Below are 92302 nucleotides of genomic sequence, written 5' to 3' on the forward strand. Positions count from 1 at the left end.
AAGTTCAGTAAGGCATAAGGCACTATAAAAAACAGCATCCATCTTTCCTTTTTGTTCTTGATGATGTCATAGATGGTATACCCTAAATAGACCAATAGCGTGACGCCTGCCAGGACTTCCCCTATAATCAACCATATGTTTTCGCCAAAGCCGTTGACGTCCTCTACGATCTGGAGCGTAATAAAAAACAAATAGGGAATAAAATAGAGAAGGTCCCTGAGTTGAAATTTATCTTGATTGGAATTGTGATACTTTATTAGTAAAAAGAAGAGTGTGATGATCAATGGGGATTGGAAAAAATACCAATTAACATTAGGAAAAAACAGATTGAAATCATCATCTCCGATAACATTCAAAAGCAATGCAATGATTGAACCTAAAAGTAGCAGGAAATTTACCCGCTTGTAACTTTCCCGCTTGACGAGCAGGACACTCAAAAGGAACAGGCCCTGGATCAGGGCGATTATCTGGATTATATTTAACATAAATAACGGGGCACTTTCTGCAAAAGGGCTAAAATAATTCAAAAAAAACTAAAAAGGAATGATAATTTATTAAAAAGCACCAAAACCTAGTACCATAGTTGGCCCGATCGCCGATCGGTTTTCCTGAACTGCCCTGTACGTGTTTCAGGTTCATTTTATAGATTGGATAACGAAAATTTTTGCGGATGATTGTTTATGGCCTTCAATATTTTGGTTGAAACAAATAGGGTGGTCGGAAAAGGTCGATTTATCACATCTCTTTGACGAGCTTCTTTTAATAGGGTTTAAGCTATTTTACGAGGAATTAATTCCTTTGTATTTCATAATATTGCATTTAATTAAAGTTAATCAGAGCAAAAGCGACCTATTAGGTTACCTGTTCTTGAAAAAAACAACGTCACTTTTTGATTAAAACGGGTTCAACAAAAGTAAACCATTTCACCAATTCAATGGAAGTAAAAGATGGGAACTGGATTCGGACCTATGTGGGCGTTTAGACTTCATTGCAGTATCATATAAATGATAAAAATTTCAAAGAACTCAATGCTGGGTTAATCTGCTATTGTTGATTTTTTCTTCGAATGGAAGCCAATAATATTTACTATAAAATTTATTTATTATAGGCATTGAAACACTTTGGGTTTTTGGGGCTTAATTATCTAAATAAAATTATAAACCACCCTTTGTTGGTTAGTTATACCCTTATAGTTGTTTGCATGTAATTGTAATTTTGTTTTAACTAATTTTGTTAAACAAATTGTTATATAAATTATTTTTAAAATATGAATACCAACTATGAAGTACGTTATGCATCTTCTCCAAACGATGTAAAATCGTATGACACACAAAAGCTAAGAGATCATTTTTTAATAGAAAATTTAATGGAACCCGATGTTGTTAATTTGGTTTACACACATTATGATAGATATATAGCAGGAAGTGCTGTTCCGGTTCAAAAACCATTAATTTTAGAAAGTGTAGATACGTTGAAAGCAAGCTATTTCTTGGAACGTAGGGAATTAGGTGTTATTAACGTTGGAGGAAAAGGAACGATATCTGTAGATGGTACCGATTATGAGTTGAACCACAAAGAAGCATTGTATATTGGTAAAGGTCATAAAAGTGTTGTGTTTTCTAGTGACTCTAAAAATGAACCAGCAAAATTCTATTTAAATTCAACACCAGCACATAAAGCTTATCCCAACAAAAAAATAGGTGTAAATGATGTAGAAACAATTGAATTGGGGACACCAGAAACTGCAAATGCACGTACTTTAAGAAAGTATATTGTAAATAGTGTTGTGGATGTATGCCAGCTTCAAATGGGAATGACCACATTAAAAGCAGGAAGCTCATGGAATACTATGCCAGCTCACGTACATGACAGACGAATGGAAGTGTATTTTTATTTTGAAGTACCAGAAGATCAGGCGGTTTGTCACTTTATGGGGCAACCACAGGAAACCAGACATATATGGATGGGGAACAATCAAGCTGTTATTTCACCACCATGGTCTATTCACTCGGGGTCTGGTACAAGTGGTTATTCTTTTATCTGGGGTATGGCAGGTGAAAATTTAGACTATGGTGACATGGATCATTGTAAAATAAACGAATTAAAATAATTAATAAAAGATATAAAATGTCAATAAATTTATTTGATTTAACAGGAAAAATAGCCTTGGTAACCGGAGGTGTTCATGGGTTAGGTATGGCAATGGCCAAAGGCTTAGGTAATGCAGGAGCTACCATCATTGTTAATAACAACTCAAATGATGCTTTAAATGAAGCTGTAAAAGAATATAGATCTTGTGGTTTAAATGCATATGGTTATGTATTTGATGTTACAGATGATAGAGCTGTTGAAGATGCTATAGCAAAGATTGAAACTGAAGTTGGCCCTATAGATATTTTAGTAAACAATGCTGGTATTATTAAAAGAATTCCAATTGTTGAAATGGAAACTAAAGATTTTGAATTAGTTGTAAAAGTAGATTTAGTTGGACCATTCATAGTATCTAAATATGTTGCTAAAGGTATGATAAAGCGTGGTGGTGGGAAAATTATAAATATTTGTTCTATGATGAGTGAATTAGGTAGGGATTCTGTTAGTGCTTATGCCGCAGCAAAAGGTGGTTTAAAAATGCTAACACGTAGTATGGCAACAGAATGGGCTAAATTTAACATCCAAACAAATGGGATTGGTCCTGGTTATTTTGCTACAAGTCAAACGGAACCTATAAGAGTAGATGGGCATCCATTTAACGAATTTATTATGGGTCGCACACCAGCCGGACGTTGGGGTAACCCTGAAGACTTACAAGGTGCTGCCATCTTTTTAAGCTCAAAAGCTAGTGATTTTGTTAACGGACATATTGTATATGTTGATGGGGGTATATTAGCTACAATTGGAAAACCGTCAAACGAGAATTAATAAATCTATACTGTTATGAATAACATAAAACTAGTAGGGTGCTTAATTGGTTTCATAATTATTTCATCTTGTATTAAGAAAGAAAAACCAATAACGATTCTAGTTAAAAATACTCTTGACTTTAAACGTACTTTTGAAACTATTGAATTATCTAAAATAGATTTAAACGTTGTAGACCTTTCAAATATTGGGATTCTAAATACTGAAACAGGTCAACTTCAAATAACGCAGTTGGTTGATAATGAAGGGGATGGTGTTATGGATGTTATATTGTTCCAACCCATGATAAAAGGCCATTCAGAAATTACTTTTCAAATAGTTAATATTACAGAAACAGAACGACCCAAAGCCCAAGAATTATGCTATTCCCGTTTTGTGCCAGAGCGTACAGATGATTATACATGGGAAAACAATAAAGTAGCCTTTCGAGTTTATGGACCAACAGCTCAAAAAATGATTGAAGATAGCATTCCTGGTGGTACTTTATCGAGCGGAGTTGATGCTTGGTTAAAAAGGGTTGAATACCCAATTATTAATAATTGGTATAAGAAAGAAACGGAGACCGATGGAACTTATCATGAAGATACTGGTGAAGGCCTAGATAATTTTCATGTAGGAGTAAGTCGAGGTGTAGGTGGTATTGCTGTAAAAAGTGATAGTACTTATTACTTTTCTAAAAATTATACCCAATGGCGTACCATAACTACAGGGCCCTTACGAACTAGTTTTTATTTGAAATATGAAAATTGGAATGCGGGTGTAAACATTGTTGAAGAGTCTAAAGTTATTAGTTTGGATTTAGGTCAAAATTTTTCAAAATTCACAACATCAATAAATGGTGTAAATCAAATCTCCGCAGGTTTGACTTTACATGAAAAAGATGGTGTTATTTCTGGAGATACTGAAAACGGATGGCTAAGTTATTGGCAACCACACGCTAATTCTGAATTGGGTACTGCTATCATAGCACCTAAAGAGACTTTTGTTGGTTTTGAAAATTACGATATTGAAACTAAAGATTTAAGTAATGCTTATGCGCATTTAAATGTAAAAAACAACCAAGTGGTTTATTATGCGGGTTTTGGATGGAAAAAAAGCGGACAATTTAAAAATAAATCAATTTGGGAAGACTATCTAAATAAGTTTGCTAAACAAATTAACAACCCATTGGTTGTTACTATAGTAAAATAAAAAAAATATTTTTTTAGATTTTTTAGGTCGTTTTTTAGAAATGATACCAAATAAACTTCAAAATAACTGGTTAAATCCGTTTAGCTCACTATTTTTTATTTTTATAATTGGTGTTCATGAATCTTCGATTTCTATTTCCTTTATATTTTCAATAAAAAAATCATATTAAGACAGCAATTTTTAATTGCTGTCTTAATCATTTACAGAAACTTAAAACTGGAAAACATTACCATTAATCAAATACTGGAATGCTTATAGAATTTGGCAAAATAAAAACATTAAATTATTAATTGATTGTCCGTAATTTGTCATAAACCTAAAAATATATTGATTTTGCCATCCCGAGGCAACGAGGGATCTCGAGGGACCCCATTGATTATCAACAGATTCCCTGCCTGCCGGCAGGCAGGTTCACTTCGTTCTGAATGACAAAAATATCATTATGTATGATTACGGACATTCAGAAATTATTATATTAGTTTCAATATTTATAGTCTTTCACTAATTCATGTATGAATTTTAAAAAATATATAGTTTTATTCCTTTTTTATTTTGTTGCCAGTTTTGTATTTGCTCAAGAACAAGAGAACAATTATGAAGCTTTAAAATTCAAAAACCTTTCTGTTAAAGAGGGTTTGTCTCAAAGTTCTGTATTAAGTATAATACAAGACAAAAAAGGTTTTTTATGGTTTGGAACTCGAGATGGACTAAATAAGTATGATGGAAATGAGTTTAAAGTTTTTAGACAAAACCCTCAAGATAGTACCAGCCTAAGTAATAATTTTATAAAAATATTATATGAAGATACAAAAGGTAATTTATGGGTAGGGACTGTAGATGGCCTAAATAAATATCAACCTGAATCAGATTCATTTAAAAAATACTTTATAAAGGGATATAAAAATAGCAACGAGAGCAATGTTATTTGGGATATAATAGAAGATAGTGGAGGTTATTTGTGGATAGGTACTGAAGCAGGGTTAAAAAAGTTTCATATTGAAACAGATTCATTTGTTGAATTAAATCATGCAAGTACATTATTAAAATCACCAATACGATCTTTATTGATCGTTGATAAAAATCAATTATGGATTAAAACCACTGATCAGGTTGGAGTTTATAATATGAAAACGTATAATGTTAAGCTGTCTTCATATAAAGAAAATTATTTAAAAGAACTTATTAAGAGTAGCGTTTCTGTATTGTACCAGGACCAGAAAAAAAATATTTGGCTTGGTTTTAATAGCGGATTAGCTATGTTAAATAAACGAAATAATAAGTTTGAGTATTTTGTTTTAAAATCAAACGAAGAAAGTCCAATTACAGGAGAAGTTCGTACTATCTGGGAAGATTATTTAGGGAATTTGTGGGTAGGCACATATAATGGCCTTTATATATTAAACCCTGATAGGTCTAGAATATCTCGGTTTATGCACGATGAGAATAATTCAAATAGTTTAAGTCAAAATTCTATTTATAAAATTTATGAAGATATTAAGGGCGATATTTGGATTGGTACTTATGCTGGGGGAGTAAGCTACTATGATAGGAGTTTTGATGTGTTTAAACACTTTCCTTCGGGAACTAATAATACAAAACTTAATTATAAGGTAGTAAGTTCTATTGTAGAAGATGAAAATAATAATTTATGGATCGGTACCGAAGGTGGGGGTATAAATTTTTATGATAGTAATAAGGGCATTTTTAAATACTATACCAGTAATTCTAACGATTCAAATTCTCTAAGCGCCAATAATGTTAAAGCAATTATTCAAGATCATGCTGGTAATTTTTGGATTGGAACACATGATGGAGGACTCAATTTTTTAAATCCGAATAAGCGACCGTTTAAATTTATAAAATACTTAAATAATCCTAATAGATTAAATAGTCTAAGTAATAATCGAGTTATATCTTTATTTGAAGATTGTCAACATAATATATGGATAGGTACTAGCGGAGGCGGGTTAAATGTTTTGAATAATAAAACGAAAACCATAACACCAATAGTGGATAATAAAAATGTATTAGGGGATATAGTACATGTTATAACTCAAACTTCAGATAAAAATCATCTTCTGTTAGGGGGTGGTAATGGATTAGCTAAGATTAACATAAATACAAATCAATTAGATTCCATTAATTATTTAGGAACAAATAAGACCGAACATAATTCAGGTGTTGTACTTTCTATTTATGAAGATAAAAATAATCATCTATGGATAGGTACGGAAGGGAATGGTTTGTTTTATTATAAAGGAGAGTCTTCTGAAACAACTAAATTTAATTCAAATAATGGATTGCCAAATGATGTTATTTATGGTATTGTTCCAGATAATAATAACCATATTTGGTTAAGTACAAATAATGGGTTAAGTAGAATTAATTTAGAATCACTTAAGATTAAAAATTTTGATGAGTCAGATGGTCTACAAGGTAATGAGTTTAACTATGGTGCTTATTTAAAAAATAAAAAAGGTGAGCTGTTATTTGGTGGAGCAAATGGATTTAATCTATTTAACCCAAGTGAGATTATTGAAAATACTTTTGTACCACCTGTAACTATAACGTCATTTAACGTTAATAATAAACCCTATATAAAAATAACAGATTCCACAAAAAAAATAATCCTCAAACATACTCAGAATGTTTTTAATTTCGATTTTGTAGCGACAAGCTACTCTCAACCAAATAAAAATCAATATGCATATAAGCTAGAAGGGTTTGACAAAGAATGGAATTACATTGGTAATAAAAAATCTGCAACTTATACTAATTTAGATGATGGTGATTATGTTTTTAAGGTAAAGGCATCTAACAATGATGGTTTATGGAATGAAAAAGGGGCCTCTATACCAATTACTATCTTACCAGCTCCATGGCAAACTTGGTGGGCGTATCTATTATATACTTTACTATTTATAGGTGTAATCTTAATTTTTAGAAAATATAGTTTAATAAGAATAAGAGAACGAAATGAGTTAAAACAAGAACGTCTTGAGAAAGAAAGAATTGAAGAGGTGAATAAATTGAAACTGGAGCTATTTACAAATATTTCTCACGATTTTAGAACACCTCTTACCTTAATTCTGGGCCCTTTAGAACGTCTGTTGAAGGTTGATAATAAAGATAACTTTATTAAAGAACAGCATGAAATTATGTACAGAAATGCCAGTACATTAATGGAATTAATAAACCAATTGCTGGATTTTAGAAAAAGTGAATCTGGTAAATTACAATTATGCGCATCTAAAAAAAATATTGTACCATTTGTAAATGACATAAAGTTAGCTTTTGAAGGATTAGCTAGAAGCAAGAATATAGATTTTACATTAAAAGCCTCCAATGATGTTATTGATGTATGGTTTGACCAGACCAAACTCAAAAAAATCATATTTAATCTACTCTCTAACGCCTTTAAGTTTATAGGAGAAGAAGGTGAGATCTCAATAGATATTTCCACAGAAGATAAGCTTAAAAAAGAGGGTTCATTCAATTATGTAAAAATTAAGGTGTCAGATAACGGGAAAGGAATTTCAAAAGCAAATAGGAAATTTATTTTTGATAGATTCTACCAGCTAGGAGAGCGTTCTGGTACGGGTATAGGTCTAGCTTTAACCAAAAATCTTGTTGAATTACACCAAGGTTTTATTAAAGTTAAAAGTCATGAAAATAAAGGGACTACTTTTATTGTGCAATTACCTTTAGGAAAAGAACATTTAAGTAAGGAAGAAATTGTTGATGATACAATAAAATCCGAACAGGATACTTTCTATAATATTGAAAAAGCTGCTTATGTAGAAAAGGAAATTATTGCTTTAAAAAAGCAAAATAATAATCAAGATATAAGTATTGATAATACTTTACCATCTATTTTAATTGTAGAGGATAATGTGGAGGTGAGAACATTTATTACATCAATTTTTAAAGGAAAATATAATGTTTTTGATGCAGAAAATGGTAAAGATGCTATTGAAATAGCTAAATCGCAGGATATAAACTTAATTATTAGTGATATTATGATGCCAGTAATGGATGGTGTTGAAATGTGTAATGAGTTAAAAACGAATATAAAAACCAGTCATATTCCTGTAATATTATTAACGGCAAAAACATCTCAAGAAGCCAAAAAAACAGGTTACCAAATAGGCGCAGATGCTTATATAACCAAACCGTTTGATGCTAACATATTAGAGATAAGAGTTGTAAATTTATTAAAATCCAGAAAAAGCTTAATTGATAAATTTAAAAAAGAAATCATTCTTCAGCCTAAAGAGCTTACGGTAACTTCTGCCGATGAAATGTTCTTACAAAAAGCCATAGATATTCTAGAACAAAATTTATCTAACCCAGAGTTTGGAATAGCAAATTTTATAGAAGACATGGGGGCGAGTCGTTCTGTTTTATACAGAAAATTAAAAGCATTAACTGGTCAGTCTATTTCAGAATTCATAAAAAATATAAAATTAAAAAGAGCTGCACAATTAATAAAACAAACGGATATGAGCATTTCAGAAATTGCATTCGATTTAGGTTTTAATGACTTAAAGCATTTTAGAAAATCATTCAAAAAAGCATTTAACACCCTCCCTTCTCAATATAGAGATAGTACTTCCATTTAGTAAATATTATATCTTAGTTCTTTATAAAACTTAAAATTTAAACTCAACATAAAACAAAGAAGCTCTTGTCGTAAATGTTTTTTATACAGGTGTTTACGCTATTCTGTGATTTTAGTTTGTTGGGTTTGTTTTAGGGAATGAACAGCTAACCACTGTTAAAAAAACGTTCTAGCCCCCTTATTTAGGACTGTTTCAAATTAATTTCGTCATTATGAAAGTGTATAACCTAACTGACAAGAGAATGAAAAATCATTTTAAAAAGAAATTAACAAAACCAATGAGACCTATTATCATAGTCATAATGTTTTTTTTTGGAGCACTATTTAGCTTTGCTGGCTATGCTCAAGTAAATACCGTTACTGGGGTAGTTACAGATGAAGTCGGTTTGCCTCTTCCTGGGGTAAATGTTACAGAAACAGGGACTCTAAATGGAGTTACTACAGATTTTGATGGTGCTTATGCTATGAGTATAGAACAAGGCGCTTCTTTAAGCTTTAGTTATATTGGTTATAAAACAGTAACCATTGTAATTACAGATCAATCAAAATTAGATATTAATTTAAAACCAGACCTTCAGAAATTAGATGATATTGTTATTATTGGATATGGAGCTGTTAAGAAAAAAGATTTAACAGGTTCTGTAGCTACAGTAAAAATGGATAGATTAACAGAAGCACCTGTAGCAAACTTCGATGAAGCTTTAGCAGGTCGGGTAGCAGGAGTTCAAGTAAGTTCTGGAGATGGAGAACCTGGTAATGGTTTAAACATAATTATTAGAGGTGGGAATACAGTGAATGGTGATAACTCTCCTTTATATGTTTTAGATGGTTTTATTATTGAAGATTTCAATCCTGGTATTATAGACCCTGCAGATATTGAATCTATGAGTGTTCTTAAAGACGCATCGGCAACCGCAATTTACGGGGTTCGAGGTGCAAATGGTGTTGTAATTATTACATCTAAAAGAGCAAAAACAGGAAAAACAAAAGTTTCTTATGAAGCAAGATTGGATGTAAAAGAGGTAACAAAAAAATTAGATGTTTTAGATCCTTATGAGTTTTTAAAGCTTTCCTTTGAGATTAATCCAGCAAGTACAACTACAAGATATTTTTCAACTTACGATGAAGGAACCGGACAGAGTGTACAAGTTGGAGATATAGAAGATTATCGAAATGTAGAAGGTAGAAACTGGCAAGATGTTGCATTTAGAACAGCTTATTCTAAAACCCACAAACTTAACATATCCAGTGGGGGAGAGCAAACAAGAGTTAATGCCTCCTTAAATGCCGTGGAAAATCAAGGTTCTTTATTGAATTCAGAATACAATAGAATAAATGGTAGAATAACGTTGAATCAAAAAATTAGTGAAAAGTTAGACATAACTGCTGATGTTATGTATACCAATTATACTCAAGAAGGTATTAATACTAAAGGAACATCTTCTTACTCTTTTATGAGGAATTTAATCACATACAATAATGTGGCTAATATATTTGTTCAATATGAAGATGGATTTAATCCACTGGACCAAGTAAGTGAAGATTACGACTTAATAAACATTGTGAGTTGGCACCCAATTGTATCCTTGGAAAGTGAATACAGAAAAAGTAAAACAGATCAATTTATTGCAAACTTAAGATTGAATTATGACCTAACTCCGAGTTTAATTTTTGAAACTAGAGGAAGTTTTAATAGTCAATTTAGACATACAGGGGTATTTAATAATAGTAATACAGTTTATGGTAGACTTATAAATAAAGTTGATGGTATTAATGGTTCTACAGATAATATAAGATGGAATAATTTTTCTACTGTGAATACCTTAAGTTATAAAAAGAGATTTGGTGATCATTCTATAGATGCTGTTTTTGGAACAACTTTAAATATTAGAAAATACTCTAGATCTTATGCACGTTATATAGATATCCCTCAATATTTAGAAGGTTTAGGCGTAAACTCTATAGATGGAGGAACCATAGATGGCTCGGGAGATATTTTTGGAGATACTGAAACAAGAATTTTTTCTTTATTAAGTAGGGTTAATTATAATTTTAAGCAAAAGTATTTCTTTACAGCTTCTATTAGAAGGGATGCATCTTCAATTTTTCCTAAAGAAAATAGAGTTGGATACTTTCCTTCAGCAGCATTATCTTGGAATGCCAATAAAGAAAGTTTTATTGAAAACTTAGGCGTATTTTCTCAATTAAAATTTAAAGCAGGTTATGGAAAAACAGGAAACGATAGAATTCCAAGTTCTGCTAGATTTGATGTTTTAACAGATAGTGATGCCTCTTATTTTATAGAAGGTGATATTATACAAGGGCAACGCCCAACTAGTGCGGGAGCTAATCCTAATTTGTTTTGGGAAACCACAGAGCAATACAACGTAGGTGTAGATATGGGCTTTTTTGATGATAGATTATCATTAACTACTGAAGTTTACCAAAAAGACACTAAAGATTTACTTATAAATGCCGATGCAGCACCTTCTCAAGGGTTTTCTACTATTTGGATAAACTCTGGGCATGTTAGAAATAAAGGATTAGAGTTTAGTTTAAGCACCTTAAATGTGGTTACTAAAAACTTTGAATGGCATACGGATTTTAATATTTCATTTAATCAAAATTCAATTGTATCCTTACCAGAAGGAAAACCGATTTTTGGAACACCAAATTATTATTTTCGTTTAAGTACCAATCAATTTATAGTTGAGGAAGGAAAATCTTTGGGAAATATATACGGTTATATTTCTGATGGTGTTTATCAAATAGAAGATTTTGAAAATTACAATGCCACAGCATCTACACACACTTTATTAGCAACAGAACCTTATTATAAAAGCCACCAAGCGGGAGATGAAAAGTACAAGGATTTAAATGGGGACGGACAAATAACAGCAGCCGATAAAACAGTAATTGGTAATGCTATGCCAAAGCATTATGGAGGTTTTGGTAATACATTTAAATATAAAAACTTTCAGTTGAGTGCATTTTTTCAATGGTCTTATGGTAACGATATTTTAAATGCAAACAGATTGGTTTTTGAAAGTATGTCTTATGCTGGTCAAAATCAATTAGCATCAACACTTGATAGGTGGACGCTGGAAAATCAGGATACAGGTTTACATAGAGCAGGAGGTCAGGGTTTTGAAGATGTTTCTTCTAGAGTTGTTGAAGATGGATCCTACCTAAGATTAAAAACGGTTAATTTCTCTTATAATTTTTCTGAGGATGTTTTAGATAAACTTAGTTTAACAAATTTTGAGTTATATCTGGCAGCACAAAATCTTTTTACATGGACTAATTACAGTGGTTTTGATCCAGATGTTTCTGTTGCAAGTTCTTTAATAACTCCGGGTATAGATTACTCTGCCTATCCAAAACAAAAAATATTAAGCCTTGGTTTAAAAGTTTCATTTTAAAAATAAAATCATGAAAATAAAAATAATATTAGTAGCCGTTTTTTCAGCTTTGATATTTCAGAGTTGCGACAATCAATTAGAAATATCACAAAATGATAATATTACTGCCGATAACTTGTACAACACGGAATCTGGTGCTTTGGCCGGATTAGTTGGAGCATACAGTAGAATTGTATCTGTTTATAGAACAGCTATAATCAATGCACAATATCCAACAGATTGGACGGATGAGGGGCATTATAATAGAAAAGGGTTAAGAGATATCCGTAAAAATAATTTTACAACATCAGAGCCTACGTTACTTTCAATTTGGAGCACGTATTATGAAGGCGTTGCGGCAACAAATAGCTTGTTAATTGGTTTAGATAATTCAACTTTAAGTGAAGATATAAAGCTAAAATATATCGCAGAAGGTCGTTTTTTAAGAGCATTCTTTTATTTTGATATTCAAAAAGCATTTGGAGGTGTTGAAGGAATCCCAATGCCTTTAGAAGAAACCAACAAACAGTTATTGCCTAGAACGCCAGGTATAGATGTTTTTAAACAAATTATTGCCGATTTAGAATTTGCAGAACAGTACTTACCTACAGATTCGGAAGCAGAATTAGGTAGAGCAGGTAAGGGGATAGCACGTGGTTTATTAGCAAAAGCATATTTATATATGGCAAGTAATCCGTTTAATGAAGCTGGTGCTTACGAAAAATCTATAGCGTGGAGTAAAACCATTATGGACGATCCTTTTTATGAATTAAACCCTAGTTATGGCGATGTGTTCGACCAATTAGCTATGGGAAATTATGAAAAAAAGGAAATGATTTTTCAAATTGGTTTTTCTTTTGACAATTTAGATATTTACCAATCATCAAAATTAGGATCGGAATTTGGCATGAAAATAGACGATGAAATTTGCGGCGGAAAAGGCTTTGCACTTACCTATGCTACTATTTCATTAATCTTAAAATACAGGTCGGACCCTATGGACGAAAGAGGTTTTTGGAATACAAATCCATATTATAACAAAAGACTTGATAATTGTGGACTAAGTACAATTAATAATCAATTTACTATTCCTGCATCAAAATACCGTAGATTTTTAGAGCCCAATAATACCAATACAAGTTATGGCTCGCACCATTGGCCTATTTTACGTTTTTCCGATGTATTGTTAATGTATGCAGAGGCTGTTAACAAAATAACACCTGGTTCTAATTTAGCTTTAAATGCTGTAAATCGCGTTAGAAATAGAGCCAATGCAACACCTTTAACAGCAATTACAGATGAATTGATTCAAGAAGAGCGATTATTAGAGCTATGTTTTGAAGGACAACGTAAATTCGATTTAGTACGTTGGGGAATTCTTGAAGAAAAAGTTAACGAAACAAAATCTATCATGGAAACTTTAGGAGCAAATCCAGCTTTTGAAAATCAAGATTGGACCTCTTATGGAGAACCCAATTTAGGAAATGATGGTATTCCCGAAAGTGGTGATGAGCCAATAGTAAGAGACATAAAATACAATTTTTTTAATGGGTCTTTTGACTATTTTGATGGGTATAATGATTTTGACCCTAGTAAACACTATATACTACCTATTCCAGAACAAGAGTTGGGTGTAAATACAAACTTAAAACAAACGACAGGTTGGTAATAACCTATCACTTTAAAAATATATAAAATGAAAAAAACAATATATGTAATATCAGGTTTATTGCTTTTGATTCTTTTGGTCGAAAGTTGCGAAGATTTGCAAGAAGTTGAAACTCCCCAATACGAAGTGGCTTTTAGTACCACAGCAAAAGTTGGAGAACCAATAGAGTTTATGGTTGAAAATGCTCCTAATTTCTTAAGTTTTTATTCAGGTGAATTTGGTCATGAATATAAAAATAGAACAAGAACAAATGCTGAGGGCATAATTAATATGTCTTTTGATAGTTCCCAGAATTGGCAAAATGGAATTAGTAGATCGACCCAATCGCTTTCCGTTCAAGTATCTTCAGATTATGATGGTACAGGAACTCCCGAAGCTATTGCAAATGCCACTTGGACAGATATTTCAGATCGATTTACATTAGCTACAGACAGAACTTATGATTACACTAATTCTGGAATTGCAGATATTACCGATTTAGCGGCAGATGGAAAACCTGTTTTTATAGCTTTTAAAATTTATGCTATCGGTAAAGTCTCCGAAGGTAATAGACAAGGTGAATATCGTTTAGATAATTTTAATATTGAATTAGCTGTAAGTGGCGAATCTTATTCTTTGCCAAAAGCAGATATGACAACTCCTGGCTTTAACATGGTAAATGTAGCAGGATTTAACGATAATACGGTTTTCGATCATTGGGTGCTTTGGGATAATGATTTTTATAGAATTAAAGGGGAACAAGCTGATTACACCAATGAAGATTGGTTAATTACAGAGCCAATAAACCTTACTGGTGTCACTCCAGATATAGGAATTTCTTTAAAAACATATTCAGCACAACTAGAGACTTTTAGGCATACCTATACAGAAGCTGGTACTTATACAGTAACTTTTGTTGGTAGTAATGAAACCATTTACGGTAAAAAGAGCGATGTTAAAGAATTCACCATAACTGTAACCGATTAAGGTTAAATAAGTTTTGGTCTCTCTCTAGAGTATTTTTAGAACCTCAATGACCTAAATTTAATATTTAAATATTGAGGTTCTTTTCGCTTGTGTAATCATTAGTTTATCTCAATAAAATACAGACAGTATTTTTTACAATGTGTATGTTGTTAATTTAAAAATCACTTGGTGTTGTCACGTTTAGATATCTGTAGTATGTTGATAATGAGTAACTAGGCTATAGTTGAAGTTTCTTTTGATAAATAAAAAATAAATAATTAATGAAAAATTTATACGTCTTAGTTCTCCTTTTTTTATTGGTGGTTAATACTGTATTTTCTCAGGTAAACATTTCTTCTGGTGTGTGGGAGCCTATTGGAGACGTCGTTTTAAGTAATGTTAATGACGATGACCATAATGGAGATGGTCTTGGAGATGGAGCTTTACTTGTAGACGGCCAATCGGCGGTTGTGGGCCAAGGAGTTGCATATACATTGGGAGGGCGTATGGAGTTAAGTGAATCTATAAACATTAGTACCTACACTTATAATCGAAATAGTTCTTTTGTAAGTTTTAAAATTGAATTATATAATAAAACGGATAATGCTGTAATTGGAAATTCATCTATAGTTGAACATTATGGAAATGATGCGACACCAGTAAATACACTTCTATATTATACTGCAGCAAGCAGTGATGAAGGTGATGAATTACAAATACGATATATTAGAACCGATAACGGACATATAGCAAGAGACTTTGCTATTGATAATTTAACATTTACAACACCTTTAGTAATAGCATCTTGCCCTTTTACCGTTATTCCGGATTTGGATCTAGAACCATCAAATGGAGGAATTGAAGCAGAAATAGCAGGGGCAGTTGATAAGTTTTCCGATGCTTATTTAGGAACCAGTTTTAGTGGTGCTCTAACCGCTGCAAATGCTTCATATAATGCTTTAGGGATTACGGTTAATTCTGGAGTCATCTCATCTACAACTCCAATTACAAACTTTAATCAAGTAGATTTTCTTAAAAAATATGCTGAATATTTAAAGTTTAACCCTACTGATACTGACATTAAGGAAAAAGCAAATAATATTGTTTGGCTTACATCTCAATATTTTTGTAATGGAACTTTAGCTTTGGATAGCCAGTTGTATGATTATCAAAAATTTGCAAGACCAGCATCCTTGTTAAAAGACTTTTTAGAACCTGGTGTTCAAGATTTATTTGCCTATACATTATATAAACATTCAGTTCAATTTGAACATTTTTGGGAACCAAGTTATGATGTTGCTTATCAAGAAAACTTTGGAGCAATCAATACCGATGTTATTTATAATATTTCCGATGTTATGTTAGCTTATAGTTTATGGCACAACACAGCCGATGAACGTTACAGATATATGCGTGGATTCAAACGTTATTTAAATCGATTTTTTTCTTATACCGCTGGCACAACCGATGGTATAAAGCCTGATGGAACAGGTTTTCATCATTGGACGGCATATAATAATTACATGTATTCTTATAATACGGCTGCTAGTTTATTATCTTATTTAAGTGGAACAGGTTTTCAAGTAGATCAAGTTAATTACATGGTGTTTCGTAATGCGTTTTATACACAGTATATGCAGGCAAATGACGCAGGAGTACAGGCATTATGTACCGCAGGTAGAAATCCTCAAAATAGAATGAGGCCATTAACGCAATCTGCACTTAAAACATTAGCGATCGCAGGAGGTGGTATCCTTGGTTTATCCACAGCCGATCCTGTTTTAGCTGGATTGTACAACAGGGTTTATGGTGTGGATATGGACTTTAATTACAATACGGTCACACCTTTTTCTGAAGGTTTTTTTCAGTTTAATCATGCCTCGGCTAGTGTTTTTAGAAAGGATAATTGGTTGGTATTTAATAAAGGTTTCTCTAGTAATATGTGGGGTAGTGAAATATATGTACAACAGAATAGATACGGTAGATATCAAGGTTATGGTGCTCAGGAAATTATCTATCCAGGTAATATGGAAATAGGAAATGGTTATGATGTAAATACTTGGGATTGGAATTTCAACCCTGGTACAACCGTAATTAAGAAGTCATGGGAGGATTTGCATGCAGAACGTGGACGTATTGATGAGTTACAACAAAAACGCTTTGTAGGTTCCCTGAATTTTAAGAACAATAATAGCGAGTTACTAACCAATAATCATGGTCTGTATGGCATGTTTGCTATGGATTTTCAAGAGAAAGAAAATCAAGGGTTTGGAGAGACGCATCATTCCGAAAATCATAACAACTCATTTACTTTTAAAAAATCTAATTTTTATTTTGATGATATTATAGTTTGTCTTGGTTCAGGAATTAGTAATAATGATACATCCAATGAAACCATTACGACTTTGTTTCAAAGATTGGATAATACGGGGAGTGATGTAAATGTAAATGGAACAAGCCAATCGGGAATGGGCATAATGTCGTATAACAGTGGTTCAGCAAATTGGTTACTCAGTAATTACGGTACAGGGTTTTATTTTATTTCAGGTAATGATGAACTTGTGGTTAAAAAGGAAGTGCAGCAAAACCCTAATCAAAATCAAATATGGCCAGTCGATTTTAGTGGTAATCCAGTTGATACATATTGTATTGGATATTTAAATCATGGTAGCAGTCCATCAGACGCTAGTTATGAGTATATTTTAATGCCTGATAGTAATATTTCAGAAATGCAGTTATTGGATACGGCCATACAAAATACAAATAAACCTTATACGGTATATCAACAAGATAATAATGCCCATATTGTGGAGCAAATTTCAAAAAAGCTATGGGGTTATGCTTTTTTTAATGGCGTATCTGGGTTGGCATATGACAAAGTAACTGGTGTTGATGCCTCTTGTTTAGTAATGACTGCTTATGATGAAGTTGAAAAGGAGTTGCGTGTTTCTATAGATTATCCGGATTTAGGTTTTGAGAGTAGGTCTTATACTTCGTCAATAGAAGTAAAAAGACAGCTTACGCTTCTAGGAGAATGGGCTTTAAGCAGTACGTATTCAGGTGTAGAAATAGTATCTACCAACAGTACTCAAACTGTCATTGAATTTACATTAGTTAATGGATTAACTAAAGAGGTATTACTAAAAGAAGTTGGCTTGTTAAGTAATAGGGATTTTGAAAAAGCACCAATTGCAATTTATCCAAACCCGACTAATAATTTATTGAATATAGCTGTTTCAAGTTCAGATATTCAAATCAAAAATATAGATATTATCGATATTTCAGGAAAAACTATTTATACCCAAAAAAGTGCAAAACCAATTTATGTAAATCATTTTGCAAAAGGATTTTATATTTTAAATATAGAAATGATTAATGGGATAGTAGTCAACAAAAAAATTGTTATAAACTAATTTGATTATAATTAAGATAAGGATTAATGTCTCTTGCATAGCCTAGTGTAAAGCATGTTTCTGAACAGTTAGACCTTGTTCTAAGAACAGCTACCACCTCTTTATTTATTTGATTGACGTGTATTTTTACAACAAACAAATAATAAAATATATCCTTTTAATCTTAAATTGAAAATCATGAAAAAAATTACTTTATTAATGCTGCTTACACTGGCAGGGATTTCAATAATGAAAGCACAAGTTATTGCAACCGGTGCGTATAGTTCTGATGCAACTGTAACTATAACCGATGTTACAAATGATGAAGATAATGGTGATGGAGCTAATGATGGGGCTAAGTTTATGGATGGGTCTGACGGAAGCTCAGTAAATGAAACTGCGTATTTTACTTTTGATGGAACCATGGAGAATGGCATGGCATATGAGGTAAGTACAACGGTATATAATGTTAATACTTCTTATTGTGACTTAACGGTATCTTTGTATAACAAAACGGATGGTACTGAATTAGCGACAGCAAATGCTGGTGTACAGCCATTTGAACACGCAGGGGGAGATGATATTAAAGCTGTTACATTAAATTATACAGCTGTAGCTTCTGATGAGGGAGATGTTTTAGAGGTAAGGTATGTGAAAATTCAAGCTGGCGCTTATCGTAATTATGCTGTAGATATTTTGGAGCTTGGAGGAGTTGCTGTGGGACCTACAGTACCTACAACTTCAATGTCTCCAGAAGGCGTATGGTCACCGATTAAGACAACAATTTTAACAAATACTACAGATGATGCTGATAATGGGGATGGTGTTGCCGATGGCGCTATTTATGTAGATGGGCAAGATGAAGGTGGTACTATGGCTGATAATATTGGACAAGGAGTTGCTTTTACTTTTGATGAAACAATGGAAGCGGGAGATGTCTATAATGTTGTTACAAATATTTATAACTCCGGTGCCTCTTATTGTATAGTTACTGTGTATCTGTACAATGTAACAGATGGTACTCAATTAACAACACCTCCTAACACAGGTCTTGCTGGTGGTGGTACAGTAGCAGAAGTCACAGTAAATTATACGGCTGTTTCAACAGATGCTGGTGATGTGTTAGAATTGAGATACGTAAAAAATCAGGATGGAAACCTTTCGCGTAATTTTTCAATAGATAATGCAAAAATCAATAGTGTTGCGATATCGACGGATTTAGCGGCGCTATCTCTAGAAAACAGTGTATTGAATGCAAGTGTTTCTGTATATCCAAATCCTACAAATAGCATACTAAATATTAATAAAACCAATACAGATATTAATATTAAAAGAGCAGATCTTTTTGATGTTACAGGAAAAATAATTTATAGTCAATCAAATAATCAAACTATCAACGTATCTAACTTTTCAAAAGGGTTATATGTATTAAAAATTGAATCTCAAGATGGAGGTATTGCAACAAGAAAAATTGTTGTAAAATAATTTTATTATTTACAAACTCATCAAGATTAATAAAAGAGGGTGTCTAAAAAGTAAGTTCGATGTCATATTGAGCTTGTCGAAATATTTTTAACTTACTGATAATCAATATCAGTTTCGACAGGCTCAACCTGACAAATCAAATTATAAAGACTTTTTAGACACCCTCTTTTTGTTATCTAGAAGTTCAATCAAGATCTGTAGATTCTAGTTTATTTAGGAAGAAAGCATATTTATATTCAAATTGGTATTAGAACTCGCTAATTTGTTTCGATTATTTATAGTGTTGATTATTATACCAAATGAATTTCAAAATAACCGTAATTATTTTGAGTTATTTTTAGTTCAGATAAAATAGAAAACATGTGCTCAGCTTGACTGGGTACCTAAGCATAGCATTCGTTCAATGTCATTAAGTTAAGGTAATTTGTTCATTTTTGTCACATTGACTTCGGCTGCGCTCACAGACTGTGTCGTAATTCAAAACACATGCATGAGATTGCTATATTTGAATTTCTTCTCGAGTCCCCCCCGAGTGTTTTTTGCTAAAAAAGCGAAATGTAATTGCGACACAGTCTGTCACATAAACTAAAGTCGAAATGCTAATAAAACTAGAACACCAATAGGTCTTCGACTTTAGCCTGTCTTGAGTACTTCGACTACGCTCAGTATAAACTAAAAGACGAAAGGCTCGGACTGACATTACGGCCTTAACTTAATGACATTGAGCATTCGTTACGGTTATATACCCAGTCCCTGCCTCGCCGGCAGGCAGGAAGCTGAGCACATGTTTTATATTGCAATATGAGCTAAAAAGAAATCGAAGATTCATGAACACCTGTTTTTAAAATGAAAGATAGTGAACTAAACATATAGGTTGTTTTGATGTTTATTTGGTATTAGTGTTATAAAATGGTTTAAAAACATTAAATAGACTAGTTATCCCCCTTTTCTAAGTAAGGAAACACCGCTTAGTCTATAAATGTATCATTTTACTTTGCTATAGAAATCATACGTGAATAGAAAAATATAAATATTAGTTAAGAATGAAAAATCATTTAAATGTAATCCATAGCGCTCATTTTGTTATTAAAAATCTTTCTTTAATAGGTCTTTTAATTTGTACTTTTAGTTGTAAAGAACCTAAAAAAGAGTTAGTCGCAGAAGTTGTAACGAATAATAAGGTAAGTATTGATTTAGAAAAACAAATTGATGATTGTGAGTTCCAATTGGAAATTACAGTTCCTAAATTAACAGATTTAACAAAGCACCCGCGTTTAATCGAAACCAATGAAACAACATGGGAACAAGTAGACAATGATGAACTTATATGGACATCTGGTTTTTACCCAGGTATTTTATGGTATGCTTATAATATTACAGGAAATAAAAAATGGAAAGATGAAGCTATAAAACGTACAGAGGTTTTTGAAGATTATAAAAATATTAAAGTACATCATGATATTGGTTTTATGATGTTTCCTGCTTATGGCAATGGTTTTATAATAGGAGATAAAAAGGAATATAAAGATATTTTAATAACGTCTGCAAATTCTTTAGCTACACGTTTTAACCCTAATGTTGGTACTATTAAATCATGGTCTAACAAAATGCATCCACGTTGGAAACAGCATATTACCATTATTGATAATATGCTAAATTTGGAATTGTTGTTTTGGGCAGCAAAAAACGGAGGTGATAAAAAGCTATATGATATTGCTGTAAAACATGCCGAAACAACCATGAAAAATCATTTCAGAACAGATTGCACATCATGGCACGTTTTAGAATACGATTCTATATCGGGAGCAGTTTTAAACAGACACACTAAACAAGGTTATGCAGATGATAGCAGATGGTCTAGAGGGCAAGCTTGGGGTGTTTATGGTTATACCATGGTTTATAAAGAAACAAAAGATAAAAAGTTTTTGGATTTTGCTCAAAAACTTACTAATAAGTATTTATCGCTTTTACCTGAAGATATGGTGCCTTGTTGGGATTTTGATGTAGCAAACAATCCAAAAGAAGAAAAAGACGCTTCGGCTGCTGCTATAGTTGCATCTGCTTTAATAGATTTAGGCACATTTGTAGAAAAGAAAGAAGATCAAGAACGTTATTATAATGCGGCTTTGAAAATATTGAAATCTTTGGGGTCTGATAAATACTCTGGTGTGGGTAAAACCGATTCTTTTTTATTGCATTCTACTGGAGCTAAATCTTTAGGTTGGGAAATAGATGTTGCCTTGATCTATGCCGATTATTATTATATTGAAGCGTTATCAAGATTAAAAACATTGCAAGAACAAAAATAAGTTGATAGAGGTTTTAAGGGCGAGTATATGAAAAACAGCCCTAAACTTAAAAACCGAATAAAAGTCGTTTTGATAGCTAGATGATAATTCATTTATACAATTTTATAAAAAGGCCTCAATTATATTTCAAAAAAACAAACAGATGAAAAGAATTATATGTTTTTCAAATAACATGAAAAGCCTCCTTTTTTTAACTGGGGCATTAATAAACATAAGTTGTTATTCGCAACAAGATTATAATCCAGCTATAGAATCATTCGAGTCTCAAAAAGCTTTAGATTTTTATGAATCAGAGAATAGTAAGCTATCTATAAGCGATTCTCACAATAGATATGGTAAATCATCATTGCTTTGGGAATGGTATGGAGAAAGTGATTTTTCAACATCTAATTTTAAAATATTATCATTAAAAGAGAGTCCGTTGGCTTATGGGGATCATTTCCCCGCAAGCCCAACGCTTCAAATGTCTATTTATAATGAAGAAGCTCAAGATGAAAAAATAACAATTTCTTACTATAAAAACGGAAATAAAGAAGTTTGGTTTGATGTTGATCTATCTTTTACAGGATGGAGGCGAATTTGGGTGCCATTTTATGAAATGCAAGGTAATGCACCATTAAAAGGAGCCGCAATTGATTTTGACAATTTTAAAATAAGCACAAGTTCCGCTAAAGGAAAATTATTTTTTGATGATATTATTTTTTCTCAATATCAAGATGATAGATTTCAGTATCCAGATGAAATGGTACCATTTATAAAGGCAGACACCAATTTAGGATCCGATCACTGGATGCCTTTGATTAGTAATTATGATAATATTAAAAAATTAGAGCCAGCGCCAATTTCTATGGCTATACGATTAGACTTGAAGAAGTTTGAAAAATTAATAGATCAAAGTTTAGTGGTAGATAAAAAATATAAGGTCTATATAAATACGCTGCGAGATTTATATCAAAACTTAAATATTAAAGAAAAAGGAAATACAGTAGTAGGACCACCATTAACATTTAAGGAATTCGAAGAGTATTATGATAAAAATCAACAAGGGCCAAACAATTTTAACGATGTAAAAGACTTAGGTCGGGTTTTAAAACAATTATCCAATTTTCACAATAGAGCAAACCCTGAGGAGCAAGAGGAAATTAAAGCTATGTTTTTAACAGGAACAAAGTATTTCCTAGATCAAGGTTGGCAAGCAGGTTCTAGTGGAGGAACTAGACACCATATAGGTTACAATGTTAGAGAAATTACAGAAGCGTTTTTTACAATGCGTCAATTATTGTACGATAATGGATTATTAAACGAAGTAGGGGCAAGCTTACATTGGTTGTTTAATTTAGGAATGCTCTTAAACGATGAAAGTACATTTCATGTTAATATAGATTATTTAAATACCCAATCGTATTATCATTTAATGCTCATTTTTATGTTTGAAAAACAAGAAAAACAAGCAGCGATGTTAAGTGCATATTCAAAATATATGTCTATTATTTTAGCACAGGAGAAAGAAGCAGGGGGCTTTAAAGTTGATGGAACCGCCTGGCACCATAATGGTCATTATCCTGCTTATGGAATTGGAGCATTTAATAATGTTCCTAAAGTTATTAATACTTTAGCTAGAACTCGTTTTAGAATTAAAACCGAAGGACACAAAAACTTTAAAAAAGCCTTTTTAGCATCAAGAATTTATAGTCAAATGTACAATTGGGGTTTTGGTAACGGAGGCCGTCATCCATTAGAAGATAATGGGATTCAAAACATGAAACAAAGGTTTTTATGGATGGCAAATGCAGGAGATCCAACAGGTAAAACTAAAATAGATAAAGAATTTGCAGCTGCATATTTAAGACTTTGGGGCAATGAGGATATTTTTAATTCAACTTTATTTACAAAAATGAATGGAATACATAAAGAAAAATTGTCCGGTTATTATACTTTCCCTTACGCAGCTACTGGTGTTTATAGGCGCAATAATTGGGCTGCTTTTATAAAAGGCTATAGTAAGTATGTTTGGGCTTCAGAAATTTATGTAAACGAAAATAGATATGGTAGATACCCTGCCAATGGAACAATACAATTATTGAATGAAAACGGGGAAAAAGGAAGTGGTTTTCAACAGGAAGGTTGGGACTGGAATCGTTATCCTGGAGCAACTGTAGTTTATTTACCTTTAAAGGAATTAGAACCAAAAATACCTTTATTGATGTTTCGTTCAGAAGAGTCTTTTGCAGGAATAGCAAAATTAGGAGATAATGGTGTTTTCGGAATGATTTTAAATGAAAGCAAAGGTTCTAATGGTGATGGTAGAGAAGTGAATATTGGTTTTCCTGGCAAATTATATGCAAAAAAATCAGTTTTTTCTTTTGATGGTAAACTAGTTTGTATTGGTACTAATATTTCTAGTGTTGATGAGGAAAATCTAACACAAACCAATTTGTTTCAAAACTATTTAACAGATATTAAAACACCATTATATACGGTATCGGAAACTATAAAAGAGTTTCCTTATAAAACCGAACTCAAACAAGATTCAAAAACGGGTGTTTGGTTAACAGATGCTTACGGGAATGGATATCATGTGCTTTCTAATACACCTGTACAAATTCAACTGGAAAAACAGCATTCATATCATAATAAATATTCAATTAATACAGGCTCCATGAATCCTAAAGGAAATGGGGTTAAAGAGACCGAAGGTAATTATGCTACCGCATGGATAGATCATGGGTTAGCTCCAAAAAACGCATCGTATCAATATGTTATTTATCCTTTTTTAGATGAAGATTCCCAAAAGAATTTTGGGAAAATAGTAGAAAAAGATCGGTCTTTCAAAATAGAACGTGCCGATAGTATTGCCCATATTGTTTTAGATAAAAAAACGAATACAACAAGTTATGTTGTTTTTGAGAAGGAACAAAGCTTAGAGTATGGTTTGCTGGAAACCGTATCGGAACCTGCTTTGGTTATGGTTAAACAAAACTCGGCAAAAGCCTTGACCATAAGTGCCGTACAACCAGATTTAAATTTTCCTATGGATAATAAAGAGCAATTTAAAAATTACAGTATGCCTGTAGAGCTTAAAATAACCTTAAAAGGAAAATGGACAGCTTACCCTGCCGATTATATTAAAAGTCTAGATAATTCTGGAGTACATACTATAATTTCACTGGAATGTGTTAATGGGGCTACTAGAACTATTAATGTGAATAAATTATAAACCAAAGTTGGGCCAAATAGAAAAAGTCAAGATGAGTTCACTATCAAAATAGTAAAATAATTAAAAAAAAAGCATTATTATAGTTCTGTATTTATAGTGAATTTGTAGTGTTTCATTGAATATTCTTCAAAAAAACAGAGATTGCCATGCATGGATATAAGGATTGTTGATTTTTTCGTTCTTCAATTTCTTTTAAGATCCTAATGAAAAATTTAGAGTTTTACGAGCTTAAAAACTCCTGTATTCCCAAGGTCTGTATAGACTTTTATGAGATATATATTTTTTGGGAAATTAGATATGTCGAATGCTGTATTTTTTGAAAAGTTTCCGCAAAAGTTTTTAATGCGTTTACCGGTCATATCATAAATTTCTATTTTTTGAGTATTTTGATTTACCTTGAACATTGTTGTTGCGGGATTCGGAGACAATGTAAATTCTAATAGTGGATCCTTAGAAACAGAAAGTGTACTAATTTGGTTGCCATAGATTTTAAATTCACCTGGCGCCAAATTAATACTTGTTGTCGCTCCGTCAATAGTTGATGAATTGTCCATTAAATTGTACCAAGTCCCAGAATAAGGGAAGTTTGGGTTTACCATTTGTGGTACAATATCAAAATTTGCAATAATTATGACATTTTTAAGTGTTGCTCCACTGGTATTTTCATTGCCGGTGTAGATGCTAATTCTAGGTGTTAAGTTTCCTGAAGAGATATTGTAATCCCCCTCGAAAACAGGTTCGGTAATTTTTAATTGGTTTATTCGTGACCAATCATTATAAATAGTATTTCTATTGGCATCGTTTAACCAATTGTTGGTCCATTGCGGTTGCGGTTTGGTGTCTAATTTACAATCCCCATCTATTATATCGTCAGGTGAGTTTAAAGAACCATTATTACAAGTGAAAATGGAATTTTCCATACCCAAATCACCAAAATGCCAAATCATTTTTGGTCCGGGAATGGTAAGTGAAACGGCTCCTAATGCCGACATTCTTGACAATGCGGTATTGAGATCTTTTACATCATAATCTGTATTGCCGTTACCAAACAGAAGGTTTTTGTACATCAGGCGTTCTTCATCATGGCTTTCGGCATATCCAACAAGCCTAGGGCTACTATAACCTCTGGAAGTATGACCCATTTCGGTAATGTCGCTAGTGTATCCCATGATTAATTCGTTATACTGGTGATTTATATTACCCCAAAGCATAATGCCTTTACCTTCATCAACACGGTAATCAGCCCATTCGGTTTCCTCATCTCTAGACGTTTTTCCGTCGTTATTAGCATCCCATTCTGAACCAAGATGCTCAAAAATGACATAATGGTCTGCGTCTAAACTCCAGCTGTAGTCTGCATATTCTTTTAACACAGCAACTCTGTCGGCGTTATAATCGTTCGTACAGCCTTCGTTGTTTTCACAGTTTTGAGTGAACCCCTTAGTTAAATCCCATCTAAAACCATCAATTTTAAATTCTTCAATCCAGTGTTTAACCACACGTTTGGTATAAACTTGAGTGAAGGAATTGGTGTGGTTAAAATCTGAGCCCACATTATAAGAGTGTTTCGGTGTTGTATTAAAATAAGGGTTTTCAGAACTGGGTTCGCCCCAGCCATCCCCGTCAGGGTCGTTCATCCATAAACGCACCATGGGGTTTCTTCCAAAGGCGTGGTTTATGGCCACATCTAAAATGACGGCAATACCATTTTGATGGAATAGGTCTATCAGCTCCTTGAATTTATCCTCGGTGCCGTAAAATTTATCTAATGCCATATGGAAGGCTGTGTTGTAGCCCCAGCTTTCGTTGCCTTCAAATTCCATAATGGGCATGAATTCTATAGCATTGATATTTAAATTTTTGAAATAATCAATTTTATCAATCAAATCCTGAAAATTTCTATCGGCATCAAAGTCACGAATTAAAACTTCATAAATCACCAAATCTTCTTTTTTGGGTTTTGAAAAATTTGCTACCTGCCAGTTGTAATCTGGTTTATTCGTCTGTAATACCGATACCTCGCGTTCTTGCCCTTGCGGATAGCTAGGTAAGTTTGGATATGAATTGGTTGGTATCCAAGGGTCGTCAAAAGGCGATAAAACTAGAGTTGAATATGGATCTGCAGTTTTTACCAATGCAGGAGAATTGGCTATAGGCGTTTTATCGACGGCCCAATATTGAAAGGTTTCAATTTGCCCAGGAGTCAACCCTGTAATAGTTAGCCAAAATTTATTGTTTCGTGATGGGTCTCGCTTCATGACATAATTAGAATTGGGTTGCCAATTGTTGAAGCTTCCGGCTACATAAACAAAGTCTTTGCCTGGGGCATAAAGTACAAATGTAGCTTTAGTAGGATCGCTATCATCGTAAGTAACACCGTCTAGATAGGTCTCTGGCATGATTTCGAAACTACTGCCCGGATCAATTAAAACAGAGAATGTTTTTGTTTTGGTTTCGCCACCAATGGTTGTTTCCAGAATGTAATTTTTATTCTCTGTGATATTGGTATCGCTATAGGAATAAGTTGTAATACCAGATTGTGTGTTGATGGTGTTACCATTTGCTTTTAATACATAGTTGGCATTGCTTCCTGTGTTGGTCGCCGAAACCTCTAAGTTGTCGCCAGAATTTAAAATAGTTATAGCATTTGTTGGTGCTATTAATGATACTTGAAACAAACCAACATCTTCCAGGTAATCCTCAGACTGTTTATTGCCCGTTCCGTCTTTCGCTTTTATAAGGAAGCCTATTCTGCCAATTCCTGTCCTACTATAAAATATTGTTGGTGTAATGGTAATGGTGTATTCATCTGTTGATGAATTATAGTTTAACCGGTTGGATTCGTTTGAACTTGTCCATTCCCCATTGGTTGGGCAATCTTGTTGGTTGCTTAAATTAGTATCGTATGACCATGACCAAAGGTATAGGGCATTGTTTGTAATTCCCCAAGCCGCTTCATCAATAGTTGTCCCATCAAAAGTTATTGTTATTTCCTCGCCTTCCTGAAAAGGAGTGGGTGAAATGGTATAAGTTACATCTTGTTTTTGGCCGAACATACACGTTATTCCCAAAAACATTAAAAAAGTTGTAATTTTTTTCATAATATTATTTTGATGTAAGAGGTTGTATTCAACCTCTTACAAATAATTTATTATTACAAGTGTTATATAGTGTGGATTTGTTTTCTACCTCTTTCCTAAATAATATACAGGTCCTGAAGGATCATTAAAGTCAATGTTAATAACATAGTTGCCTGCTTCAACGGCAATATTGTTATCGGCATCTTGGTCTAAAATATTATCGCTATTGGCATCACCATAATCGCCGTTCCACTCATTGTTTTGCCTGAATTTAATTTCGCCATCTAAAAGCGTTACATTTTCTGCAAACCAAACTCCCGGTTGTATTTCGGTTAAGCTAGCATCTGGAGTTTCACCCCAATTGTTGTAACCTGAGCCAACTGCTCCCCAAAGGGTTGCCGGTTCAATGGCATACGAATTGTCCTTTAAATCCACTGTGACTAAATAATGGCCTTCTGTAACTGCAATATTATTATCGGCATCGGCATCTAAAACGCCATCGCTATTAGCGTCTCCTAAATCACTGCCCCATTCGTTGTTCATTCTGAGTTTAATTTCGCCATCAACAAGTCTTACGCCAACTTTAAATGTATCTGTCGTATAATCATAATAAAGTTTGGCATCTGGAGTTTCGCCCCAATTGTTATAGCCAGAACCTACAATGCCCCATGAGAAAGGTTCAATGGTATAAGAATTATCGTTTGTGTTTATGGTGATTTTATAATCTCCAGCGGTTACGGCAATATTGTTGTCTGGGTCGGCATCTAAAATACCATCGCCAGTAGCATCGCCTAAATCGCCGCCCCATGTGTTGTTTTCACGGAATTTAATTTCGCCATCAACTAAGTTTACATAAGAAACAATGACACCAGGTGTTGAAGTCGTGTAGAATTTGCCATCGGCAAATGCGCCCCAGTTATTGTAACCTGAGCCAACAATACCCCATGAGGCTACTTCAAAAGCACCACCACCTTCTACTATTTCAGGAAGTACAACGGTTAGTTCTTGAGTGTTGGAATATGACTCTGGACCGTCGGTTCCAACAAAAGCTTTAATTCTAAAATAGAGCTGGCCCGTATTTGGGTTCTCTGTATTTGGGTCGCTATCTAATCCTGCTGCTTCTGCGAAGCTTAACATTTGGCCGATTGTTATCGCTATTTCATTTCCAGTTGTTGTTCCTAGAGTAGCGGCATCGGTAAAATCGCCTAAAATAGAGTTTTCTAATTCGTAACTAACGTTAGTTGGGACACCAAAATTGGCATCTTCCCATGTGAAGCGCTCACCAATGTTATTGGATGCTGCTACCGTTAAAGTATATGCGTCTAAAAATGAATTTGAAAAGCTTATGCCTTCAGCAGGCTCTTGGGCAACAAATACTAAGTCGTCATCCTGATCGCAGGATATAAATCCAATCACAGCAATAATTAAAAGCGATAAAATTTTTATATTTTTCATAATAGTAATAATTAGTTTTTAATAACCTGGGTTTTGGGTTAAGTTGGGATTGGCTTGTAAGGCCGATGCAGGAATAGGGAATAGGTTATAAGTTGCAGGAATTGATGTTCCGTTTTTTACGCCACCTTTCCATGGCCATAAATAGCTGCTTCCTGTGAACATGTTAAACCGAATTAGGTCGGTACGTCTATGCCCTTCGAGGTTTAATTCTCTTCCCCTTTCATCAATAATAAACTCTAGTGTTAATTCACTTTGGTTTATTGTACTGGCATTTGATCGCAATCTTACTTCGTTTACATATTGTAAAGCTGTATTCATATCGGTGCCAGCAGCATTTCTAATGGCACATTCGGCATACATTAAATATGCGTCTGCCAACCTAAATAGCGGAAAGTCTGTATTTGCAAAACCAGTAGCAGTGGATGCGCCTGTAGTGTTGGTGTTTCTAAACTTTATTGATGGATAACCATCGGTCCAGGTTTTATAGTCTTCCATTTCGTAATTGTGGCCTTCTGTCCAAAATAGGCCAGCTCTTACGTCGGTCGATGTTTCTAAATCTCCAAATAAGCCGTACCAAGCTTTTGATGATCTGTGCCCGCCCCAACCTTCGGTAGCTCCAAAGTCGGCTAGTGGCATAGTGGCTGAATTTAGACTTCCGTTAATAATGTAAGTTGTGTTACCAAAACTCTGACTAACGGCCGCATCTGCTATTAAAGGAAATATGATTTCTGGAGACGTATCGTTGTCTGCCGAAAAATTTAACACAAAATTCGTGGCTAAAGAATAATTTCCTGAATTAATTACTTTGTTGGCGTAAGTTGCTGCATCGGCATATCTGGCGGTACCCGAATAAACTTCAGCATTTAAAAATAGTTTGGCCAATAGCATTTGGGCGGCTCCATTTGTGGCTCTGCCGTATGTGTTTGTAGGGAGTAAAATAGGTTCGATGTCCAATAGTTCGCTTTCAACATAATCAAATAATTCTTGACGCGACGCCTCGGGTAGCGATTCTGATTGACCGAAATTTTCTTCGGTCGCCAAAACGCCTTTGCCAAAAACATCGATTAAATAAAAATATGCTAAAGCTCTAATGTAACGTACTTCGGAAATAACAACTTCTTTGTTTTCAACATCTACGTTTGGAAGAATTGAAAGCAAGTTGTTGCATTGTGGAATGGTAAAGAATATTCTGTTATAAAGGTATCTGAAGAATTTATTCTGATCTGTCCAATCTGTTGTAGTTGTTAATTGGTCCAGTCCATTATCTCCCCATCTGTTTTTCATAGCATCTGCCGCAAAATCCTGAAGATTTACAATACCCCTTAAGAACGGTGATTCGCCGGCATCGTCACTAATATCCGAGCTTCCCGATCCTTGAGCGCCAGAAAGCGCAAATGATCCATACAGTCTAGATAGAATGCCTTCAACCGCTTGAGGGTCCTGTTGTAAAAGTTCCTCCAGTGAAAGTTCTACCAATGGCTTGGTTTCTAGATCACTGGTACAGCTTATAGTTAGGGTGCTGAACAGCACTAAACCAAATAGTAATTTTAATATGTTATTTTTCATTGTTTTCATCTTTTAAAAATCAATATTTACTCCTAGGTTATAAACTGTTGGTCTTGGGTAAAAGTTCTTGTCTATACCATTAAAGTTTTCTGGGTCTTGCCCAGAGTAGTTCGTAACTATAAAAGGATTGTTAACTGCGCCGTATACTTTAAGTGTAACATTTTTTATAATATTGGAAAGGGTATGTCCCAATACAATATTTTCGCATCTTAGGAAAGATGCTCCTTCAATAAAATAATCGGAGTATTGTACAGGGTCAACGATATCCGTAAATACAGGGTTTGCTTCACCTGTAAAGAAATTTAATTGGTTAAAGAATGAATTACCGTCTAACGACGTAGCATTTTCTATGGCGCCTTGTGAAAGTTTTCTAGAGTTGTAAATGTAGCCATCTAATTGCCCTCGTAGACTCGTGCTGAAATCCCAGTTTTTGTAATTTATGGAAAAACCAAACCCAAATGTCCAATTGGGTTGCATGGGTTTATAGTATCTGTCGGCTTCTGTAATTCTTCCGTCATCGTTCAGGTCAACAAAAGCACCCAATATTGGATTGCCATTTTCATCATAAACCTGTTTGTGGACATACGCTGAACCTGCTTGCTCACCAATGGCATGTCTTAGTAGGAAATTTCCAGTTCCAATGTCCAGCCTAGCCTCATCCTTGTTTACGGTAATTTGTTGTACGCCTTTTAAATCGGTTACTTCGGTAATGTTGTATGAAAGGTTTCCGTTTAGATCTAAGCTAAAATCATCGTTCTGAACAGGGTTTAGGTTTAAGTTCATTTCGAAACCTTTACTTTCTGTTGATCCAACGTTTTGAATAATTTGATCGCTTAGTGCTTGCCCAGGCGGAACACCTGTTAACACCAATAAATCTTTTGTATCTCTTTTAAAAATGTCGAAAGATCCAGATAACATACTGTTGTCGAAAAAATCAAAATCAATCCCAGCATTATAAGTGGTCGTTTTTTCCCAAGTCAGGTCTGGATTAAATTCTTTGGCATTATAAAGGTTAACACCACTAATGTACTGACTTTGCTGCGACCCAATTTCGAATAATGGGATAGAAGGGTAAAAACCTACTTGCCCCGAAATATCCTGCTGACCTGTTTCTCCCCAGCCAATCCTTATTTTAAAATCGTTTACAAAGGTGACATCTTTTAAGAAGTTTTCCTCCTTTACTTTCCATGCTACAGCAGCAGATGGAAAATATCCCCAGCGATTCTCTTGGGTGAAAAATGAAGAAGCATCAGCCCTAAAAGAGGCCGTTAGTAAGTACTTGTTGGCCAGGTTTATATTAGCCCTTCCAAAGAATGATTGTAAATTTAGTTCGTTAAAGTATCTGTTGTTTGGGTTGTTAGGGTTTATGTTTCTTACGCGGTCTCCGGTTATACCATCTCCGTCTAAATCATAATCCTCACCTAGTGTACCAGAGTCGCTGTATGCTGGGTCGGCCGTAAATTCATCTTTATAACCATCGTTCTTAAAATTTTGGTAGGAATAACCAGCTTGTATATCAAAGTTATTAATAAAGAAATCATCAAACTCTTTGCGATACGCCAAATAAGACTCCATAGTAGTATTTGTAATATGTTGGTTCTCACCAAAGCTTTTACCTGGTTGAAGTATGTAACTACCATTCGGTAATGGGTTGTTTGGGTCGGCACTGCTTACCTGCGTATAGCTATTTACTGCGCCATCGGAAAAAGTTTCTTCTATTTCAGCTCTGGAAGCTTCCAGACCTAGATTCACTACTGCCCTTAATTCCGGAAGAAAATGGAATTTATAATCCAATTCAAGATTTCCCAGTAAACGTTTAACCTTTTCTGGACGTGATCTTTGGAGTAGCACAGCTAATGGATTAGTAGATCCTATTTTTTCATTGGGTGCATTAGGGTCGTTGGAAGGTCTGAGTTGCTGATAGAAACCACCAAAAATGGAGTTTCCATCATAAATAGGCTTTGTAGGATCCATGGAAACAGAGCCTCCAATGGCAGCCCCTTCGTCAACCGAATTTTTTTCTACGGCAGTCCCTTTAGCATTTAAATCTATTTTTAAATGATCATCAAAAAGTTTTGGAGATAATCTTATTGACCCTGTAATCCTTTCATAGTCATTAGTTTTTACAACACCTTCCGTTTCATTGTAACCTATAGAGGCCCTAAAAGGTATTTTTTCGAGTAAATTAGCCCTTACACCAAAATTATAATCTTTAGTAATTGCCGTTCTATATATGGCATCTTGCCAATCTGAATTATAAAGAGCGCGATCACCACTAGGGGTATTGATAATAAGCGCAGGTGTTTCATTAGTGTCTACGCTACCTAGAGGTACTCCTAGGCTATTATAGCCTTCAGGAAAGTACATATTAATAAATTTAGCAAACGTAACGCCATCCATAACTTTCACTTGGTTCTTAGAGCTGATATTGCTAAAAGACGTTCTAGCTGAAAAATTAAATTTAGCCTCACCCGAAGTTCCTTTTTTTGTGGTAATGATTAATACCCCATTGGAAGCTCTTGATCCATAAATGGCGGTTGCCGATGCGTCTTTAAGAATGCTGAAGCTTTCAATATCGTTTGGGTTTATTAAACTAAGAGGGTTTCCAACTCCGGCAACACCTCCGTTATCCAACGGAACGCCATCAATTACAATTAATGGCGAGTTGTTTCCCGATAATGATGAACCACCTCGAATTCTAATGTTTGGTGCAGCATCTGGTTGTCCACCGGCACTGGTAATTCTAACACCGGCAGCCTTACCCTGAAGTAGTTGGTCTGGGGAAACTACGGCCCCTTGATTGAAGTCTTTAGAGGATACTACATCAACCGAGCCGGTTAAATCTTCTTTCTTTACGCTACCGTAGCCTATAATTACAATTTCTTCAAGTAGCGCAGTGTCTTCTGTTAGTACAACGTTCAATGTTGCTTGCCCTGTGTAGGTTATTTCTTTTGGTTGGTAACCTACAAAGGTAAATACAATAACGTCTCCGTTATTAACTTCAATTTTATACTCTCCATCAAAGTCTGTTGCCGTACCGTTAGAGGTGCCTTTTATAACAACATTAACTCCAGGGAGCGGAAGGGAAGTTGATTGTTCTGTTACCGTTCCTTTTAAACTGTTTTGCCCAAATAGAAAAACAGGCAGTATAAGCATAAAAAACAGCAAACTTTTAGTAGTAGTTTTCATATTATTTAGTTAAATAATGAATTGAATAGTTTAGTTATATTTTCACTTCTCAACTCAAACTTATGTAAAGAAAATGTTAAGGAATAATTTTTAATTACGAAATTTTTAGCGAAAACGTTTTCGTGTTGATAACTTCTTAATAAAACATGTTAAAAAATAATAAAATCGTATATATGGGCATTTGGGAAAATGTTTTCTTAATTTTATAAAAAGATGTAAATAATTGTTACTTTTCGATGAATTATATGTCATGAAAAAAAGAATAACACTAAAACAAATAGCAAAGGAATTAGATGTTTCTGTATCAACGGTCTCAAAGGCATTGAGTGGAAGCAGTGAAATTAGTGAAGATACCACTCAAAAAATACAGGCCTTTGCTAAGCTTTATAAGTACAGGCCAAATAATATTGCCCTTAGTTTAAAAAACAGAAAAACAAAGACCATAGGCATTTTAATTCCAGAAATTGTACATCATTTTTTTTCTACGGTAATAAGAGGGATAGAAAGAGTAGCCAACCGTAGAGGTTACAATGTTATTGTTGGCTTGTCCAACGAGTCCTTTACTAAGGAAATCATTAATATGGAAATGCTTGCCAATGGTAGCATTGATGGGTTTATCCTTTCTATTTCAAAAGAAACTTTATTGAAGCAAGATTACCACCATTTTCATGCAACTATAAACCAAGGTATACCAATTGTTATGTTTGACAGGGTGGTAAGTGAAGTAGCATGTGATAAAGTCATAGTTGACGATTTTAATGGTGCCGTAAAAGCAGTTAGTAAGCTTATTGAAAACAACTGCAAAAACATAGCGCTTATAACCACAATGGATTATATTAGTGTAGGGAAACTAAGAACTCAAGGATATCTGGAGGCTTTAGAACATCACAACATAGTCCCCGACACCAATATGATTTTAAAAATAGACGACAGTTTAAACGTAGAATATCATTTGGAATTATTAGAGGATGAAATAGCCCAATTTTTAAAAAACAACCCCAAAATTGATGGCGTTTTTGCTGTTAATGAGTTGTATGCTGTAACCGCTATGAAGGTGGCTAAAAAATTAGGATTTGATGTTCCCAACGATATTCAGGTCATTGGTTTTACGGATGGTGTGTTGTCAAAACATGCCACGCCAAGTTTAACCACGGTAAGTCAGCATGGTCAAAAAATGGGTGAACAAGCAGCAAATTTATTAATAGAAAGGTTGGAGGCCGAAGACACGCAGAGTGAGCAATATTTCAGTAACAACAACGAAAAACGTGATTTTATAAAGGTGGTTATTGAGACCGAAATTATTGAAAGAGAATCAACTAAATAAAAATTTATTTGGAAGAATAAAAATCTTTTCTATATCTTTGACGCGAAATCAAAACTTATATTTTCACTTCTCACATAAGTTTTGATAAGTAAGTATCGCTTATCAAATAGTATTAATTAAATATACTATTTAATGGAAAAGCGTAAGTTAAGTTTCTTGGAAATTTGGAACATGAGTTTCGGGTTTTTAGGAATCCAGATGGGGTTCGCCCTTCAAAATGCCAATGCCAGTAGAGTACTTCAAATTTTCGGAGCCGACGTTCACGAACTGTCGTGGTTTTGGATAATTGCACCTTTAATGGGATTAATAGTCCAACCAATTATTGGTCATTACAGTGATAAAACTTGGGGACGGTTTGGTAGACGCAAACCTTATTTTTTGGTAGGTGCCATTTTCGCTTCTTTAGGTTTAGTGCTTATGCCACAGGCGAATATGTTCATTGCTTTTTTACCCGCACTTTGGGTAGGGGCAGGTATGCTGATGATTATGGATGCGTCGTTCAACATTGCCATGGAGCCGTTTCGAGCTTTAGTTGGTGATAATTTAAGAACAGACCAACGTACTTTTGGGTTTAGCGTTCAAACGGCACTTATTGGTTTTGGGGCTGTAATTGGATCTTGGTTGCCATATGCTTTAGCGAATTGGTTTGGTTTTTCAAATGAAACTATTGATGGAGCGGTACCATCAAATTTGATTTGGTCGTTTGTTATTGGGGCCATTGTTTTGATCGTTTCCATTTTAATTACTGTTATAACAACTAAAGAGTATTCCCCGGAACAGTTGGCGCTTATTGAAAAACAAAAGGCGCAATCCGATGAAATTGAAATAGTGGATAAAGAAAAGGAGTCTAGTTTACTGGATATCTTTGAAGACTTTAAAAAAATGCCCCTCACTATGCGTCAATTAAGTTGGGTGCAATTCTTTTCATGGTTTGGTTTGTTCGGTATGTGGGTGTTTGCAACACCTGCCATAGCTCAGCATACTTATGGTTTGCCTTATACGGACAGTAGCAGCCCTGCCTATCAAAAAGCAGGCGATTGGGTAGGTATATTGTTCGGTGTTTACAATTTAGTTTCTGCATTTTATGCTTTCGCATTACCATACATCGCCAAAAAAATAGGAAGGAAAAAAACACATGCAGCTTCTCTTATTATAGGCGGTATAGGGTTGCTTTCAATCTACTTAATGCCCGATAAAAATTGGCTTATTATATCCATGGTTGGCGTGGGTATTGCCTGGGGCAGTATTTTGGCCATGCCCTATGCGATTTTGGCAGGTTCTATTTCACCCAAAAAGATGGGGGTTTATATGGGGATTTTCAATTTTTTCATTGTAATGCCACAAATTATCAATGCTTTAATTGGTGGTCCGCTTGTAAAATATGCTTATGGCAACCATGCCATATTCGCTTTAATAATGAGCGGTATAAGTTTTTTAATTGCGGCATCTTTAGTATTTAAGGTTAAGGATGTTGATGATGTTGTACAATAGAACAAAGAATATAATGAATAACAAAATAGGAGTCATTTTCGATTTAGACGGTGTCATAGTAGATACCGCAAAATATCATTTTTTGGCATGGAAAAATCTTGCCGATGCATTGGGTTTTGAGTTTACAAAAAAACATAACGAATTGCTTAAAGGGGTTAGTAGAGTTCGGTCTTTAGACATTTTATTGAGTATTGGAAACGTTAAACTTTCCGAAGAAAAAAAGCAGGAGTTTTTAGTTTGTAAGAACAAAGAGTATCTCGAATTCATAAAAAAAATGAATTCAAGTGAAATTCTTCCGGGTGCACTGGAGTTGCTCAATACTTTGGATGCGCTGGGAATAAAGTACGTTCTCGGTTCGGCAAGTAAAAATGCACCACTTATTTTAAAACAAGTTGGACTTTTCAATCGATTCGCTGGTATTGTTGACGGTAACAGTGTTTCTAAAGCTAAGCCAGACCCCGAGGTGTTTTTAATTGGGGCAGAAAAGTTAAATCTACAGCCAGAACAGTGCATCGTTTTTGAAGATGCTATTGCAGGAATCGAAGCGGCTAATACAGCAAACATGATTTCAATTGGTGTTGGCGATAAAGAGACACTTGAAAAAGCCGATTTCCATTTTGAGAGTTTGACGGAGGTGACTGCCAATTTTATAAAAGAGTTAGTTAAAAGAGTTAGTTAAAAGAAATAAGGAACAAAAAGTTTAGAAAAAGGGAAACGTTGGTTCTAAGATAGAACAACTATTTTCTCAAATCTAACCTATCATATCTTAAAAGTATGAATCAAGATTATATAAAGCCAGACAACTGGTCTATCATAGAAGAAGGTTTTGATACCAACCGTGTTAAATCTTCCGAAAGCCTCTTCAGCATTGGTAACGGAGCCATGGGGCAGCGCGCTAATTTTGAAGAGCAATACACAGGCCCGAGTTTTCGGGGTAGCTATATTGCAGGAGTATATTATCCAGATAAAACCCGTGTAGGCTGGTGGAAAAATGGCTATCCAAAATATTTTGCCAAGGTATTAAATGCACCCAATTGGATTGGTATTAACGTTATTATCAATGGTGAGACTTTAGATTTATTTAAGGTAAAAGAAATGGATGGTTTCCGCAGGGAATTAAATATGAAAGAAGGCTGGCTTTCAAGAAGTTTTACAGCGACACTTCAAAACCAAACAAAAGTAAAGGTTGAGGTTTTACGGTTTTTAAGCTTGAATTTAGATGAACTGGGAGCCATAAGATATAACGTTACTCCTATAAATGGCGATGCAGAAATTCAATTTCAGCCCTATTTGGATACTGGAATCACGAATGAAGATACCAATTGGGACCACCAGTTTTGGAACACTACAAACGTAGAAATTAATAGCAATCGGGCCTTTATAGAAGCGCATACCATGAAAACCAATTTTCATACCTGCACATTTATGGAAACCAGTATTTTTATTGATGCTATAAAGCAAAATATAAATCCTGAGCATTTTAAAACCAATAAGTTTACATCATTAAACTATGTTTTAAAAATTAAAAAAGAACAAACAGTAGGTTTAGTAAAGTTTGGTGGCTATACGGTAAGCAGGAACCACAAGGAAACAGAGTTAATTGATGCTGCAAAAACCATATTGTCAAAGGCATCGAACTTAGGGTTTTTATCGCTTTTGGAAGACCAAAAAAAATCTTGGGCCGACATCTGGAACATGTCCGATATTACCATTGAAGGCGATGTTAAGGCCCAGCAAGGTATCCGTTTTAATATTTTTCAATTAAACCAAACATATTTAGGAAAGGATTCTAGGTTAAATATTGGCCCTAAAGGATTTACTGGAGAAAAGTATGGAGGAAGTACTTATTGGGACACCGAGGCTTACTGTATTCCCTTTTATATGGCTACTAAAGATCAACAAGTTGCTAGAAATCTATTGGAATACCGATATAATCAATTAGATAAAGCTATTGAGAATGCTGAAAAGTTAGGGTTTTTCAATGGTGCGGCACTGTATCCTATGGTTACCATGAATGGGGAAGAGTGTCATAACGAATGGGAAATTACTTTTGAAGAAATACATCGAAATGGTGCTATCGCATTTGCCATTTATAATTACCATCGTTATACTGGTGATTATAGTTATATACCAGAAAAAGGATTGGAAGTCCTTATAGGAATTGCTCGCTTTTGGCAACAACGTGCAACATATTCGGAAGATAAAAATAAATATGTTATTTTAGGGGTAACAGGTCCAAATGAATATGAAAACAACGTCAATAACAATTGGTATACGAATTACTTAGCGCAATGGTGTATTAATTATACTCTAGAAAATATTGAAAAGTTAGAATCTGATTTTCCATTGGAGTTTTCAAAACTAAAGGATAAGGTAAATATTTCAACTAAGGAATTGAATGATTGGAAACGTGTGGCCGACAACATATATTTTCCATATTCAGAAAAACATGGAGTATACCTGCAACAAGATGGTTTTTTAGATAAAGAATTAATAACGGTTAACGATTTAAATAGGTCGCAGCGACCAATAAATCAGAAATGGAGCTGGGATCGTATCTTACGTTCACCTTATATTAAACAAGCCGATGTTTTACAGGGGTTTTACTTTTTTGAAGATCAGTTTGCAACAGCAGATTTAGAGCGCCATTTCGATTTTTACGAACCATTTACGGTACACGAAAGTTCTTTGTCGCCCTGTGTTCATAGTATCCAAGCAGCAAAACTTAATAGAATGGAACAGGCTTACGCTTTTTACCTGCGTACATCACGATTGGATTTAGATGATTATAATAAAGAGGTAGAAGAAGGACTTCATATTACTTCCATGGCAGGTACCTGGATGAGTATTGTAGAAGGCTTTGGAGGTATGCGTGTTAAGGATAATGCATTACATTTTGACCCAAAAATACCAAAAGAATGGGCAAGTTATTCATTTAAAATCAACTTTAGAAATCAAATTTTAAAAGTAAGTGTGACGCAACAGGGCACTAAGTTTGAATTAGAAGGTAACGACGAGTTACAGATTTTTATAAATGACACATTACAGGTTATTAAATCTAATAAGTATGAGCATGTTTCAAGATAAAAAATATATAAATAGCTGCAAAAGTGTGTTATATCTATTTTGCGTAGTGGCTTTAAATATGTCATGTAATAATGCTGTTAAGGAAAACGAAGAAGTGTCATACACCAAAGTTATAGCTGAAACATATAATGATGTGGAGCGCATTGAGCCTATAAATTGGTGGGTAGGCTTTAAAAGTCAGGATTTACAATTACTTGTTAAAAACCCGAACATATCGCAATCGCAACCAGAAATCAATTATCCAGGGGTTTCTATAATAGCAGTTCATAAAGCGAATAGCCCTAATTATTTATTTATTGATTTAAAGATTGATAAGCAGGCCAAGGCGGGAAAGTTTAACATCATATTTAAGTTTGAAAATGGCGAGGAAAAACGACAGACTTATACCCTTAAATCGAGAGTAAAAGCTTCTGATGATTATGTTGGATTCAATAGTTCAGACGCGATTTATTTAATAACACCAGATAGATTTTCAAATGGTAATCCTTTAAATGATATTGATACAAAATTATTAGAGAAAACGATAGACAGATCCGATGATTATGCCAGACATGGTGGCGATATAAAAGGCATTACAAACCATTTGGATTATATTGAAGATTTAGGGTTTACAGCTATTTGGCCATGTCCGATGTTAACTAATAATATGTCCAGTAGCTCATACCATGGTTATGCAATAACCGATTTTTATGAAATCGATCCTCGTTTTGGAAGCTTAGACGACTATTTGGAATTATCTGAAAAAGCCCGTAAAAAAGGTATAAAACTTATCGGGGATCAGGTAGCCAATCATTGTGGGTCGGAACACTGGTGGATGAAAGATTTACCATTTTCCGATTGGGTAAATCAACAAAAGGCCTTCGAAAACCATGAGCAATTAAAGATTTCTAATCATAGACGTACCAGTAATCAGGACCCATATGCTTCAACTAAGGACAAGCAAGGTATGAGCGAGGGGTGGTTTGTGCCGTCTATGCCTGATTTAAATCAGAAAAACCCGTTTATGGCCAAGTATATTATTCAAAATAGTATTTGGTGGATTGAAACTGCAGGATTAGGAGGTATTCGTCAAGATACTTATCCGTATCCCGATAAGGAATTTATGAGTGATTGGGCTGGTGCTATTATGAATGAATACCCCAATTTTTCAATTGTAGGAGAGGAGTGGAGTTATAATCCGTTAATTATTGGGTATTGGCAGAAAGGTGCTAATAACCGAGATGGTTACGATTCCAATTTAAAATCACCTATGGATTTTGCCATGCAACGCCAAATAGTTAATGCCTTGAACGAAGAAGAAAGTTGGGATAAAGGTTTAATTAAGATGTATGAAGGCTTGGCAAACGATTTTTATTATCCTTCTCCAAAAGACATTTTAATCTTTGCCGATAACCACGATATGAGTCGAATTAGTACCCAGGTTAATGAAGATGTTAATAAGGTAAAAATGGCCTTAGGATACATTTTTACAATGCCTAGAATTCCCCAACTGTATTATGGTACTGAGATTTTAATGAACGATTCTGCAAAACCAGGGGACCACGGTTTAATACGATCCGATTTTCCAGGAGGTTGGGAAGGTGATGCGATTAATGCCTACACCACAGAAGGATTGACTGGTGCTCAAATAGAGATGCAACAGTTTGTGAAAAAGCTTGTAAACTACAGAAAACATAGCAATGCTATTCATGAAGGGACAACCATTCATTATGTCCCGGAAGATGGTATTTATGCGCTGTTTAGAATTCTTGAAGATGAGGTTGTGGTTGTTATTTTGAATAAAACCTCTCGAAGCAATCTATCAACATCAAGGTTTCATGAAATTGGCTTAAAAGGTAAAAACATAAAAAATATTATAAATGAAGAGATGAGTATTTGGGGAGATAATGTTACTATAAGCCCTAACAGTATTACTTTATTTTCAACTAAACTTAACAACTAAAAAGAATGAATATTATAAAAAAGCTATGGCTACCAATACTGGTTTTATTCTTGTTTGTTTCCTGTAAAGACAAGAAAAATGAGGCTGCTCAAGAGTTGGATATCCCTCAAGAGACTTATGCCTTAGAGGATATTAATGATGCTGTTTTAGAATCTTCAGTGATTTATGAAGCCAATATTCGGCAGTATTCTGAGGAAGGTTCATTCGAAGCGTTTACTAAAGATATTCCCCAGTTGAAAGCATTGGGGGTAAAAATTATATGGTTAATGCCTATATTTCCAATTTCAGAGACTAAAAGAAAAGCTACAGGAGGAGATTTTGCATATAAAATTAAGGATGAAGCAGCACGTAAAAAAATACTAGGCAGTTATTATGCGGTTTCGAATTATACTAAGGTGAATCCGAAATTTGGAAATCTAGAAGATTTCAGGAATCTGGTAAAAACAGCCCATGATAATGATATGTATGTGATTCTTGACTGGGTGCCTAACCATACCGGATGGGATCACGAATGGATAACCGCACATCCTGATTATTACACACAAAATGAAAAAGGTGAAATTATCGACCCTGTAAATCCAGATACCGGAGAGTCATGGGGCTGGGAAGACGTTGCAGATTTGAATTACGATAACCAGAGTATGCGCAATGAAATGATTGCCGATATGAGTTATTGGATTACTGAGGAAGATATCGATGGGTTTCGATGTGATGTAGCTAGTAATGTGCCTACAGATTTTTGGAAAAAGGCAATTCCTGAATTAAGAGCGAAGAAAGGTATTTTTATGTTGGCTGAAGCATGGCAACCTGAACTTTTAAAAGACCATTTGTTCGATATGGCTTATAATTGGGAAGGTCATCATCTTATGAACCACATAGTACAAGGTGAAAAAATATTAAGCGATTTGAAGGACTTTATGGCATCGAACAAAACCAAATATGAATCGGATGATATCTTAATGAATTTTGTAACCAATCATGACGAAAACTCATGGAATGGAACCGTTAAAGAGCGATTGGGCAACGCATCCGAATTGATGACAGCTCTAACTTATGTGATGCCCGGGATGCCTTTAATCTACTCAGGGCAGGAGTATGGTTTGAATCACCGATTAAAGTTTTTTGAAAAGGATACTATCCCTAAAATCAAAGGTGATACTTGGGGGTTGTTAAAAAGTTTAGGACAATTGAAAAATGACCACAAGGCATTAAATGGAGGAAAACAAGCTGCAGGGTTAAACATTATAGATATTGAAAATTCGAATGTGTTAATTCTGGAAAGAGTTAAGCAATTAGAGAAACTAACGTTTATTGGTAATTTTTCCAGTGAAGTACAAACTATCAAATTACCTATATCTGGAAGCTTTATTGATTTTAAAGCCAATCAACAAGTTGATTACAAATCTGAGCAAAAACTACAACTGGCACCATGGGAATTTAAGATATTGTTAAATCCATAGAAGTATGCCTGGGTTGATTAGAAATCACTTAGAATGTAAAAACAAAAAGAAAAAAGCATTATGAAACATCGTTTTAATATTTTGATATTTACTTTCCTAACATTTTTAGGAATAAATGCACAACAAATTACATCGCCAGATGGCAATTCGGTATTGGAGTTTGATTTAAATACCAAAGGTACCCCAACTTATAAACTAACCTATAAAAACAAAGCTGTCATAAAAGCTAGTAAATTGGGATTTATCTTTAAAGACGATGAAAACCTTGAGAGCGGTTTTACAATTCTGGGCAGTCAAACAGATTCGTTTGATGACATCTGGAAACCGGTCTGGGGCGAGGAAAGTGAGATAAGAAACCATTATAACGAACTACTGCTTCATTTAAAACAAGAAGCATCACAGCGTTTAATGGATATTCGTTTTCGTATGTATGATGAAGGTGTAGGCTTTAGATATGAATTTCCGGAGCAGCCCCATTTAGGACATTTTGTTATTGAAGATGAACAAACCCAGTTTGCTATGGCAGGAGACCATACTGCTTTTTGGATCCCAGGAGATTATGATACCCAGGAATATGATTATACCGAATCACGTTTATCTGAAATTCGAGGTTTAATGGATAAATCAATCACTGAGAACCTTTCGCAAAAGTCGTTTTCATCAACTGGCGTTCAAACCTCATTAATGTTAAAAACCGATGCAGGCCTATATATTAATATCCATGAAGCAGCATTGATTGACTATTCCGTAATGCATCTTGAATTAGATGATAAGCATATGGTTTTCAATGCCTGGTTGACACCAGATTCCCAAGGGAACAGACCATACATGGTTGCGCCAGCGAATACGCCTTGGCGTACGGTAATGGTTAGCGATGATGCCCGGGATATTTTGGCGTCGCGAATGACCTATAATTTAAACGCCCCATGTGAGATTGAAGACACATCCTGGATAAAACCCGTTAAGTATGTGGGGGTTTGGTGGGAGATGATTACGGGCATGAGTTCCTGGGCTTACACCAACGATTTTAAAGCGGTAAAGTTAGGGGTGACCGATTACAGCCAAGCTAAACCTAATGGAACCCATGCGGCGAATAACAAACACGTGAAAGAATTAATTGATTTTGCTGCTTTGCATGGTTTTGACGGTGTTTTAGTTGAAGGCTGGAACGTAGGTTGGGAAGATTGGTTTGGACATTCTAAAGATTATGTATTTGATTTTGTAACGCCTTATCCTGATTTCGATGTCGATGAGATTCAGAATTATGCTAAATCCAAAGGTGTTGAAATGATTATGCATCACGAAACATCGTCTTCGGTTAGAAACTACGAAAGACATCTAGATGGGGCCTATAAGTTTATGAAAGATCATGGTTATCATGCTGTAAAGAGTGGTTACGTTGGAGATATTTTACCGAGAGGTGAAAACCATTATAGCCAATGGATGGTTAATCATTATCAGTACGCTATAGAAAAAGCTGCGGAATATGAAATTATGGTGAATGCTCACGAGGCGGTTAGACCTACAGGAATTGCTAGAACTTATCCTAATTTAATAGGAAATGAATCGGCTCGGGGTACGGAATACCAAGCCTTTGGAGGGTCGAAACCCAACCATGTCACCGTGCTGCCATTTACCAGATTGATAGGCGGTCCAATGGACTACACGCCAGGTATTTTTGAAATGGATGTGAGTAAGTTGAACCCGAATAACAATTCGCATGTTAATAGCACGATTGCCAATCAATTGGCATTGTATGTGACCATGTATAGCCCTTTGCAAATGGCCGCAGATTTACCAGAGAATTATAACAGGTTTTTAGATGCGTTTCAGTTTATAAAAGATGTTGCGGTAGACTGGGATAAGAGCGTATATCTGGAAGCCGAACCAGGAAGCTACATTACGATTGCCAGAAAGGCAAAGGGCACAAACAATTGGTTTGTTGGAAATGTAAATGGTAAAGCTGGTCGTATTTCTAATATTTCATTCGACTTTTTGGAAAAAGGAAAAAAGTATATCGCAACAATTTATGCCGATGCTAAAGATGCTGATTATAAAACAAACCCTCAAGCTTACACCATTAAAAAAATAAAGGTGACCAGTAAGTCTAAATTAAAACAAAATAGTGTTGAAGGAGGCGGTTATGCCATTAGTATTATGGAAGAGTAGTTGAAATTATAACGAATCCTAAACAATTCATGCATCGTGTTGTAGCCAATTTTTAATTTTTAGATTGTTTTACTTTAGGAACATCTGGAATATCAATTTTTAGCTCTCCTTTACTTTTGTTAAAAGATAAAATTATAAAAACTCACCAATCTTTTTTCGAATAAATGTGTATTATCTCTAAAAGGATTATAGCCTTTTTTAAGAAGAACAAGAAGCCCTTTTTTATAAATAGATAAAATTAAAAACAGTACCCGAAAATACATATCGGACTTGTTCCTCCCTTTTGAAAAGGGAGGATAATTTCGACCTTGTCGAAATTTAGGAGGGCTAATGGCAGGCCTTCCTTTCAGATCGACCAAACTTTTACCTAAACACAACTTTTGAGCATGATCCATAAAAACACGGACATCTTCAAAAAATTGAATATAAGTGATAAAATGTATTAAAGGCTACATTTTTATACGTACGGATTATGTCTTTAGCAGTTTCAAAAATGTTGTACATAAACAAAAAAACCAAGACTAAAAATCTTGGGTTTTCTTTGTAGCGAGAGAGGGGGCACGATCCCCCGACCTCCGGGTTATGAATTCTGAATCCTTTGGGTCTTAATGATCTTAAATGTGTTTAAAATCAATTCATTACGAGGGTTTTAAGTTTTTTTTTGATAATTTTAAATTCAATTAAATGCAAGAAAAAACGCTAAATGTTTTAGGTATGTTTTAGGTAAAACAAAATGTAATCCTTATCTTTATTGTCTGTAAAAGCAATTATTTATGGCATCAATAAAAGTAATCCTTTGGAAACACGATAAGAAAAAAGATGGCACTTGTCCTATTGCTATTCGTGTTACCAAAGATAGAAAGACACGTTATATTTTTACTGGAAAGTATATTCATGCTAAAGATTGGAATGAAGATACGAGGTTAGTGAAAAAATCTCATCCCAATTCAAAACGTCTAAATAATCTATTATTAAAAAAACTAACCGAAGCGCATGACATGGTTTTGGAAGTTGAAACGAAGGAGAAAAGCCAATCGGTTTCTTCAATTAAAAAGAAAATCGTTGGAGAAACGAAAAAAGATTTTTTTCAAGTCAGTGAAATCTTTCTCGCTAATCTTCTTAAAAGAAAAAAGTTCAATCAACATTATAATCAAGAAAAGCGGTTAGAGATTTTTAAAACCTTTCTTGGTCGTCAAGAATTAAGTTTTACGGATTTAGATGTAACGCTGCTTAAAGGGTTTGAAGCACATCTTCTTTACGAAAGAAAGGTTGCGCCACGCACGGCGGTGAATTACTTGATGCTCATTCGTACTATTTATAATTTTGCTCGTAAGGAATTTAGTGTTGATGATAAAAACTATCCCTTCGGAAAAGGTAAAATTCAAATCAAATTTCCTGAAACTGAAAAAATCGGATTGAATATTGAAGAAGTACAATTATTAGAAACGGTAACAGAGATTACACTTGCGCAACAACAAGCGGTTAATGTTTGGCTGACGAGTTTTTATTTTGCAGGCATTCGAGTGGGGGATGTTTTAAAATTAAAATGGTCAGATTTTAAAGATGGACGTTTGTATTATCGAATGGGAAAAAACAAAAAACTTGTCTCGCTCTCCGTTCCAGAAAAAGCAAAACATATCCTCAATTCTTATATTGACAATAAAGAACATAAGGATGATTTGATATTTCCTTTTTTAAAAGGCACGAGTTTGAAAAATGAAAAACAAACAGAAACCAGAGTTAAAACCATCACTAGAAATCTTAATCGTCGACTGGAAATTGTTGCAGAAAAATTGAAAATTGAGAAGAAACTTTCCATGCATATTGCGCGTCACAGCTTTGGCAATATTTCTGGCGACAAAATCCCTATTCAAATGTTACAAAAACTTTATCGTCATTCTTCAATTACAACGACCGTCAATTATCAGCAAAATTTTATGCATAAAGAAACCGATGATGCTTTGGAGAAAGTGATTAATTTCTAAATTTTTCCGATATTAGCTGTATGCAAGTTGTTTGTTTACAGGAAGAAGCTTTTTATACGCTGTTTGATAAGGTAGTCGAACATTTAGAGGAAAAGCGAGACAAGGATAAGCCTTTCAAATGGATTGATGGAGAGGAAGCTATGTCCTTGCTCAACATTACTTCAAAGACGACTTTGCAGAAATTAAGAGACGAGGGGAAAATACGTTTTTCTAAACCCCAACCCCGCATTATTCTTTATGACCGCGATTCTATCAATGACTATATAGAAAGCAAGGCTTATGAAATTTTTTAAATTATGGAAGAACAAACAAAAGTTGATAAGGATTATATAGAATCTTTTAATCAGGGCTATGAAGTAGCTAAGGAACTTGGATTAAAACCAGACTCCATTGAGGGAATAAAGGCTGGAAATAATCGTATGCAAGGCATGAAAGACGGCATGGAACAATACGGCAAGGAATTAACCCAAGAAAAAGAAAAACAGATTGAAAACAGAAAAGACATTATTCCCCCTTTGGATATTGAGAGTCTTGATAACCATTATGTTGACTTAACGCCTGACCGAAAAGACAAGAATAAAGACCGCGATATGGAGTTATAACCCAATATTTTCCCAATTTATTGGGGCTATTCTGTTTTTTATTTTTTGTAATGTTTTTAGAATATCTTCCTCAGTAGGAAACGCGCCGTAAACCAACGATTTAAAGGTTGTGTGATAGGTATTGCTTAATTGTTTCCATGTATTTTCTATATCTGAAAATATCAAGGCTTCCTTAAAGTAACCGCTTGTTTAAAGAGGTCTGGTTGGGTGTGTAGTTTCATATAATGTTCCAGTTTTTTTTACTTGGTAAAACGCCCTCTTTGATATTCAAATCATATGTTGTTAGTGGGTTCAGAGAGTCTTTTAGATTGCCTGTATCTTTATTTAAACTATCGAGCAAAGCTCCTAAAAACGCCCTCACTCTGGGGGGGTATTTTAGAGCATATTGATTGATTTTTTTAAGTTGGGTTTTATCCAATTCTTGAAATAAATAGGACAATCTTTTAACGGCTTCCGCGCTATCAATATCAGGAATTGAGTTGAAATCTTTTAAAGCGTCCAGTAACCCCAAAAGATTATAGTTTGTGTCTGTAACTTCAATATAACTTTTAACAGGCTTCGCTTTGATATTGATTGTGTTGACGTAAATTCTTTTTGTTAAGGAGGCTATTTTATATTCATTGGGAATTTGTGTTGTCAGTCCAAGTTGATTGTATAGAGCTATTCCTGTTATATATGCGATACGCTTGCCATTTTCAAATAAATAAGGTTTTAGTATTTCTGCTTGGTTTGGTTTTAATTCCCCAAATATTGTTTTTTCTGGTTTATAGAAAATTCCCTTACTCACTTTTTTGATGACCTTTTTTTTAATCAAACGTTCTAAAGTTTTTGCAATGGCTGTGTAGGATGTGTTGATTGCAGCAAATTTTTTATACCCAAAGGTTTGTCCCTCGGGTATTGTTTGAATAATTGTTTCTATTTGTTTGCTAACGGTCATGGTACAAATATACATTAAAAGATATTATACTGTCAAGTTTATTGCGCAATAAACTTGACGATTTATTTAAGGGTTAACCATGTATGAGCCGATTAATTTTGCTAATCGGCTCATCTTAATTTTAAGTGCGTACAAATTGGCTTTTTGTTGTGAGAGTTTCTCTTCATGACAAAAATTGACCTTTATAAAATTCCGGAAATTGAACTCACCTATAAGCGCAAAGTCAAAGCCGATGATCGTCCGAAAATCTCATCATCTTGGGATGCGTACAAGTTATTCCGTGAAAATTGGGATGATTTGACGATTAACTTAGCCGAAGAATTTAAGATCATGCTGCTTGATCGCAATAATCGCTGTATGGGTATTGTTCCTATTTCAAAAGGTGGGGTATCAGGAACGGTTGTTGACCCAAAACTTATTTTTGCCTCTGCTCTTAAAGCGCGTGCCTGTGCCATCATTTTAGGTCACAATCATCCATCGGGAAATACAAAACATAGCCGTGCCGATAAAGAAATAACGGATAAACTTGTACAAGGCGGGCAATATTTAGATTTAAAAGTCCTCGATCATATTATTGTTACAGATGAAAATTATTTATCATTTGCTGATGAGGGATTAACCTTATGATTTTTATATTTAATCAAAACCTTCTGAAAAAAATTCTTCTAAAGATATATTTAGAGCCTTTAAGACATTTAGTAAGCTACTAAATCTCAAATCACCACCATTTTCATATCTTCCATATTGAGCTCTTGGAATTTCATTCTCAAAAGCAAACAATTCATAATTAGAATACCCTTTTTCTTTTCTTAATTGCCTCAATCTTCTTCCTAGATTTTCCAATTGGGCTTTTGTATATACATCTTTATTTGCCATACACAAATAAAAACTTAAATCCACTCATTTGTTACTACTAAAAAGATACTACTTATTAGTGGTTTTTTTATTACCTTAGACTCCTCAAAATATATTTAGTAATGTCATTTATAAAAAATATTTGTATTCGCGACCCATAGAGATCGTTTTATTCCTGAATTTTTCCCTTGAAACAGCTTGTCTGTTTCTCAATCCATTGTTAAATCTAAAAATTAGATAAAATGAAAAAATCAATAATAATAACGTGTCTTACTGTTTTAGGAACTATTTCAATTCATGCCCAAAAAACGAAAAAAAGTGGTAGTTTAAACAGTTTGTTTGGCGTGAATGTTCAAGAAAGCCATGACAAATTTGAAGGCACTACCACCTATCGTATGACGGGCAATAAAGTTAAAATTAATGGAGCTGTTGCAGGCGGTGTTTTAAAAGGGGCTTTAGGTCTTATCACTAAAAACCCGAAATTCAGTATCATGACAACACGGCTTCAACTTGAAAACCATATTACAAAAGACAGTGTTAATCATCTTGCCGTTATCTTCAAAATCAGTTTAGAGGATAATGGCGCATTTCGTGTCATGGAAGGAGAATCTCTAATCTTTCTAGCTGATGGTCAACGCATCGGGTTATCGACTGATGGTGCTTTTAATCAAGATGATTTTGTTATAGATGGAGATTCAAAAACCCATGCCCGTTACGCCATTACTCAAAGTCAAATAGAGCAGATAATTAATTCGGAAGTTGTAGAGTTTCGCATTATGCAAGACGGCTATCAACTAGGCGAAGCGGAAGCCAGAGATAAAGGCGACACTTCTTTTGAGGGGTCTTTTTCTAAAAAGAACTTTAAAGCATGGCAGGATTTTTATGAGAACTACATTATTAACACCCCTAACAAATCCTAATAACATGCTTTTACCAATGCTACTACTAGGGATAACAGTTTTCCTAAAAATCAAAGGGTATCAAATTCAAGATGCTAAAAGAAAATATGAATTTAAAAATCGAACTTCAGGAGGAACGGTGGAGTTCAAGACGTTTGAAGAATCAAAAAGTCACGAGAAACAAAAAACATGGGGTGGTTTTTTATCTCATTTAGGAAATATGGGGATTGTTATCACAATTATTTCCTTTGCTTATAAAATTTTGATTGCCAAAAACTAATTATAAACATTAAAATCAAAAAAAATGAAAACACTATTATTTAGCTACAAATTTTTATTTATGACCCTTATGTTTTTGCCATTATCTTTATGCTCTAAAGACAATGAAGATGATTTTGGTGATAATGAGTCAGAAGTGGTCGTATTAAATACAATTAGACAAACACCCATTTATAACACCTCCAATGGCTATCAATGGAATGATGTAAACTACCCTAATTCTAATTTATCCATTATGTCATATAGCACTTCAAATGTAATCGGAGAGTTTGGCGCAAGTGATGCAGAAGAGGAATTAGAAATTATAATGGAAATTGCTCGAAAAACAACAATTGATGAAAACAAGAAAAAAGTAGATACCGTAAATTATAAGAGGGCCTGGGGGTATGATCTTTTAGATGCAGTAATGAATAAATCAGACTACTACATCACAAAAAAAGAAGGAGGAACCCTGTTTGTTACAAAAGACAAAAAGTTCAGAGTTGAAAAATATTTATTAGGGAGTAGGTATGTTCCGGGGTTTGCTTTTTCATATGCAGGATTATTCCGTTCTTTTGATAATGGTCTTGATTTATATTCAACGTTAAATGGTAATATTTACTATACTGATGATGATGTTTTCTCTTATTATGAACCAACCAAAATACCTGTTTATCAATATGTTGATTACAGAATGCTGCTCCATTTTCGGTTTTTGATTAGGAATGGCGCAAAAGATATAAGCCTAAAAGGAATAAAAGAGGATGGCACAGAAATGTCATTCACCTTAAATGAAAATTCTGATTTAATAGCACTTTCAGATGAGTTTGAAGCCAATGAAATAGAAACTATTTGGTTTTTAGCTAAAGGTAATTACCGTGTTGATTACTTCAATGGCATAATTTTTTCAAATGAATCAGGGGACAACAGCTCTCACGAAATTGAATATAGATATGGAGAACCTATATTTGATTAGGGAGGACATACTAAAAAAGTTATCACGCAAGAGGCTGTCCCGAATTAGACGGCCTCTTGCTATTCAAAATCATCTGAGGGTGATGGGGTTTTATTCTTATCTGTAACGATGTCCTTAGAATTTTCTTTAAACGCTATTTGTCTGTCAAAGAATTCATGGCTTGTATTTTCGTCCATTTGAATTGTAGGTTCTGTTTTATTATGTTGCTCAATTTCTTTTTCCTCCAATGATGTGTTTTTTTGTTTTGTCTCAAGATTTCCAAAAAATTCTTTGGATTTTTCGTCACTCATCTTAATGTCTAGTTTTTCAGGTTCAGATTTTTCTAACTCTTGTTGATGTTTTTTATAGCCACCAACATCTTTCTCAGATAAAATGGCTAAATCTTGATGGGGCATATCCGCAATCTGATTAATTGTGTGATTAGCATAATCTGCACTTTTGGCTTTATTAAGCATTTCATCTTTAATCTTTTTATCATATTGCTCTTTGGTTTCAGCTTTTAATTTATTAGCAGTTTCTTTGGATGCAATTTCTTTTTTATAGTTTTGATTTAATGCTATATCACCCTTAGGTTTAAGCGTAAGATTTGGCTTTTGATAAGTAGCAAATCGTGATTTATCGATACTACTTATAGCCTTGTTCTTTTCTTCAATCAAATCTTGAACCTCTTGACTTCTTTGGGCTATTTCATAAATAACTTCGAGGTCTAAATCATCTGGTTTTGTTGACATAAATCATATTTTATGGTAGCTTATACATGCTATTCTAGCCGATAACAAATGGAGGTAAGTAATCATGGTTTATTCTAATTGGGAAAAACTTGAAAGATATTCCAATGAAGATATTGAGTATAAAGATGAGGCTAGAAAATTAATTTGCCAATCTCTGGGTTTTGAACCTCCCATTCATATTTCAATGGTAGCCGAATTAACATTTAGACAAAATCTCAAAAAAATAGCATCAGGAGAAATCTCAAAAAAAATTTTAGACGAACAAATCGAAATTCAAACGAATTTAATAATTAATACACTAATTCCGAAATATGCTCCTGAACTTTCCGAATTTGTAAAAAGAGATTCCTAATCATTCCCCTGACCACTATTATCACTACCCATGATCTTGGTCTCCTTTACCATCCAAAAAATCATTATCCCAAATATCTTTTGTCGTTTGAAAAGAATCTTCAACGAGATTATAGAGTGATTTTCTCATGCCTTCATCATCAGGTAACTCAATGGGTAAATAAACACCTTTAGTGTCTTGTTTTGGTTTACGACCAATAAACACATCATATTTCATTTCACTACAAATTTTCTTGTCGATATTATCCAAAACCCAATTACGTCCCTGTTGGGCTTTACTTAAATTTCTCAATCCATATATAATCCCACAAAAGATCAAAATCATTCCAACAACACGAGTGATAGGTATCAGTACGAAAATAATGCCTATGAGTACTGGTATGGCGGGTTCTATTAAAACATGAATAGTGTAATTTGAAACTTTCATGCCTCGAAAAATCTTGCCGAGTATCTTTACCCAAAAGGTATTCAATTCTCCATCTGAAAGGCTAAATCGCTTAAAATCGTAGGTCGTGCCATATTTCTTTATTTCCATGCGGTGGTAAATTGAAAAACCGAGATACGCACATGAAAAAATAAATAAAACAATGCCAGCTCCATTTATTCTTAAACGAAACAAATTGTCCAACCAAGAATAACTAATATTCAATATTAAAAAGAGACCTATGGATTGTGCCAGTGTTATATAACGTTCTCCAAACCGTTTCCTTAAAAACACTTCAATGATGGCAGATGCGTGGGAGGCAAACATCATAAAAAACCCTAAAACAAACTCGGAAACATGGTTTGTGCGACCTTTGTGGATTTCAATAAAAACATTTCTTTTTTCTGGGTTGTAACGGTAATACTGACTTTCTGTACTCATATTGATTGTTGGTTTATAGTGAATAATGCATAATTTTTCCCTGTGCTTAAAAAGGGAATGCCCTGTCGATGGACAACTGTTTGAATTTCAAAATCGTTGAGAGGGCCTCCCGTTTTTTGTCTTGCAAACTCTGACGGCTGTATCGTGTGGAGTAGGTTTTGTGATGTTCCTTCTGAAAATGACGCATTATCACCCATAGACATATTTTCACTTCCAACCCAATGCAGTTCTTTACCAATAAGATCTGCCGCATATTCATTGGTTTCTACATCTGAATTGGCATGAAAGAATTTTGTCCCCAAATTACCCGCTAAGGCTTTAAATCGATATGCTCCTCTATCACCACCGCCTGCATGCAAACTAAAATTAGGTAAGTTTTGGGTCAAATAGACTGTACAGGCTCGATAACTTCTTGCGGTCGATTGGTGGTCAATATCATGGTCGTGCAAAAAATAATGTGCCTCATCCACCCATAAAAATGTTGGACGACTGTTATCTCTTATCTGCCGCCTTTGCATGGCGCGTTGCCAGATATATTTAAATAATACTTGTCCATCCCTACCTGTATTTTCAAAAATCAAATAAGGCAAGTTCACAATAATAATTTTCCCCTTAATGGTATCTTCTGGTGTTATAGTCGTTTTGGTATTGAAAAGAGAATAAAGAGGGTCACGCATAAAGCGGTCGCCAAACCCAAAAAACATTTGCTCGACAATGCTTCTGGTTTTTTCAGAGAGATAGAGCCAATTGCCATAGAAAAAATCCTCTATAATATATAATCGTCTTGCCTGATTGTCTCTTTCTTGGGACGGCGGTGCATTATTAAGAGCGTTTGCCGCATATTCCATCAATCGAAAACATTGGGAGCTTTGTCTCCAGGATTCATTGCTTAATTCTGCTTTTGTTTTCGGGGCGGACTGGACAATTTTATAAATATGCTCAAAGCGGATTTTCTTTTGGGTAAGTAAACAAAGGTCAACGGCATTGACGAGTAATTGCTGTAAAGCGGCATCCCAAAATGCTTTATCGGATTCCTGTCCATCATTCGCGCCAGCCTTGATAACTGTCTTCAAGGTGTCAGCAATATTATGCGTGATGCCCGTGCCTTTATCTGGTCGGCTACTTTCATAATCAAGAAAGTTGAAATAATGCCCAATATCATGACCAAATATAATAAGGTCATCTTCCCGACCGTGTTTTTTGCAGTAGGATTTCCAAAGTTCAAGTTCGTCCTCTTTGGCGGTTAAAACCAAGCCACCAAATCCACTAGTTAAATATTTTTTAGCTAAAAGCGCACCTGAGCCAGACGTTTTTCCACTACCTAAACCGCCCATAATAAGCACACCTTCGCATGCATCACGCACCGTAAAGGGATGACCGACTTGCCAATTGATAAGAGGAATGTCTAACATAAAATTTATGCTTTAACATTCTTAGGAAGGGAATTACACCAAATATATGGATATTTATTAAAACATAAGAAAATACTTATTTGCCGAAAATATTTTTAGTTAGGGTTCGTTTACAAAAAAGCCTAAAGCACCGCTTAGGGGAGATGTCTGATAGATATACGCACTGTAAAGTTGGTGTAAATTTATCATACTAATATTGTTAATCACTTTTTACTATATCTACAATATTTTTTATCCTAATTTCCAGCTCTTTTAGGCTTATATTTCTTTCGTATATCTGGCTACCTATGTTTATTCCTTTTGCCCCAGAGGAGAGGTAATTCTTGATTAGACTTTTATTAAAGGCATTTCCGCTTGGAATTATTGGGCAACTAACGAACTTACTCAAATATTTAATATATCCTGGAGAATGATAAATATTTAGATGGCCATCAGCTTCTTTGAATACAGAAGGAAATATTTTTAATCCATTAGCTCCCAATTTTGAAGCAGTAATGGCCTCAGTGATTGTTTCAACCGCAGGTAAAAAAGTAAATTCACGCTTTTTAGCATCTTGAAGTAACTTGTCGTTTAGGTATATTGAAAGGCAGCTATTAATACCATATTGAGCAAGAATTTCTAAATCTGAAATATTCATTACCGTACCCGCGGAAATATTTACATATTTCCCGAAAGAATCTATTAAAATCTCGATACATTTTAAAGATTCCGTATCTATCTCACTAAATGCAGCATTGCCAGTGCGAATTGGGACTTCAAAAATGGTAATCCCACTATCAAGTAATGTTTGACCAACTTGTTTCGCTTCGGTTTCTTTAAGCCCGCGTAGTGCAGGTACTATTGGCATTTCTTTTAGAGCATCTAAAAAGTTTCTTGTTTTCATATTAATTTTTCATTTTTAGTTTGAAGACTTAATTAAAGCATAAAGCCATTCATGTTTGCCAATAGTTTTTTTACGAAAATATTTATCTAATAAAACACTTATTCCAGGGGCGACCCAATTTACAAAAGGTATAAAAGATATAGCTCTTTCTCCCCAAGCAATTTTCGTCATTATTTCCTTGTATTTTTGTTCAGCTCGTAATGTCTCAGTTAGTAAATTAGTATATTGTCCCTTAGTTATTGAGTTACCGCTAGTTGCAGCATCATCTATATATTGTCTAAAATCTTTAATAGAAGGTTGCTTAAGAAATTTTATCATTTCTTCTGCAGATGAAGGTCTTAAATTTGGAATAATGCAATTAAATAAATTTTGACCTTCTAAAACTTTTTTTGTTGACAGATTGGCTTTTCCGTTGACAGCTCTTAAACTCTCCTTTTGTATAATTGAATACATCTCGCTTGTGTAGTCTACATCAAGAAATGGAACACCATAGATTTCACTCAATACTAATTTTTGATATAATGACTCGACTGTTGGTCTAATGATTTCTTTAACAAGCTCTAATTCTTCTTTTGTCCAACGAGCCTTTTTTGAAACCATCAATTTATTAATCTGTAAAATTTTTTTATCATTTATTCTCCCTCCAGATTTCTCAATCATCAAATGCATCCCAAAACCATAAGATAAAACCCCTTTATTATAATCCTTAAAGGTGTTTTCGATATTTTTAATATTCGACCTATATCCTTCAATGCCTCTTAAAACGGGTGCTCTCAAAGGGATTGGGTCGTTAAGAAAATTTTTTATATGAGAGTTTATTATGCTTCTAACACCTTCTAAATCAGACCCGAAATCACTTGTTTCTAAAAAGCCTTCTCCTTTGAGATATGTAATAGATTTTTTTAATGGAGCAAATTCAGGTTTCTTTGAATTCTGAATATATTCAAGTGATTGACCATCAATAACTGCTTTGTCAAAAAGCAGTAGCGGACCAAAATCAAAATCAATACCAGATTTAGTATATATATGTATTGGTATGTGCCATGTTGGTTTACCATTTCCTTCGGTTACTCCAGGTACATGACTTCTAAGCGCAGGAAGAATAATTTTATCCATAATAATTAATATAATTTTGAAACCTCCAACCCGGCATCGTCAATTACTAAATTAATGCTAGTTTGAAATTTATCTGACGTACGAACGAAATTGAGATAATCGGAGACTGTTGGTTGAGCATTTTGTGAATTATGAGCAAGAACTAAAGCATTTGGAGCTAAATGAGGGATAGCACTTTTTAAAATCTTGAGATATAAAGATTCTGTAACACTTCCATTTAGCATTTGATTTTTGGGATCAAATTCAATCGATTTTGCATCTATATATAATAAGTCAATTTTTTCGTTACAAAAATTATTAAACCAATTTACTGCATCATCGCAAATAATATTTTTCCCATGGTTTGGAACAAAATTCTCTACATTCTTTTTAGCTAAATTAGCTTCCTTTTCCAGTAATTCAATTCCTAAATGTATTCTTGAATTATAGCTTGCTCCAGAACCTATTGAAGCCCCTACATTGCATATGTAAGTGTATCCACAAAAAATACCTGCACATACAATTGCATTTGGTTGATTAATGGAGTTAATCGAATAAATTAACCGACGCATTCTAGGACTAATTCCTGTCCAAGGAATATGAAAATGTTCTTTAACAGCCTCAACGAAATTATCATAATTATCTAATGAATAAGTAGAGTTCGATATGACTTTATTTGATTCAAGAAATTTAAGAGCATTTCTAACTACTGAAATTTCAATTTCCTTTGATTCAAACTCAATAAAAGCATTCATCCCGATTGATGGTCCCATAACATGTTTAGCCCAATCATCCGCATAATAGGTGTATTGTTTCATGTTGATAATAACAATTTAATTTATAATAAAAAGGATAGGGGCAATATTCAATCAATAAATTTAAAAAACTAATACTTTTGATTGCTATTTCTGACATTGTATTAGATGAAAATCTAAAAAAAATCGATGAGATAAGAAATACCTAACACTTTACAAGCCAATTCTATTAAAATTGTTTAGCTATAATCAGTATTGTAAAACACATTGGATAGAAATATCAATTAGGAAGGGCTCACAGACCAACACCTAAAGCACAGACCAAAAAGCCCCAACATCTATCGAACAAATCTATGCAGTGTTTTTTGGTAAACCCCTCCTTCTATAATACAATAATATACTAAAAACGGGTGGTATAAATCTGTCAGATTATTTTTGTATTTTTCTGACCCCTAAGGATTTGCAAAATCCGTCTGTAGTATGATTTTAGAAAGAGGTATAGATGAATAACTCAAAGGGGGGTAATAAGGTTACGCACACAAAAAACTCATAAAAGTGAAAATTAATTCGTACATTTCAAGTGCGTAAGGCACATTCCCTTAAGACTTTATAAATAGCAATTTCAACCAATGTAAAAAGGGTCTATGATTAGAATGTACCAAAGCCAGACATCCGCTCAGGCAAAAGACTATTTTCGTGATGCACTTTCTAAGGCTGACTATTATTTAGAAGACCAAGAACTCAATGGTCAATTTAATGGTAAGATTGCTAAACGTTTGGGGATTGAAAAAAATCTTATTGATAAAGAAACCTTTGAAAAACTCTGTGATAATATCAATCCAAAGGATGGCGGTTCTTTAACGCCTAGAACTGTATCAGATCGCCGCGTCGGTTATGACATCAGTTTCCACTGCCCAAAGTCTGTTTCTATTCTTCATGCTTTAAATGACGATAAAAAAGTATTGCAAGCCTTTGAAGAAAGTGTCCATGAGACCATGTTGGATATTGAAGCCGACACACAAACACGAGTGCGAACGCAGGGTCAATATGATGATAGGCACACAGGCGAATTAATATGGACAAATTTTATTCATCAAACTGCCAGAGCGGTTGCAGATAACCCCCCAGACCCGCACCTCCATTGCCATTGTTTTACTTTTAACGCGACTTGGGATGATACAGAAGGGCGGTTCAAAGCAGGGCAATTTCACAATATCAAGAAAGATATGCCGTATCACCAAGCCCGTTTTCAAAAACGCTTGGCTGATAAACTCTCCATTATGGGGCATGATATTCGAAAAACCAAGAATGGTTTTGAATTAGCCGTTGTTCCACAACGTGCCATTGACCATTTTTCTAAACGTACCAATTTAATCGGGCAAGTAGCCACCGAAAAAGGCATCACCAATCCTAAAGAACTCGATCAGTTAGGCGCAAGAACACGCGCCAAAAAACAAAAAAATCTTACCATGCCTCAATTACAGAATATGTGGCGAGAGCAACTCATAGATAAGGGTATTGATAAAGACGAGAAAAGCGAAGTTAAAACAACGGATATTTCCCTTGATGCCAAGCAATCCATAGACCATGCGATTTCGCATGTGTTCACAAGAGCCTCTGTAAAGCGTGAACGCCAAATTTTAACGGAAGGCTATAAACATGCCATTGATACAACCAATGTTTCTTTGAATGATATTGATACCGCTTTTTTGAAGAATGACACCATTTTTAAAGTCCAAGTCGGTAGCCAAAAACTTTGTACAACCGAACTTGTCCACGCCGAAGAACGAAAAATGGTCAACATGGCCAGAAATGGCATTGGCAAGCTACGCCCGTTAAAAACGGATTTCAAAAAATCCCAATTCAAGAACTTAAACGAAGAACAAATCAATGCCATCAGTCATGTGATGACCTCCCAAGATCGTTTGACCATGATTAAGGGCGGGGCAGGGACGGGCAAGACAACATTGTTAAAAGCGATTGTTCCTGAAATTGAAAATACAGGAAAGGAAGTGTTTTTGTTCGCACCTACGGCAGAAGCCTCCCGTGATGTTTTGAAAAAGGAAGGTTTTGAAAAGGCAGATACTGTTGCACGGTTTTTATTGGATAAAAATTTGCAGGAACAAATCAAAGGGCAGGTTGTTTGGATTGATGAGGCAGGCATGTTGGGGTCGCAAGATATGTCTAAAATCCTCGCCATTGTCGATAAAAATCAAACAAGGCTTATTCTTTCGGGAGACCCCAGGCAACATAACGCTGTGCAACGTGGGGATGCTATGCGGATATTACAAACCGTTGCCCATATCCCGCATGTCTCCATGGAAACCATATATCGTCAAAAACAAGATGGTTATAAATCAGCGGTAAAGGAGATTAGTGACGGCAATATTGCAACAGGGTTTGACATGCTCAACACCCAAGGTGCAATTCAAGAGATTGCTTCGGATAAAATATCACAAGCCGTTGTGGATGATTATTTAAAAACCAGAAAAGACAATAAATCTGCTCTGGTCATCTCACCCACCCGTGCCAAGGCTAAAGAAATTAATCAAGAGATAAGGGAAGGGCTGAAAGAAAGCAAGATTATTGGCAAGCGAGAAAAAGAATTTACCGTTTATGAGAATTTGTATTTAACCCATGCCCAAAAGGCGGATAGTCGCTCTTACAGGAAGGGGCATATCATACAGCTCCATCAAAATATGCCCAATTTAAAAAAGGGGGCAGTGCTTAGGGTCACCAATGCAGAAAGCAAAAATGTTAGGGTTGAGGATAAACAAGGGGCACAGCATATCCTGCCCCTAAGCAGGGCTAAAGATTTTGATGTTTATAATACCCATGCAGTGCGTATCAGCAAGGGCGATGAAATTAAAATCACTAAAAACGGCTATGATAATGCGGGGAAACGATTGAATAATGGCTCGGTGCTAACAGTTTCAAAAATAAAGCCGAATGGTCAGATTGAGGGTGTCAAGAAGTCAAATTCTAAAAATTCAACTTTTACCCTAAGCCCCGATCATGGCAATTTTGATTATGCCTATGCGTCCACCTCTTACAGTTCACAGGGAAAAACCGTGGATAATGTGATTATCGCCCAACCTGCTGTTACATTCCCTGCATCCAACCAAAAGCAGTTTTATGTTTCAGTATCAAGGGGGCGCGAGAGCGTTACCATCTATACCGATGACCGCGAAGATTTATTGAGCCATATTGAAAAATCAGGTGACCGCCAAGGGGCAACAGAATTGCTAACCGAAAAAGACTTTAAAACTAAAACGGTTGACATCGACATATCACGCCACAAAGAAACAACAAAAGATATAACACCCAATAAAGATTATGAGCCAGAATTATAAATTTAAGAGTTTACAGATTGCCAAAGGCGACCAAGCACAGAGAAAAACAACCAAAGACCCAAACACCATTACGGTTTTTGAAACGGGAGATACCAAAACAATTGATTTTGAGCTTTTAGATGGCACAAGGCAGAATTTCCATTATTCGCATTATATCACGTCATGGATGGGCAAAGAAAATGGAGAGCGTATTATCAAAATATTTTTCGCAACTCATCTTGTAACAATTAACGGATATTGCCTTGACGAAATCTACAACCACCTCACAACCCTATCCGTCAAATCCATCAAAGCCCATGATCAACGCTACCTTAATATGGTCGAAGAAAACCAACCTTTTGCTATTCAAATAAGTATTGAATGGAAAGGAAATTAAATTTTTTAATTTGACTCTGATTAAAGAAAATTTTTCATGGAATCAAATGTTGTTCCATATGTTTCATGTAAAACTGAATATTTACTGGCATAAAATTTTTGGTATATAAAGACTCTAAAAGCCAAGAATACATATAATAAAATTGGATTCATTAAAACAATTGTATTTACTACTAGTAAGCTGAAAAACATATTTGTTGATGAAGTAGAAAGATATATATTCACAGGAAGGGCGAATACGAATATTATTAATAAATATATAAATACAAACTTTAAGCTTTTCTTTTTAGGGAAGAAAAATTTTATTTGTTTCGAAAAAGATTTTTTCTTTAGTTCTTCCCATTTTTTATTAATATCATTAATAAAATCTTTATTTCTACTGAAATAAATTGATAGAAATACAAAGACTAGTACAATGGGAGAGATAACGTAAATTAATATAATTTGAATATTTGATAAAGTTTCTGTAAAATGAACAATTAAATATGAAATAATAATACCTAATATATACATAACTATAGTTGTGGTTACTGACATTTTTATTTTATATGATAGAATTTTTTCAGATATAGAGCTAAAAAATATGATAAAAGAATACGAAGATGTCATTAACGCCAAAAGAAACACAAAAAAGGTTAAATCCTCTCGTGTGCATGATACTTGTGAGCATATCTTATAGGTTCCATCCGTTCCTATTTGTGACTGAAACGCAGCAATAATTAGAACAGTAAGACAATAAATAGAAAGAATTAAAGATATCGGTTTAAATATTTCAAAAAGGAAATTCTTACGAGTGTTATATTCATTATTAAGATTCTCAAAATCAGCTAACATTCTAGATTTACCATTATCGACAAATTTATCTACACCTTTTAAATCGTCTTTCTTATCTGCATCTTTTAAAATTAATTTTAGCTCAATTTTTAATTCTTCTAGTTTATTGACAGATGAACCTCTCTTAAAAATTGCATTATTTAACAAGTTTCTGAAATAATCGAAACTCGCATAACCTAAATTTAAAGCAGCAAAAATCTCAAAAAAAGAACTAAAATTAATTAAATCCATTTAATTATAACTAATATTAATAAATATAGGAAAGGTTGTTTTGAGATATGGGGTGCAGGAATTACAATTACTTGAAATATGGGGTGCAGGAACTATAATTTGAATTAAATACGCTATTTATTTTTTCAGGAAGTCTTTTATTATTGAACGAACAAGTAGCCTCTCTTGTTATTTCGCAATTATCATCATTTCCTTGCAATTCTAGTCTAAACTTATTGTTATCCCCAACAACAAAACTAATATTTTCATTGTATATTTCTTTTATTTTTGATTTAAACTCTAGGGATGCATGTTTAACTTCTATTCGTTCTGGAAATATCTGAGTTAAGTTGGATAAATAGTTTTCTAATTCTGAAGTTTCACCATTATTATACTTTTTACCAGCCACAATTCTTATACTGCCATTTCTACCTATAAATTCAAATAGAGCTTCTCGAAAAGATTCAACTTGTTCATTTTGAGTCACGTCACCGGATAAATCATTATCAAATAAAATAAAGTCATTTTTAGAATACTTTAAAATTTTAGACATAGCTATAGCAGCATGTTTGTGATCTCTATTTGGGAATATGACTTCACTATTGTTTTTTGCTAAAAATTCTAAATCTCTAGAATATTCTTCTAATTCTTCTATTTTCTTTTTTTCGTATAATGATTCTTTCATTTCTTATGTTTTCTCTTTCAGCTTAATGTGTTAAGTAAGGATTGTAAAAAATTTCTGCAAATATTATAATCAACGCTGTTAATTAATGTTAAAATTTTGTTAATTTCTTTAAACAACCTTGTTTTTAGCTAACATATCTTGCCATTTTTTATTTGTGCTATCAAGCAAAACTTAAGTTTTTAACTCTTAAAAATAAGACATAAAATAATTTTTCGAGATAGAGTTTTATCTCTTATAAAAATAGGCATTATAAATTACATCATTACATTTTATCGTGTTAAAATTGTGTTTTAACGATAAAATAACATTTGATTAAACAAAGGATGAGTATTTTATTTTGGATATAATATAGCCAATACTTATTAAGAATGTTGTATTAATCGGTTTATCTTATTTATTATCCGATGAGTTGTTTAAAAAGTAAATGAATCCAATACGGTTTTTAATTTTATGTTTGTTCAGGTTCAAAAACCGATTCACATTGCATGCTAGAAATGATATACTCCTAACCAAATCCCTAACCATAGAGATTTTGAAAAGGATTAAATATTGGAAAGCCTAGAAAAAATGGTGCCCCGAGGCAGACTTGAACTGCCGACACAACGATTTTCAATTGTGTTCAGGTGCGTATTATGATGTTCTATGTTTTTCTATGATCCTTTTTAAATAATTGATAATAAAGTATTATTTGAAAGGAAGCTAACACGATGTCTCATAACGTTTCATTAAGTGACACCCATTTCCCTAACCAAAATCCTAACCAAAAGGGCAGACGTTTTATAAAATTTACTGACCTAACGATTAAAAGTCTTAAACCCAGTGAAAAGAGAATCGACTATTGGTGCAATGGTTTACAAGGTTTTGGAATAAGAATTTCTCCAAAAGGAACAAAAACTTGGTTTTATCTCTACCAATTTCACAATAAGCAACGCCGAATGTCCTTTGGACATTATCCGAAAGTCTCTTTAGCAGAGGCTTTGAGTAAATACAGTGAGTTGAACAATTCAATCGATTTTGGGGTAGACCCTTTAGCGGAAAGAGATGAAGCTAAAAGAGTTCAAGATGAAGAATTGACAGTTTCACAGTTAATAGAATTATACTTGGAACACTGTAAAAAGTCAGGAAAGAAAAGCTATAAAACTGATGAGCGAGAATTAAAAAAAGACATTGTTCCTATTCTAGGAAACCACAAAATAACAGAGGTTCAACCTAAAGAACTCGCAAAAGTATTTCATCATATCATTGTAGAACGTGAAGCTCCTGGAGCGGCGACACATTTATACAGTTATGTGAGACGGCTTTTTAATTTTGCCGCAGAAATGGGTTTAATGAGACGCCGTGACAATCCCTGTCTAGATATTAAGCTAAAAATCCCTAAAAACAGAAGGCAAAGGCATTTAAATCCTGAAGAAATCTATCGCTTTTGGCATACGCTTGATAATATTTTAATGGCTGATATTAGCCGTGTCGCTTTACGTTTTTTAATTTGTACTGTAGCACGTTCTAATGAGGTACGTGCTATGAAGTGGTCACATGTCGATTTAAATTCAAGGATTTGGACAATGCCAACTTCAAAAAACGGACGTATGCACCGTGTTTACTTAGGTGATTTAGCAATGAAATTATTAAATGAAGCTAGAAATTATACCGATGGTAAAAGCTATGTTTTTGGCTCAACTGGAAAGATAAGTACTTGTGGCATTGATAAAGAAAACCTAAAAATGCTAAGCGGTTGGGCGTTGTCGCAACCTATCAGAAGGCACTTTGATGAATTTGGTATTACAGAACGCTTTTATCCTCATGACTTAAGACGAACTGGTGCAACCATGATCGCAGGTTTATTTGGAAGACGTGACTTTGCAGCTATGGCACTTAATCATACCAATAAAGATGCTACGGATGTATATGACCAATATGTATATGACATAGAAAAGAAGCTCACGTTAAACGCCCTCAACAAGGCTATAGAAATAATAGTAAATAGTCCAAATGTTGAGAGCGTCCCTAATTTTGACGAAATTAGGTCAAAGATTATTAAACCCAAACATCAAATTAATCTTTTGCCTGATGATTTGGAGAATGATAAGTCGATGGATTTTTCATCCAGTTTTTCAAATCCTGTAACCTATAAGCTTTCCTACGACCATGGTGTGTTAAGGAAACCAATTTAGGAAAACGTCCTTCTTTACGTTCCCTATATTGGGTCATTTTATCAAGGGTTGTTGCTAATTCTGCTGTCTTAATAGAAACAAATGCGTTCATTTTAAGGAGTAGGTGGGCAACAACTTCTGCTTCTTCGTCTGGGTCAATGAGGACAACTTTATTGTTTTCAATGGTATTTAGCACAGTGATTCCTTTTCATTTGTTAAGATTGAAAAGACGATAAAGATTGATCACAAGATTAATAACGCACATGAAAATTGTATTCATATGCTACCAATGTGTGTTTGTCCCACCCCCGTTTATTCTGTTATGGAAACACGCTTTATGTGCGTGTTATGCAAAAAGCGTAATCGAATAGGATTGCATCATAAAAACAAAAAAGGAATACAAAATGCATATGAAATTTGATTATCCTGATAAAGTCAGGGCAGATTTTTTAACCGATGTGGTCAAGCCTATGGTCAAACAACGTAAGAAACTTGGGTTATCTCAGGAAGATGTCGATTCCCTTTTGGGCGTGGCGGATCGGTTGGTCAGCAAGTGGGAATGTGGAGTTAGAAGCCCTACGGCTTTTCATCTTTATTGCTGGGCAGATGCTTTAAAAGGTCAAATTTTATTTTCACCCAACGAAGATTTAAATGTTCCAATACCTAAACAGTCATCCAACGATAATTCTCGCGTATGTGAAATGCTAATCAATGACAATATATTTATTCTTCCCCAGAAGAAAATTAAACAGGTTTGCTAGTGAGTTAGTATAAATATAGAAAGAGAGGTCGCTGACAAATAAAAGTTAAAGCGACCTCTTTTTTTAAAAGAATGAATATATATTGTAAGCTAGGGTTTTATGATTTTGATACATAAGAAAATATTTCTTGATTATACCTCTCTCCTTAGAAAGCAATAATCAATTATTTATGACAAAAAATATTAGTATAAAAAATATAGCAACTTTTAATGATTCAGGAATAGAAATCTCTGAACTATTTTGTTTTAGGTATGTTTTAGGGTAACAAAAAACCCAAGACTAAAAATCTTGGGTTTTCTTTGTAGCGAGAGGGGGGCACGATCCCCCGACCTCCGGGTTATGAATCCGACGCTCTAACCAACTGAGCTACCTCGCCATAAATTAAGGGTGCAAATATAAAAACAATATTATTGTAAGCAAACAGATATAAGATAAAATATTATTAAAAATTGTTGTTATACTTATCAATTAATGTATATATTGGGAACATAAAATTTTTAAGGTATTTATGGACGATAAAGTTAAATTTGATATTGAATTTCCAATACATGCATCTCCTCAATTGTTATATCAATATATTTCGACACCTTCGGGGCTATCTGAGTGGTTTTCGGACAATGTAAATTCACGTGGTGAATTATTTACTTTTATATGGGATGATAGTGAAGAACAAGCAAAATTGTTAAGTAAGAAAAGTGGTGAGCGCATTAAGTTTAAGTGGTTGAATGATGAAGACGATCAAACATCGTATTTTGAAATAAGAATACAGGTTGATGAAATTACTAAAGATGTCTCATTAATGATCACTGATTTTGCTGAAGAAGATGAAATTGATGAAGCTAAGATGCTTTGGGAAAATCAAATTTCTGATTTAAAGCAAGTACTTGGTTCTGCTTAATTCTATATTTTAAATTATATTTGTCCCGCTCTTATTAACTAAAAGAGCGGGATTTTTTTATGACAAATTTTAATGGAAATATTCTAGAGGAAAATACAGTTCTTTCAATTGAAAATAGAGGCTATAACTATGGTGATGCTTTATTTGAAACCATAAAAACAAGCTTTGGTAAAATCTTATTTTGGGAAGACCATTATTTTAGACTTATGGCATCTATGCGTATTATGCGTATGGAAATTCCAATGAATTTCACTATGGAATATTTAGAAGAACAAATTCTTGGTACATTGAAATCTAATGAACTATTAAAGTCTTCCGCTAGAGTAAAATTAATGGTATATAGAAATGAAGGCGGCTTATACGCCCCACATTCTAATCATGTGAGTTTTATCGTTTCTGTAAAACCTATTCAAGATGATTTTTATATACTGCAAGATGATTTTTATGAAGTTGATCTGTTTAAAGATTATTATGTTTCACCAAGTTTATTATCTACATTAAAAACAAATAACAAAGCATTAAATGTCGTTGGAAGTATTTATGCAAAAGAGAACCATTTGCACAATTGTTTGGTCTTAAATACAAACAAGCATGTTATTGAAGCGCTTAACGGTAACATTTTTGTTGTAAAGGATCATATTATAAAGACGGCTCCCATAAGTGATGGCTGTTTAAAAGGCATTATGCGTAAACAACTTATAGATATCGTAAAAAATATACCTGATTATGAAATTGTTGAAGCATCCATATCTCCATTTGAACTTCAAAAAGCAGATGAAATTTTTATAACTAATGTTATTGTTGGAATTCGACCTATAACAAAATATAGAAAGAAGGTATATCTTAATGAGGTATCTAAAAATTTATTGCAAAAATTGAATGTGAAAATAAGATTGAATAATACCAATTAAATACTTATATATGGTATCTAGTATTTATTTGGGATCAATTGTAATTTGGGTTTTCTGGTGCATTGGACCAAATACTATACTCGCCTCCAAACTCTAACATTTTTTCTTTCCAAAACGACTTATAGTCTTTCTCTATAATATTATTTTTATAAATATTTTCGGTAACCACCCAAGAATTGGCTTTTAGTTCTTCTTCTAATTGATTTGCTTCCCAACCAGAATATCCGAGAAAAAAACGGATATCCTTTTCGTCTATATCTCCTTTTGTAATAAGTTCGGCCACTTTACTAAAATCACCTCCCCAAAAAATACCTAAGGAAATTTCAATACTTTCCGGGATTAATTTTGGTATTTTATGAATAAAATATAAATTATCTTGTTCTACTGGGCCACCATTATAAACTTTATAAGTGGCTTCAACTTCTGGAATTAGCTCATTAATAGTGTAATCTAATGGCTTGTTAAGAATAAAGCCTATAGATCCATCTTGTGAATGATCTGCAATTAATACAATTGAGCGATTAAAAGAAACATCACCTATTATCGCAGGTTCAGCGATTAACAAATCACCTTTCTTTGGTTTTATTGTTATCATGCTTATGAGGTATTAGTAACTAAATCTAATATTTATTTATTAGAAAAACAACTGTTTTACCGATGAACTCGGTTAAACGTTATGGATTATATTGAAAGTAAGTAATTTCCTGTATACCTACTAACAGGCATTCCCGTTTAAAGACTTTTCAATTATATAGTAGGTTATAGAAGTAAAAAAAAAGAAAAATGGTATAAAAGGGGAGTCCATTAAAAAAGCTTAAATAAGTTCGATGCAATAAAAATGCCTTCAAAATCTGAAGGCATTTTTTTATGTAAAAGGAGTAAAACTAGTTTACTGCACTTGATAAATCTGATCCAGCTTTAAACTTAACAACGTTTTTAGCCTTAATTTTGATAGTTTGTCCAGTTTGAGGGTTTCTTCCTTCTCTTGCAGCTCTTTTAGAAACTGACCAAGACCCAAATCCAACTAAAGAAACTCTGTTACCTTTTTGTAAAGCTCCTTCAATTTCGATTATTGCACACTCTAAAGCTTTTTTTGCAGCTGCTTTAGTGATTCCTGCGTGTTCTGCCATTGCGTCGATTAAATCTGTTTTGTTCATAATATAAATTTTAATTATTAATAAAATTGGTTAAACATAATTGTTATATCCTACTACAAATTTATACGGATTATGAAACCATGCAAGTAATAGCAAGCGAAAAACGCGGTATTGTTAATAACTTGATGCTTTTGTTAATAAAGGAAGTGTATTTTATCGGTGATTTATAATATCAATGAGAATAAGGGTTTAGAGCATTTTCGCATTTCTTTCAAAAGTATAACCATTTAAAAGCGATTTTATATCCATAGTTCGTTTGCCTGGAAGTTTAATTTCCTTTATTATAATATAGCCATTTGTAACAGCCACTTTTAGCGTTTTATTATCATGGATTATGGTTCCAATACTATTTTTATGAGGCATTATTTCTTTTTCCGCTTGATAGATTTTTACATCCAACTCATGGTCTCCGTTTATTAAAGTACACCAAGCTGCCGGGTACGGACTTAGACCACGTATCTTATTATATATATTGTCTATAGATGCGTTCCAATCAATCTTACAATTGTCTTTATTTAGCTTATAGGCTGTTCTAATATCTTTTGTTATTTTCTGTGGTATGGTTTTAACGTCTCCTTTTTTTATGGCGTTTACTGTTTTTAAAACCAAGTCACTTCCTATAGTCATTAATTTATCATGTAAACTACCTACGTTTTCATCAGTTTCTATTCCAATTTCTTTTTGAAAGATCATATCACCAGTATCAATTTTTTCATCAATAAAGAAGGTTGAAACCCCTGTTTTGGTTTCACCATTAATGATAGCCCAATTAATAGGGGCAGCACCACGATAGTTTGGTAATAAAGAAGCATGTAAATTAAAAGTACCATATTCAGGCATTTGCCAAACCAACTTCGGGAGCATTCTAAAGGCTACCACAATTTGAAGATTTGCTTTAAGTGCTTTCAATTCATCTAAAAAAACATCATGTTTTAAATTGGTGGGTTGTAAAACTTTTAAGTTAGCTTCTTTTGCATATAATTTTACGGCACTTTCGTTTAGCTTACGGCCACGTCCAGCGGGTTTATCGGGGGCAGTTATAACACCAACTATATGATATTGGTTTTCTACTAATGCTTTTAGAGTGGCCACGGCAAAATCTGGTGTGCCCATAAATACGATTCTTAACTCTTTCATCTGTTGATATTCATTATTTGTTTTTTGTCAGACGTCATTCACTTCCAATATTTTCAAAATAATTTAAAATTTAAGGCGCTTATTTCATATATGACTTAATTTATATGTGTTTGTTGGAGTCATACTTATAATATTATGCTCTAACAGTAATTTTAAGACTATTTTTAAATCACTTTCTTTGCAATTTAATGTTGAAACCATTTCTCTGGATGATTTATCGCCTTTTTCCAATAATTGTATAATACGTTTTTTTGTAGTATGAATGTCTTGTGAAGCAGTATTCTTTTTAGGGTTAGTGCAAACCGAGCAAATACCGCATGGATTGATGTCCCTTTCACCAAAATAGGTTAGGAGCTGTACACTTTTACAAACCGAATCGTTTTCAATATAATCAAGCATGGCATTAACTTGATGCTGTTTTAATTTGTTTTGTTGCTCTATAGTCGATGCGATTTTGTTAATTGTTTTTTCATCTTCCCGAGGTTCTATAAAAGTAATTTGGGCATCTGTTTTTGCTAAGTTTAGGGTAATGATTTCATCACTTTCTAGTTGTTGGAGTGTATCTATTACCTTACTTTCGGTTACTGACGCTTTTTTAGAGATTTTCGTCAAATCAATTTTAGTAACATGGTCAAAAATACCACCATACATTCTTAATATTGATTTTACGATGATATTAAAATCTTGATGGGTTTCTAAATAATTAAAAAGAGTGGCATTCGATATAATGAATTGTAAGGTTATTTTGTTTTTAAACTGTTTTGATAAGGTAATAATACTATTCCTATCCAATAACAACAGGGCGTTATAACATAAAATAGAGCTAAAATTATAAGTTTGACAAAAGGTAGTAAACTCAAAATCAAAAGTTTCGTATTCGCCTTCACCATACGCTATTTGAAAATAGTTGCATAATTTTCTATAAACTTGCTTCACATAATCCACTGTGGGCAAAACGTTTAAAAACTGGTTTTTCACTAAAATGGCATCGCTATTATTTTTTAAGATCACAGCAAAAGCCTTTTCTCCATTGCGACCTACACGACCGGCCTCTTGAAAATAACTTTCAATACTTTCCGGTAAATTGAAATGAATCACTGTTTTAACATCTGGTTTGTCAATACCCATACCAAAAGCATTGGTGGCAACCATAACCTGTTTTTGGTTTTGAGACCATGCTGCCATGTTGGTGTCTTTTTCAATATTTGAAAGACCTCCGTGATAATAGGTTGAAGAGATGTTTCTAGATGCTAAAAATGTACTGATTTCTACGGTTAACTTCCTGTTTCTAACATAAATAATTGATGATGAGGTATACTTTTTTAAAATGGTTTCAAGGCGGTAATACTTATCATTTTCATGATATACCATATAGGCTAAATTGGGCCTGGCAAATGATTGTTTGAATATTTTGGGTTGAATAAAATCAAGTTCTTTTATAATATCCTCAACGACTTCTGGTTTTGCCGAAGCGGTTAAGGCGATCACATTTACGCTAGGTTGTATTTGACGCAATAACGATATATTTTTATAAGCAGGCCTAAAATCACTTCCCCATTGCGAAATACAATGTGCTTCATCTACAGCTATTAGGTTTACGTTCATTTGTTTGATGCGATCCTGTACCAATTCTTGTTGTAAACGTTCTGGCGATAGGTATAAAAACTTATAATTTCCGTAAATACAATTATCTAAGAGCGTATCTAATTGACCGTAACTTATTCCGCTTGTAATTGCCATAGCTTTAATCCCTTTGTTGTTTAAGGCCAGTACCTGGTCTTTCATAAGGGAAATTAAAGGCGAAATAACAATACAAATACCATTTTTAGCTAGGGCCGGAATTTGAAAGCACAATGATTTTCCTCCACCAGTGGGCAATAACACAAAAGTGTCTTCCCCATCAATTGCCGCATTAATAATGGCTTCTTGGTTGGGCCTGAATGCTGTAAATCTCCAGTAACGCTCTAATATGTTTATGGGATGCTCCATAATTACATATCCAGGGTGTTTAAAATGAAATTGGTTCTATTCTCAACGGTATCAAAAGGGACATCGATAAGGTCATAATTAAAACCTTGATAGGTTTTAAGTAAGTATTTGTGAATATCCAAAGCCTGTTCAAAATTTTCGTAGCGTTCATGGTCGCTCTTGTAAATAGATTCCCAAGGCTTTAAAATAAAAACGGTATCGTAGACCAAATCCTTACATGTATTTATAAAGCTCTGTGGATAGGAATCTCCAATATAGTCCATGTAGGCTAACACATCGGGAAGTCCTCTGTCAAAAAAAATAATTTCAGATGCATACATGCCGGCATTCAAAAATTGTTGCTGCCTACCTTTTAAAAGCAATTCACTAAATAATAACGGATTGGCTAAAAACAGCTGATCAATGCCTTCTTTTTTTGCATTTAAAGTGACCTGACGTGAAATTTCTTCAAAACAAGTGTAGCCTCTACCAATCAATTCATTTATTAAAGTAGATTTTCCTGTTCCCGGACCACCAGTAATTACAATTTTTTTTGTGTTCAAATCGGTATTATTTTGCCGTAAAAATCGTAATTAAACCGCGATAAAAAAAATGCAGGGAAAAACAGTGATAGCAAACATTTTTAATTTGCGGTATCGTGTTTGTATAAATGTTATTTTGTTGTGGGCAGTAAAATTTAAGTATACCATTAAAAATAAGGATATAAACAGATGAAACCGTATATTTGCACGATATAAAAATGACTATGAGCACACCTTCAAATTCTGAAGAATTTTACGAAAAACTAAAGGGGCAATTATATGAAACAGCAAGTTGGCCCACAGAATATTTATATAAATTCATTATAAAATCTGATATTGAAAAGATAGCCAAGCTTGAGGCCCTTTTTAATAATCTTGGAGCTGTTATAAATAAAACTGAATCTAAAAATGGAAAATACACAAGTGTTTCTGTCAATTTGCACATGAGGAATCCAGATGCAGTTATTGAAAAGTATAAAGAAGTTGCAGAAAAAGTTGAAGGGGTGATAAGTCTTTAGTTTTTTTTTGTATTTTGCGCAAGCATACCAACTTACATGCATAAATAATTAACTCTACACATTTAATTTTGATTATAGATAATTTAGAATACAATACAGAGCGTGAACATTTAATCATTCCAGAGTATGGACGCCATATGCAGAAAATGATTAATTACGCTAAAACTATAGAAGTAAAGGAAGAACGTAATAAAGTCGCAAAAGCTATTATATCTGTAATGGGGAACATGCAACCTCATTTAAGGGACGTTCCAGATTTTCAGCATAAACTTTGGGATCAACTTTTTATTATGTCTAATTTCGAATTAGATGTGGATTCACCTTACGAAAAGCCTACTAAAGAACTTTTTGAAGAACGTCCAGAACCTTTAAAATATCCGCAGAACTTCCCTAAATATCGTTTTTATGGCAATAATATTAAAATAATGATAGATGTTGCCAATACTTGGGAAGAAGGCGACCTTAAAGAAGCTTTAACATTCACGATTGCCAATCATATGAAAAAGTGTTTCTTAAATTGGAATAAAGACACTGTTGAAGATGCCGTGATCTATAATCATTTGTACGAGCTCTCTGAAGGAAAAATTAATTTAAAAGGCTCTAAAGAAGAGTTATCGGATGCTACAAGCCTGATGCGTTCAAAAAGTAAATTTTCAAGTAATAAGAAAGGCCACCATAAAAAGAATTCCAACAGACAAAGAAAACGCCACTAGTTTATAGGTATGGGAACATTTAAAATTGAAGGTGGTCATCAGCTAAAAGGAAGCATACAACCTCAAGGAGCCAAAAACGAAGCGTTACAAATTTTATGTGCTGTTTTATTAACACCAGACTTAGTAACAATAAATAATATCCCAGATATTGTAGATGTTAATAAGCTCATTAGTTTATTGGGAAAACTAGGGGTTAAAATTGAAAAACAAGCACATGGCTCGTACACTTTTCAAGCAGATAATATCGATTTAGACTATTTAGAATCTGATGAATTTAAAGTTGACGGACGTGGCTTGCGCGGGTCTATTATGATTGTTGGTCCTTTATTGGCACGTTTTGGAAAGGGGTATATTCCAAAACCTGGCGGAGATAAAATTGGTCGAAGACGATTAGATACACATTTTGAAGGGCTTATTAATCTTGGCGCCAAATTTAGATATAGTAAAGAAGAACAGTTTTATGGTGTTGAAGCCGATAGATTAAAGGGAACGTACATGCTTCTTGAAGAAGCTTCAGTTACGGGAACAGCAAATATTGTTATGGCTGCTGTTTTAGCTGAAGGAAAAACAACAATATATAATGCTGCTTGCGAGCCTTACTTACAGCAATTATGTAGAATGCTTAATAAAATGGGAGCCAAAATAAGTGGCGTTGGTTCTAATATGTTGGTTATTGATGGTGTAGAAACTTTAGCAGGGACAGACCATACCATGTTGCCGGATATGATTGAAATTGGTAGTTGGATAGGACTTGCTGCTATGACAAAAAGTGAACTGACCATTACCAATGTCTCCTGGGACGATTTGGGGTTGATACCTAATGTTTTTAGGAAATTAGGAATTACTGTTGAGCGCCAGGGCGATAATATTCATATTCCAGCGCATACAGATGGTTATGAGATACAAAACTTTATTGATGGCTCTATCTTGACGATTTCTGATGCACCATGGCCAGGATTTACTCCAGATTTGTTAAGTATTATTTTAGTTGTAGCGACACAAGCTAGAGGTAGTGTTTTAATACACCAAAAGATGTTTGAAAGCCGTTTGTTCTTTGTAGATAAATTAATTGATATGGGAGCAAAGATTATATTGTGCGACCCACATCGAGCAACTGTTATTGGGCATGATTTTAAGTCGACATTAAAAGCAACAACTATGACATCACCAGATATCAGGGCTGGCGTATCATTGCTTATTGCAGCACTTTCAGCAAAAGGGACCTCTACAATCCAAAATATAGAACAAATTGATCGTGGTTACGAGCGTATAGATGAACGTTTACGTGCTATAGGAGCTAGAATTGAAAGAGTGGATTAGTTTTTAAATCTACCGTTTTCAACCCAAACTTTAAAAAAGGCTTTTTCATATATAGCTAAGTCGCTATAAAATGGCATAGAATATTTAGAAATAAAAAATTGAAGTTTAAGATAAAAAGCGCAGGCATAATTGGCTCAATCAATAGTTTGGGCAAATCGTAATTCGTCGTATTTACCTTTTATGTGCTTTAAGAAATAGCGTCCTTTAGAATGGCTGTTTTTAAGCTCTTGCCAGATTGCTTTAGATAGATTATGATATTGTCTAATCTGTTTGTTTTTTTTAAGTTCTATTTCTAAAATTTCACTTTCAGGATCATAGCCCATACTATTTAGTATGGAAGATTCAATTTGTTTTCTTCTTATCATAAGTTAAAGGTTAAGTTAGCTTGATTAAAAGTAGGATTTTTTTTCAAAAAAGCAACATCTATTCATACATGTTTTTGGTGGGTGATTTTAATTCATAATTGGTATAAGTATATATTGTAGCCCCAGAAATATATATGAAGTCTCATATAATCTGGGGTTGATACTTTAGGGGATAAATCAAAACCTAAGTTTGGTGTAAGGTTATTGAAAATGTTACTTTTTAGGGAGATAATATATGTTCATTGTAGTTAGAGTTGATTTATATACAATGAACTAGTAGATGTTTTTAAGGTCTGCCCTTTAATCTTTTCTCTATTTTCTGTTTAATTACAGTCAGGCGTTTCATTAAATCCATAATTTCTGGATCCTTCTCTTTTTTGTAAATTTTGTTTAAACTTAATATTAAATCTTTAACCTCTCTTGATGCTTCTATTCGTTCGCTAGTAGTTTTAAAAGTTTGTTTGCGCTGTTCGAATTCTAAAGCGTTACTAATAATATCCATGAATTTTTAATCTAATTTATATTTGTCCGACAATTCTTCTTTTTTCAGAATTTGACAATATAGTAAAATATATGCCATATTTTATTTTTACACAGAATAATTATGGAAAATTTAATATTTAGTAGTTCGGATATCGATTTTTTTTGTAATCCTAATAAAGTTTTTAAGCTGTTAAAGGAGCTCCTTTTAATCGCTTTTCAACTTTTCTTTTTATGACAGTTATCCGTTTCATCATATCCATTATCTTTTCATCTTTTTTTGCCTTATATATTTTATTTAAATCTAAAATTAATGCTTTTGCCTCTCTCGAAATCTTTACCCGGTCGCTAGTTGATAACGATCTCATTTTTCTTTGCTCAAATTCTAGAGCTCTATCTATTAAATCCATTTATTATAATTATTTAAATCGCTTTATGATTTTCTTCTCCTTTAGGTATATAAATTGTACACACATAGTATGGGAAGAATTTAAATCTATAAAGGATCGATTGCTCCAAAGATACAAAACGCTTAATCTGTTGCCGGATAAGTTAAACAGAAATATTGATAGCGCTATAAGGATTCTTTATGATTTTGATCTTTGCGACCTAAAATATTTTCAACAGCAATGATCATCTTTAACAAGTTTACAGCTAGAAACAGCCGTCATTGCTCCAAGTATTGGTGCTGTAATATATAGCCATAGATATTGAAAATTACCGGTAAAAAGGGCTTGGGCTATAGATCGGACTGGGTTCATGGAAGCTTTAGTCATTGGGCCGGCAAACATCCTCTAAAAGGATAACACTATAGTTATTTACAGCACAAATATACAACCTCTTAATTTAAGCTTTTGTTAACAAAAAAAGAATTTTGGATACGTAATTTAGAGCTATTAATCAAACTCATAATTAATTAAAATACAATCAAAATGAAAAAACTATTATTAATTGCCTTGGCATTTACATTTTCCTTAAATGCAACTGCACAAGTAAAGACCCCCCAGCCCAGTCCATTTTCTAAACAGGAACAAAAGGTTGGTTTAACAGATGTGACCATTGAGTATTCCAGACCAAACATGCGAGGGCGTACTATTTTTGGTAATTTAGTGCCTTATGGTAAGTTATGGCGTCTAGGAGCTAATAAAAATACCACCATTACTTTTAGTGATGATGTGACTATTGATGGACAAGCCCTTAAAGCAGGTACTTATGCTATTTTTGCAAAACCAAATACCGAATCATGGGATGTTGTATTTTATGCGGATGCAAATAACTGGGGCACGCCTAGTGAATGGGACGACACAAAAGTTGCTGCTAAAACAAATGCAAAAGTTTATAAGTTGCCTATGAAGATTGAAACCTTTACTATGTCATTTGATGATTTAAGTAATAGCGGTGCTTCTTTGGGTATGATGTGGGAAGACGTTTATGTTGGTGTTAAGTTTGAAGTACCAACAGATGAAGCGGTTGTTGCTAGTATAAAAAGCGTTATGAATGGACCAAGTGCTGGAGATTATTATTCTTCTGCGGTGTACTATTTACAAGAAGGTAAAGATATAAATAAAGCAAAAACATGGATTGATAAAGCTGTTGAAATGACTAAAGATAATCCACGTTTTTGGTTTTTAAGACAACAGTCTTTAATACATGCAAAGGCAGGAGATAAAAAAGGAGCTATCGCTGCTGCTAAAGCATCTTTAGCTAGTGCCGAAAAAGCTGGAAATGCCGATTATGTAAAAATGAATAAAGATTCCCTTAAAGAATGGGGAGCGATGTAAGCCCAGGTTTCTAAATTATAGCTAAGTCGCTATAAAATGGCATAGAATATTTAAAAATAAAAAATTGAAGTTCAAGGTAAAAAGCGTAGGCATAGCCTAGTTCAATGTCATTAAGTTAAGGCCGTAATGTGACAAATTAAAGAACAAATTTCCTTAACTTAATGACATTGAGCCTAGTTACGGCGAGTATTTATAACGAAGATATTCGGTTTTTTACTCTGAAGGATCATGTTATTTTATATTGATTTAGCTATATTAAAAAGAGGCAGAATTCTTTGAATCTTAACTTGGAATTCAGCCTCTTTTATATTTAATCTTTATCTTCTAAAAAGAAAATGTCTTCTACAGTTTTTTTAAACAGTTTCGCTATCTTTAGTGAAAGTACTGTGGATGGTACATACTTGTTTTTTTCCATAGCGTTTATAGTTTGCCGGCTAACACCTATTTTTTCTGCTAAATCTGCTTGTGTTAAATTATGAATGGCACGTTGCACTTTTATATTATTCTTCATGACTTCTGGATTTTAGTTTAAGGAAGTTAAAGCGAATAATAAAAAAGATAAGAGGTGTAAACATGTTATAGATCATTACGGTAAAGAAGTTGCCATCATAAAGACATATGATAGAAAGTAAAAGTACTGTATAGTTAAGGATTATTGCCCATACTAGAGAGTCTTTCCTTAGTTTATAAATAAATTCATCTTCAATTTTTTCTTTAGAGAAGCCTACTAAAAGCCCACCAATAATGATTAGTATTGAAATTATTTCATCTAAAAAATCAAAACCAAAATCAGTTATAAAGCCAAAAACATCTGGTATAAAATCACCAATTTGTAGAAAGAGCCCTCCTGTAATTCCTGAAATAAAAAGTACCCAACCCCATGTTTTGTACTTGTTTGGTAATAAATAATTTGTTTGCATAACTGTTCGTTTTAAAAAACTGAAATGAATTCAGCTCAGGTTGATTCAATTGATTGATAAATCAAAAGTAAAACAAACTTTACATTTAGACAAGTAAAATTTACTTAATGTAGTAAATACTAATACTTTCTGTAACTAATATTCTAATTTAATGCTTGCCCTTACCTCGTCAAGAAGTCTTATAAGCTGCTTACTAAATTTGAAAGTCATGATATCACTTTCTGTTTTCCCTTCTCTTAGAAGGTTGTTAAAATGAAGAATTTCGTAATTATAACCAATCTTTTTGTATTTAAAATCTATGGTTTCTTCTTTGTTATTAGAAATTATGGTAACCGTAGTAGGTCCAAAAAATCCGCTATTAATTTTAATGATCCCTTTTTCACAGTAAAAAATGGCTTCTGTAGGCAATTTTTCTAAAAGCGAGCTTTTTAAATGAGCCGTTACGTTATTGTTGTAATGAAAAACCATGTTACATGATGCGTCTGCCCCATTATCAAAAAAAGTAGCATTTGTTTTTATGTTCTTTGGTATACCTAAAGTAGATAATGCTACAAAAATAGGGTAGATACCAATATCCAATAAGCTTCCGCCCCCTAAGGATTTGTTAAAGACCCTGGAAGCATTATTAAATTCACGATAAAACCCAAAATCTGCTTCAAGTTTTAAAATATCCCCATAGGTCTTGTTGTTTAATGCCTGCAAAACATATTGGTAATGCGGAAGAAAATAAGTCCACAATGCCTCCATAAGGAGCACCTTTTTTTCTTTGGCTTTAGAGATCATGGTGTGGACCTCTTCGGCATTCATGGCAAAAGGTTTTTCACACAATACGGCGATACCTTTTTCTAAACAAAGTAATACATTATCTTTATGTAATGCATGGGGTGTGGCTATATATACAGCATCAATATTTGAATCTTTTACTAATGCTTCATAACTACCATAAGCTTTAATAGCATGATAGGTTGAAGCAAAGGCATCTGCTTTTTCTTGGGACCTTGAAGCTACAGCATATAGTTGGGCCCCTTTAATCGTTGATAAATCCCGTGCAAATTTATTGGCAATATTTCCTAAGCCAATAATGCCCCAGTTTATAATTTTATTCTGTAATTGTTTTGTCATTTCCACTAAATATTTGCAGCGTACATGCAATAGTAATAACTATAGCGCAACCAACAAAATTTAACCATAAAAACGGCAAATTAATAATTTGGTATAAATCTAGAATGTATAATACAATAATTAAAACCTGGGTGATCAGTGCTCCGATAAAAACCGCATTTCCTTTTACGAATTTAAAAAAGAAAGCAAGCAAGAATATCCCTAGTACATTGCCGTAAAAAATAGACCCTATAATATTGACCAATTGGATTAAGTTTTCTGCAAGATTAGCAACACAGGCCACGCAGATGGCTATAACGCCCCAAGCAAAGGTAAACCACTTTGACGCCCTAACCATTTCCTCTTCGGTTTTTTCGCTCGTATTTCGCTTATATAAATCGATAGTTGTTGTAGATCCTAAGGCATTTAGCTCACTAGATGTGCTAGACATGGCGGCACTTAAAATAACTGCTAATAATAACCCGATAAGCCCTCGTGGTAAATTATTCAATATAAAATGAATAAAAACATAGTCTTTATCATTACTTTCAATTTTTATATTTTGTTCTTCTGCAGCTTTATTGATAAGTATTTTGGCTTCGTTTCTAATAGCATCATTTGCTTCATTGGCTATGGCAATATCTTTTGAAGCATTTGGATTATCAGCAGCATCAGTAAATGATTTTATAAGCGTTTGTTTATCGTTAAAAACTTGTCTCTGTTCATTTTGGAGTGATTTGAATTCATCTGCATATTGAGAATTCAAAACAACTTCGGCAGCCGTTGGGTTAAAATTAATGGGCGCTTCATTAAATTGATAAAAAACAAATACCATGACACCTACTAACAAAATAAAAAATTGCATGGGCACTTTTAAGAGACCATTAAAGATGAGTCCTAATTGCATTTCTTTAACAGATTTCCCAGATAAATAGCGTTGTACTTGACTTTGGTCTGTACCAAAATATGAAAGCATTAAAAAGGTGCCGCCAATGATACCGCTCCAGAATGTATAACGATTATTTAAATTGAAAGAAAAATCCAGAACTTCCATTTTACCACTAGCACCGGCAATGCTTAATGCTTTACTAAAGGTAATATCTGCTGGAAGTTTGCTAACAATTAAAAAGAATGCGACTAACATGCCTATAAAAATCACCACCATTTGATGTTTTTGGGTAACATTAACCGCACGGGTCCCCCCAGTAACCGTATAGATAATAACTAAAAGTCCAATAATGATATTGAGCGTTAACAAATCCCAGCCTAAAACAACCGATAAGATAATGGCGGGAGCAAAAATGGTAATACCTGCTGCTAGTCCTCGTTGGACCAAAAATAAGACCGCTGCCAATGTCCTGGTTTTTAAATCAAATCTGTTTTCTAAAAATTCGTAAGCGGTGTATACTTTTAGGCGATGGTACAGTGGAATAAAGACTATACATATAACCACCATAGCAATGGGAATCCCAAAATAGAATTGTACAAACCCCATACCATCATTAAAGGCTTGCCCGGGTGTTGAAAGGAATGTTATGGCGCTTGCTTGCGTTGCCATGACCGATAAACCAATGGTCCACCATTTTGATGAGTTTCCACCTTTTAAATAATCCTGAACATTTTTGCTGCCTTTTGTTTGCCAGGTACCATAAGTAACAATAGCCATGAGCGTTACTCCAAGTACGACCCAATCGATCCAATTTAAAACCTGCATAATTTAAAACGATTGCGTTATTAGGTAAAAAACTATAAAGTATATGGCATTTGCAATTAACACCATAGAATAAAGCTTGAGCCAGGGCTGTTTAGGTTGTTCTTTGTCTGTCATAATTAATCGTTTAGTCTTACTTCTTGCTTTAAATCTTCTTTACCTATAGAGAGCATGTTAGCGAATAAGCGGTATGCTCCAGAAACACCTGCAGGAAACTCTCTAAAAAAGCTTAATCCTGTGTAGATATAATATCCTTTACCATGCTTGGCAACCAACAAACTACCATCTTTTGGAGTTTCATTTTTATCGTTCATGGACAAAATAGGAGTGAATTTGTCAGACCATTCATTAGGAAAATACAAACCCCGTTCTTGTGTCCAGCCTTCAAAATCTTTTGGGGTTATTTTATTGGGATAGTTTAAAACAGGATGTTCTGGGTTTAAAAAGCGAACATCGGCATGTTCGTCTGTAACCCTATCGCGAGATAACTTTAAATCATACGGAGCCAAATCATTAACTGTTACACGGTGACTCGTGTTGTATTGCACAATCATATTACCACCTTTAGCAACAAAATCAAAAAGAAGTTGTTGTTTAAATTTTAAATTTTCAATGGTATTATAAGCACGTATTCCAACAACTAAAGCATCAAACCTGCTTAATGTTTCCGCATCGATTTCTTCGGGTTTTACGATACGGACTTGATACCCGATTTGTTGTAAACTTTCAGGAACCACATCGCCAGCTCCTTGGATATAGGCTATATTTTCACCTTTCTTTTGAATGTCGAGGCGGACAATTTTACTTTCACTAGGTAATAAAACGGTTTGAAACGGAATATGTTCGTAGCCTATTTCAATAAGTTCCTTCGTGTAATTTTTACCATTAATATGGACGATGGGGTGTATGTAGCCTTCATCTTGATTTTTAGGGGGCACTACTGTGAAAATAAGCGTTTGCTCTTCCCCTTTATTTTTAATAAATACTTTTTGTCTTTTAGGATATATGGCCCAATTATTTGGATGGGATATCTCTACATGGCCTTCTAATTCATTTCTCCCTGCCTTCACCACAACGGTGATATCACGTTGTTTGTCATTTTCAAAAATGACAACCTTTTCGGTAATTCTTGCTGACGCTTCTGGTATGATTTCAAACGGACGGTACAGTTCGCCTTTATCTGGTTTTGAATAGCGCTGTATAATGTTTTTTGTAAATGTTATAGGTGTATTTTCAATAAGTAAATTAAAATCTATAGTATAGGTTCTCGGAGTTTCAGGCAAACCTATTAAGCTTTTATCTGCTACTTTATACATGCCTAAAGTGCCTTTGTCACTTAACCAATAAGGGGTGGTTGGTTGTGCACCACTTTTAATTTTAATGACTTCTTTAAAGTTGTATTTGGTATTGCTTTTTAATGCAATATTTTTCGAAATATTTAAATCGCTAGCATTATTCAAGCTGACTAAGGTGATAGGGGAACGGCTTCTATTTAGGACTTCAATGTTTAAGTTTATGGTTTCATTTTGGGTGGCCCAATTGGTTTCTGCCGAAGCTTCTAAATACAGACCGGCACACATTTCAATAATGGCTTTTAGTTCCTTGGTTTTTTGGGTTTTCCAATGCTCATCTTCAATATTTTGAAGGCGTTTATAAGCTTCTATTAATTGTGGAATGTGTTCTGAAGGGTTTACAAAATTAAATTCATCTTCAATTTTAAGCAAAATATCCCCAATGGCTTTTCCCCCTTTCACACGATTCCAGGAGGTATCGATACCATCAAAAATATTTTCCTTGTCTGTTAGTGGAGCACCTTTTAAAAATTCTACGTACTCCTGTTCTGTACCTCGTTGTGCTAAGCGTCCGAATCCTTGGCATAAATGCTGACTACTCGCTAAAGAAGCTAATTCGTTATTAGATAATCCTTTAAGAGGGTAATATGTGCCAATATCGAAGCTGATCATGTTACTTTTATCGGCTTCCTCAAATTTTTCCCTGCTACCATAAAACCACCAGTTGGTATTAAAAAACAGGCGTTGTGGTTTCCAAAGTTCAGTATTTTTTAGCTGCGTAGGATATGCAGAATGATCGTTGGCAAGATCAAAAGCTTCCATGCTTAGCATAGCAGAACTTGTATGATGACCATGTGTGGTGCCTGGTGTTCTGTGGTCAAACCTGTTGATTATAATATCTGGTTTGAATTTTCTAATGGCTAAAACAACATCGCTTAAAACCTGATCTTTGTTCCATATTTCCAAAGTTTCGTCCGGATGTTTTGAATAGCCAAAATCGTTGGCCCTGGTAAATAATTGTTCCCCACCATCAACACGTCTTGCTGCTAATAATTCCTGGGTTCTTATAACACCTAGTAACTCTCTAATTTCAGGACCAATAAGGTTTTGTCCACCGTCACCTCGAGTTAAAGACAAATAGGCCGTTCTTGCTTTAACATGATTGGACATATAAGCAATAAGCCGTGTGTTTTCATCATCTGGATGGGCCGCAACATACATAACAGAACCCAGAAAATTAAGCTTTTGAACAGATTCGTATATTCTTGAAGATGAAGGGGTTTTGGGTTTTTGTGCGTATGAAAAAGAAAATAAAAAGACTAATATCAATGTATAAAGTGTACTTCTTCGCATAATTTTTTAGTTAGCTAAAATTCAAATATAACAAAGTTAAACAGGGGGAAAGCTCCTTTTAATGTTTCTTTAACTTTAAATTTCCCGTTGTCATTATTTTACCTTTTTTAATTATTGTTGTCCGATAAAAACTATAAACTATAATTAGAAGCCCATCAATAAAAGTAAAAGCATTACAGATTAGACACCTTGCTTTAAATACCAGTTAAAACAAACAAGAAATATTTAGGTTTCAGGAAGTAAAACAATAGAGATGTCTGTGTTTGTCTGTTAGTTACAATCAAGTCTATGTTCTTGGTTCCAATAGCGAAGCGGTCTTACGCCTTTAGTCGCACACTAATGTTTTGTAATAAAAGGTATTAAACCAGGGATCCTACTGGATTCAGAAATACTGAAACAAATTTAGCACATGAAGCGGGATGAGCCTGCCACGTCAAAGACCTAGTTCAACTACCTGTTTTGAATGCATTACATCGTAATTTTCCCTGCAATGAGCATGGATTAATAAAAATTCATTCAAATAGCATCAATACCTTCATCTATAGCATCCTTTTCAACTAGAGTAACCGCTTTTTGTAGCATTAAATTATTAGGGTAGGTTACTAAATCACCATTATCCAATCTAAGGTGCAATTGGAACGCTCTAATATCTTCAATAATGGCTTTTATGGGAAAATCTTTATCGTGAATTTCTATTTTATCGCCTACTTTATATGGAAAATTAAAAAACATAATAATGCCAGAGGTAATATTGCTTAGAATGGACCAAATGGCAAACAAAGCGATCCCTAGTATAGCGAAAATTGAAGAAAAAATGACTGCGAGATCCTCTAGTTTTGCACCAAAAATAAAGGCTTCAATAAGAACGGTGATTAAAAAAAGGGCCACTGTTACATATCTGCGCACAAGACCAATTCTAGCCTCGTTTATACCATTTTTTCTGGCGACTTTTGTGATAGTAAAATGTGTGACAAATCTAATCGCCAGTATTGAAAGAAGAATAATTCCTGTAGCTATAAACTCTTCTTGAATAGTTTCAAAAAAATTCATTTTTGAGAATTAAAGTTAAAAATATACTGAACTCATTTAAAGTTTTAGAATAATAGCAAAAATTAGTCATTTTTCATATAGATAAAGACTTTTTTTAATAACATAGCATCGCTACGGAATTCAATAAAGGCTAAATATGGATGAAAAAAGGCGCTTTTTTAACCATTTGGAAAATTTTAAATAGTTCACTGTAAAGATACGTTAGTAAAAGTACATTTTTAATTTAATTGAAGGGTATCCCTTAAAATTTCATCTTTATTATGATTCTTGCTCCAGTAAGCAGATTTAATAGTTTTTAATTTTGTTGCTTTAGTAGTTAACTCTTTAGCTTTTGAACCAAAACCGCTTTTAAATTTTTCTTCCCAACCTAAAATACCATAAGGAAAGTTAGGGTCAAAATTAATAACCAATGTCCTATTTAAATCAGGATAGTTTAATGTATAAGAGTTATTTTTTAAAACCGCCGTAGCTTTGTAGGCTTTTATAGGAACATGTCTTAATCTGTTATATTCAAAAGAAGGAATAATTTCTATACCTCCTGTGGGAAGCGATTTAGGATCGATGCGTAATTGTGTCCATAATTCATTTTCTAAAATAGCCTTTTCTAAGCTAAAATTTTTATCAGCTTCTCCTTCAAAATAAGAATGCGATATGACCTCAAATTGTTTTTTATTATTAAGTTGAGCGTATACATGTCCGCACCATTCTTGCATGGAACAGGATACTTTTATAGCATGTTTATCATTAGAAACAGGGTAGAAGGTGCTTTGCATTATGGCATACGGATATATACCAGTATTAAAATTTTTGGTAGCGTTTAATTTTAACACAGAAACATTGTTCGCGTTTTGCTTGTCTGTTTTTACTTGAACGTTCGGTAAGAAATCTTCGGTGACATATATTAAAACCGCACGCCCATTTCTTATTTCTCCATAACGGGCTTGCTCTAACTTGTATGATGATATTTCAGCTTGGCCGGTATACCAATAATTTTTAAATTCTTGAGAGGGCTCTTTTTGTTTTGAATCTTTGTTTATAGCAATATCTGCTGTTGTTTTAAGTGCTAATTTTTTTGATGTTTTTTCTTTTTTACAAGAAGTTAGTAAGCTTAAGGTTGCAATAATGATATATAACGCTATTTCTACTTTAATGATTTTTTTGAATGCTTGTACCATGACCAGGGTATTTAGTAAGGTAAAGTTACAAATTCATGATTTGTTGGCAATATCGTTTAACGTTTTGTAAACAAGATGTGTAGGTAGCCCCATAACATTAAAATACGAGCCTTCTAATTTAGTGACCCCTATTTGTCCTATCCATTCTTGAATGCCATAAGCTCCTGCTTTATCAAAAGGCTTGCAAGTGCTTATATAGTATTCGATCTCTTCGTTGGTTAAATCCTTAAAGGTCACCTTGGTAATGGCGTGCAATGTTTTTTCGTAAGTTTTAGTGGTAAAGCAAACCGAGGTAATGACTTCATGAGTGGCATTACTTAAAGATTTTATAATACTAAAAGCTTCCTCTTTATCCCTGGGCTTTCCTAAGGCTTTATTATGGTGCCAAACAATGGTGTCGCTAGTAATAAGAATATCGTTGTCCTTTAATTCGTTTTTAAAGGGGAGTGCTTTTAATTGAGCGAGATAGTTGCTAATTTCAAAATGTGCAAGGCGTGGTGGATACTCTTCTTTTACCGGTTTTAAAATGATGTCGAAATCCAATCCTAAATCTTTGAAAAAGGCTTGCCTTCTGGGGGAACCAGAAGCTAAAATAATACGATGGTTTTTTAATTGTTCGTTAAGCATGTTTTTCAGTATTCAGTCTCCAGTCTTCGGTCTCCGGTCTTCAGTGTTCAGTGTTCAGTGTTCAGTCTCCAGTCTTCGGTCTCCAATCTTCGGTCTCCAATCTTCAGTCTCCAATCTTCAGTCTCCAATCTTCGGTCTCCAATCTTCAGTCTCCAGTCTTCGGTCTCCAATCTTCAGTCTCCAATCTTCAGTCTCCAATCTTCAGTCTCCAATCTTCAGTCTCCAATCTTCAGTCTCCAATCTTCAGTCTCCAATCTTCGGTCTCCAATCTTCAGTCTCCAATCTTCAGTCTCCAATCTTCGGTCTCCAATCTTCAGTCTCCAATCTTCAGTCTCCAATCTTCAGTCTCCAATCTTCAGTCTTCAGTCTTCAGTCTCCAATCTTCAGTCTCCAATCTTCGGTCTCCAATCTTCAGTCTCCAATCTTCAGTCTCCAATCTTCGGTCTCCAATCTTCGGTCTCCAATCTTCGGTCTCCAATCTTCGGTCTCCAATCTTCGGTCTCCAATCTTCAGTCTCCAATCTTCAGTCTCCAATCTTCAGTCTCCAATCTTCGGTCTCCAATCTTCGGTCTCCAATCTTCAGTCTCCAATCTTCGGTCTCCAATCTTCAGTCTCCAGTCTTCAGTCTCCAATCTTCAGTCTCCAATCTTCAGTCTCCAATCTTCAGTCTCCAGTCTTCGGTCTCCAATCTTCAGTCTCCAATCTTCAGTCTCCAATCTCCAGTCTCCAATCTCCAGTCTCCAATCTTCAGTCTCCAATCTTCAGTCTCCAATCTTCAGTCTCCAATCTTCAGTCTCCAATCTTCAGTCTCCAATCTTCAGTATTCAGTCTCCAGTCTTCAGTCTCAGTTCAGCTTTGCGTCTTAGCGCCTTTGCAAGACAAAAACATCCAACTTCCAGCTTCCCACTCCTCACTTCCAACTTTATACACCTACTTCTTCAAAATAAAAGTATAAAGCAGCAAAGACAGCATTCCAAACAGCATGACCAATTTAAGCATATTACTAATATGACGATGCTCTTTTTTGGTTTTGGCGCTAAAAGCTTTAATACTAATGTAGAGTAATGGCCCTATTATAAATAGTAAAAAGTAAATAACGGCTATTAGATTTTTATATAGTTCGTTAATAGTATATAGCGTGATAATAAAAAGAGGTATAAGAGATAAAATAAATAATACTTTAGTAGCGCGTTCCCTGCCAATTGCAATAGGTAGTGTATTCATGCCTGCTTTATGGTCGCCATCGATATCCTCAATATCCTTGGTTATTTCTCTAAGTAGGTTGATGACAAAAGCAAAGATGGCATAATTGAAAATAACTTTAAAGAAGGCTAATTGTAATGGCTGATTTTGTGGCGTAATAGCTGGAAGTAATTCAAAAACACCAACAATAATAATACTTAATGCGACTAATAAGGAAATAACAATATTGCCAATTAAAAGTGTTCGTTTTAAATAAGTGGCATATACATAGAGTAATGCCGAAATAACAACAAAAATGGAAAAGAACGGGCTTTTGTCAACGAGATGTGATATATAGAAACCTAAGCCAACGCCAATAACATTAAAAGCAATAAATAAATTATAAGCTGTTTTTTCTGAAATAGATTTGCCGATGATTAACTTATTTGGTTTGTTTACAAAGTCGGTTTCAACATCATAAATATCATTAATAATATTTCCCGCTGCAGCAATAAAAATAGTCGCGAGGATTAGAAGTACCATCCCTAAAGAGGTTAAGCTTGTTTGAGCACCAAATGGTTCTAAAAAGGCATATTTAATGAGTAATTGCACAAGGGCAATCATGAGTAAGTTTTTCCAGCGGATAAGGTTTAGAAAATTCAATGTGCGAAATGTGTACGTTAAGTTTATACTTCTGACATAAAACTGTCAATTAATAATTTAATGATGAAAAGGATAATAGTGAACACAAAAATGAATACAATAATTGTTTTCCTTGTTCTAACTTTTTCATCTTTTCTAATCTTATTTTTTATAATTTCTTTTTCCGACTTGGTTAAGGTTTTATGAGAAAAATTGAGTTGATATTGTAAATATGTTTCGTTATTTAATTTTTCTTTAAGAATAGAAAACGGCTTATTGGAGTGTTGATTAAAAACACTTTGGTTGTTGCCAAAACCTATATAACCAAACCCAGTACTATGTCTTCTTTTATTTCTCACTAAGTTATAAAAGTTTATTTTTAAGCCCCAATATATAGCAATTTAGTTGAAAATAAATAATTAAAAGTGCTGCTACAAATTCACAAATACTAATTTTTCTATTTTCTATTTTCTATTTTCTATTTTCTATTTTCTATTTTCTATTTTCTATTTTCAATCATCAATCATCAATCATCAATCATCTAATCATACTTAGCTCCAAAATTACCATGCCATTTTTCCTGTACTTTCAATACCTGTTCAATAACATCGCGAACGGCACCTTTGCCGCCTTTTTTATGTGAAATGTATTTGGATATATTCTTTATTTCCGGAACGGCGTCTTGCGGACAACAAGGCAGGCCAACACCTTTCATAACAGGGAAATCGGGAATATCATCGCCCATGTAAAGAACATTTTCAGATTTAATATGGTTAACGTCAAGATAGATGTCCAACTGTTCAATTTTGTTATGTACACCTAAATAAATATTAGAAACACCTAATCCTTGTAAACGAACCCGAACCCCTTCATTAGAACCCCCAGAAATAATACAGACATTATATCCCATATCTACAGCGGTCTTTAAGGCGTAGCCATCTTTAATGTTCATTCTTCGTAACATTTCGCCAGTGGATGTTATGGTTACTGTGCCGTCTGTTAAAACACCATCGACATCAAATATAAAGGTTGTAATGTGTTCTAAATATTCTTTATAACTTTTTTCTTCCATGAGTGCGCTGTATAGAGTTGGTTAGTAATTGGTAAATATCTTTATGGTGTTGATCTTCCAAAAGTTTTAGATGTTTACGTATTGTTTTTTTGTCGTTACGTTTTGCAGGGCCCGTTTGCGCCTTAAAAGGGGATAAATCTTGAACTTTTTTAGCTGTTTCTAGAATGAGCGGTTTTAAAAGATCAAACTCGGCACCTTGACTTTCAGTTATTTCGTGCCCTATTCTATATAGCTGATTGGTGAAATTATTTACAAAAACAGCCGCTAAATGTAATACTTTGCGCTGGTCGCTATTAACCCTTTTTGTAGGGCTACCAATAGCCAAGGCTAGTTTTTTTATAATAGGATAGCTTTTCTTGTCGATAGTTTCAATGCAAATGGGCACATTCTTAAAATCTATTTCGGCTTCTTTGCTAAACGTTTGTAGTGGGTAAAATACACCACGTTTATGCTTTTTATCGATATCGTACACCCCTACACTTCCTGAGGTATGCAATACTAATTTATTTTCAAAAGGAAGCTGGGACGAAAGTTCAGGAATAGCATCGTCACTTACTGCCAAAATATAAACATCGGCATCTTTAATCAATGACAGATCATCAATAATTTCCACATCCTTTTTATAAGAAAGGATAGGCGTTATACGTCTGCTGTACCATTGATTTATAACAATGTCGTCTGCTTGGTTAAAAGCCTTGAATAAATGAGTTGCAACATTACCAGAACCTAGAATTACTACTGAAATCATGGTGCTAAAATACTAACGAATTACGAATTACGAATGATGAATTACGATTTTTTAACTTATACCAAAACAAACTTAAAAACAGCGTTGATAATTCATTTCTATCACCTACGCGATATCCTAAATTACTTTAAAGCTACAGTTAACCGTTTTATGTCGTTGTTTTTCACCTTCTAAGCAGATGGTCACAGGTTCTAATCCGAAAAGGAGATTGTCGAGCGATGGGACGACGAGCACATCGAGATCTATAAGATGTTGATCAAGTAACCACGACAACTTTAAATGGATAGCCAATATGTACAAAAACCGGAACCCCAAACTGGTCAGGACGGCACTGGAACTGGCCGAGGAGATAAAGGGCCATCTTAAAAAGTTCCAAAGATGATAGGCAAGGGCATAGCGCATACCAGGGCCTCTATGGAATATACGGCTGGAACCAGGAAAAGGATGCAGAGATGGTGCACCAGCAGATGTCACTTGGGAACCAAAAAGGAATAGGCTATTAAAACGATATATTATGGCAAAACTGGAACAGATTACGGAACTCTAAAACATTTGCTTCAACAGCAATACGGGATTTAAAAGATCTTCTAGATAAAAATATACTATTGAAAACAGGGGGGGGTAAAAGGGATCAACACAAAAAGTTGTGGAGTAGCATAAAAAGTTTAAACTTTGCTTATTAAAAAACTCTATGCTTACCCCTGATTTATTTGCTATTGTCAAACTATTGCTTCCAGAAGTTTTAATCTCTCATT

At 34.0% G+C, this 92302-nt stretch carries 72 protein-coding genes, 1 tRNA gene and 1 pseudogene; 36 read left to right on the forward strand and 38 right to left on the reverse strand.

The window, feature by feature from the left end:
* Positions 1-356 (reverse strand): annotated as a pseudogene (locus PQO00_RS17670) (hypothetical protein); the annotation flags it as partial.
* A 911-nt stretch (positions 357-1267) separates the two neighbouring features.
* Between PQO00_RS17670 and kduI the strand changes: the two are divergent.
* The 11 genes from kduI to PQO00_RS17725 all read left to right on the forward strand — a co-directional run bounded on the left by kduI (position 1268) and on the right by PQO00_RS17725 (position 25149).
* The gene (gene kduI, locus PQO00_RS17675; protein WP_274186185.1) at positions 1268-2110 is read left to right on the forward strand and encodes a 5-dehydro-4-deoxy-D-glucuronate isomerase; all 843 of its coding nucleotides are present in this window, start codon (positions 1268-1270) and stop codon (positions 2108-2110) included.
* A 17-nt stretch (positions 2111-2127) separates the two neighbouring features.
* Positions 2128-2919 carry a gluconate 5-dehydrogenase gene (locus tag PQO00_RS17680; protein ID WP_274186186.1) on the forward strand — a complete coding sequence of 264 codons (792 nt, stop codon included), beginning with the start codon at positions 2128-2130 and terminating at the stop codon, positions 2917-2919.
* Between the two features lie 15 nt (positions 2920-2934).
* A complete protein-coding gene (locus PQO00_RS17685) occupies positions 2935-4110 on the forward strand; it encodes a DUF4861 family protein (protein ID WP_274186187.1) in 1176 nt (391 codons plus the stop codon).
* 512 nt (positions 4111-4622) lie between these two features.
* Positions 4623-8732 (forward strand): two-component regulator propeller domain-containing protein, encoded by a 4110-nt coding sequence (locus tag PQO00_RS17690; RefSeq protein WP_274186188.1) that lies wholly within the window; start codon positions 4623-4625, stop codon positions 8730-8732.
* A 241-nt stretch (positions 8733-8973) separates the two neighbouring features.
* The gene (locus PQO00_RS17695; protein WP_274186189.1) at positions 8974-12153 is read left to right on the forward strand and encodes a TonB-dependent receptor; all 3180 of its coding nucleotides are present in this window, start codon (positions 8974-8976) and stop codon (positions 12151-12153) included.
* Between the two features lie 10 nt (positions 12154-12163).
* A complete protein-coding gene (locus tag PQO00_RS17700) occupies positions 12164-13801 on the forward strand; it encodes a RagB/SusD family nutrient uptake outer membrane protein (RefSeq protein ID WP_274186190.1) in 1638 nt (545 codons plus the stop codon).
* A 27-nt stretch (positions 13802-13828) separates the two neighbouring features.
* Positions 13829-14767: a DUF5017 domain-containing protein gene (locus PQO00_RS17705; RefSeq protein WP_274186191.1), complete on the forward strand. Its 939-nt coding sequence runs from the start codon at positions 13829-13831 to the stop codon at positions 14765-14767.
* A 260-nt stretch (positions 14768-15027) separates the two neighbouring features.
* The gene (locus PQO00_RS17710; protein ID WP_274186192.1) at positions 15028-18159 is read left to right on the forward strand and encodes a polysaccharide lyase family 8 super-sandwich domain-containing protein; all 3132 of its coding nucleotides are present in this window, start codon (positions 15028-15030) and stop codon (positions 18157-18159) included.
* 177 nt (positions 18160-18336) lie between these two features.
* Positions 18337-19623, forward strand: a complete 1287-nt coding sequence (locus PQO00_RS17715) for a T9SS type A sorting domain-containing protein (RefSeq protein WP_274186193.1) — start codon at positions 18337-18339, stop codon at positions 19621-19623.
* Between the two features lie 1043 nt (positions 19624-20666).
* Entirely contained in the window at positions 20667-21932 is a 1266-nt protein-coding gene (locus PQO00_RS17720) for a glycoside hydrolase family 88 protein (protein WP_274186194.1), read from the forward strand.
* Positions 21933-22074: 142 nt separating this feature from the next.
* Complete coding sequence (locus PQO00_RS17725; RefSeq protein WP_274186195.1) at positions 22075-25149, forward strand: chondroitinase family polysaccharide lyase; 3075 nt, start codon at positions 22075-22077, stop codon at positions 25147-25149.
* A 212-nt stretch (positions 25150-25361) separates the two neighbouring features.
* On the opposite strand, the gene PQO00_RS17730 is transcribed toward PQO00_RS17725, so the two are convergent.
* The 4 genes from PQO00_RS17730 to PQO00_RS17745 form a co-directional block, all read right to left on the reverse strand.
* Positions 25362-28250 carry an alpha-amylase family glycosyl hydrolase gene (locus PQO00_RS17730; protein ID WP_274186196.1) on the reverse strand — a complete coding sequence of 963 codons (2889 nt, stop codon included), beginning with the start codon at positions 28248-28250 and terminating at the stop codon, positions 25362-25364.
* Between the two features lie 84 nt (positions 28251-28334).
* The gene (locus PQO00_RS17735) at positions 28335-29684 is read right to left on the reverse strand and encodes a SusE domain-containing protein (RefSeq protein ID WP_274186197.1); all 1350 of its coding nucleotides are present in this window, start codon (positions 29682-29684) and stop codon (positions 28335-28337) included.
* An 18-nt stretch (positions 29685-29702) separates the two neighbouring features.
* Positions 29703-31250 carry a RagB/SusD family nutrient uptake outer membrane protein gene (locus PQO00_RS17740; protein ID WP_337992860.1) on the reverse strand — a complete coding sequence of 516 codons (1548 nt, stop codon included), beginning with the start codon at positions 31248-31250 and terminating at the stop codon, positions 29703-29705.
* 12 nt (positions 31251-31262) lie between these two features.
* Positions 31263-34439 carry a TonB-dependent receptor gene (locus PQO00_RS17745; RefSeq protein WP_274186199.1) on the reverse strand — a complete coding sequence of 1059 codons (3177 nt, stop codon included), beginning with the start codon at positions 34437-34439 and terminating at the stop codon, positions 31263-31265.
* A 250-nt stretch (positions 34440-34689) separates the two neighbouring features.
* Between PQO00_RS17745 and PQO00_RS17750 the strand changes: the two genes are divergently transcribed.
* The 10 genes from PQO00_RS17750 (at position 34690) to PQO00_RS17795 (ending at position 48499) form a co-directional block, all read left to right on the forward strand.
* Positions 34690-35763: a LacI family DNA-binding transcriptional regulator gene (locus PQO00_RS17750; protein ID WP_274186200.1), complete on the forward strand. Its 1074-nt coding sequence runs from the start codon at positions 34690-34692 to the stop codon at positions 35761-35763.
* A gap of 132 nt (positions 35764-35895) precedes the next feature.
* Positions 35896-37254 carry an MFS transporter gene (locus tag PQO00_RS17755; RefSeq protein ID WP_274186201.1) on the forward strand — a complete coding sequence of 453 codons (1359 nt, stop codon included), beginning with the start codon at positions 35896-35898 and terminating at the stop codon, positions 37252-37254.
* Positions 37255-37267: 13 nt separating this feature from the next.
* A complete protein-coding gene (gene pgmB, locus PQO00_RS17760; RefSeq protein ID WP_274186202.1) occupies positions 37268-37933 on the forward strand; it encodes a beta-phosphoglucomutase in 666 nt (221 codons plus the stop codon).
* Between the two features lie 95 nt (positions 37934-38028).
* A complete protein-coding gene (locus tag PQO00_RS17765) occupies positions 38029-40341 on the forward strand; it encodes a glycoside hydrolase family 65 protein (protein ID WP_274186203.1) in 2313 nt (770 codons plus the stop codon).
* A gap of 58 nt (positions 40342-40399) precedes the next feature.
* Positions 40400-42283 (forward strand): glycoside hydrolase family 13 protein, encoded by a 1884-nt coding sequence (locus tag PQO00_RS17770; protein WP_274186204.1) that lies wholly within the window; start codon positions 40400-40402, stop codon positions 42281-42283.
* A 5-nt stretch (positions 42284-42288) separates the two neighbouring features.
* On the forward strand, positions 42289-43743 hold the full coding sequence (locus tag PQO00_RS17775; RefSeq protein WP_274186205.1) for an alpha-amylase family glycosyl hydrolase: 1455 nt from the start codon (positions 42289-42291) through the stop codon (positions 43741-43743).
* 60 nt (positions 43744-43803) lie between these two features.
* Positions 43804-45912: a glycoside hydrolase family 97 protein gene (locus tag PQO00_RS17780; RefSeq protein ID WP_274186206.1), complete on the forward strand. Its 2109-nt coding sequence runs from the start codon at positions 43804-43806 to the stop codon at positions 45910-45912.
* A gap of 773 nt (positions 45913-46685) precedes the next feature.
* Positions 46686-47897, forward strand: coding sequence for a site-specific integrase (locus tag PQO00_RS17785; protein WP_274186207.1), 1212 nt, complete (start codon positions 46686-46688; stop codon positions 47895-47897).
* A gap of 20 nt (positions 47898-47917) precedes the next feature.
* Positions 47918-48190 (forward strand): helix-turn-helix domain-containing protein, encoded by a 273-nt coding sequence (locus tag PQO00_RS17790; protein ID WP_274186208.1) that lies wholly within the window; start codon positions 47918-47920, stop codon positions 48188-48190.
* A 3-nt stretch (positions 48191-48193) separates the two neighbouring features.
* Entirely contained in the window at positions 48194-48499 is a 306-nt protein-coding gene (locus PQO00_RS17795) for a hypothetical protein (RefSeq protein WP_274186209.1), read from the forward strand.
* Here PQO00_RS17795 and PQO00_RS17800 read toward each other — a convergent pair.
* Complete coding sequence (locus tag PQO00_RS17800) at positions 48494-48664, reverse strand: hypothetical protein (RefSeq protein WP_274186210.1); 171 nt, start codon at positions 48662-48664, stop codon at positions 48494-48496. The two genes, PQO00_RS17795 and PQO00_RS17800, sit on opposite strands and share 6 nt — an antisense overlap.
* Positions 48665-48716: 52 nt before the next feature.
* Positions 48717-49451, reverse strand: coding sequence for a DUF6088 family protein (locus PQO00_RS17805; protein ID WP_274186211.1), 735 nt, complete (start codon positions 49449-49451; stop codon positions 48717-48719).
* Positions 49452-49601: 150 nt separating this feature from the next.
* Between PQO00_RS17805 and PQO00_RS17810 the strand changes: the two genes are divergently transcribed.
* A complete protein-coding gene (locus tag PQO00_RS17810) occupies positions 49602-50063 on the forward strand; it encodes a JAB domain-containing protein (protein WP_274186212.1) in 462 nt (153 codons plus the stop codon).
* 9 nt (positions 50064-50072) lie between these two features.
* Here PQO00_RS17810 and PQO00_RS17815 read toward each other — a convergent pair whose 3' ends face one another.
* Entirely contained in the window at positions 50073-50312 is a 240-nt protein-coding gene (locus tag PQO00_RS17815) for a helix-turn-helix domain-containing protein (RefSeq protein WP_274186213.1), read from the reverse strand.
* A gap of 221 nt (positions 50313-50533) precedes the next feature.
* Here PQO00_RS17815 and PQO00_RS17820 point away from each other — a divergent pair, with 221 nt between their 5' ends.
* From PQO00_RS17820 to PQO00_RS17830, 3 genes are read left to right on the forward strand one after another with little or no spacing between them, the layout of a single operon-like run.
* On the forward strand, positions 50534-51211 hold the full coding sequence (locus tag PQO00_RS17820; RefSeq protein ID WP_274186214.1) for a hypothetical protein: 678 nt from the start codon (positions 50534-50536) through the stop codon (positions 51209-51211).
* 4 nt (positions 51212-51215) lie between these two features.
* On the forward strand, positions 51216-51470 hold the full coding sequence (locus tag PQO00_RS17825; RefSeq protein ID WP_274186215.1) for a hypothetical protein: 255 nt from the start codon (positions 51216-51218) through the stop codon (positions 51468-51470).
* Positions 51471-51494: 24 nt separating this feature from the next.
* A complete protein-coding gene (locus PQO00_RS17830) occupies positions 51495-52424 on the forward strand; it encodes a hypothetical protein (RefSeq protein WP_274186216.1) in 930 nt (309 codons plus the stop codon).
* A gap of 59 nt (positions 52425-52483) precedes the next feature.
* Here PQO00_RS17830 and PQO00_RS17835 read toward each other — a convergent pair whose 3' ends face one another.
* Positions 52484-53155 carry a hypothetical protein gene (locus PQO00_RS17835; protein WP_274186217.1) on the reverse strand — a complete coding sequence of 224 codons (672 nt, stop codon included), beginning with the start codon at positions 53153-53155 and terminating at the stop codon, positions 52484-52486.
* A gap of 64 nt (positions 53156-53219) precedes the next feature.
* Here PQO00_RS17835 and PQO00_RS17840 point away from each other — a divergent pair, with 64 nt between their 5' ends.
* Entirely contained in the window at positions 53220-53507 is a 288-nt protein-coding gene (locus PQO00_RS17840) for a hypothetical protein (protein ID WP_274186218.1), read from the forward strand.
* A gap of 24 nt (positions 53508-53531) precedes the next feature.
* On the opposite strand, the gene PQO00_RS17845 is transcribed toward PQO00_RS17840, so the two are convergent.
* The 5 genes from PQO00_RS17845 to PQO00_RS17865 form a co-directional block, all read right to left on the reverse strand.
* On the reverse strand, positions 53532-54371 hold the full coding sequence (locus tag PQO00_RS17845) for a hypothetical protein (protein ID WP_274186219.1): 840 nt from the start codon (positions 54369-54371) through the stop codon (positions 53532-53534).
* Positions 54368-55783, reverse strand: a complete 1416-nt coding sequence (locus tag PQO00_RS17850) for a type IV secretory system conjugative DNA transfer family protein (RefSeq protein WP_274186220.1) — start codon at positions 55781-55783, stop codon at positions 54368-54370. The genes PQO00_RS17845 and PQO00_RS17850 overlap by 4 nt, the downstream gene beginning before the upstream one ends.
* 199 nt (positions 55784-55982) lie before the next feature.
* The gene (locus tag PQO00_RS17855) at positions 55983-56666 is read right to left on the reverse strand and encodes a bifunctional 4-hydroxy-2-oxoglutarate aldolase/2-dehydro-3-deoxy-phosphogluconate aldolase (RefSeq protein ID WP_274186221.1); all 684 of its coding nucleotides are present in this window, start codon (positions 56664-56666) and stop codon (positions 55983-55985) included.
* Between the two features lie 15 nt (positions 56667-56681).
* Complete coding sequence (locus PQO00_RS17860; RefSeq protein WP_274186222.1) at positions 56682-57782, reverse strand: hypothetical protein; 1101 nt, start codon at positions 57780-57782, stop codon at positions 56682-56684.
* A 5-nt stretch (positions 57783-57787) separates the two neighbouring features.
* Positions 57788-58579, reverse strand: a complete 792-nt coding sequence (locus tag PQO00_RS17865) for a hypothetical protein (RefSeq protein ID WP_274186223.1) — start codon at positions 58577-58579, stop codon at positions 57788-57790.
* A 581-nt stretch (positions 58580-59160) separates the two neighbouring features.
* Here PQO00_RS17865 and mobF point away from each other — a divergent pair.
* Together mobF and PQO00_RS17875 are read left to right on the forward strand one after the other, a co-directional pair.
* A complete protein-coding gene (gene mobF / locus PQO00_RS17870) occupies positions 59161-61869 on the forward strand; it encodes a MobF family relaxase (protein WP_274186224.1) in 2709 nt (902 codons plus the stop codon).
* Positions 61853-62245, forward strand: a complete 393-nt coding sequence (locus PQO00_RS17875) for a hypothetical protein (RefSeq protein WP_274186225.1) — start codon at positions 61853-61855, stop codon at positions 62243-62245. Before mobF ends, PQO00_RS17875 begins: the two co-directional genes overlap by 17 nt.
* Positions 62246-62265: 20 nt before the next feature.
* On the opposite strand, the gene PQO00_RS17880 is transcribed toward PQO00_RS17875, so the two are convergent.
* Both PQO00_RS17880 and PQO00_RS17885 read right to left on the reverse strand, forming a co-directional pair.
* Positions 62266-63309, reverse strand: coding sequence for a hypothetical protein (locus tag PQO00_RS17880; RefSeq protein WP_274186226.1), 1044 nt, complete (start codon positions 63307-63309; stop codon positions 62266-62268).
* A gap of 67 nt (positions 63310-63376) precedes the next feature.
* Positions 63377-63973: a hypothetical protein gene (locus PQO00_RS17885; RefSeq protein ID WP_274186227.1), complete on the reverse strand. Its 597-nt coding sequence runs from the start codon at positions 63971-63973 to the stop codon at positions 63377-63379.
* 707 nt (positions 63974-64680) lie between these two features.
* Between PQO00_RS17885 and PQO00_RS17890 the strand changes: the two genes are divergently transcribed.
* A complete protein-coding gene (locus PQO00_RS17890) occupies positions 64681-66144 on the forward strand; it encodes a site-specific integrase (RefSeq protein ID WP_274186228.1) in 1464 nt (487 codons plus the stop codon).
* 389 nt (positions 66145-66533) lie between these two features.
* Complete coding sequence (locus tag PQO00_RS17895) at positions 66534-66884, forward strand: helix-turn-helix domain-containing protein (protein WP_274186229.1); 351 nt, start codon at positions 66534-66536, stop codon at positions 66882-66884.
* A 302-nt stretch (positions 66885-67186) separates the two neighbouring features.
* Here PQO00_RS17895 and PQO00_RS17900 read toward each other — a convergent pair.
* A tRNA-Met gene (locus PQO00_RS17900) sits at positions 67187-67260 on the reverse strand.
* Between the two features lie 132 nt (positions 67261-67392).
* On the opposite strand from PQO00_RS17900, the gene PQO00_RS17905 reads away from it, so the two are divergent.
* On the forward strand, positions 67393-67782 hold the full coding sequence (locus PQO00_RS17905; RefSeq protein WP_274186230.1) for an START-like domain-containing protein: 390 nt from the start codon (positions 67393-67395) through the stop codon (positions 67780-67782).
* 59 nt (positions 67783-67841) lie between these two features.
* A complete protein-coding gene (locus tag PQO00_RS17910; RefSeq protein WP_274186231.1) occupies positions 67842-68693 on the forward strand; it encodes an aminotransferase class IV in 852 nt (283 codons plus the stop codon).
* A gap of 34 nt (positions 68694-68727) precedes the next feature.
* Here the strand turns inward: PQO00_RS17910 and PQO00_RS17915 are convergent, their stop codons facing one another.
* The 5 genes from PQO00_RS17915 to PQO00_RS17935 all read right to left on the reverse strand — a co-directional run bounded on the left by PQO00_RS17915 (position 68728) and on the right by PQO00_RS17935 (position 73518).
* Complete coding sequence (locus tag PQO00_RS17915; protein ID WP_274186232.1) at positions 68728-69288, reverse strand: YqgE/AlgH family protein; 561 nt, start codon at positions 69286-69288, stop codon at positions 68728-68730.
* A gap of 289 nt (positions 69289-69577) precedes the next feature.
* On the reverse strand, positions 69578-69850 hold the full coding sequence (locus PQO00_RS17920; RefSeq protein ID WP_072401030.1) for an HU family DNA-binding protein: 273 nt from the start codon (positions 69848-69850) through the stop codon (positions 69578-69580).
* Positions 69851-70039: 189 nt separating this feature from the next.
* Complete coding sequence (fmt, locus tag PQO00_RS17925) at positions 70040-70987, reverse strand: methionyl-tRNA formyltransferase (RefSeq protein ID WP_274186233.1); 948 nt, start codon at positions 70985-70987, stop codon at positions 70040-70042.
* Positions 70988-71071: 84 nt separating this feature from the next.
* On the reverse strand, positions 71072-72976 hold the full coding sequence (locus PQO00_RS17930; protein WP_274186234.1) for an ATP-dependent DNA helicase RecQ: 1905 nt from the start codon (positions 72974-72976) through the stop codon (positions 71072-71074).
* Positions 72977-72978: 2 nt separating this feature from the next.
* On the reverse strand, positions 72979-73518 hold the full coding sequence (locus tag PQO00_RS17935; protein ID WP_274186235.1) for an ATP-binding protein: 540 nt from the start codon (positions 73516-73518) through the stop codon (positions 72979-72981).
* A gap of 203 nt (positions 73519-73721) precedes the next feature.
* Here PQO00_RS17935 and PQO00_RS17940 point away from each other — a divergent pair, with 203 nt between their 5' ends.
* From PQO00_RS17940 to murA, 3 genes are all read left to right on the forward strand, one after another.
* Complete coding sequence (locus PQO00_RS17940; RefSeq protein ID WP_274186236.1) at positions 73722-74015, forward strand: DUF493 domain-containing protein; 294 nt, start codon at positions 73722-73724, stop codon at positions 74013-74015.
* Positions 74016-74086: 71 nt separating this feature from the next.
* Positions 74087-74728 (forward strand): DUF4290 domain-containing protein, encoded by a 642-nt coding sequence (locus tag PQO00_RS17945; RefSeq protein WP_274186255.1) that lies wholly within the window; start codon positions 74087-74089, stop codon positions 74726-74728.
* Between the two features lie 9 nt (positions 74729-74737).
* On the forward strand, positions 74738-76048 hold the full coding sequence (gene murA, locus PQO00_RS17950; RefSeq protein ID WP_274186237.1) for a UDP-N-acetylglucosamine 1-carboxyvinyltransferase: 1311 nt from the start codon (positions 74738-74740) through the stop codon (positions 76046-76048).
* 134 nt (positions 76049-76182) lie between these two features.
* On the opposite strand, the gene PQO00_RS17955 is transcribed toward murA, so the two are convergent.
* The 4 genes from PQO00_RS17955 to PQO00_RS17970 form a co-directional block, all read right to left on the reverse strand.
* Positions 76183-76413 carry a KTSC domain-containing protein gene (locus tag PQO00_RS17955; RefSeq protein ID WP_274186238.1) on the reverse strand — a complete coding sequence of 77 codons (231 nt, stop codon included), beginning with the start codon at positions 76411-76413 and terminating at the stop codon, positions 76183-76185.
* 286 nt (positions 76414-76699) lie between these two features.
* Positions 76700-76915: a hypothetical protein gene (locus PQO00_RS17960; protein ID WP_274186239.1), complete on the reverse strand. Its 216-nt coding sequence runs from the start codon at positions 76913-76915 to the stop codon at positions 76700-76702.
* 163 nt (positions 76916-77078) lie between these two features.
* Positions 77079-77303 (reverse strand): hypothetical protein, encoded by a 225-nt coding sequence (locus tag PQO00_RS17965; protein WP_274186240.1) that lies wholly within the window; start codon positions 77301-77303, stop codon positions 77079-77081.
* A gap of 210 nt (positions 77304-77513) precedes the next feature.
* A complete protein-coding gene (locus tag PQO00_RS17970; RefSeq protein WP_337992861.1) occupies positions 77514-77684 on the reverse strand; it encodes an aquaporin in 171 nt (56 codons plus the stop codon).
* 141 nt (positions 77685-77825) lie between these two features.
* Between PQO00_RS17970 and PQO00_RS17975 the strand changes: the two genes are divergently transcribed.
* Positions 77826-78674: a DUF2911 domain-containing protein gene (locus tag PQO00_RS17975; protein ID WP_274186242.1), complete on the forward strand. Its 849-nt coding sequence runs from the start codon at positions 77826-77828 to the stop codon at positions 78672-78674.
* Between the two features lie 310 nt (positions 78675-78984).
* On the opposite strand, the gene PQO00_RS17980 is transcribed toward PQO00_RS17975, so the two are convergent.
* From PQO00_RS17980 to PQO00_RS18035, 12 genes are all read right to left on the reverse strand, one after another.
* Positions 78985-79185, reverse strand: a complete 201-nt coding sequence (locus tag PQO00_RS17980; protein WP_274186243.1) for a helix-turn-helix transcriptional regulator — start codon at positions 79183-79185, stop codon at positions 78985-78987.
* Positions 79175-79594, reverse strand: a complete 420-nt coding sequence (locus PQO00_RS17985) for a hypothetical protein (protein WP_274186244.1) — start codon at positions 79592-79594, stop codon at positions 79175-79177. The genes PQO00_RS17980 and PQO00_RS17985 overlap by 11 nt, the downstream gene beginning before the upstream one ends.
* Before the next feature lie 135 nt (positions 79595-79729).
* Positions 79730-80716, reverse strand: coding sequence for a Gfo/Idh/MocA family protein (locus tag PQO00_RS17990; protein ID WP_274186245.1), 987 nt, complete (start codon positions 80714-80716; stop codon positions 79730-79732).
* Positions 80694-82409 (reverse strand): sodium:solute symporter, encoded by a 1716-nt coding sequence (locus PQO00_RS17995; RefSeq protein WP_274186246.1) that lies wholly within the window; start codon positions 82407-82409, stop codon positions 80694-80696. The genes PQO00_RS17990 and PQO00_RS17995 overlap by 23 nt, the downstream gene beginning before the upstream one ends.
* A gap of 116 nt (positions 82410-82525) precedes the next feature.
* Positions 82526-85051: a PIG-L family deacetylase gene (locus PQO00_RS18000; protein WP_274186247.1), complete on the reverse strand. Its 2526-nt coding sequence runs from the start codon at positions 85049-85051 to the stop codon at positions 82526-82528.
* 516 nt (positions 85052-85567) lie between these two features.
* Positions 85568-86101: a mechanosensitive ion channel domain-containing protein gene (locus PQO00_RS18005; protein WP_274186248.1), complete on the reverse strand. Its 534-nt coding sequence runs from the start codon at positions 86099-86101 to the stop codon at positions 85568-85570.
* A gap of 218 nt (positions 86102-86319) precedes the next feature.
* Complete coding sequence (locus PQO00_RS18010) at positions 86320-87276, reverse strand: septum formation inhibitor Maf (protein ID WP_274186249.1); 957 nt, start codon at positions 87274-87276, stop codon at positions 86320-86322.
* 33 nt (positions 87277-87309) lie between these two features.
* Positions 87310-87903, reverse strand: coding sequence for a Maf-like protein (locus PQO00_RS18015; RefSeq protein ID WP_274186250.1), 594 nt, complete (start codon positions 87901-87903; stop codon positions 87310-87312).
* Between the two features lie 930 nt (positions 87904-88833).
* On the reverse strand, positions 88834-89748 hold the full coding sequence (locus PQO00_RS18020; RefSeq protein ID WP_274186251.1) for a geranylgeranylglycerol-phosphate geranylgeranyltransferase: 915 nt from the start codon (positions 89746-89748) through the stop codon (positions 88834-88836).
* A 23-nt stretch (positions 89749-89771) separates the two neighbouring features.
* The gene (locus tag PQO00_RS18025) at positions 89772-90086 is read right to left on the reverse strand and encodes a hypothetical protein (RefSeq protein WP_274186252.1); all 315 of its coding nucleotides are present in this window, start codon (positions 90084-90086) and stop codon (positions 89772-89774) included.
* Positions 90087-90268: 182 nt separating this feature from the next.
* On the reverse strand, positions 90269-90799 hold the full coding sequence (locus tag PQO00_RS18030) for an HAD family hydrolase (protein ID WP_274186253.1): 531 nt from the start codon (positions 90797-90799) through the stop codon (positions 90269-90271).
* Positions 90780-91547 (reverse strand): Rossmann-like and DUF2520 domain-containing protein, encoded by a 768-nt coding sequence (locus tag PQO00_RS18035; RefSeq protein WP_274186254.1) that lies wholly within the window; start codon positions 91545-91547, stop codon positions 90780-90782. Before PQO00_RS18035 ends, PQO00_RS18030 begins: the two co-directional genes overlap by 20 nt.
* Between the last annotated feature and the right edge of the window lie 755 nt (positions 91548-92302).

This window comes from Flavivirga sp. 57AJ16, assembly GCF_028736925.1.
In the GTDB taxonomy this organism is placed as follows: Bacteria; Bacteroidota; Bacteroidia; order Flavobacteriales; family Flavobacteriaceae; genus Flavivirga.

What these genes read in the sequence shown, in the direction of transcription:
- PQO00_RS17990 (WP_274186245.1), bottom strand. Translation starts at nt 80,716, where the DNA reads ATGACAAAACAATTACAGAATAAAATTATAAACTGGGGCATTATTGGC.
- PQO00_RS17920 (WP_072401030.1), bottom strand. Translation starts at nt 69,850, where the DNA reads ATGAACAAAACAGATTTAATCGACGCAATGGCAGAACACGCAGGAATC.
- PQO00_RS17805 (WP_274186211.1), bottom strand. Translation starts at nt 49,451, where the DNA reads ATGTATATTTGTACCATGACCGTTAGCAAACAAATAGAAACAATTATT.
- PQO00_RS17785 (WP_274186207.1), top strand. Translation starts at nt 46,686, where the DNA reads ATGGCATCAATAAAAGTAATCCTTTGGAAACACGATAAGAAAAAAGAT.
- PQO00_RS17685 (WP_274186187.1), top strand. Translation starts at nt 2,935, where the DNA reads ATGAATAACATAAAACTAGTAGGGTGCTTAATTGGTTTCATAATTATT.
- PQO00_RS17885 (WP_274186227.1), bottom strand. Translation starts at nt 63,973, where the DNA reads ATGAAAGAATCATTATACGAAAAAAAGAAAATAGAAGAATTAGAAGAA.
- PQO00_RS17750 (WP_274186200.1), top strand. Translation starts at nt 34,690, where the DNA reads ATGAAAAAAAGAATAACACTAAAACAAATAGCAAAGGAATTAGATGTT.
- PQO00_RS17745 (WP_274186199.1), bottom strand. Translation starts at nt 34,439, where the DNA reads ATGAAAACTACTACTAAAAGTTTGCTGTTTTTTATGCTTATACTGCCT.
- PQO00_RS17970 (WP_337992861.1), bottom strand. Translation starts at nt 77,684, where the DNA reads ATGTTTGCCGGCCCAATGACTAAAGCTTCCATGAACCCAGTCCGATCT.
- PQO00_RS17930 (WP_274186234.1), bottom strand. Translation starts at nt 72,976, where the DNA reads ATGGAGCATCCCATAAACATATTAGAGCGTTACTGGAGATTTACAGCA.
- PQO00_RS17795 (WP_274186209.1), top strand. Translation starts at nt 48,194, where the DNA reads ATGGAAGAACAAACAAAAGTTGATAAGGATTATATAGAATCTTTTAAT.
- PQO00_RS17820 (WP_274186214.1), top strand. Translation starts at nt 50,534, where the DNA reads ATGAAAAAATCAATAATAATAACGTGTCTTACTGTTTTAGGAACTATT.
- PQO00_RS17690 (WP_274186188.1), top strand. Translation starts at nt 4,623, where the DNA reads ATGAATTTTAAAAAATATATAGTTTTATTCCTTTTTTATTTTGTTGCC.
- fmt (WP_274186233.1), bottom strand. Translation starts at nt 70,987, where the DNA reads ATGAAAGAGTTAAGAATCGTATTTATGGGCACACCAGATTTTGCCGTG.
- PQO00_RS17955 (WP_274186238.1), bottom strand. Translation starts at nt 76,413, where the DNA reads ATGATAAGAAGAAAACAAATTGAATCTTCCATACTAAATAGTATGGGC.
- PQO00_RS17775 (WP_274186205.1), top strand. Translation starts at nt 42,289, where the DNA reads ATGAATATTATAAAAAAGCTATGGCTACCAATACTGGTTTTATTCTTG.
- PQO00_RS17765 (WP_274186203.1), top strand. Translation starts at nt 38,029, where the DNA reads ATGAATCAAGATTATATAAAGCCAGACAACTGGTCTATCATAGAAGAA.
- PQO00_RS17995 (WP_274186246.1), bottom strand. Translation starts at nt 82,409, where the DNA reads ATGCAGGTTTTAAATTGGATCGATTGGGTCGTACTTGGAGTAACGCTC.
- PQO00_RS17895 (WP_274186229.1), top strand. Translation starts at nt 66,534, where the DNA reads ATGAAATTTGATTATCCTGATAAAGTCAGGGCAGATTTTTTAACCGAT.
- PQO00_RS17705 (WP_274186191.1), top strand. Translation starts at nt 13,829, where the DNA reads ATGAAAAAAACAATATATGTAATATCAGGTTTATTGCTTTTGATTCTT.
- PQO00_RS17680 (WP_274186186.1), top strand. Translation starts at nt 2,128, where the DNA reads ATGTCAATAAATTTATTTGATTTAACAGGAAAAATAGCCTTGGTAACC.
- PQO00_RS17965 (WP_274186240.1), bottom strand. Translation starts at nt 77,303, where the DNA reads ATGGATTTAATAGATAGAGCTCTAGAATTTGAGCAAAGAAAAATGAGA.
- PQO00_RS17890 (WP_274186228.1), top strand. Translation starts at nt 64,681, where the DNA reads ATGTCTCATAACGTTTCATTAAGTGACACCCATTTCCCTAACCAAAAT.
- PQO00_RS17960 (WP_274186239.1), bottom strand. Translation starts at nt 76,915, where the DNA reads ATGGATATTATTAGTAACGCTTTAGAATTCGAACAGCGCAAACAAACT.
- PQO00_RS17695 (WP_274186189.1), top strand. Translation starts at nt 8,974, where the DNA reads ATGAAAAATCATTTTAAAAAGAAATTAACAAAACCAATGAGACCTATT.
- PQO00_RS17770 (WP_274186204.1), top strand. Translation starts at nt 40,400, where the DNA reads ATGTCATGTAATAATGCTGTTAAGGAAAACGAAGAAGTGTCATACACC.
- PQO00_RS17850 (WP_274186220.1), bottom strand. Translation starts at nt 55,783, where the DNA reads ATGTTAGACATTCCTCTTATCAATTGGCAAGTCGGTCATCCCTTTACG.
- PQO00_RS17910 (WP_274186231.1), top strand. Translation starts at nt 67,842, where the DNA reads ATGACAAATTTTAATGGAAATATTCTAGAGGAAAATACAGTTCTTTCA.
- PQO00_RS17975 (WP_274186242.1), top strand. Translation starts at nt 77,826, where the DNA reads ATGAAAAAACTATTATTAATTGCCTTGGCATTTACATTTTCCTTAAAT.
- PQO00_RS17810 (WP_274186212.1), top strand. Translation starts at nt 49,602, where the DNA reads ATGACAAAAATTGACCTTTATAAAATTCCGGAAATTGAACTCACCTAT.
- PQO00_RS17825 (WP_274186215.1), top strand. Translation starts at nt 51,216, where the DNA reads ATGCTTTTACCAATGCTACTACTAGGGATAACAGTTTTCCTAAAAATC.
- PQO00_RS17880 (WP_274186226.1), bottom strand. Translation starts at nt 63,309, where the DNA reads ATGGATTTAATTAATTTTAGTTCTTTTTTTGAGATTTTTGCTGCTTTA.
- PQO00_RS17815 (WP_274186213.1), bottom strand. Translation starts at nt 50,312, where the DNA reads ATGGCAAATAAAGATGTATATACAAAAGCCCAATTGGAAAATCTAGGA.
- PQO00_RS17725 (WP_274186195.1), top strand. Translation starts at nt 22,075, where the DNA reads ATGAAAAGAATTATATGTTTTTCAAATAACATGAAAAGCCTCCTTTTT.
- PQO00_RS17715 (WP_274186193.1), top strand. Translation starts at nt 18,337, where the DNA reads ATGAAAAAAATTACTTTATTAATGCTGCTTACACTGGCAGGGATTTCA.
- PQO00_RS17875 (WP_274186225.1), top strand. Translation starts at nt 61,853, where the DNA reads ATGAGCCAGAATTATAAATTTAAGAGTTTACAGATTGCCAAAGGCGAC.
- PQO00_RS17730 (WP_274186196.1), bottom strand. Translation starts at nt 28,250, where the DNA reads ATGAAAAAAATTACAACTTTTTTAATGTTTTTGGGAATAACGTGTATG.
- PQO00_RS17860 (WP_274186222.1), bottom strand. Translation starts at nt 57,782, where the DNA reads ATGGATAAAATTATTCTTCCTGCGCTTAGAAGTCATGTACCTGGAGTA.
- PQO00_RS18000 (WP_274186247.1), bottom strand. Translation starts at nt 85,051, where the DNA reads ATGCGAAGAAGTACACTTTATACATTGATATTAGTCTTTTTATTTTCT.
- mobF (WP_274186224.1), top strand. Translation starts at nt 59,161, where the DNA reads ATGATTAGAATGTACCAAAGCCAGACATCCGCTCAGGCAAAAGACTAT.
- PQO00_RS17700 (WP_274186190.1), top strand. Translation starts at nt 12,164, where the DNA reads ATGAAAATAAAAATAATATTAGTAGCCGTTTTTTCAGCTTTGATATTT.
- PQO00_RS18035 (WP_274186254.1), bottom strand. Translation starts at nt 91,547, where the DNA reads ATGATTTCAGTAGTAATTCTAGGTTCTGGTAATGTTGCAACTCATTTA.
- PQO00_RS17980 (WP_274186243.1), bottom strand. Translation starts at nt 79,185, where the DNA reads ATGAAGAATAATATAAAAGTGCAACGTGCCATTCATAATTTAACACAA.
- PQO00_RS17845 (WP_274186219.1), bottom strand. Translation starts at nt 54,371, where the DNA reads ATGAGTACAGAAAGTCAGTATTACCGTTACAACCCAGAAAAAAGAAAT.
- PQO00_RS17940 (WP_274186236.1), top strand. Translation starts at nt 73,722, where the DNA reads ATGAGCACACCTTCAAATTCTGAAGAATTTTACGAAAAACTAAAGGGG.
- PQO00_RS17710 (WP_274186192.1), top strand. Translation starts at nt 15,028, where the DNA reads ATGAAAAATTTATACGTCTTAGTTCTCCTTTTTTTATTGGTGGTTAAT.
- PQO00_RS17905 (WP_274186230.1), top strand. Translation starts at nt 67,393, where the DNA reads ATGGACGATAAAGTTAAATTTGATATTGAATTTCCAATACATGCATCT.
- PQO00_RS18015 (WP_274186250.1), bottom strand. Translation starts at nt 87,903, where the DNA reads ATGCTTAACGAACAATTAAAAAACCATCGTATTATTTTAGCTTCTGGT.
- PQO00_RS18030 (WP_274186253.1), bottom strand. Translation starts at nt 90,799, where the DNA reads ATGGAAGAAAAAAGTTATAAAGAATATTTAGAACACATTACAACCTTT.
- PQO00_RS17720 (WP_274186194.1), top strand. Translation starts at nt 20,667, where the DNA reads ATGAAAAATCATTTAAATGTAATCCATAGCGCTCATTTTGTTATTAAA.
- pgmB (WP_274186202.1), top strand. Translation starts at nt 37,268, where the DNA reads ATGAATAACAAAATAGGAGTCATTTTCGATTTAGACGGTGTCATAGTA.
- PQO00_RS17915 (WP_274186232.1), bottom strand. Translation starts at nt 69,288, where the DNA reads ATGATAACAATAAAACCAAAGAAAGGTGATTTGTTAATCGCTGAACCT.
- PQO00_RS17840 (WP_274186218.1), top strand. Translation starts at nt 53,220, where the DNA reads ATGGTTTATTCTAATTGGGAAAAACTTGAAAGATATTCCAATGAAGAT.
- PQO00_RS17755 (WP_274186201.1), top strand. Translation starts at nt 35,896, where the DNA reads ATGGAAAAGCGTAAGTTAAGTTTCTTGGAAATTTGGAACATGAGTTTC.
- murA (WP_274186237.1), top strand. Translation starts at nt 74,738, where the DNA reads ATGGGAACATTTAAAATTGAAGGTGGTCATCAGCTAAAAGGAAGCATA.
- PQO00_RS17780 (WP_274186206.1), top strand. Translation starts at nt 43,804, where the DNA reads ATGAAACATCGTTTTAATATTTTGATATTTACTTTCCTAACATTTTTA.
- PQO00_RS17835 (WP_274186217.1), bottom strand. Translation starts at nt 53,155, where the DNA reads ATGTCAACAAAACCAGATGATTTAGACCTCGAAGTTATTTATGAAATA.
- PQO00_RS17830 (WP_274186216.1), top strand. Translation starts at nt 51,495, where the DNA reads ATGAAAACACTATTATTTAGCTACAAATTTTTATTTATGACCCTTATG.
- PQO00_RS17740 (WP_337992860.1), bottom strand. Translation starts at nt 31,250, where the DNA reads ATGAAAAATAACATATTAAAATTACTATTTGGTTTAGTGCTGTTCAGC.
- PQO00_RS17865 (WP_274186223.1), bottom strand. Translation starts at nt 58,579, where the DNA reads ATGAAACAATACACCTATTATGCGGATGATTGGGCTAAACATGTTATG.
- kduI (WP_274186185.1), top strand. Translation starts at nt 1,268, where the DNA reads ATGAATACCAACTATGAAGTACGTTATGCATCTTCTCCAAACGATGTA.
- PQO00_RS17735 (WP_274186197.1), bottom strand. Translation starts at nt 29,684, where the DNA reads ATGAAAAATATAAAAATTTTATCGCTTTTAATTATTGCTGTGATTGGA.
- PQO00_RS18005 (WP_274186248.1), bottom strand. Translation starts at nt 86,101, where the DNA reads ATGAATTTTTTTGAAACTATTCAAGAAGAGTTTATAGCTACAGGAATT.
- PQO00_RS17855 (WP_274186221.1), bottom strand. Translation starts at nt 56,666, where the DNA reads ATGAAAACAAGAAACTTTTTAGATGCTCTAAAAGAAATGCCAATAGTA.
- PQO00_RS17790 (WP_274186208.1), top strand. Translation starts at nt 47,918, where the DNA reads ATGCAAGTTGTTTGTTTACAGGAAGAAGCTTTTTATACGCTGTTTGAT.
- PQO00_RS17985 (WP_274186244.1), bottom strand. Translation starts at nt 79,594, where the DNA reads ATGCAAACAAATTATTTATTACCAAACAAGTACAAAACATGGGGTTGG.
- PQO00_RS18010 (WP_274186249.1), bottom strand. Translation starts at nt 87,276, where the DNA reads ATGGTACAAGCATTCAAAAAAATCATTAAAGTAGAAATAGCGTTATAT.